Origin of the sequence: Streptomyces sp. G-G2 (genome assembly GCF_030063135.1) — a bacterium.
Classification (GTDB): domain Bacteria; phylum Actinomycetota; class Actinomycetes; order Streptomycetales; family Streptomycetaceae; genus Streptomyces.
In genome coordinates, this window is record NZ_JASISO010000001.1 from 82977 (window position 1) to 195509 (window position 112533).

A 112533-nucleotide genomic window follows, 5' to 3' on the forward strand; every position below is an offset into this window, starting at 1 on the left:
CCCCTGACCCGGCGTTCCGTGCCGTCCGGGGGCGCCTCGAACGCCGGCGGGGCCCGCGGCCCGGGCGGAGCCCCGGGTCAGGCCGACGGCCCGGCCACCGCCGCCGGCAACGTCAGCACCCCCACCCCCCCCCCCCCCCCCCCCGCCCCCCCCCGCCCCCCGGCCGGAGCCCGCCGCGGCGGCGCCCGCCCACGCGCAGGCACCCGACGCCCACGGCGACTGGGTGCCCCGCCAGGGCAGCCACCCCGACGAGGCCGTCACCGACAAGGGCCTGCCCAAGCGGACCCCGCGCACCGTCGCGGCCCCCGCCCGGGGGGAGGCCGCCGACTCCGCGCGCCCCGAGCCCAAGCCGGTGGACGCGGAGGAACTCCGGCGCCGGCTCGGCGGTTTCTACCAGGGGGCCCGGGACGGGCGGCGCGTCGTAGAGGCCGAGCTCGCCGAGGGGCAGACCGATCCGGGGGACACCGCACAGGAGGCACGCACATGACCGCGCCCAGTACGTACGGACCGAGCACCCAGGCCCGCAACCTGCAGTGGCTGCTGACCGACCTGGTCGAGGAGGTACCCGGCATCGTGTCCGTCGCCGTCGTCTCCTCCGACGGCCTGCTCCTGCTCTCCTCCGAGACGGAGCCGGGGGCCGCACCGGCCGGGGAGGACGCGCAGGACCCGGCGCCCGCACCCCTGGCCCGGCTCAAGGGCCCCCGCGGCGCCTCGGCCGACCTGGCCACCATCGTGTCCGGGCTCGGCAGCCTGACCACCGGAGCCGCCCAGCTGATGGACGGCGGCTCCGTCAAGCAGACGATGGTGGCGATGGAGCACGGCTCCGTCTTCGTCACCGCCATCAGCGACGGCTCCCTGCTCGGCGTGCACGCCACGCCCGACTGCGACATGAGCGTCGTCGCCTACCACATGGCGCTCTTCGTCGGCCGCGCCGGCCACGTCCTGACCCCCGAAGTCCGCAGTGAGCTGCGCCAGTCGATGGAGAACACCCCGTGAGGAGTCCGGCCTCCGACCGGCTGCCGATACGCGGCGCCGACCGGCGCCCCGCGCGCGTCCGCCCGTACTCGCTGACGGGCGGGCGCACCCGCTTCGCGCACGTCCTGCTCGTCGAGTCATTCGTCGCCACCCTCGACCCGAGCGCCAAGGTCCCGGCGGCCCGGCCCGACCGGGTGCCCGAGATGCGGGCCATCGTCGAGCTGTGCCGCCGCATGCGCACGGTCGCCGAGATCGCCGCGCTGCTGAGGCTGCCGCTCGGGGTGGTCCGCGTACTCGTCAGCGACCTCGCCGACCAGGGAAGGATCCGCGTCTACGGGACGGGGCACGGCATCGGCCGCCCCGACCGCGCGCTGCTCGAAAGGGTGCTCAGTGGGCTCCGCCGTCTTTGACCCGTCCCCTCCCTCGGACCTTCCGAGTGCCGCGGACGAACCCGTCCAGCCCTGGCAGTACGACCGGTCCCGTGCCCCCGTCGCCGTCAAGGTGCTGGTCGCGGGCGGCTTCGGCGTGGGCAAGACCACCTTCGTATCGTCGGTTTCGGAGATCACTCCGCTGCGTACCGAGGCGCTGATGACCCAGGCGAGCGCGCCGACCGACGACCTGACCGGGACCCCGGACAAGAACACCACCACGGTGGCGATGGACTTCGGCCGGGTCACGCTCGACGACGACCTCGTGCTGTACGTGTACGGCACCCCCGGCCAGAAGCGCTTCTGGTTCATGTGGGACGACCTCGTCCGCGGGGCCATCGGCGGCATCGTGCTCGCCGACACCCGCCGCCTGCGCGACTGCTTCCCCGCCCTCGACTACTTCGAGAGCTGCGGACTGCCGTACGTCGTGGCCGTCAACCACTTCGAGGGCTCCGCCTCCTACGAGCCCGAGGACGTACGGGAGGCGCTGACCATCGCCGACCACGTACCGGTCGTGATCATGGACGCGCGCAGCCGGGCCACGGTCGTGGAATCCCTGCTGGCACTGGTCGGCCACGCCCTGGACGCCACCCCCGCATAGCGGCCCGCGGCGCACCGCCCGTACCGCCCCCGTACCGCCCCGCCCCGCCCGGAAAGAGACCGCCATGCGCAAGATACTGATCGTCGGAGCCGGGCAGTCCGGTCTCCAGCTCGCCCTCGGCCTCCTGTCGAAGGGGTACGAGGTCACCCTCATGTCCAACCGCACGCCGGACGAGATCCGGGGCGGCCGGGTCATGTCCACGCAGTGCATGTTCGACACGGCACTCCAGCACGAGCGCGATCTCCAGCTGGACTTCTGGGCGGACCGGGCCCCGAAGATCCAGGGCGTCGGCGTCTCGGTCGCCGCCCCCGACGGCGCCCGGGCGATCGACTGGCTGGGCCGCCTCAAGGGCTACGCGCAGTCCGTGGACCAGCGCGTGAAGATGGCGGGCTGGCTCGACACCTTCACCCAGCGCGGCGGGCAGCTGGTCATCCACGGCGCCTCGGTCGCCGACCTCGACTTCTTCTCCCGTACGTACGACCTCGTCCTCGTCGCGGCGGGCAAGGGCGAGCTGGTCTCGATGTTCGAGCGGGACGCGGCGCGTTCGCCGTACGACGCCCCGCAGCGGGCCCTCGCCGTCTCCTACGTGCACGGTCTGGGCCCCCGCCCCGAGCACCCGGACACCGAGGCCGTCCGCTGCAACCTGGTCCCGGGCGTCGGCGAGCTGTTCGTCATGCCCACCCTGACCACCTCGGGGCGCGCCGACATCCTGTTCTGGGAGGGCGTACCGGGCGGCCCGCTCGACGCCTTCGCCGGGATCAAGGACCCGGCGGAGCACCTCGCGCTCACGCGGGAACTGATGGAGAAGTTCACCCCCTGGGAGTACGCGCGGACGACCGAGGTGGAGCTGACGGACGCGGGCGCCACCCTGGCCGGGCGGTACGCGCCCGTGGTCCGCAAGCCCGTCGGGCGGCTGCCCGGCGGCGGCCTGGTGCTGGGCGTCGCGGACGTGGTCGTGGCGAACGACCCGATCACGGGCCAGGGTTCCAACTCGGCCGCCAAGTGCGCCGCGTCCTACCTGTCCTCGATCCTGATGCACGGGGACAACCCGTTCGACGAGGCGTGGATGAAGGCGACCTTCGACACGTACTGGTTCACCAGCGGCAAGCCGGTGACGCAGTGGACGAACGCGATGCTGGGCGTCCCGCCGGAGCACGTGCTGAACCTGATCGGCGCGGCCGGTCAGCTCCAGCCCGTGGCGGATCGTTTCGCCAATGGTTTCGACAACCCGGCCGACTTCGACGCGTACTTCTACGACCCCGAGGACGCGGCGGACTACCTCGCGGAGGTGGCGTCGGCCGCCGCCCCGGCCGCCCCCGTCGACGCTTCCGCGGGCGCCTCCTCGGCGGAGTAGCCGCTGTCGTCACCCGCCGTTCCCGTCGCGCTCTGCGGCAGGGGCGGCGGGCTGTACGACGCGAGCGCGACCCCGTCGGGATCCGGACGTACGGCCCCCAGCAGCGGGTTCGCGGCGATCGGTGAGACCTTCACCTCGGCCCCTGGGCGGGGCGCCTGGATCACCTTGCCGTTCCCGGCGTAGATGGCCACGTGGGTGGCCTTGGGGAAATAGACCACCAGGTCACCGGGCCGCAACTGGTCCAGCGGCACCTTCGGGAGCGACGCCCACTGCTCCTGGCTGGTGCGCGGGATCGCGCGCCCGGCGTGCGCCCAGGCCTGCGAGGTGAGCCCGGAGCAGTCGAAGGACGCGGGCCCCTCAGCGCCCCACACATAAGGTTTGCCGAGCTGCGCGCTCGCGTAGGTCAGCGCGGCGCCGCCCTCGGCGCTCGGCGTACGGGCCGCGGCGGCTCCCGGGCTGCCCATCCGCCCCGAACCCACCAGCGCCCGCTGCGCGTCCGCGGTCTGCGTCCGCTCCCGGTCGCCGAGCTGGGTCAGCTGCGTCGCGGTCAGCGAGGCCAGCAGCTTCTCGACCTCCTTGAGCCGCGCCGCGGCCTCGTCCTTGTGCCGCTTGCGCTCCGCGGTCAGGGCCTGCTGGGCGTCCAGGGCCTTGCGGGCCGCGGTCGCCAGGGCGCCCGCCCGCTGCTCGCCCCGCGCGAGCCCGGCCAGCGTCCGCGCCCGCCGGGCGCCCTCGCGGGCCGCCAGCATCCGCTCGTCCAGGGCGGCCTGCGGGTCCCCGGACATCAGCATCCGGGCGTACGGGGAGAACCCGCGCGCCCCCTGGTACTGCTCCCGGGCCAGCCGCCCGGCCAGCGCCTGCTGCGCGCCGACCTCCGTACGGGCCTTGCCGAGGTCACCGCTGAGCCGCCGCTCCTCCGCGCGCCGGGCCGTGAGGGCGGCCTCGGTGGCCTTGTACGCCTCGGTGGCCTCCTCGGCCTGCTGGTAGAGCCCCTGGAGCCGGGCGAGCAACGGCCCGACGGTCAACGCCCCTGGCGCCTGCGGAGCCTCGGGAGCCTCGGGCATCTCCGGAGTCTCGGGAGTCTCGGGTGCTTCGGGCGTCTCCGGAGCCCCGGGTGTCGCAGGGGCCTCCGCCGCCGCCGGGGCCCCGACGGCGCTCACGGGTCCGACCGGCGGCCCGACAAGCGGCGCGGCGACGGCGGTGGACAGCGGAACGGCCGCGACCAGGGTCGAGGCGATACAGGCGGCACGCAGGAGCCGACGTGACATGGGACCACTCCGGGGGAGCGAGGGCGTGGGGTGTGAGGCCGCGATCGTGCCACGCCCGGTATGACAAATCGCCCACCCGAGTCGGCCGCGTCCCACCTCTCACCCGTCCGGCGGGTACCCGGCGGACGGGCGCGCGCAGACGCCCTACCCCTCCAGCAACCGGGCCTTCGCCGCCGTGAACTCCTCCGGGGTCAGCAGCCCCTCCCGGGCCAGGGACGCCAGCCGGTCCAGGCGTCCCGCCAGGGCGGCGGCCGCGGGGGACAGGGGAGGGGCGGGCAGCCCGCGCGCGGGCTCGCCGCCCTCCCAGACGTACGCGCCGCGCGCCAGCAGCCCCCGCAGCAGCGGGCGGCCCGGGGGGCGTTCGGCGGGACGGGCCACCGCGTGCACCGGCCGGATGAACATCAGGCCACCCCCAGCCGGTCCGCGGGGATCCGGACCGACCCGGCGATCCGGCCGCCCGCGGCCCGTACGGCGATCGCCGCGTCCTCGGCCCACACGTGCTCGACCAGCACCAGCAGCGCGCAACTGCCCCGGTCCAGCAGGTCGGCGGCCTCCCGTACGTCCTCCGGGCCGATCAGCCGGGCCGCCTCGCGTCCGTTCAGCAGGCCGCTCAGTTCCTTGAACTCGTCGAACTCCGCGGCCAGTACCTCGCCCGCCGCCGTCTTCGTGGCCACGAGACCGTCGATCAGCCGGACGTTGCCGCTCTTGCGCAGCCCCATGACGGCCGCGACCGCGGGCACCCGCAGCTGCTCCTCCGGGAAGGCGAGGACGATGAACTCCACAGGCCCCATGACCCGACTCCTCGGCTCCCGGCCGTTCCTGACGACCACTGGCGACGATCGCTTCTGGCGACCACTTCTGACGACTCTTCGGCACACTATGACATAAAGGGACATAAGCTACCGACGCTTGCTACGTTGCCCCCATGACCGCTCTGACGGCACAGGTGACGGAACCCGCCCCGCCCCCCGGCGCGCCCCACGCCCGCCGTCGCGGAGTCGAGCTGACCCTCCTCCTGGGCGCCGTCCTGATCTCCGTCCTCGGCTACCTCTACGTAGGCCTCGCGACCGTCGGCCACCTCCCGCCGCAGGCCTCCCGGCACGCCGCCGGACTCGCCGTCGCCGCGCTGCTCGCGCACCTGGCCGTCCGCTTCCGCGCCCCCTACGCCGACCCGCTGCTCCTGCCCGTCGCCGTCCTGCTCAACGGCCTCGGCCTGGTCCTCATCCAGCGCCTCGACCTCACCACCCCCGCCCACCTCACGGCGGGCGACCAGCTGCTGTGGTCCGGGCTCGGCGTGGCGCTCTTCGTGGTCGTGGTGGGCGCCCTGCGGGACCACCGGGCACTCCAGCGGTACGCCTACCTCGCCGTCACCACCGCCCTCGTGCTGATGCTGGTCCCGGTCTTCTTCCCGGCCGTCAACGGCGCCCACATCTGGGTCCGGTTCGCCGGGCTGTCCTTCCAGCCGGGGGAGTTCGCCAAGATCCTGCTCGCCGTCTTCTTCGCTTCCTACCTGGCCGCGAACCGCACCGCCCTCGCGCTCACCGGCCGCCGGATCTGGAAGCTGCGGATGCTGCCCGGGCGGGTGCTGGGGCCGATCCTGGCGATCTGGCTGCTGAGCGTCGGCGTCCTGGTCCTGGAACGCGACCTCGGCACCTCACTGCTCTTCTTCGGGCTGTTCGTGATCATGCTGTTCACGGCCACCGGCCGGATCGGCTGGATCGCGATGGGACTGCTGCTGGCGGGTCTGGGGGCGTACGCCGTCGGGACGTTCGAACCGCACGTCCACGGCCGCGTGGAGGACTGGCTGAATCCTTTCGCCTCCATCGAGCAGGGCCGTGGACCCGGCCAGCTCGCCCAGTCCCTCTTCGCCTTCGGCGCGGGCGGGCTGCTGGGCGCCGGACTCGGCCACGGCCAGTCCTTCCTCATCGGCTTCGCCGCCAAGTCGGACTTCATCCTCGCCACCGCGGGCGAGGAACTGGGCCTCGCCGGGCTGCTGGCGATCCTCGTCCTCTACGCGCTGCTGGTCGCCCGCGGTTTCCACGCCGGGCTCGCCCTGCGCGACCCCTTCGGGCGGCTGCTCGCCACCGGGCTCGCCTCCATCGTGGCCCTCCAGGTCTTCGTCATCGCGGGCGGGGTCACCGGGCTGATCCCGCTCACCGGCATGGCCATGCCGTTCCTCGCCCAGGGCGGCTCCTCGGTGGTCACCAACTGGGTGATCGTGGCCCTGCTGGTCCGGCTCAGCGACAGCGCCCGAAAACCACGCCCCGAGGACGGGAACGGCGACGGGGGCGGGCCGGGGCGCGGCCGAGCCGGGTCCGGGAACGGCCGGGACGGGGGCGGGGCCGCGTGATCCGCTACATCCGCTGGTGCGGCTACTTCTGCGCGGCCCTCTTCCTCGCCCTCCTCGCGGGCGTGGCCCGGGTCCAGCTCTGGGACGCCCGCTCCCTCGCCGAGAACCCCGCGAACAAACGCCAGGTCATCGAGCGGTACGCGCAGCCGCGCGGGAACATCCTGGTCGACGGGCGGCCCGTCACCGGGTCCCGGGACAGCCGCCAGCTCCTGCGCTACGAACGGACGTACGCCAACGGCCCGCTGTACGCGCCCGTCACCGGCTACTCCTCGCAGACGTACGGCACCAGCCTCGTCGAGCACGCCGAGGACGCGGTCCTCGCCGGGACCGACCCCGGGCTGACCGCCTTCCCGCTCTGGCACGACCTGGCCCGGGGCCGTCCCGACGGCGGCAACGCGGTGCTCACCCTGCGGGCGGGCCCCCAGCTCGCCGCCTACGCCGGTCTCGGCGGCAAGCGCGGTGCGGTGGCCGCCGTCGAGCCCGCCACCGGGAAGATCCTGGCGCTGGTCAGCAGCCCCTCGTACGATCCGGGCGTACTCTCCGGCACGGGCGCGGCGGTCAAGAGCGCCTGGGCGAAGCTGAACGCCGATCCGGCCAAGCCGATGCTCAACCGGGCGCTGCGCGAGACCTATCCGCCCGGCTCCACCTTCAAGATCGTGACGGCGGCGGCAGCGCTGGACGCGGGGGTTGTCAAGGACGTGGACGCCCCGACGGAGACCCCCGACCCCTATCCGCTGCCCGGCACCTCCACCCTGCTGCCGAACGCGTCCGGCGGCTGCCTGGACGCCAGCATGGCGGAGGCCGTGCAGTTCTCCTGCAACACGGTCATGGCGAAGATCGGGGTCCAGGTCGGGCTGCGCGGGATGGTGGACGCCGCGCGCCGGTTCGGGTTCAACGACGCGGGACTGCGCGTACCGGCCTGGGTGTCGCCCTCGACCTTCGACACCGACATGAGCCAGGACCAGCTGGCCCTGTCGGCGATCGGCCAGTTCAACACCAAGGCGACGCCGTTGCAGATGGCGATGGTCGCGGCGGCCGTCGCCAACGGCGGGGAGATGCGCACCCCCTACCTGATCGACCGCACCACCCAGAGCGACGGCGACCAGATCCGGCGCGGCGAACCCGCCGGGAGCGGTGACCGGCGCGGCCCGGGCCGCGCCATGAGCCCGGCCACCGCGCAGCGGCTCCAGCAGCTGATGGTCAAGGTCGTCGAGGACGGCACCGGCAAGAACGCGGCGATCCCGGGCGCCCGGGTCGGCGGCAAGACGGGCACGGCGCAGCACGGGGTGGGCAACGCGGGCACTCCGTACGCCTGGTTCATCGCCTGGGCCCAGGACGAGAAGGCGGGCCGCCCGGCGGTGGCGGTGGCGGTGGTCGTGGAGGACGCGGCGGCGGACCGGGGCGACATCAGCGGCAACAGCGCCGCCGCGCCGATCGCCCGCGCGGTGATGCGGGCGGCGCTGGCGCCGTGAATCCCTGACGGGCGGGGCGCTGTCCCGCCGCCCGGAACCCGCGGCGGGCACGCGCCGGCGTCGGGGCGGGGCGGCCGCGCTCAGGCGCCGTCGGCGATCGCCGCCTCCACCTCCGCGACCCGCTGCCGCTCCTCCTGCGCGAACCGCTCGCGGTCCAGGGCCTCCGCGATCTCCTCGTCCTGGGCCATCAGCAGGTCCAGGTTGGAGTCGCCCATGTCGAAGACGCCCATGTCGAGGTAGGCCTTCTGGAGCCGTTCCCCCCACAGCCCGATGTCCTTCACGCACGGCACGATCCGGCTGAACAGCAGCTTGCGGAACAGGTGCAGGAACTCCGACTGCTCGCTCAGTTCGGCCGCCTCCGCCTTGGGGATGCCGAAGTTCTCCAGCACCTCCACCCCGCGCAGCCGGTCCCGCATCAGGTAGCAGCCCTCGATCACGAACTCCTCGCGCTCGCGCAGTTCGGCGTCCGTCAGCTGCTTGTAGTAGTCGCGCAGCGCCATCCGTCCGAAGGCCACGTGCCGTGCCTCGTCCTGCATGACGTAGGCGAGGATCTGCTTGGGCAGCGGCTTGTCCGTCGTGTCGCGGATCATGCCGAAGGCGGCGAGCGCGAGCCCTTCGATGAGTACCTGCATGCCCAGGTAGGGCATGTCCCAGCGGGAGTCGCGCAGGGTGTCGCCGAGCAGTCCCCGCAAGTTGTCGTTGACCGGGTAGAGCATGCCGATCTTCTCATGCAGGAAGCGGCTGTAGATCTCGGCGTGCCGGGCCTCGTCCATGGTCTGGGTGGCGGAGTAGAACTTCGCGTCCAGGTCCGGGACCGCCTCCACGATCCGCGCCGCGCAGACCATCGCGCCCTGCTCGCCGTGCAGGAACTGGCTGAACTGCCACGCGGTGTAGTGCCTGCGCAGGTCACCCTTGTCGCGCTCGCTCATCTTGGCCCAGTGCCGGGTGCCGTAGAGGGTCAGTACGTCGTCGGGCGTGCCCAGCGGGTCGTACGGTTCGACCTCCAGGTCCCAGGCGATCCGGGTGGCCCCGTCCCACTGCTTGTCCTTGCCCTTCTGGTAGAGCGCGAGGAGGCGGGCGCGCCCCTCGTCGTACTCCCAGCTGAAGCGGGCCGAGCCGGTGGCGGGAACCTGCCATACGGAGTCGCCCGGGTCCGTGGTGTAGAGCTGGTGTGTCGACATGGACGCCCCCTGGGTGCGCGTGGTGTGGACTGCCGGACGGGACTGGACAGTTGGCAGCGTCACACGTTGGTAGACAGCGGGTCAACAAGTCGCGCGCAGGGGATTGACGACCTTGCTGACAAGCAGTCTCATAAGAGGTGACCGCTGGTAACCCACCCGCGTGCTCCCTCTGAGAGGTGTCCGAGCCATGACGACCGTGACCGACCGGGCGGAGCTGCGCGACGCCCTCGGCCTGCTCAAGGACCGGGAACAAGTCGCCGAACGACTGCTCGAATCCTCGGCCAAGCACTCCTTCGACCCGGACGGGGAACTCGACTGGGACGCCCCGATGATCGAGGGCAAGTACTACTGGCCGCCCGAACTGCTCTCCCTCTACGACACCCCGCTGTGGAAGAAGATGGGCGAGGAGCAGCGCATCGAGCTCTCCCGGCACGAGGCCGCGTCCCTGGCCTCGCTGGGCATCTGGTTCGAGATCATCCTCATGCAGCTGCTCACCCGGCACATCTACGACAAGCCGCTGACCAGCAGTCATGTCCGCTACGCCCTCACCGAGATCGCGGACGAGTGCCGCCACTCGATGATGTTCGCCCGGATGATCAAGACGGGCGGCGCCCCCGAGTACCCCGTCTCCCGCTTCAACCACAACCTCGCGCGCGTCCTCAAGACCGTCTCCACCACCCCCGGATCCTTCGCCTGCACCCTCCTCGGCGAGGAGATCCTCGACTGGATGCAGCGCCTCACCTTCCCGGACGAGCGCGTCCAGCCGCTGGTGCGCGGGGTCACCCGGATCCACGTGATCGAGGAGGCCCGGCACGTCCGGTACGCCCGCGAGGAACTCCGCCGCCAGATGATGACCGCCCCCCGCTGGGAGCGCGAACTCACCCGGATCAGCTGCGGCGAGGCCGCCCGCGTCTTCTCCCTCGCCTTCGTCAACGGCCAGGTGTACGAGAACATGGGCCTCGACCGCCACGAGGCGACGGCCCAGGTGAAGGCGAGCGGCCACCGCCGCGAGGTCATGCAGGCCGGGGCCAAGCGGCTCACCGACTTCCTCGACGACATCGGCGTACTGCGCGGAGTCGGCCGGAAGCTGTGGCAGAGCTCGGGGCTGCTGGCCTGACGCCGTTCCCCGCCGCCGGTCCGGCCGGGTTCCCCGGCCGGGGCCGGGGCCGCCTGCCGTGGGGTTACCCTGCGGACATGACCCGGACCCCGCAGGCAGCACCGGCCCAGGCCCCGGCCCCGCGTGCCTACCGCCGCCTGAGCGTCGAGGAACGCCGGGCCCAGATCATCGAGGCGGCCCTGTCGCTGTTCGCGCACCGGGCCCCCGAGGAGATCTCCCTCGACGACGTCGCGGAGGCCGCCGGGGTCTCCCGCCCCCTGGTCTACCGGTACTTCCCCGGCGGCAAGCAGCAGCTCTACGAGGCCGCGCTGCGCTCGGCGGCCGACGTCCTCGGCCTGTGCTTCGCCGAAGCGCAGGCGGGACCGCTGACCCGGCGGCTGTCCCGGGCCCTGGACCGCTACCTCGCCTTCGTCGACGAGCACGACGCGGGCTTCAGCGCGCTGCTCCAGGGCGGCAGCGTGGTGGAGACCTCCCGTACGACGGCCACCGTGGACGGCATCCGCCGCACCGCGGCGGGCCAGATCCTCTACCACCTGAACGTATCCGAACCCGGGCCGCGGCTGCGGATGATGGTCCGCACCTGGATCACGGCGGTCGAGGCCGCGTCCCTGATCTGGCTGGACGAGGGCAAACAGCCGCCGGTGGGGGAGCTGCGGGACTGGCTGGTGGACCAGTTCATCGCCCTGCTGACCGCCACGGCCGCCACCGACCCGGAGACGGCGGCCGCGGCGCGGGCCGCGCTGGCCCTGGAGTCCGCGGACGGTCCGGTGGGCGTACTGGCCCGCCGGGTGGCGCCCGTGGTCTCCGAGGCGGCCCACCTGCTGTGACACTGGAAGGGTGAGAAGCGAACCGACCCCCTTCGAGGGCGGCCCGATGGACGGCCGAGTCCTGCCGATCCTGCTCGGCCCGACCGGCCACCCGCCGAAGTGGTACGAGATCCCCGTCCCCGACGCGGCGGGCGGCCCCCCGGTGGTCCTGCTGTACGAGCGCGTCCCGGCGGGCCACACCAAGCGGCTCCACCTCCAGAAGGGCTGGAAGTACGCCTACGAGCCCACGGGCACGAAGCCGAAACTCCGCTGGCCCTGGACCAAGCCCCCCCGCCCCACCCCCTGACCCGGCGTTCCGTGCCGTCCGGGGGCGCCTCGAACGCCGGCGGGGCCCGCGGCCCGGGCGGAGCCCCGGGTCAGGCCGACGGCCCGGCCACCGCCGCCGGCAACGTCAGCACCGCCACCGCCCCGCCGCCCCCTTCCGCCCCCGCGTTGCGGAACACCAGCGCCGCCCCCAGCACCTCCGCCTGCCCGACGGCGATCGTCAGCCCCAGCCCGTGCCCCTTGGCCCCGCCTGCGCCACCGCCACCGGCCGCCCCCGAACGGAACCGCTGCGGCCCGTGCGCCACCAGGTACTCCGGATACCCGTCCCCGTGGTCCCGTACCGTCACCACCGGCCCGTCCACCGTCAGCACCACCGGCTGCCGCCCGTGCTTGTGCGCGTTCGCGATCAGGTTCCCCAGCACCCGTTCCATCCGCCGCCGGTCCGTCTCGACGTACAGGTCACGTACGACCACCACCTCCGTCGCCGTCCCGGACGCCCGTACCGCCCGCCGCGCCACCGCCCCCAGCTGGTGCAGGTCCGTCTCCACCCGCTCGCTGCCCGAGTCCAGCCGGGAGATCTCCAGCAGGTCCTCCGTCAGCTGCCGCATCGTCCGTACCCGTTCCCGCACGAGCTCCGTCGGCCGCCCCTCCGGCAGCAGTTCGGAGGCGGCCTGCAGACCGGTCAGCGGAGTACGCAGCTCGTGCGCGACGTCCGCCGTGAACCGCTGCTCGCTCAGCAGCTTCGACTGAAGGCTCCCCGCCATCGTGTCGAGCGCCGCCGCCACCGTCGCCACCTCGTCCTGCCGCCGTGACGGATCCTTCGTCCGCGCGTCCCCGACCCGGGCGTCCAGGTCCCCCTGGGTGATCCGCCGGGCGACGGTCGCGGTCTGGTGCAGCCGACGGGTGATCCGGGTGACGGCGAAGGCGCCGACCAGCAGGGTCCCGCCGATGGCCAGCACCGAGGACCCGATGATCGCGTTGTCCAGGCCGCTGATCGTGCGCGCGCTCTGGCTGTAGTCGATGGCGGTGGCCAGCGCCCGCCCGTCGGCGGGCGCCGCCGCCCACATGATCGGGCGGCCGTCGTACTCGCTGACGATGGTGCCGCGGTGCCCGGAGACCGCCAGCTCGCGCAGCGAGTGCGGCAGGCCCGCCGGGTCGATGCCGGAGTCGGGCGGCAGGTTCTCGCCCGCCTCGTAGGACCGGGACGCGTCGTGCAGCTTGCCGAGCGCCTTCTCGCGGGCGGTGGACACCGTCTGCCGGGTCACCTCGACGTGCACGAGCGCGCCGACCATCGCGGCCAGCGAGCAGCACATCACCACGATGAAGCACGCCGACTTCCAGGTCAGGGTGGCGGTCCAGGCGGGCAGCCGCAGCCGCAGCCACGCGGGCAACCGGAGTCTCGGGGGGCGCCTCTTGACCGGGCCCGTCACGACAGGCCGCCGCCGTCGAGCCCGTCACTGACCCCGGCGCCCACGCCACCGCCCGCCCCGGCGCCCACGCCACCGCCCGCCCCGGCGCCCACGCCACCGCCCGCCCCGGCGCCCACACCACCGTTCACACCGCCGCCGCGCCGCGGCCGCAGCGGCTGGGGGCTCTGCCCGTCCCCGCGCGGCCGCTGCGGCACCCGGATGATCTGCTCCCGCGTCGGCAGCATGGTCCGCTGCTTCTCGTCCCAGGACCAGGCGGTGTTCAGCTCGTAGCCGGGATTGGCGCTCGGCACGTGCAGGACGACGTCCCGCCCGGCCAGCTCCACGCTGATCACGGATTCGGTGGTGGCCATGATCCGGTTGAGTCGGCCGTCCGCGTCGGCGGTGTAGACCCGTACGGACATCTGGTGTGCGGGCAGCTCGAAGCCGACGATCAGCTCGTCGACGTTGTTGCCGGTCAGATCGCGGTAGTACGGAGTGAGCACCGGGCACTTCGCGGGCTTCGAGGCCCCCGGCTCGGCGGCCTGCGCCCCGGTCGGGCACGCGAGGATCGCCGCGGCGGTCTCCGACGGCATGCCGTCGGGTCCGACGTCGGCGCCCTTGTGGTTCCCGACCTCGGCCTGGATGAGCGCGACGGGATCCACCTCGTGCACGTTCTGGTCCCGCACCGGGGGGATGCCCTTGACGTACTCGGGCGGCGCTCCGCCCGGGTCCGCGGGCGGGACGGTCGCGCCCTTGCGGTCGGGCCACAGGTGCACCGGACCGTTCGCGGTCGGCGTGGCGCCCGCGTTGGCCAGCCCGCCGGTGTCGTCGCAGCCGGTGGCCAGCGGGGTGGCCGCGAGGAGGGCGGCCGCACCGAGCAGCGAGGAGATCCGCACGGCGCGACGCGTACGGGAGCGGGCACCGGAACGGCTGGGGACGGCGGTACGGAACGTCTTCACGGACCCCTGCGTCCTCCTGTCCCCTGCGCGGACCGGTGCGGTGTGCGGTACGACGGGTGATCCTGTCCCGTCAACCTTATGCAGAGGTACGCCCTTTTTGCGCGGCCGTCCGGCCTGCGGACCCCACCGAAACCCCGGCGGGACCCGGTCAGACCGTGGTACGGCCCCTGCGCAGCATCGCGAAACCGAGCCCGGCGGCGCCGACCGCCGCCATGCCGCCGCCCGCGGCGATCAGCAGGACGCCGTCGTCGGGCCCGTCGGTGAGCGTACCGAGCCGCATCGCGACGGTGTTGTCCGAGGTCGCTTTCGCGGGGGAGGTGGCCGCCTCGGCGAAACCGGTCCGCCGGGCGGTCTTGTGCCCGTCGGCGGCGGAGGAGAGCGCGGCCGGCACGACGCCGTCCCCGGCGGCGGACCAGGAGGAGATCCGCCCGTCGGGCTGGAGCGCCAGGTGCATCCCGTCCGTGCGGCCGAGGCCCTGGACGCCGTCGTGACTGCTCAGGGAGGAGACCTTGGCCCCGCCGCGCATGATGTCGGCCTGGTACGCGCCCCCGGCGACCCGGTAGACCTGCGCGGTGGACACGCCGTCCGCGAGGGTCACGCTCTTGACCAGGATCCGCTGCGGCGCGACGGCCCGCGCGGACGCCCGCGCGGACGCCGCGGCGGGCAGCCCGTCGGCGAGGGCGGCGGCAGCGGGCAGCGCCAGGAGGCTTCCGGCGCAGGCGGTCACGGCGGTGGCGCGAACGATGGTGCGGCGGACGCTGCTCACGGGAATCCCTCTTGGTGGTGGCTGGTCAGGTGCTGGGGTGTCCAGGTGACATAAACGTAGGCGGCCGCCGTTGCGGTTCGACGGTGGCTTTGTAACAGCGAGGCGGCAGGGTTCCGGCGGAGTCGTTACACCACCAGGGGATTGCCGCGCGCGGCAACGCCTGCTCCCATGGACGGCGGGGGTGAGGGCGATGCGTGATCGTGAACGGGAACACGGCCTCGGACGGGGACTCAAGGTGCTGCCCGACCGCGGCAGGCTGTGGGTGAACCTGCCCGACGGGCGCAGCGTGGCCTGGTACGACCGGGAAGCGGGCCGGGTGAGCGTGCTCTCGGCGGTGCACCGGGACGCCGCGCTGGCGGTGTTACGTCCCTACCTGAGCGGCGCCTGGACCGTCGGGCCGCCCGCCGTGCCCAGCGCCGCGGACCTGGTCCGGCTGTCCCTCCACCCGGACGACGACCTGGCCCCGAACCGCCCCGGCGAGGCGCTGCTGGGCGAACTGGAACACGGCGCCGCCGGAGCCCGCACCCGGCACCGGCTGCGCCCCGACCTGCTGGCCCAGGAACGGGTGGGCGCCGAACTGGACGCCCTGGAAGGCGCGGGCTGGCGGGTGCTGCACGCCGTACCGCTGCCCGGCGCGGGGCGCGTCGACCACCTGCTGATCGGGCCGGGCGGGGTGTGGTGCGTGCGGACGGTCGCGGGGCGCCGCCAGCGGGTCCAGGTGGGCGACCTGCTCGTCACCGTCGGCCGGGCCGCACCCCGCCCGGACGTCCGCTGGGCCCGGCGGGCCGCCGAACGGGCCACCCACGCCCTGGTCACGGCGGTGACCCCGGCCCTGGCGGTGTCCGACGCGACCCGCCTGGACGTGGCCCCGAGCCTGCGCGACGTCGAGATCCTCGAACCGGGCACGGCCGCCGCCCGCCTCACCCGCGCCCCGGCCACCCTGAAGCCGTCGGACGTGGACACCCTCTACACCACCGCCCGCAACCTCCGCACGTGGACGGCGGTCTAGCGCCGGGCGCCGCGACCGCGCCGGTACGTCCCGTACGCGCCGTTTCCGGATCGTGCCGACTGGGCCCGCGCCCCGTCCCGAACCCGTCCCGAACCCGTCCCGAACCCGACCCGGGCCCGGCGGGGCGCCGCCGGGTCACCACGGCGGGCGCAGGCGCAGGACCTCCGGGGGTGGGTGGCGGCCCGAGGAGTGGCGGACCTCCGCCGTCAGCGGGGGGTCCAGCACCCGGTAGGGGACCTCGCCGAGCCCGATCGCGGTGACCGTGCCGCCGCCCGTCCCGGCCGGGGAGGGGCCGGCGGCCAGAGCAGCCGCCACCTCCGCCCGTACCGCGCTGCCCAGCGGGCTCGACACCATCGGTTCGTCCACCTCGGCCACCTCCGCCACGGCGTCCTCGACGCCCCCGGCACCGGGCCGCGGCTCCCCGCCTCCGCCTCCGTCCCCGTCCCCCGACAGGATCAGTACCAGCGCCACCGGCCGCCCCGCCGTCCCCGTGTACCCGATCACCGCCGCGTCCCGGGTCTCGGTGTGCCGCAGCTTGCGCCAGCCCCGCCGCCCCGTCGGGTAGGCCTGTTCCAGCCGCTTGATCACCAGGCCCTCGATCCCACTGGCGGGCAGCGTCTCGTACCAGGTCACCGCCAGCCCCGGGTCCGTGGTCATCGGCACCGGCTGCAGCGGCGGCCCCAGCGGGAGCAGCAGGTCGACCAGCAGCGCCCGCCGCCGCTCGTACGACCGCCCGCGCAGGTCCAGCCCGGCCAGTTCCAGGACGTCGAAGGCCGCGTACGACGCGGGCAGGGTCCGGGCCAGGGCCGCCGCCCGGGTGGCGGTCGCGGCGGCCCGGCGCTGGACGAGCGCGAAGTCCGTGCGGCCCTCGTGCCACACCACCACCTCCCCGTCGAGCGTGGTCCCGGTGGGCAACTCCCCTGCCGCGGCGACCAGATCGGGGAACGCCGCGGTCACCACGCGGCCCGACCGGGCCTGGAGCACCACGCCCTCGCCGGTCCGCCGGACCACCAGCCGGTGCCCGTCGAACTTCGGCTCGTAGGCCAGCCCCGCGCCCCGCGGCAGCTCCCGCACGGACGCGGCCAGCGCGACCCGGATCACGACGCACCCTCGGTACGGGCCCCGCCCCCCGGCAGTGAACCCGCCCGCCCGGGGTCGGTCAGCGGCGCGAACAGGTCCCCGTCCCGGGCCAGCCGCGCCACCACCTCGTCGGCGAGGAACACCATCGCGGCGGGGTCCCCCTCCTCCCGGCAGCCCGCCACCTCGGCCCACGACACCGGCGCCGACACCGTCGGCAACCGGCGCGCCCGCAAGGTGTAGGGCGCGGCCGTGGTCTTGGCGGCGGCGTTCTGGCTGTGGTCCACGAACACCTTCCCCGGCCGCAGCGCCTTCGCCATCCGGTGCACCACCAGCCCCGGAAGCTCGTTCTCCGCCTCCTGCGCGAGCGCCTTCGCGTACGCCGACACCTGCTCCGACGCCGTCGGCTCCAGCGCCACCGCCAGGTGCATCCCCTTGGAGCCGGAGGTCTTCGCGTACGCCTCCAGCCCGTCCGCCGCCAGCCGCTCCCGCAGCCACAGCGCGACGGCGCAGCACTCCACCGCGGTGGCCGTCGGCCCGGGGTCGAGGTCGAGGACCAGCCGGTCCGCCACCGCGGGCCGGTCGGTGGTCCACTGCGGAGTGTGGAACTCGACGACCAGGTTCGCGGCCCACATCAAGGTCGCCAGGTCGGCCACCACCACCTGCTCGGCACTCTGGTCCTCGGAGCGGGGCACCCGTACGGTCTTCACCCACCCGGGCGTGCCCGGCGGCGGATTCTTGGTGAAGAACAGCTGCCCGTCCGGCCCGTCCGGATAGCGCAGGAACGAGACCGGCCGGTCGTGGACGTGCGGCAGCAGGGCCTGCGCGACGGTGGCGTAGTAGTGCAGTACCTCGCCCTTGGTGAAGCCGCTCTCCGGATAGAGGACCTTCTCCAGATTGCTCAGCGCGAGGCGCCGCCCCTCCACCGATGTGATCGGCGTCATACCATGAGACTGCCACGAATCAGGAGGAACAGTGCGATCCATATGGAACGGGGCAATCTCCTTCGGCCTGGTCAGCATCCCGATCAAGCTGGTGAACGCCACCGAGAACCACTCGATCTCCTTCCGCCAGATCCACACCGCCGACGGCGGTCGCATCCGCTACCGCAAGGTGTGCGAGCTGGACGGTGAGGAGGTGTCCTCGGCCGAGATCGGCAAGGGGTACGAGGAGGCGGACGGATCGGTCATCCCGATCACGGACGAGGACCTGTCGACGCTGCCGCTGCCCACCGCCAAGACGATCGAGATCGTGACGTTCGTACCCGCCGCGCAGATCGATCCGCTCCAGATGGACGCCGCGTACTACCTCGCGGCGAACGGTGTCCCGGCCGCCAAGCCCTACACCCTCCTGCGCGAGGCGCTCAAGCGGAGCGACCGCGTGGCCATCGCCAAGTTCGCCCTGCGGGGGCGCGAGCGGCTCGGGATGCTGCGCGTGGTGGACGACGTCATCGCCATGCACGGACTGCTGTGGCCGGACGAGATCCGGGCCCCGGAGGGCGTCGCACCGGAGACCCGGGTGACGATCCGCGAAGCGGAACTCGACCTGGCGGACGCCCTGATGGCCACCCTGGGCGAGGTGGAGGAGGTGGCCTCGCTGCACGACGACTACCGCTCGGCCGTCGAGACCATGATCGCGGCGAAGTCGGAGTCGGGGGAAGGGGCGGCGCCGACGGAGGCCCCGGCTCCGAGCGGGGGTGCGCAGGTGATCGATCTGATGGCGGCCCTCGAAAAGAGCGTACGGGCGGCCAAGGCTTCCCGCGGCGAGAGCGGGAGCGGGAACGCGGGCGAGACGGCGGAGGTCACCCCGATCCGCCGCCCGGCGGCCCGCACGTCGGCCCCGAAGTCGGCGGCGGCCCCCAAGCCCGCCACGGGCAAGAAGTCGGTGGCGTCGACCACGAAGAAGACGGCGGCCAGGGCGACGAAGACGGCGAAGTCGACGGCGCGGACCGCCCAGCCCGCGAAGAGCGCGAAGAAGACACCCGCGAAGTCGACGTCGAAGACGGCTACGAAGGCGGCTGCGACGGCGGCGGCCAAGACGACGAAGTCGACGTCGAAGGCCTCCTCGAAGTCCGCGTCCTCGCCCACCCCGCGCAAGCGCACCTCGGCCTGATGGGCACGGCAACGGGGTGGAGGCCCGGCCGGGCCTCCACCCCGTCGTCGTGCGGCCGTCAGGTCGGCCGCACCGCGCCCCCCATCGGCGGACCCGCGGGCGGCTTGGCCGCCGGGCGGTGCCACGTCGTGTACTCGGCGTCCCGGGCCGCCTGTACGTCGTCGGGATGGCTGGCCGTGGTAGAGCCGAAGTTTCCGTACCCCTGCATGTCGTGCGGCCGGAGGCCACCGTCGGGAATTTCTACCGGTTCCCGCTCTTCGAGCAGCTCGTACACCGCTCCGCCTTCGGGCAGGTGCGGCTGGCTTTCGCGGGTGGGGGGCGCGGGCTCACGTGCCCGGACCCGCTTGCCCAGCCAGAACGAGCCGAGCAGGAATCCGACCACAGCGATTCCGACGACCAGGAACCACGCGATGTCGCTCAGGGTCGTGTCCATGCCTCATCTTTACCCCTGGCTCGATCACGGTATGCCCAGAACACTGCCAAATCTCCCTATTGTCACATTGAGGTAAGGAAAGAGACCGGGCGACAGGTCAGGAATTGATGGGGCCGTCGGTGTCCCGCAGCGCCCCCGCGGCCCGCACCGCGCTGCCGTGCGAGCCCAGTACGCCGAGGATCTCGGCGCAGATCGCCAGCGCCGTCTCGGCAGGCGTACGCGCCCCCAGGTCCAGCCCGATCGGCCCGTGCACCCGCGCCAGCTGCGCCTCGCCCACCCCGTCCGCGAGCAGCCCCTCGCGCCGCCGGGCCTGGGTCTTGCGGGAGCCGAGCGCGCCGACGTACGGGATCCCGTCCGCGAGCGCGGCCCGCAGCGTCGGGACGTCGAAGTCGGGCTCGTGGCTCAGCATCACCAGGCACGCGCCGTCGCGGCGGGCGGCCAGCGCCTCGCCCGCCTCGGCGGCGTTCGCGACCACCACGGCGTCCCAGTCCAGCAGCCGGGCCTGCCGCTCGATGATCCGGGCCAGCTCCCCGCCGCCACCGATCACCAGACAGGGAGCGGAGGGGCAGGCCTCGACCAGGACCAGCCCGGACTCCCCGTAGAGCGCGTCCCGCCCGGCCCGGTGCGTCCCCAGCAGCTCCGCCGCCCGCCGCTCGGCGTCGGTGCCGGGCGCGTCGAGCGCCCGTACGACCTCACTCACCGCCTGGTCGGCGCCCTCGCTGAGCCGCGTCACCAACGCCACCCCGGCCCCCCGCGCCAGCAGCTCCCACCACTCGCCCGGCACCGCCGACAGCGGTTGGAGCAGGATCTCCGCCTGCCCGCCGCAGGTCAGCCGGGCCTCGATGACCTCGGGCCCGTGCACGGAGACCTCGCACACCCGCGCACTCACCCCGGCCGGGACCGCTCCCGCCTCCGCGATCAGCTCGGCGTCGAACACCCCCCGGTACAGGGCCCCGACGCACTCCCCCCGGGGATCGACGAGCACCGCCCCACCGGCGTCCCGAGGTCCGAACCCCTGCTCGGTGATGGGCCGTGCGAGAAACCCGGCCCGCCCCTCCGAGATCCACTGCTGTGCGGTCTCCGCCAGCTCACGCATCTGTGCCACCCCGATCGCCGTCACCCTCACGATCCACAAAGCGCCAGGTCAGCGGCACAATGCGGCCTCCTCAAAGCGTAGCCACCCCACCGCGCCGCCCCCAACCCGCAAATCCGCCGATCCGAGCCCCACCCCACTCGTACGTCCCGCTAGTACGCGCTCGTCCCTCGTGCATCCCGCTCCTACGGCGCCTCCGGGACTTCGGCGTCCTGCGGTCCGGATCCCTGCGGTCCGGAGTCGTGGTGGACGTGCATGTCGCCGTTCGTGACGGCGTAGACGGTCCCGTGGTCCTTCGCCGTGTTGGTCTGGGACGGACCGGCCGGGCCGGGCGCCGGGTTGCCGAGCCCGACGTGGTTGCCGTTGCCGACGATGACGGGGCCGGACACGTCACCGCCGATCCGGATCTCGACCGGGTTGTCCGATGCGGCTGTCACCGTGGACGCTCCTTCGGGTGCGGGTGCGGGTGCGGGTGCGGGCGGGTGCGGTCGGGGGCGGGCGTACGGGCCGGCCCCCGCCCACGTCATGACGTGCGGACCAGCGTGGCCGTTTCACAGCTGTAGGCGCAGGCCGGCCCACCGGGTGTGGATCCCTTGACGACCGTCGCGGTGGACCCGTCGGAGGAGAGGGTGATCTTCATGGAGAGGCGCCCGATCACCCCCTGCCCGTCGCAGCTGCCGTCCGGGAGGTACCCGTAGGCGGTCTGCGTCCCGCTGTAACTGTCGCCGCTGCCCGTGAGTTCCACGTCGATGGGACCGCACTGCGTCGACACCCGCCCCGAGTACGAACCGGTCCCCGCGTCGGCGAAGTGGATGCTGGTGCCCTCGCCGTCCCGCCAGGTTCCGGCGAGCCCGGTGGCCGACGGCGGATCGTCCTGGAGCTGGTTGAGGGCGACCCCGCCGACGGCGATCGCCACGATGACGGCGATCAGGGTGGCGACGAGGCTCGCCATGGAGGTGCCGGCGGCCGCCGCGCCACCGGCGGCGGCAGCCGCCCCCGCGCCGCCCGCGCCCGCGGTCCCCATGGTCCCGACCGTCCCCGCGGTCCCCAGGTGCGCCCCTCCGGCGGCGCCCAGGTGCGCGGTGCCCGCCGTGCCCACGTGAGCGGTTCCGGCGGTTCCCACATGTGCCGTGCCCGCATGTGCCGCGCCCACATGTGCCGTGCCCGCGTGCGCGGTGCCGACATGGGCGGTTCCCACGTGGGCGGTTCCCGCATGGGCCCCACCCGTGGTGCCCAGGTGCGCGGTGCCCGCGTGAGCCCCGCCGGCCGTGCCGAGGTGTGCGCCGCCCGCCGTACCCGCGTGCGCCGTGCCGCCGTTCCCCGCCAGGTTCCCCATGTGGGCGGCCACGCTCTGGGCAGGTGTGGCGGCGGCCCCGCTGTGCGCGGCCGCGACGTGGGCCGAGGCCGTCGCCCCACTGGGCAGCAGCGGAGCCGTCGGCGCCACCGGGATCGCCGCGAACTGGTGGAGCTGCAGCGCGGCGGCCGCGCCGTGACTGTTGCTCAGCGCCTGCCACAGCATCAGCGCCTCGGCCGCGAGGGCCACGAACAGGACGCGCTGGCCGGTCAGCAGCGCCCGGATGGCTTCCTCATGGGTGAAGTACGCCTCGGCCTGCCGGTCACCCGTCGCCCGGGCCGAAACCCAGCCACGGCCCAGCAGTCGCCCCCACACACCGAACCGCAAGGAACGGGCCAGCGCCGGTGAGGCCGCCCGCGCCACCCGTACGGCGAGCTCCGGCCGCCCGTCCCGCTCGGCCAGCTCGGCCGCCAGCTCCAGGGCCCTGCCCAGCCCGGCGACCTGCGCGGGCGTCGTGTCCGCACGCTCCGCCCACTGGACGAAGTACTCGCACAGCCGCTCGGCCGGGAAGGGGCTCGGGCACTTCTGCCGTACCGCCGGACCGACATCCGTGGTGAACAGGTACCCGTGCTCCACGGCCACGACCAGCCCGAGACCGGCCAGGCGGTCGCAGACCCCCGCCGCGTCCGGTACGTCGGTCAGCGCGCCGATGTGCACCGGATCCAGCACCGCGCCGTACAGGGTCGCCATCAGGTGCAGCACGTTCAGCTCCGCCGTACCGAGCTGCTCCAGCAACTCCGGGAGGAGCGAGGCCACTTCACCCGGCAGGGGCAGCCGGGCCTCGCCCGCCGGACCGAGCCGGGCCAGCCCGGCCGCGCGCAGCAGCGGAAGGGGGAGGCCCGCCGCCGCCTGCCACAGGTCGGTCGCGCCACCGAGTTCGCCCTCCCGCAGCGGGCGCCGCAGCTCCCGGGCGAGCAGTTCCAGCCCCGCGGCCCGGTCCAGGCCCTTGATCTCCAGCGCGGTGCCGTCGTTCCACAGCGACCGGTCGGAGGCGGCGAAGACGAAGGTCGCGTCCGGGGCCGCGTCCGCGAGGTCCAGCAGCTGCCCGTAGGTCAGGTCGGCGTCGTCGAGGTAGACGGTCACCGGTATCCCCGCCATCAGCCGCCGCAGCTCGGCGCGCGACGGGGCGTAGCCCGGGGCCTCGTAACAGGCCTCGAACAGCTCTTGGGCCAGGTCCGCGACCTCGCGGTACGCCGCCGTCAGGAACACCACACCGGCCGGACCCGGCTCCAACTGGCGTGCCGCATGCCGGAGCAGCGTGCTCTTGCCGACGCCGGGCGGACCCCACAACTGGACCAGGCCGCCCGCCCGGACGGCGTCGGCGAGCGCGGCGCTCTCGCTGCTCCGGCCCACCGGCTCCGGCACCCGCCGCGGCAGCAGTTCGACCCGCTCACGGCGAACCGGCCGCGGCCGCTCCCGTTCCATGACCACCGTCACGGTCGACCCGTGCTGGGCGTCGACGACCATGTTGTGGTCGCCCACGATCACGGCTCCCGCGTTCCCCTCGACGCTGATCCGGTGACCGGCCCGTGGTCCGGCCGGCTGCCCCTCGTCCGTCTCTTCCATCGCCCCCGCCTTCCCGGCCGCGGAAACACGGCCGCGCTCTGGTTGGCCCGCTTACCGCCACGCTAGCGACGAGTCGGCGCGGCAATACCGTCATACGACTGTTTCCCGCACCGCTGCCCACCCGCGTCCGGCCGTCAGGTGAACGCGATGCTGTTCAGGAGGGCGAGGTTCTCGATCCGGATGCTGCGGTAGCCCGTGGAGACCACCCCCGTCTCGCGCAGTCCGCGCAGTGCCTTGTGCACGGTGGGTTCCGACGCGCCCGACAGCGTGGCGAGTTCGGGCTGGGTGATGGGCCAGCGGATCACGGCTCCGGCGCCGTCGCGTTCCCCGTAGGACAGGGCGATCTGATGCAGTACCCGGGCCAGCCGCGTGGCGGCTCCGCAACCGGTGAAGTCGACCCGGTGGTTGTTGGCCACGCGCAGTTTGGCCACGATCGACTCGTTCACCGCGTGCGCGATGCGGGCGTCCCGTCGCATGCAGTCGAGGAAGTCCTCCCGGGTCACCATCCGGGCGACGGCGGCTCCGCAGGTGGTGACCGTCGCCGACCTGGGCTGCCCGTCCACCGCGGCGAGTTCGCCGACCAGGTCCCCACCCATCCGGACGGCCAGCAGGGCGTCCCGGTGGTCCTGGGTGCGCGCGGTCGCCTTGACCACCCCGTCCAGCAGGACCAGTACGAAAGTGGTCCGCTCCGACTCGCGCATGAGCACCCGGTCGGCCGGGTAGCGGGCGCGCGCGCCGAGCGCCAGCAGGCGCTCCCGCGAGGCCCGGCCGAGGCCGCCGAGCAGGCTCGCCGACGGCCAGGCCCACTCCTCGCGCGGCCACCGCCCGCTCCGGCCCGGAACTCTGTCATCCATGCCGCCCCGCTCCCTTCGCGTCCCGGCGCCCGCGCGCGCCACTCAGTGTGCGTCCCGGGCGTACGGCGAGCACCGACCGTACGCCCGGCTGTCTTGAAACGTTCGGTGGATCCCGTATCACGACGGGATCTCCGCCGCGGGTCCGTGTCACCGTGGGGTACGCGCACGAGGGCGAGCGTAGGAACGAGAACGAGAACGAGAACGAGGCGCGCGAACGAGGCGCGAGAACGAGAACGAGCCACGAGAACGGGGGCGGACACTCGAACCACGTCATGCCACTACTCCCCAAGAGAGCCGTATGGACCACGAGTTGGAATACCGGGCCGTGCTGGCCGTCGACATCGAACGCTCTTCCGGCCGCGGCAACGTGGCGCTCCTGCGAATCCGCGAGGTGCTCGCGACGGCGCTGCGCGCCTCGTTCGAGGAGAGCGGGATCGACTGGAACGCCTGCCTGCGGGACGACCTCGGCGACGGCATGCGGGTGACCGCGCCGAGCGGCGTACGGAAGACCAGACTGCTGCACCCGTTGATCCACGAACTCTCGGTCCGCCTGCGCGCCCACAACCGCACGGCGGGCCCCGCGACGCAGGTCCGCGTCAGGGCCGCCCTGCACGCGGGCGACGTCTTCGTCGGCCGGGGCGGGGAGGTCACGGGACGGCCGCTCGAAGTCCTCGCCCGCCTACTGGACGCGCCCCCGGCCCGCGCGGCCCTGGCCGCGGCGCCGGAGACCGTGACGGCCTCGGTCCTCGTCTCCCAGCACTTCCACGAGGAGACGGTGCGGCACGGCTACCCGGGAATCGACCCGGACACCTTCCGCGAGGTCACCTTCACGGTGAAGGAACACACCGCGCGCGCCTGGCTCCATCTGCCGGGCCTCACCGCGGCAGTGACCCCGCTCCCGCTCCCGCAGGATCCCGCTGCGGCCTCGGAGCCCTCACACATGACCAACCGGGCGTCCGGCCACGGCGTCGTCTACGCGACCCAGAACGGCAGCCAGCACATCCACATCAACGGACAGAAGTGAAGGGGGACAGGTGGACGACATGACCGCACTGGCGGAAGCGGGAGCCGCCGCCCTGGTCACGGCGATGGCCACGGACCTGTGGCAGGACACGCGCACCGCCGCCATCGCCCTCTTCCGCCGCTCCGACCGCACCCGCGGGGCCGCGATCGAAGCCCAACTCGACGGCAACGAAGCCCTCGTCCGCGAGGCCGACACCCCGGACACGGCCCGCCGGGCCCTGCTGGACTACTGGACCCTGGAACTGGCGGCCCTCCTGCGCCGCCACCCCGCCGCCCACGCCCCCCTCACCCACCTGACCGCCACCGTCACCGCCTCCCTCCCCGAAGCCCAACGCCCCCTCACCCTCCACCAGACGAACACGGCCCACGACTCCGCCACGATCTACGCGGTCCAACACGGCACCCTCCCCATCCACCACCACCCGGAGGCCGGCGACATGTGACCCCGCCCCACGACGCACCCAGCGCCCACCACGGCCCTCCGGGCACACGCGGAACCCGTACACGGCGAATGTGCGTCCAGGGTTGCGGCTCGGCGCTCCCCGATCAGCTTGTCGACGTCCTGCCATGCCTGACCGGTGTCCTGGGCGAGCTGGTCCAGGCGTGTCTCCCACGCCTGACGGACCTCCAGGACCCGCGCCCGCGCGACCGTGGCCTTCCCCTCCGCCAGCCGCCACCCCCGCAACCCCCGCGTGGGCGCGATGACCTGGGTGCGGCCTACCGGCGGCGCCCACGCCCCGGCTTTCCTCCGCGCGCGGGCCGGCCCGTCGTGCCCGGTCGCCGTCCGGCGCGTGCCATAGGCGTGCGCGGCAGCCGGGCTGCGGCATCGCGCAGATCCTGGAGCGCGGCGTGGTCGGGGTGCGAGGCGGTCAGAGCGACGTCGAGGGCCTCGCGGAAGTCGGCTCCCTGCGCGCGGACGGCATCGGTGAAGCCGTCCGCGCCGGCGACCTCCAGGAACTGGAGCATGCCTTCCGCGACCATGACCAGGCTCTCCGCCTCGGTCAGGTCCTCGGGGGCGAGGAGGCCCCGGCTGACGAGAACACCGATGGCGAGCGGTGCCACCTGTGGGTCGCGGCGCAGGCGCAGGGCGAACCGGTCGCCTTCATCCTGTGGCAGCGCGGCGCATAGCGTTTCGAGCATGGCCTGTCCACGGGTGCGGTAGGGCGTGGTGCGGATGGCGTCCAGGAGGAGGGGGAGAGCGCGGTCGGGGCCGTCGTGGGACTGGACCCACCGGTCCAGTTCGAGGCGCGCCGAGTCAGTGTCGTAGTGCTCGGCGAGGATGCCCAGGAGGCCGGCGGCGGGCGCGTGGGCGAGTTCCCCGACGAGGGGGGCGTCGCGGCCCGCGTCGAGCAGGCGGCCGCGTACCGCCCAGGTGCCCAGGGCGGTCAGGCGGATCAGCTCCACGGGACCGTCGGACGGTTCGCCGGTGTCCGATGCGGCGTCAGGGCTCCGGCCGTCCGGGAGCGCGGCGCTTCCGGCGGCCCTGCCGGGAACCGGGGGCACGGCGCCCGCGGGGAGCGGGAACGACCGGTAGACGGGGTCCGCGAGGCCCACCGGCCTTTCGACGGCGCCGAGTTCCTCCAGCAGGTCCAGCACCACGCGCAGGTCGCGGTGCGCGTCGTCGAACCACATCCGGTCAGCGGCCCCGCCGAGCTGGAACCGGACCCGGTAGGCGTGGTCGACGGAGTCGCGCAGCCGGGGCCAGGGCATGGGGTGGGGCAGGCTGTAGAGGGTGTTGAGGACGTCGGGGAGGATGTCCTCGTAGGCGTCGAAGAGCATCGACTCGGCATGCCAGCCGCTCTTCGCACCGAGCAGCGGCCGCCGCATACCGAACACGGCGTCGAACGCGCGCCGCCACAGAGCGAGCGGGTCCTTCAGGTCACCAACGGCCTTCCCGACCGCGTACAGGCGGCCCTTGACGACCCGTACCAGGAGGGCCGCCCTGGCCAGTTCGAAGACCAGGCTCAGGCGCGGCAGGTCGTCGACGGAGCGCACGGCGGCGGGCGGGGTGTCCCCGGTGCCGAGCCGCTCGGCGAGCTCGCGTGCGTCAGCGGTCTTCAGCCGCCCGGTGGCCGTGAGGGGCCGGCCTTCCCTGCCCGCCCATTCTGTGAGCCCCTGAAGCATGCCGAGCAGCGTCACCCGCCCCGCCTCGGCCCTCAACGTCTCCGGTGGCGGGAGGGTGACGGGCAACTGCGGCTCGGCGCGCAGGGACCCCGGCGGTCCCTCGGTCATGTGCCGTGCGGCGATCGCCTGCAGTACGTCCTCGTCGTACGGGATGTCTCCGCGTCGGGCGCGTTCGGTGAAGCGGGCCAGCGCCGCGGGACTGCCCAGGTCGACGCCTTGTTCGGCCGCGAGAGTGGTCCAGAACTTCGCGAGCCCCCAGCGGGTCCGGTCGGCCATCGCCTGTGGATAGCCGGCCGCCGTGTCGTCGACGGCGCCGAGCAGGGTGTCCAGGTCCGTCCCGCGCGGGTCCGCCAGCCCGGTGGCCTCCAGGTAGCGCAGCAGCAGCCGCAGTGCCTCCGGCGCCTCGGGCAGTTCTTCGCCTGGCAGGACCGTGAGCGTTCGGGGCGCCCAGTCGAGCAGGAACGCCTGGACGTGCCGCGGCTCCCACAGCCCCAGCCGTCCGTCGACGGTGGCACCGTGCCGGTAGTCGAGCGCGACGGCCACGGCGAAGGCGTCCACCGCGTCCGAGCCCTGGACCTGTACGGCCCACCGCTCCAGCCGCCCGACGAACACGTCACGGGCTGTCTCGAATCCGTCGTCATCGGGCTCGTAGTGCATGCGCATGGGGACTGTCTGCTCCGTTCCGGGGGACCTGTCGGCTCCCGGACTACGCTACCGACCCCGCTCCTCACCCGTGGGCGGTTGGTGGTGACCGGCGGAGGCCCGCGCCCGTGGGCGGGCGCACCGTCACGCGGGTTCCTGCGCGGGGTGGGGGCGGGCGTCACGGACACGGCTCAGGCGCTGGTGTCCGGGGACGGAATGGCGGCCACCGCCACGTCGACGCCCTGCGCGCGCAGCGCGCGGGCCGCCTGCAGCAGGGACACCTGGGAGAAGGTGAACAGGTTCTTGGTCGTCAGGGCTTTGCCGCTCTTGAGCGAGATGGCGTAGACGACCTTCCGCGGGGTGAAGTCCTCGCCGAGCAGGTCCGCGGCCTCGTGGAGACACACATGAATCGTCTGAAGGACGTCAAGGCATCCCATCCCACCCTCACCCAAGAAGAGTTGGATCAAGAGTGCCAAGCCGCCGTCGATCGGGCTGAGGGCATCTGGAAGAGGATCTGTGGCGACGCCTCATGGGACGGCGAGGACGAGCGGAACCGACACCTCGCGGACCACCTTCACGAGGCGAGGCAGGAGGCCATCTCCGACCGCGCGGTGGGCTATGGGCGAACAGTTGATGGCGTTCGAATCATGGCTTGGCCATCAGAACAAGGGATGACCGTCGGCGACATTCCGACGCCGTCCGGTCTGGTCACATCTTGATGACGGTGACGCGTCCGCCGCATAGCGTAGTGAGGTCTTCGGGATCCGAAGTGAGGATCGTGGTCGGCCCCGCGGCGGCCAGGGCCGTGGCGGCGGGCATGGCGTCGATGGCGTACGTGTGGCCGTGCAGGCCGGCGTCGGCGAGGAGAGTGGCGGCGTGCCGGGCGATCGGCTCCGTGACCGGTTCGACGACGACCCGCGAGAGCGTCCACTCCAAGGCCGGGCGGTTGATGCGTGGGTGGACGGCCTCGACCAGGGTGGCAGCCGAAGTGATCACGCGTAGATCGTCGGCACGAGCCAAGGCGAGCCAGGCGGTGACCGTGCGGTCGTGAAGGACGGCTTTGGCGAGCCCCTCGCTGTCGGCGGGGCTTCAACACGGCCATGGAGTACGCGATCGAGTCGGGCTACCTGGACATGAACCCACTCGCGAACGACAAAGGCCCGGACTCGGTTGGACTGAGTTCGGGCATGTCCCATGACTTGGAAATGGTCCCGGATGCCCTGCAGTGCGAAGTGCCGGATCTTGATGACGGTGACCCGACCGCCGCGCAGCGCGGTAAGGGTGGCCGCGGATGTGATGGCCCGTAGGCATCGGCCCGGGCGAATGTATGAGTCACTCCTCGGATACTCTGTGTCACTGACCTTCGGGGCGGGCTGTCCGAGCTCCCAGGGGTGGATCCGCGGCGGCGCTCGTTGGTGAGTGTGGGGCTGAGGCGCAGGCGCGCGACGCCTTCCCCGCCGTCCCGGCGTCGCCGACGTAAACGTCAAAAGCGAGCTAGCATCTAAGTAAGATTCAATCTACGTAATATCGAATCTACGTTTAATGGATGCTGGGGATGTGGCGCTGATGGAGTTCAAGGGCAGGTCTGCTGACCTGGATCAGCTGGCGCGGCAGCTGGGCCTGGTAGCCGATGGTACGGGCGCCACCCGTGGTCAGGCTGTGATCGTGACGGGGCGGCGCCGGGTGGGCAAGTCTCGTCTGGTCCAGGAGTTCTGCGACCGTTCCGGGCTTCCGTACGTGGTCTTCCAGGCGACCCGGGGACGCAACGCCGTGGCCGAGCGGGCGGACTTCGCCGCGACGCTGGCGCATTCCGCTCTGCCCGGGGCCGAGCTGGTGGCCGGGCTGCAGGCCGCCGACTGGAACCAGGCACTGCGTTCCCTGGCGGTCGCGGTTCCGGACGATGCCCCGAGCATTGCGGTGGTCGACGAGGTGCCGTGGCTGGTGGAACAGGACGGGGAGTTCGAGGGGGCGCTGCAGACGGTCTGGGACCGGCACCTGTCCGCCAAGCCGGTCCTGTTGATCCTGGTCGGCAGTGACATGTCGGTGATGGAGGCGCTGCAGTCCTATGGCCGCCCGTTCTTCGGCCGGGCGGCCAAGATGACCGTACAGCCGCTGCATCTGGCCGATGTGCAGGCGATGACCGGTCTTGACGCGGCGGAAGCGGTGGACGCGCTGCTGATCACCGGAGGGTTCCCGGAGATCGTTCAGTCCTGGCGGCCGGGGATGGGCCGCAGAGACTTCCTGCGCGAGGCTGTGTCCAACCCGCTTGCGCCGCTGTTGGTGGCGGGCGAACTGTCGCTGCTGGGGGAGTTTCCCGAGGCGTCCCACTCGCGCGCGATCCTGGAAGCGGTCGGCAGTGGCGAGCGGACCTTCTCCACCATTGCCGCACAAGCCGGCGGTGCGGGCGTGCTGCCCTCGGGCACGCTGTCTCCGCTGTTGAGCACGCTGCTGGCCAAGCGGGTCCTGGCCGCTGACCTGCCCCTCTCGATCAAGGCGGACAGCAAGAACAAGCGCTATCGCATCGCCGATCCGTACCTCCGGTTCTGGCTGGCTTTCCTCCAGCGCGGGATCCCGCTCATCGAGCGCGGTCGCGGTGATCTGGCGCTGGAGCGCATCGAGCGGTCGTGGACGACCTGGCGGGGCCGGGCCGTCGAGCCGGTCGTCCGGGAATCGCTGCTGCGCCTGCTGCCCGATGAGAGGTGGCCGCAGGCGGAGGCGGTCGGGGGTTGGTGGAACCGGCAGAACAACCCGGAGATCGACCTGATCGGCGCCGACCGTGAACCCGTCGCGGGGCGGGTTCACTTCATCGGCTCGGTGAAGTGGCTGGAGGCGCAGCCGTTCGGCCGCCGTGAGTACGACGCCCTGGTGCGGGACATGCTCGCCGTGCCCGGCGCCGAGCCGGGCACGGCGCTGGTGGCGGTGTCCCGTTGCGGTGTTGAGGACGATCTGCCTCTTGCGGCGCACTGGGGTCCGGAAGACCTTGTTCGTGCCTGGCGGTAGTCAGGGAAACCGCCAGGGTGGTCATGGTGGTGTACCTACCTCGGGCGCCCGGTGGCAGTAGGCATCGACCGTCCGCTGAGAACCGTCTGGGCATCGAAGCCCCTACGAGCGGCGGCAAGGTGGTGGGCCCGGAGGCGGGAGCCCGTGCCGGTGCTGAGCACGGCGGTCCGAGTGGACGCGTCCGGTTCACCTCCGCGGGGTGACCGGACGGCGCTAGCCTGGCCAGGTGAACGCGCGTACCGCCCTCGCGAAATGGCTGGGCACCTTGGATCCCGAGCGGCTGACCGCTTTGCTGGAGGAGCGGGATCTGCCGCTCGCCGCCGAGTACCGACGGATCACCACCCTGCTCGACCTCGCCGAACACCTGCTCACCGACGAGTCGGTGGGCCAGGGCCTGCTGGCGGGCACCGCCGGAGAACTGGAGTTGCTCGCCTCCATCGCCGCCCTCGCCCTGGAGCGGCACGGCCCCGTGGCTGGTGGCGAGGCCGAGGACGGGCCCCGGTATCCCTGGCAACAGCGCAAGCCCGTTGCCGCGGTGGAGCCGGCGGACCGACTGGTGCCCGAGCGGGACGTACTGGCCTGGTTCGAGCCGGGGGAGAAGCGGCGGCGGGCGGAGCACACGCTCGCCCGACTGCGGGAGCGCGCGCTGTTGCTCCCCGCGCCCAAGGGGAAACTGGCGCTGCCGCCGCTGCTGCATGTCCGGGCCACGGGGTTCGACGGCTACGGGCGCACCGCCACCCGGCTGCTGACCTACGCCTACAACGCCCCCGAGGTCAAACGGATCGCCGTGAACCTCTTCGGCGAGGGCGCGGCCCGTACCCGCGACCAGGCCCAGGAGCTGATCATCGCTCTGCTCGCCGATCCCGCCCGGGTGCGGGCACTGGTGGCGGACGCCCCGGTCCGGGCGCTGGAGCTGCTGGACCACCTGGTACCCGGCCCGCCGCTGCTGCGCACCCACTGCTTCGTCGGCCGCTATGGGGCGCAGTACGCGGGCCCGGACGCCAAGTACGTCTTCCGGGAGGGCGGCAGCGGCGACGAGGGCACCGACTGGCTGGCGGAGCGCGGACTGCTGGTCCCCATCGGTCTCGACCTGGTGGAGCTTCCGTACGAGGTCGCCCGTGCGCTCCGTGACGGGGGCGCGGCACCCAGCCCCCGGCTGGAACCGGAACCGTTCACCGCCACCGCGCCGCTGCCGTCCGGCTGGGAGGGTGAGGGCGGCACGGCCGCCGCGGCGGCCGCCTGGCGGGCCGAACTGGTCCTGCGGGCGCTGGCCGCCCAGCCGGTCGCGATCCGCAAGGCGGGCGGGATCGCCGTACGGGACACCCGGCGGCTGGCCAAGGCGGCCGGGGCCGATGAGGCCGACACCCGGCTGTGGCTGGACCTCGCGGTCAACGCCGGCCTGGCCGCGCCTCAGGACGACGAACCGGCCCCCGCTCCCCGCGGCCGCCGGAACTCCAAGGGCCCCAAGCCCCCCGCCCGGCTGCTGCCGAGCGACCGCTATGACGCGTGGGCGGCCGCCCCCGCAGCGGGCAAGCTGCTGCCGCTGCTGGCCGCCTGGGCTGTGGTCCCCGCAGTGCTCAGCCACTGGCCGGACCCCGACGAGACCCCGGTCGCGCTCGTCAGCCCGCAGGACGAGGACGCCGTGACCCTGCGCACCGGGGTCCTACGAGCGCTCGCCGTCCTCCCCGACGGACACGGGTTGACCGGGGACGCGCGGGGATACACCGAACTGCTGTCCCTGGCCGCGTGGTTCCAGCCCGCCCTGCGAGGCCACCTGGCCGCAGACGGCGCCGGGGAGCTGACCGGACTGGACGGAGTGCTCGACCGCCTGGCGGCCACGCTGACAGAGGCGGCCCTGCTCGGCGTGGTCGCTCACGGCGCGCTCACCCCCGCCGGGCGGGCCCTGTGCCGACTGCTGGAGGCGGGAGCCGCCCACCACTACCCGGCAGTGCCCGGCGCGGGCACGGACCCGTCCGCCCGCGGCTCCGAGGGCCTGGGCGAGGACCTGTCCCTGCGCCCTGCCCTGGCGCGGGCGGTGACCGCGCTGCGCGAGGACCTGTACGCGGCGCTGCCCGAGCCCAGCGAGAGGGCCCGGTTCCAGAGCGACCTGACCGCCACCGTCACCGGTGCGCCCGCGCCCGCCCTCGCAGACCTGCTCTCCGCTGTCGGCGACATCGAGTCCGAAGGGCACGCCGTGGTCTGGCGGATCACCGCGGCCTCCGTACGCCGGGCCCTGGACGCCGGCTGGAGCGCGGACGAACTGCTCGACCGCCTCACCACCGCGAGCGAGCGCGGCACCCCGCTGCCACAACCGCTCGCCTACACGATCAAGGACACCGCCCGCACCCACGGACAACTCAAAGTCGTCCGCTCCGCCTGCTGCATCCGCTCGGACGACACCGCACTGATCGCCGAGGTGGCCCAGGCCCGCGGCCTGGCCAAACTCCGCTTGCGCCGGATCGCCCCCACGGTCCTGATCTCCACAGCACCCCCCGAGGAGACCCTCACCGCCCTGCGCGCCGCCGGCTACGCCCCCACTCAGGAAGCCGAGACCGGCACCACGCTCCTCGACCGCGCCCCCACCGACCGCGCACCGAACTTCTTGCCCACCCTGGACCAGGCTCACGCCCTGTACGGCGAACCGGTCCACGGTGTCCCGGCGAGCGCCCGTGCGCTGGCGGCCCGGCTCCTCAGCACACCTGGGTGACGAACACCTGCCAAGCGCCGGGCCCGAACCCGATCACGGGCCCGGCGGGCCGCTTGCTGTCGCGGACGGGCACAATGCCGGGGACGCCGTCGGCGACCTCGACGCACTCGCCCTGGCCGCCGCTGTAACTGCTGCTGCGCCACGCCGCTTCGGTGAGGTCGGGTACGGGAGAGTGGGCCTGGTTCATGGTCTGTGCTCCTTGGCGATGTGGCGAATCAGCCCGAGCGATTCCGTGGGTGGCAACGCGGACGTACGGGCATCGTCGAAGAGCTCCCGGTACCGGGCGACCTCGGACTCCTGTTCCATCCAAATGTTGCCCGTCGGAGTCTCCGTCAGTACGAGGCTCTGCGCCGCGATCCGCGGAAAGCTCATCAGCAGGTATGGCCCGAACATACCGGAGTGCGCCCCACGCGAGAACGGCAGCACCTGGACAGTGATGTTGGGCTGTTCCGCCATGTCTGCCAAGTGTTCCAGCTGGTCACGCATCACGGTCGGGCCGCCCACCTGCTGGCGGAGCACGCCTTCGGCGAGGATGGCCCAGAGTTCGACTTTCCTCTCACCGGCGAGTCGTTCCTGCCGAGCCAGTCGCACCTGTACGAACTGGTCGACCTCCTCCGCGCTGTGCCACGCGCGTGAGGCGACGGTGACGGCCCGACCGTACTCGGCGGTCTGGAGCAGCCCCGGTACCAACTGGGCCTGGAAGGTCCTGATGCTGTCGCAGATGTCTTCCATCTCGATGTAGTCGCGGTAGGCGTCGGCGAGAACCGATCCGTACTGATGCCACCAGCCCTCTCGCCGACGGCGGTTGGCCCTTCGGGCCAGGGCGCCCAGGCGCTCGCGAGTTTCTGGGGCGCTCACGCCGTACGCGTCCATGAGTGCGACGAGATCAGGTGTCCGAACCGGCACATGGCCGTTCTCGATCCGGCTGATCTTGCCGCCAGTGCAGTCGAGGGCCTTCGCCGCTGCGGCGGTGGTGAGACCCGCCGCCTCGCGCAGGCGGCGGAGTTCGTCGCCGAGTTGACGACCGAGGACAGTGGATGGCTTCACGTTCGGCATGGACAACTCCCTATCAGAGCAGCGCCCTTCGCGTCGGCGCTTTGCTCGTAGGAGTGAATGAGGCGATTCTGCTGCATTCAATATTGCACGAATCCCATGGAGTGCGGCACGCTCGTCGGGCCGGGGCCAACCCGGCCCCTGTCGACGTGACTTGATCGCCAGCCATCAACCTCAAGGGGCTGCTGTGACCGCACTGAACGAAGCCGCGTTCCGTCTCTCCCGCCACGCGCGCAGCGCGCCAAGGGCCCGCGCGGCACTGCACGCCGTACTCGTGGACTGGGGCGCGGGGGACGACATCCTCCACACCGCCGAACTCGTCCTCTCCGAGCTTGTGTCCAACGCGCTCCGCGCACCGGCGCCCAGTGACCGCCAGGTCCGCGTCCGCATCGCACACTCCTCGGCGGAAGGGCTGCTGCGCCTGGAGGTCAGCGACGCCGGCTCCGGCCGACCCGAGGTCAGGCGTCCAGAAACGGACGACGAGCACGGCCGTGGGCTGGCGGTAGTGGACGCGCTCAGCCACCGCTGGGGCGTCAGCGACCGCGCGGGCGGCATCGGCAAGACGGTCTGGTCCGAGCTGAAGGCCGCAGACCTCGTCCCCACCCCCTCAACGAGGGAGATCGCGGCGATCGCGGTCCGCCCCGGCCAGCACATCCGCATCTGGGGCACTTGGCGCGCGGTCCGCAGCGTGCGAACCGCCCACCACGCCACCGGCGGCCTGTCGGTCGTCCTCGTCCTGACCGAGGGCCCACCCCTGCACCTCCCCCCGGCGGAGCCAGTGGCGGTACGGGGGCTGCCGTAAGGTGAAACGCGCCGTGCGCGTGCCGAGGCCCCCGTACACCTGGGCCTCGCACTCACTTTCCGCAGGCAAGGAGGCGACACCGTGGCGGACCCCGCCCACCACCCCATCCCCGTGCGCCGTGGCCACCTGCGGGACGCCGCTGAGCGGATCGAACAGGCCACCGGACTGCGTGTGGAGATCATCGGGGGCACTCTCATGATGTCCCCGAGCCCGAGCGGCAAGCACGCCGGGACGGTCATCGACCTCCGCGACGCGATCCGACCCAGCCTCGCCGCCGCATATGAGGCGTACGAGAACGTGTCCGTTCCGATGCCCGACGATCCGGACGACTACGCGACTCCGGATCTGACCATCGGACCGCGCGCCTTCAAGGAGGACGACGCCTGGCTGCTGGACGCGGACGCGATCGCCCTCGCGGTGGAGGTCATCTCGCCGAACGAGCGGCTGAGGGGGATCAACGAGAAGACCGCGTGGTACGCGGCGGCACGCGTCCCCCGCCTCCTCCAGATCGATCCCCGCACCGGTACGTGGTCCCTGTTCACCCGCCCGTCAGAAGCCGAGTACAAGGGCGTCGTCCACGGAAAGTACGGCGAGCCCATCCCTCTCCCCGCCGACCTCGGCGGAGACCTGCCCACCTCCGGCCTCCCCATGTATGGCGATGGCAGGTCGCCGGGCTCTTGAGAAGCTCAGGGCACTACGGACACCAGTCCGCAGCGCCCGGAGGTTCAGCCCAGCACCTTGGCGATCGCGAGAGCGATCCGCTCGATCCAGTCGATCGCGTCGGTGACGTCCGCGTCAGAGATCGGCCGTCGCCGCTTCAGGTCGCCGTCCAGCAAGTCGGCGTCATGGGCGATCTTGTTGCGACGGTCGGTGATCGAGATGTACTGCTTCTTGAGGGTCTGGTCGGTCATCCCCGTGCGGCCGTGGTTCCACTCGTTGATTTGAACTGCGGCCTTGCCCCAGATGTTCTCCTCCGTGACCAGCTTCAGCGCCTCGCTGATCTTGCGCGGGTTCTGGAGGGAGGCATTCGCCCACTTCGTCTTGACGTGCTCTGATACGGCGTCGGCGAGCGTGGTCGTACCCCGTCGGACCTCCTCGACCTTCTCCAGCGGCAGCTCGAACTTGGTCAGCTGGTAGGGCATGCCGGGACTGTCTTCGGCGGCGAGGTCGGCCACCCGCCGGTACAGCTCCTCGTGGAACCAGTGGTCGATGGCACTGACCGCCTGCACCCAGGCGGCGCGGTAGAAGTCGCCGATGTCGAAGACGGGGGACTGGAAGGCCGCCAGGCTCTGGCCGGCGAGGACCATCTTCCGGGCGTACTCGATATTGGTCTTGAACGCCTGGAACTCGCGCGTCTGCGGCTGCGGAACGGCCATGGAATGCCCCCGTCTCGCTGATTGAACGAGATCAAGACTTCCGGCGGGACGGGGGCGGGTCAACTCACTTGCGGATTAAGCACCTTCCCCTGGCTGGATCTCGTCAGTGTCGGCCGAGATCTCGCCACCGAGCGCCTCCGCGATCGCGGCGAACTCGCTGAGCGCGGCCTGCAAGTCCTCCACGATCTCCTGCGCGATCACCTCGGGAGGCAGCAGGCTGTCGGCGTCGTCGAGCGCCGGGTCCTTCATCCAGGTGATGTCGAGGTTCACTTTGTCGCGGGCGATGAGTTCGTCGTACTCGAAGCACTTGAAGCGCTCGGTTTCGCGGTGTCGAAGAGGTGGCTGTGCGCGGCCTTGTTCCGGTCACGGCGCACCCGGTCGAAGTCGTCACGGATCTCGGGGACGAGGACCCCGGCACGCGTCAACGCCGTCAGCCGGTCGATCTGGCGGTCGCCCTCGACCCGCATGCCGATGCGGGTGATCAGCTCCTCCGCGAGGACCTCGCCGAACTGTCCTGCCTGCACCAGGGATGAGTTGGGGTGGGTGAACACCGTGGCCTCAGCTGAGGCGCCGTACAGAGAGAGCAGAGGCTGATGTTGGTAGAGGACCCCGAAGTTCGGTGATCCCTTCGCGAAATCGCGAAGCCTGTCGTCCACGGTGTTGTCCCCCCGAAAATCTGGTCTGCGGGTATCCACGGTGCGAAATACAAGAAGACCCTCCGAACAGCACTGACACTGTTTGGAGGGTCTCTCTGGCACTTCCTGCGAAGTGCCCCCGGCAGGATTCGAACCTGCGCACACGGCTCCGGAGGCCGTTGCTCTATCCCCTGAGCTACGGGGGCGTGTCATCCGCTGTGCGGCGACGGGTTGAACACTACCAGCATCCGCGGGGTGATCAGGAACCCGTTTGCGGGTCGTGGAGGGGCGGGTCGCCCGGAGGGGGTGGAAGTGGCAAAAACCCGGACGCGGGGGCTTAGGGCGACCTACTCTCGAGTTGTGTCAGGCACCTCGGGCCGGGTGCTTGTTGTCGACGACAACAAGGTCATCCGGCAGCTGATCAAGGTCAATCTCGAGCTGGAGGGCTTCGAGGTCGTGACCGCGAACGATGGTGCCGAGTGCCTGGACGTCGTCCACCGGGTGTGCCCCGATGTGATCACCCTCGATGTCGTCATGCCGCGCCTCGACGGGTTCGGGACCGTCGCCCGGCTGCGGGCCGATCCGCGGACGCGGACGCTGCCCGTCGCGATCGTCAGCGCCTGCACGCAGTACGAGGTGGAGTCCGGCACCGTCGCCGAGGTGGACGCGTTTCTCGCCAAGCCCTTCGAACCCGCCGAGCTGGTGCGCGTCGTGCGGCGGCTCGTCGAGCGCAAGCGCGGCGATGGTGGCGGGCGGGGCGTTCACATGGCGAAACCGGTTCGCGTCCGGGGGGACCTTCTCCCCTAGGGTGGGTCCCGTGACCCCCGCTGACCTCTCCCGTACCGTCGTGCGCGCCGTGCGCTGCGCCGTCGAGGACGGGGAGCTGGGCGCCGGGGCCGCCGTGCCCGAGCGGGTCGTCGTCGAGCGGACCCGGCCCGGGGGAGCGGGGGAGTACGCCAGCCCCGTCGCCCTCCAGCTGGCCAAGGCGAGCGGACGGCCTCCCGCCGAGGTCGCCGCCCTGCTGGCCCTGCGGCTGCGCGCGGTCGAAGGGATCGAGCGCGTGGAGATCACCGGTCCCGGGTTCCTGAACTTCACTCTGCGCCGCGGCGCCGACGACCTGGCCGAGCTGGTGCGGCGCCTGCGGATCCGCCAGCGGTACGGAGCCGACGCCCCCGACCCTGCCGACGCCCCCGGCCTAGACCTCCGCGCCCGCGCCGTGCGCGAAGCCGTCGTACGGATCCTGCGCGCCCATGACGGGAGCGGCGAGGGCGTGAGCGCCGCCGCCGAGCCGTCCCGCGTCGCGCCCGTGGCCCCCGCCGACGGGGATGTCGTACGCCGCTTCGGGCGCGACGCCGCCCGCTGGGCCATGCTCGCCACCGACCCCGAGCAGCCCCCCTTCTTCGACGGCGTCCTGCTCGTCCAGGGCGAGGCCAGCGAGTTCTTCCGCGTCCGGTACGCCGTCAGCCGCGCCCGGGCCCTGGCGCGCGGCGGGGCCCTGCTCGGGGTGCTGCCCGGCCCCCTGACGGACGTGACCGGCCTGAGCGACGGCCGCGCACCCGCGCTGCTGGCCGCGCTCGCCGACTATCCCCTCGCCCTCGAAGCCGCCGCGCACCACCGGGCGCCCGAGCGGCTCGCCCGCCACCTGGTCACGCTCGCCGACGCCCTCCTGGACTTCCAGTACGAGGTCCTGCCCATGGGGGACGAGAAACCCTCGGCCGCCCACCGTTCCCGGCTCGCAGTCGCCGAAGCCGCCGGGACGGTGCTGGCCGGTGGCCTGACCCTGCTCGGTGTCGATATTCCTGAAGTGGTTTAGAGGAGAAAGAGAAGCGTCATGAGCCGCTCCGCACATCCCGCCGGTCCCCGTCACGCCGACGTCATGCCCGAGGGGCACTACGCCCCTCCGGCCGCCGACCTCAACCTGCTCCCCGAGAAGGTGTGGTCCCGGACCGTCACCCGCGGCGGCGACGGTGTGGTCAGCGTCGGCGGGGTCGAAGTGACCCGGCTCGCCGAGGAGTTCGGCACTCCTGCCTACTTCCTCGACGAGGAGGACTTCCGGGCCCGCTGCCGCGCCTGGGCGACCGCCTTCGGGCCCGGCGCCGACGTCTTCTACGCCGGCAAGGCCTTCCTCTCCAAGGCCGTCGTGCGCTGGCTCAAGGAGGAGGGGCTCAACCTCGACGTGTGCTCCAGCGGTGAGCTGGCCACCGCGCTCGCCGCCGAGATGCCCGCCGCGCGGATCGCCTACCACGGCAACAACAAGTCCCTCCCCGAGATCCGCCGCGCCGTCGAGGCGGGGGTCGGGCGGATCGTCCTCGACTCCTTCCAGGAGATCGTCCGCGTCGCGCACGTCGCCGCCGAGCTGGGGGTCCGTCAGCGCGTGCAGATCCGCGTCACGGTCGGCGTCGAGGCACACACCCACGAGTTCATCGCGACCGCGCACGAGGACCAGAAGTTCGGCATCGCCGTCGCCGACGGACAGGCCGCGGAGGCCGTACGCCGCGCCCTCGGGCACGACAGCCTGGAGCTGATCGGGATCCACTCCCACATCGGCTCGCAGATCTTCGACATGGCCGGTTTCGAGGTGTCCGCCAAGCGCGTGGTGCAGCTGCTGGCCGCCGTACGCGACGAGCACGGCGTCGAGCTGCCCGAGATCGACCTCGGCGGCGGCCTCGGCATCGCCTACACGGACAGCGACGACCCGCGCGAGCCGCACGAGATCGCCAAGGCGCTGACCGAGATCGTCGGGCGCGAGTGCGAGAGCGCCGGACTGGCCGCGCCGCGGATCTCCGTCGAGCCGGGCCGCGCCATCGTCGGGCCCACCGCCTTCACGCTCTACGAGGTCGGCACGATCAAGCCGCTGGCCGGGCTGCGGACGTACGTCAGCGTCGACGGCGGGATGTCGGACAACATCCGCACCTCCCTCTACGACGCCGAATACAGCGTGGCACTGGTCTCGCGCAGCTCCGACGCCGAGCCCATGCTCTGCCGCGTCGTCGGCAAGCACTGCGAGAGCGGTGACATCGTGGTGCGGGACGCCTTCCTGCCCGCCGACCTGGCGCCCGGCGACCTCATCGCGGTGCCCGCCACCGGCGCGTACTGCCGTTCCATGGCGAGCAACTACAACCACGCGCTGCGTCCGCCGGTCGTCGCCGTGCGTGACGGAGCGGGCCGGGTGATCGTCCGACGTGACACAGAGGAAGATCTCCTGCGTCTCGACGTCGGATAATGAAATTGCCGTCTCACTCAATGGACCAAGGATGGAAACTCCTGTCCATTGAGTGAGACTGGTTCAAACCCCGCGCGCACGTCCGCGCGCCGGGGCTGGTCGAAGATCGATTCGTGGATCGAAAGGCTTGGGTCGAATGATGCGTACGCGTCCGCTGAAGGTGGCGCTGCTGGGCTGTGGAGTCGTCGGCTCAGAGGTGGCGCGCATCATGACGACGCACGCCGACGATCTGGCGGCGAGGATCGGCGCGCCGGTCGAGCTGGCCGGCGTCGCCGTGCGACGGCCCTCCAAGGTGCGCGAGGGCATTGATCCCGCGCTCATCACCACCGACGCGACCGCCCTGCTCAAACGGGGCGACATCGACGTCGCGATCGAGGTCATCGGCGGCATCGAGCCCGCCCGCACCCTGATCACCACCGCCTTCGAGCACGGCATCTCCGTGGTGTCGGCAAACAAGGCGCTCCTCGCCCAGGACGGCGCCGCCCTGCACGCCGCGGCCGACCAGCACGGGCGGGACCTCTACTACGAGGCCGCCGTGGCCGGCGCCATCCCGCTGGTCCGCCCGATGCGCGAGTCCCTCGCCGGCGACAAGATCAACCGCGTGATGGGCATCGTCAACGGCACGACGAACTTCATCCTCGACAAGATGGACTCCACCGGCGCCGGGTACCAGGAGGCGCTCGACGAGGCCACCGCCCTCGGGTACGCCGAGGCCGACCCGACCGCCGACGTCGAGGGCTACGACGCCGCCGCGAAGGCCGCGATCCTCGCGGGCATCGCCTTCCACACCCGGGTCCGCCTCGACGACGTCTACCGCGAGGGCATGACCGAGGTCAGCGCCGCGGACTTCGCCTCGGCCAAGCGGATGGGCTGCACCATCAAGCTGCTCGCCATCCTGGAGCGCGCCGCGGACGGCCAGTCCGTCACCGCCCGCGTCCACCCGGCGATGATCCCGCTCAGCCACCCCCTCGCCTCGGTCCGGGAGGCGTACAACGCCGTCTTCGTCGAGGCCGAGGCCGCCGGGCGTTTGATGTTCTACGGTCCCGGCGCGGGCGGCGCGCCGACCGCGTCCGCGGTCCTCGGCGACCTGGTGGCCGTCTGCCGCAACAAGCTCGCCGAGGTGACGGGGCCCGGCGAGTCGGCGTACACCCAGCTGCCGGTCAGCCCCATGGGCGACGTCGTCACGCGGTACCACATCAGCCTCGACGTGGCCGACAAGCCGGGCGTGCTCGCCCAGGTGGCGACCACGTTCGCAGAACACGGTGTCTCCATCGATACCGTTAGGCAGCAAGGACGTCCGGACGGGGTCGGCAACGAAGCCTCCCTCGTGGTCGTCACCCACCGCGCTCCCGACGCCGCCCTCTCCGGGACCGTCGAGGCGCTGCGGAAGCTGGACACCGTTCGCGGTGTCGCCAGCATCATGCGTGTTGAAGGGGAGTAAGGGACCCATGACCGACAACGGCACCCACCAGTGGCGCGGCATCATCGAGGAGTACCGGCACCGGCTTCCGGTGACGGCCGCCACCCCGGTGGTCACGCTCCGCGAGGGCGGTACGCCCCTCGTCCCCGCCCAGGTGCTCTCCGAGCGCACCGGCTGTGAAGTCCACCTCAAGGTCGAGGGTGCGAACCCGACCGGGTCCTTCAAGGACCGCGGTATGACCATGGCGATCTCCAAGGCCAAGGAGGAAGGCGCGAAGGCGGTCATCTGCGCCTCCACAGGCAACACCTCCGCCTCCGCCGCCGCCTACGCGGTGCGCGCGGGCATGGTCTGCGCCGTCCTCGTGCCGCAGGGCAAGATCGCCCTCGGCAAGATGGGTCAGGCGCTCATCCACGGCGCCAAGATCCTGCAGGTCGACGGCAACTTCGACGACTGCCTCTCGCTGGCCCGCGCGCTGGCCGACAACTACCCGGTCGCGCTGGTCAATTCCGTCAACCCGGTCCGCATCGAGGGCCAGAAGACGGCGGCGTTCGAGATCGTCGACGCGCTCGGCGACGCGCCCGACATCCACGTCCTCCCGGTGGGCAACGCGGGCAACATCACCGCGTACTGGAAGGGGTTCAAGGAGTACAAGGCCGACGGCCTCGCCTCCCGCACCCCCCGCGTCTGGGGCTTCCAGGCCTCCGGCTCCGCGCCCATCGTGCGCGGCGAGGTCGTCAAGGAGCCGCACACCATCGCCACCGCGATCCGGATCGGCAACCCGGCCTCCTGGGAGTACGCCCTCCAGGCCCGGGAGGAGTCCGGCGGCCTCATCGACGAGGTGACGGACCGCCAGATCCTGGCCGCCTACCGCCTGTTGGCCGCACAGGAGGGCGTCTTCGTCGAGCCCGCCTCGGCCGCGTCCGTCGCCGGTCTGCTCAAGGCCGCCGAGCTGGGCCTGGTCGACCCGGGGCAGAAGATCGTCTGCACCGTCACCGGCAACGGCCTCAAGGACCCCGACTGGGCGGTCGCCGGCGCTCCGCAGCCGGTCACCGTCCCGGTGGACGCCGAGGCCGCCGCCGTACGCCTCGGTCTGGTCTGACCCTCCGGGGGCCGGTCCCGCCACGCCGTCGCCGGATTCCTGGAATGCTCCCCGGAGCACTCCAGGAATCCGGCAACTCGGCCCGTACGACCACAAAAGCGTGACGGAACACCGCGACACGCATCGTGCGCCTCCTGTGCGCCCTATGTCGGAGGAGAACCTTCCTTCGATACGCTGTACTTACATCCGCCACCGCGCATATGACGCGGTGCTGCCCCAAGGGCCTTCGGGTGTCGTACGTTCTCCAGTACATTCACAGCGAAGATTCCCAGCTCGCAGATTCACGGCAAAGATCTCGCACAGTCACAAGGAGTGTCATCGAGCGTGGCCGGTCCAGCATTCCGCGCCGCCGCCGTACGGGTGCGCGTTCCCGCCAGCAGTGCCAACCTCGGCCCGGGCTTCGACGCCTTCGGACTGGCCCTGGGTCTGTACGACGACGTGGTCGTCCGCGTCGCCGACTCCGGCCTGAACGTCGACATCGCGGGTGAGGGCGCCGACAACCTGCCGCGCGACGAGAGCCACCTGCTCGTACGCTCCATGCGCACCGCCTTCGACCTGCTGGGCGGCCAGCCGCGCGGCCTCGAGGTGGTCTGCGCCAACCGCATCCCGCACGGCCGCGGCCTCGGCTCCTCCTCCGCCGCCATCTGCGCCGGCATCGTCGCCGCCCGCGCCGTGACCATAGGCGGAGAGGCACGCCTCGACGACACCGCGCTGCTGGAACTGGCCACCGAGATCGAGGGCCACCCCGACAACGTCGCCGCCTGCCTGCTCGGCGGCTTCACCCTGGCCTGGATGGACGGCGGCAGCGCCAAGGCCATCCGGATGGAGCCCTCGGATTCCATCGTTCCGGTGGTCTTCGTCCCCTCCAGGCCGGTACTGACCGAAACCGCGCGCGGCCTCCTGCCGCGCCACGTCCCGCACGTGGACGCCGCCGCCAACGCGGGCCGCGCGGCCCTGCTCGTCGAAGCCCTGACCAGGCGTCCCGAGTTGCTGCTCCCCGCCACCGAGGACCGGCTCCACCAGGAGTACCGCTCCCCGGCGATGCCCGAGAGCGTGGCACTGGTCAACAGGCTGCGGGCGGACGGCATCCCCGCGGTCATCTCCGGCGCCGGACCCACGGTCCTCGCGCTGGTCGACAACGACGCGGCCGACAAGGTCGCGCAGCTCGCGGGCGAAGGGTGGGCGGCCAACCGGCTCGCCCTCGACGCGGCGGGCGCGAGCGTACTTCCGCTGGGCAGCCAGGGCGGCTAGACGAAAGCCGCCAGGGGCGGGGCGGCCGGGCAGGCCGCCCCCGCGGACGGGCGCGATTGCCGGTGACTGAGAGGGGGAATGTCTGTTGGATCCGGTAGTGTTAGTCTCAAGTGCGCATCCGAAGCCGCCATGGCTCGGTGCTCAGTGTCCCCATTCGGGACCACCTTTCCTCCGGGAGCCTCCCCAACTGCTTTGATCACTGCCAAGCAGTTTCGAGCACGCTCCGGAATCGGCGTGACATTCCCACGCTTCCAGCTCTGGGGCTTCTCGCCGGAACCCATGCACGTTTCCCTCCGCCGCGGTATCTCTGCCGGCGGACCACCGCCCGGGCTGCGGTCCACGACCCATCAAGTCAAGGACCGCGATCGGACAGCACAACCGGTCGCCGAGCCAGACAGGCCGACGTCCGCTCCAGGGAAGGACCCTTCGTGAGCGACACCACCGATCTGATGGGCGCTGCCGACACCAGTGTCGACACCAGTGCCTCCGCCGCGGGCGCCGCACCCAAGCGTCGCCGCTCCGGCACCGGCCTCGAGGGCATGGTCCTGGCCGAGCTGCAGCAGGTCGCGTCGGGCCTCGGTATCAGGGGCACCGCGCGGATGCGCAAGAGCCAGCTGATCGAGGTCATCAAGGAGACGCAGGCCGGTGGCTCCGCCGCCAAGGCCAAGGCCTCCGCCCCCGCCGACGACGCCGAGGCCAAGCCGAAGCGTCGCGCCACCAGCAAGGCCCGCACGGGCGAGGCCGCCGCCGAGGCGCCCGCCGAGAAGCCCGCCGCGCAGGCCCAGATCGACATCCCCGGCCAGCCGGCCAGCGAGGACCAGCCCGTCGGCGAGCGTCGCCGCCGCCGCGCCACGGCCCCCTCCGGCAGCCCGGAGTCCGCGGCGCCCGCCGCGGCCGTGCAGGTCGAGCAGAAGCCCGACACCGCGACCGCGACCGCCACCGCGCAGCCCGACGTCAAGGCCGAGGCCGCGACCGCCGTTTCCGGTCAGGAGGCCACCGAGGGCCGCACCCGCCGGGACCGCCGTGACCGCGGCGAGCGCGGCGAGCGCGGCGAGCGGGGCGACCGTACGGAGCGCCAGCGCGACCGCCGTGACCGCGGCAAGGGCGACGACCAGGGCCAGAACCAGGGCCAGGGTCAGGGCGGCCAGGGTCAGGCCCAGAGCCAGGGCCAGGGTCAGCAGCAGGGCGGCCAGGGCCAGCAGCAGGGCGGCGCCGAGCGCGCCGACCGCGGCGACCGCGGCGACCGCCAGGACCGTCAGGGCCGCCAGGGCAACCGGGGTCAGGGCCAGGGCGGCCAGCAGCAGGGCGGCCAGGGTCAGGGCCAGAGCCAGGGCCGTCAGGACCGTCAGGACAACGGCCCGCAGGACGACTTCGACGAGGACGGCCGCCGCGGCCGCCGCGGCCGCTACCGCGACCGCCGGGGCCGTCGTGGGCGCGACGAGTTCACCCCGAACGAGCCGCAGGTCGCCGACGACGACGTACTGATTCCCGTCGCGGGCATCCTCGACATCCTCGACAACTACGCGTTCATCCGGACCTCGGGCTACCTGCCCGGCCCGAACGACGTGTACGTCTCCCTCGCCCAGGTCCGCAAGGCCGGTCTGCGCAAGGGTGACCACGTCACCGGCGCCGTGCGCCAGCCCAAGGACGGCGAGCGCCGCGAGAAGTTCAACGCGCTCGTGCGCCTGGACTCGTCCAACGGCATGGGGCCCGAATCGGGCCGCGGCCGCCCCGAGTTCCAGAAGCTGACCCCGCTGTACCCCCAGGACCGGCTCCGTCTGGAGACCGACCCGGGTGTGCTGACGACCCGCATCATCGACCTCGTCGCGCCGATCGGCAAGGGCCAGCGCGGTCTGATCGTGGCCCCGCCGAAGACCGGCAAGACCATGATCATGCAGGCCATCGCCAACGCGATCACGGTCAACAACCCCGAGTGCCACCTGATGGTCGTCCTGGTCGACGAGCGTCCGGAAGAGGTCACCGACATGCAGCGGTCGGTGAAGGGCGAGGTCATCTCCTCGACCTTCGACCGTCCGGCCGAGGACCACACCACCGTCGCCGAGCTGGCCATCGAGCGCGCCAAGCGTCTCGTCGAGCTGGGTCACGACGTGGTCGTCCTGCTGGACTCGATCACCCGTCTGGGACGCGCGTACAACCTCGCGGCCCCGGCCTCCGGCCGCATCCTGTCCGGTGGTGTCGACTCGACCGCGCTCTACCCGCCGAAGCGCTTCTTCGGTGCCGCGCGCAACATCGAGGACGGCGGCTCGCTGACCATCCTGGCCACCGCGCTGGTCGACACCGGCTCGCGCATGGACGAGGTGATCTTCGAGGAGTTCAAGGGCACCGGCAACATGGAGCTGAAGCTCGACCGCAAGCTCGCGGACAAGCGGATCTTCCCCGCCGTCGACGTCGACCCCTCGGGCACCCGCAAGGAGGAGATCCTCCTCAACAGCGAGGAACTCGCGATCGTCTGGAAGCTGCGCCGAGTGCTGCACGCGCTCGACTCGCAGCAGGCGATCGAGCTGCTGCTCGACAAGATGAAGCAGACCAAGTCGAACGCCGAGTTCCTGATGCAGATCGCGAAGACTACCCCGTCGGGCAAGAACGACGACTGATCTCCGCGCCGCGCACCAGCGACGACGCCCCGCCCCCGCCGGTCCTCCGGCGGGGGCGGCGGCGTTCCGCGGGTGCGACGTTCGCCACAGCCGGAGCGGTGCGCACCCGCACGGGCCTGGGCGGGGAACGCCGGGTAGCCCTTCCGTCACCCGCTGTCCATTGACGTACGTCCTCCGTACGTTCATCACTGAATGGTCACGTTGGCATGGAACCCTGGGATCCGCCCCGCCGTCTGACACTGAAGACAACGGGGATCAGGGGAGGCGTCCGGACCGGGCCGCCGGTACACCGGGACTGAGGAGAGCATGAGTCAGGACAGCAGGGCCAGCCGCAGGCGTGCCGCGAGGCCCAGCCGCCGCAAACCGCCGAGCGGCGGCCGTAAAGCCCTGCGCGTCACCGCGTGGACCGCGGCCGGCGTGCTGGTGCTGGGCGGAGCCGGACTGGGCTACTTCTACGTCAAGTACAACAGCAACCTGAAGAGCGTGGACATCGACGCCGCGCTCGGCAAGGACCGCCCGCAGAACGTGGACAACGGCTCGATGGACATCCTCGTCCTCGGCTCCGACTCGCGCCGCGGCGGCGACAACGCCCAGTACGGCGCCGACGACGGCGGCTCGGCACGCTCCGACACCGCGATGGTCGTCCACCTGTACGACGGCCACAAGCAGGCCAGTATCGTCTCGATCCCGCGCGACACCATGATCAACCGGCCGGCCTGCACGACGAGCGGCGGGAAGACCTCGAAGGCCACCTTCGAGCAGTTCAACGAGGCCTACACCGTCGGTGGGGCCGCCTGCGCGGTCACGACCGTCGAGAAGATGTCGGGGATCCGGATGGACCACTACATCGAGGTCGACTTCACCGGCTTCAAGAAGATCGTCGACAGTCTGGGCGGCGTCCCGCTGACCACCACCAAGCCGATCAAGGACGACAAAGGCAGCCACCTCGACCTCCCGGCCGGCTCCCACAAGCTCAACGGCGAACAGGCCCTCGGCCTCGTCCGTACCCGCAAGAGCGTCGGCGTCGGCAGCGACCTCGGCCGAATACAGCTCCAGCAGGCCTTCATCAAGGCGCTGATCAAGCAGGTCAAGAGCATCGGGGTGTTCGACAACCCCAAGCGGCTCCTGTCCGTCGCGGACACCGCCACCAAGGCGATCACCACCGACAAGGGCCTCGGCGACGTGAAGTCCCTCATGGGTTTCGCCTCGGGCCTCCAGGGCCTCGGGGCCGAGAACATGCACATGATCACCCTGCCGGTGATGGACTACCCCAAGGACAAGGACCGCGTCGTACCGCTGGAGCAGGAGTCCAAGCTCGTCTGGGACGCCCTGCGCGGAGACCAGCCGATACCCGCCGAGGCCCTGCAGAACTCCGCCAATGACCGGAGCGGCGCGGGTTCGATCGTCCAGTAGGAATACCCGGAGCCCCCTCCCCGTTATGTGAGGCGTCCTGAATTTTGACAGGCGGTCCGGTCCTGGCAGACTGGTCCGTCGGCCCCGGTTCACGCAGCGCGCAATTCGGCCCCTGCGACCCGGTGCCCTCCCGATCTAGGAGACACCTTGAAGAGCGACATCCACCCCCAGTACGTCGAGACCCAGGTCAGCTGCACCTGTGGCGCGTCGTTCACCACCCGTAGCACCCTGACCGAGGGCGCCATCCGCGCCGAGGTCTGCTCCGAGTGCCACCCGTTCTACACGGGCAAGCAGAAGATCCTCGACACCGGTGGCCGCGTGGCCCGCTTCGAGGCCCGCTTCGGCAAGGCTGCCGGCTCGAAGTAGCGAGCCCACGGCGCCGGTCAGCGGCCGCCCCCCAGTCCACTCGGGGGCGGCCGGACCGGCGCCTTTGTCGTCCTGGCCCCCTCGTGGGCGCCGTACAGCCCTCCCGCAGCCCGTTCGTACTTTTCACCCCAGGAGCCCCCGATGTTCGAGGCGGTCGAGGACCTGATCGGCGAGCACGCCGATCTTGAGAAGAAGCTCGCCGACCCGTCGGTCCACTCCGATCAGGCCAACGCGCGCAAGCTCAACAAGCGCTACGCGGAGCTGACGCCGATCGTGGCCACGTTCCGGGCGTGGAAGCAGACGGGCGAGGACATCGAGACGGCCAAGGAGTACGCCGCCATCGACCCCGACTTCGCCGCGGAGGCCAAGGAACTGAGCGCCCAGCGCGTCGAGCTGACCGAAAAGCTCCGCCTGCTGCTCGTTCCGCGCGACCCCAGCGACGACAAGGACGTGCTCCTGGAGGTCAAGGCGGGCGCGGGCGGCGACGAGTCCGCCCTGTTCGCCGGTGACCTGCTGCGCATGTACCTGCGCTACGCCGAGCGCGTCGGCTGGAAGACCGAGATCATCGACGCCACCGAGTCCGAGCTGGGCGGCTACAAGGACGTCCAGGTCTCCGTGCGCACCAAGGGCGGCAACGGCGCCACGGAGCCCGGCCAGGGCGTCTGGGCGCGGCTGAAGTACGAGGGCGGAGTGCACCGCGTACAGCGCGTGCCCGCCACCGAGTCGCAGGGCCGCATCCACACCTCCGCCGCCGGCGTGCTCGTCACCCCGGAGGCCGAGGAGGTCGAGGTCGAGGTCAACATGAACGACCTCCGCATCGACGTGTACCGCTCCTCGGGCCCCGGCGGCCAGTCCGTCAACACCACCGACTCCGCCGTGCGCATCACGCACGTGCCGACCGGTGTGGTCGCCTCCTGCCAGAACGAGAAGAGCCAGCTCCAGAACAAGGAGCAGGCCATGCGCATCCTGCGCTCGCGGCTCCTCGCCGCCGCCCAGGAGGCCGCCGAGCAGGAGGCCTCCGACGTGCGCCGCAGCCAGGTGCGCACCGTCGACCGGTCCGAGAAGATCCGTACGTACAACTTCCCGGAAAACCGGATCTCCGACCACCGGACCGGGTTCAAGGCGTACAACTTGGACCAGGTGCTCGACGGCGACCTCGATTCGGTCATCCAGGCCTGCGTCGACACCGACTCCGCCGCCAAGCTCGCGGCCGCGCAGTAAACCTGCCGCGCAGCAACCCTTCCGTCCGTCCCGCCCGTACGACAGCAGCCCGGAGGACCAGCGTGCAGCCACAATCTGGGGGGCGACCCCCAGGCCCTCGCAGTTTGCTGCTTGCCGAGGTGGCCCAGGCCACTCAGCGGCTGGCCGCCGCAGGCGTACCCTCTCCGCGCTTCGACGCGGAGGAACTCGCGGCCTTCGTGCACGGCGTCAAGCGCGGGGAGCTGCACCTGGTCAAGGACGTCGACTTCGACGCCCGCTACTGGGAGACCATCGCCCGCCGCGAGGCCCGCGAACCCCTCCAGCACATCACCGGACGCGCCTTCTTCCGCTACCTGGAGCTCCAGGTGGGACCGGGCGTCTTCGTACCGCGCCCGGAGACCGAGTCCGTCGTGGACTGGGCCATACAGGCCGTTCGGGCGATGGACGTGGTCGAGCCGCTGATCGTGGACCTCTGCACCGGCTCGGGCGCCATCGCGCTCGCCATGGCGCAGGAGGTGCCGCGCTCGCGCGTGCACGCGGTGGAGCTGTCCGAGGACGCCCTGCGGTGGACCCGCAAGAACGCCGACGGGTCCCGGGTCTCCGTCCACCAGGGCGACGCGCTCAGCGCGCTGCCGGAGCTGGACGGCCAGGTCGACCTGGTGATCTCCAATCCGCCGTACATCCCGCTCACCGAGTGGGAGTACGTCGCCCCCGAGGCCCGCGACCACGATCCGGAGATGGCGCTCTTCTCCGGCGAGGACGGCCTCGACACCATCCGCGGCATCGAACGCACCGCCCACCGGCTGCTGCGGCCCGGCGGGATCGTCGTCATCGAGCACGCCGACACCCAGGGCGGCCAGGTCCCGTGGATCTTCGCCGAGGAGCGGGGCTGGGCCGACGCCGCCGACCACCCCGACCTGAACAACCGCCCGCGCTTCGCGACCGCCCGCAAGGCCATGCCGTGATGAGCGCGACGCGCCCTGTGCACACCCCTGCCACGATCACCCCGCACGAGGAGGCCCCCTGATGGCCCGGCGATACGACTGCAACGACGCGACGGACCGTAAGACGGGCCTGCGTGAAGCCGCATCCGCCGTGCGCCGCGGAGAGCTCGTCGTGCTGCCCACGGACACGCTGTACGGCATCGGCGCGGACGCCTTCAGCGCGGAGGCCGTCGGCGACCTGCTGGCCGCCAAGGGCCGGGGCCGCAACATGCCCACCCCCGTGCTCATCGGCTCCCCGAACACCCTGCACGGCCTGGTCACGGACTTCACCGAGCAGGCCTGGGAGCTGGTCGACGCCTTCTGGCCCGGCGCCCTGACCCTGGTCGCCAAGCACCAGCCGTCGCTGGCCTGGGACCTCGGTGAGACCCGCGGCACGGTGGCCGTCCGCATGCCCCTGCACCCCGTCGCGATCGAGCTGCTGACCGAGGTCGGCCCGATGGCCGTCTCCTCGGCGAACCTGACCGGGCACCCGGCGCCGGAGGACTGCGACGCCGCCCGCGAGATGCTCGGCGACTCCGTGTCCGTGTACCTGGACGGCGGCCCCACCCCGGGCATCCAGCCGTCCTCGATCGTCGACGTCACCGGGAAGGTTCCCGTCCTGCTGCGCGAGGGGGCACTGACCGCGGACCAGCTGCGCGAGGTCGTACCCGACCTCGAGGTGGCTCCGTGAGCCCTCAGGGGCGTGGCATAGCAACGGCCGGGGGGGACGCCTTCCGCATACTCCACGTCAGCACCGGCAACGTCTGCCGCTCGCCCATCACCGAGCGGCTGACCCGCCACGCCCTGACCCACCGCCTCGGCGGGACGCCCGCGGGCGGCCTGATCGTCGAGAGCGCGGGCACCTGGGGGCACGAGGGCGCGCCCATGGAGGCCAACGCGGCGGCCGTCCTCGCGGACTTCGGCGCGGACGCGAGCGGGTTCATCGGGCGCGAGCTGCTGGACGAGCACGTGATACGCGCCGACCTGGTGCTCACCGCGACCCGCGACCACCGGGCGCAGGTCATCTCCATGGGGCACTCGGCCGGGCTGCGGACCTTCACCCTGAAGGAGTTCACCCGGCTGGTGCGGGCCATAGACCCCGCGACGCTGCCGCCGCTCGACGACGGCATGGCGGAGCGGGCGCGCGCGCTGGTGCGGGCCGCCGCGGCCCTGCGCGGCTGGCTGCTGGCCCCGTCGCCCGACGCGGACGAGGTGTACGACCCGTACGGCGCCCCGATCACCTTCTTCCGCTCCATCGGCGACGAGATCCAGCAGGCGCTGGACCCGGTCGTCGCGGCCCTGACGGGCGTCGACGGCCGACGCTGAGCGGCGCCCGAGCGGCCCGCGGGGCGGGATCCGCGGCGCGGGCCTACAGTGGCGGTATCCGGTCCATCCACCGCGTCGGAGCCGCGCCATGAGCGTCATCACCCAGCCGACGAACACCCTGCGCCGCCAGGATCCGCAGATGGCCGACGTGCTGGCCGGCGAGACGCGGCGGCAGGCCGAGACCCTCCAGCTGATCGCCGCCGAGAACTTCACCTCCGCCGCCGTCCTGGCGGCCCTCGGCTCCGCCCTCGCCAACAAGTACGCCGAGGGCTACCCCGGCGCCCGCCACCACGGTGGCTGCGAGTACGCCGACCAGGCCGAACGGGTCGCCGTCGAACGGGCCCGCGCACTGTTCGGCGCGGAGCACGCCAACGTCCAGCCGCATTCCGGCTCCGCCGCCGTGCTCGCCGCGTACGCCGCCCTGCTGCGGCCCGGCGACACCGTGCTGGCCATGGGGCTCGCGTACGGCGGACACCTGACCCACGGCTCCCCGGCGAACTTCTCCGGCCGCTGGTTCGACTTCGTCCCCTACGGCGTCGACGCCGTGACCGGCCTCATCGACTACCTCCAGGTGCAGGAGCTGGCCAGGACCCACCGGCCCAGGGCCATCGTCTGCGGCTCGATCTCCTACCCCCGCCACCCCGAGTACTCCGCCTTCCGCGAGATCGCCGACGAGGTCGGGGCCCACCTGATCGTGGACGCCGCCCACCCCATCGGGCTGGTCGCGGGCGGGGCCGCCCCGAGCCCCGTCCCGTACGCGGACGTCGTCTGCGCCACCACGCACAAGGTGCTGCGCGGCCCGCGCGGCGGGATGATCCTGTGCGGCGCGGAGTTCGCGGAGCGGATCGACCGGGCCGTCTTCCCCTTCACCCAGGGCGGCGCCCAGATGCACACCATCGCCGCCAAGGCCGTCGCCTTCGGCGAGGCCGCGACCCCCGCCTTCACCACCTACGCGCACCGGGTCGTCGCCAACGCCCGCGCCCTCGCCGAGGCCCTCGGCAGCAGGGGCTTCGCGGTCACCACCGGCGGCACCGACACCCACCTGATCACCGCGGATCCCGCCCCCCTCGGCGTGGACGGCCCGGCCGCCCGCGGCCGCCTGGCGGCGGCGGGAATGGTGCTGGACACCTGCGCCCTGCCGTACGGGGACCAGCGCGGCCTGCGCCTCGGTACCGCGGCGGTGACCACCCAGGGCATGGGGGAGCCCGAGATGGCCCGGATCGCGGCGCTGTTCACGGCGGCTCTGACGGGCGGGGACGCGGGCCGGATCAGGGCGGAAGCCGCCGAGCTGGCCCTCGGATTTCCCCCGTACGGGGAGTGACGAAGGCAAGTGGCGGCCCCCGCAACCGCTTCGGGGCGACCTCGCGTCCTCTTCCATGGGGACATCGCGGCTAATGTGTGGGGCTGAGATGGCCGGCGATACATCTGGGGCAGCCCGTGCGTGAATATCTGCTGACGCTCTGCGTCACGGCGGCGGTGACGTACCTGCTGACCGGGCCGGTACGGAAGTTCGCGATCGCGGTCGGCGCGATGCCGGCGATCCGCGCCCGCGACGTGCACCGCGAGCCCACACCGCGGCTCGGCGGCATCGCGATGTTCGGCGGACTGTGCGCGGGCCTGCTGGTCGCCGACCACCTGCCGAACCTCAACGGCGTCTTCGAGCTGTCGAACGAACCGCGGGCGCTGCTCTCCGGAGCGGCGCTGATCTGGCTGGTCGGCGTCCTCGACGACAAGTTCGAGATCGACGCCCTGATCAAGCTCGGCGCGCAGATGATCTCCGCCGGCGTGATGGTCATGCAGGGGCTGACGATCCTGTTCATCCCGGTCCCCGGAGTCGGCACGGTCTCGCTCACCCAGTGGCAGGGCAACCTGCTCACGGTCGCGCTCGTCGTGATCACCATCAACGCCGTGAACTTCGTGGACGGCCTCGACGGTCTCGCCGCCGGTCTGGTCTGCATCGCCGCCGCCGCGTTCTTCCTGTACTCCTACCGGATCTGGTACGGCTACGCGATCGAGGCGGCCGCGCCCGCGACCCTGTTCGCCGCGATCCTGATGGGCATGTGCATCGGCTTCCTGCCGCACAACATGCACCCGGCGCGCATCTTCATGGGCGACTCCGGGTCGATGCTGATCGGTCTCGTGCTGGCCGCCTCCGCCATCTCCATCACCGGCCAGGTGGACCCGGACGCGCTGGCGCTGTTCGCGGGTGGTGAGCGCAACGCGACGCACGCGATGCTGCCCGTCTTCATCCCGCTGCTGCTGCCGCTGACGATCATCGCGGTCCCGGTGGCGGACCTGGTGCTGGCGATCGTGCGGCGCACCTGGAACGGGCAGTCGCCGTTCGCCGCCGACCGCGGGCACCTGCACCACCGGCTGCTGGAGATCGGACATTCCCACAGCCGGGCCGTCCTGATCATGTACTTCTGGTCGGCGCTGATCGCCTTCGGCGCCGTGGCGTACTCGGTGAGCTCCGCCTCCATGTGGATCGTGCTGGCCATCGTCGCGCTGAGCGCGGTGGGGCTCGTACTGCTCCTGCTGCCGCGGTTCACCCCGCGGGCCCCGCGGTGGGCCGAGGGACTGGTGCCGCCGCGCTACCGGCATTCCGAGCGCGCGGCCGAGGCCGCGGCGGAGGCCGCGGTCCAGGACACCTCGGGCGAGGAGCCCGAGCCCGCACCGGACGGAGCGCCCAAGGTGGTCGCCGGGGTCTCCGGCGTCAACGGGGCGACCGCCGTAGGCCCTCGTTCGCGGCTCCGGTAATAGGACTGAACGCCCTATATCAGACAGAACAGTTGGCTGTCCTGCACACACGGGCGGGTTAGCTCTCATGTGTGACAGTGAGCACACCACCCAGGTAAAGCTCTCATCAAATAGTTTGTGATACCGTTCACTAAACCCGGCGACAGAGCCGAAGGACCGTAGTGCGACGGTCCATTGGCCCGAGGCTCTCTCTCGGACCGGGCTTACGCTCGTCTCGTACGAGTCCCGAAAACCCCCACCACCACGCGGAGCCATGCGCCATGCGGTCTGATGACGCCCGATCCCTTCTGCATACCGCGGTACCCACCGCTGCTGTCGGCGCGATTGCCGCCATCGTCAGCGGTGTTGTCGTGGGCGGCAAGGGAGCCGTCGGCGCCGTCGTCGCCACCCTGGTCGTTATTCTCTTCATGGGTATCGGCTCCGTCGTTCTGCAACGCACGGCGCGATCGATGCCCCACCTGTTCCAGATGATGGGTCTGGTCCTTTACACGACCCAGATTCTGTTGCTCTTCGTCTTCGTCGCCGTGTTCAGAGACACGACGCTGTTCCATCCCAAGGCATTCGCGATCACACTCGTCGCGGCGACCCTCGCTTGGATCGGCGCGCAGACCCGCGCGCACATGAAGGCCAAGATCCTTTACGTCGAGCCCGAAGCCTCCAAGGGCGGCAAGGGTGAGAAGCCCGAAAACACGGGGTCCTCGTCGTGAACGGTAGGGGCGGAATAAGTGCTCGTTCGAGATGCTGCTATCGTCCGGTGCCAACTGCGGCATCGCGGGCGCGGGCATCTGAGCTGACGCCTGCTCAATCGCGAGGCTCAATGCCTGCAAGCCGCCGCCCCCACATCCGTAAGACCAGTCCCGTGCCGAACCGCGGCTGTGCGCCGCGCCGACACAACGAGGTTGCCGTACCTATGCGCCACGCTGAAGGAGCCCGCGGTGAGTGCTGACCCGACGACGGTGCTCGCCTTCGAGACCGATTGCCACATCTTCGACGGCTGTGGCTTCCCGGCTCCTGGCCTGCACTCGTTCCTGTTCAAGCCGATTTTCGGCGACGCGGACAGCAGCGTCTATTTCAACAAGACGATGCTGCTCGCACTGCTCGGGACCGTCATCATCGTCGGTTTCTTCTGGGCCGCGTTCCGTAAGCCGAAGCTGGTTCCCGGAAAGCTCCAGATGATTGCCGAGGCTGGTTACGACTTCGTGCGCACCGGCATCGTCTACGAGACGATGGGCAAGAAGGAAGGCCAGAAGTACGTCCCCTTCATGGTCGCGACGTTCTTCTTCGTCTGGATGATGAACCTCTGGTCGATCATCCCGCTCGCCCAGTTCCCGGTGACCTCGGTCATCGCGTACCCGGCGGCCCTGGCTCTCCTCATCTACGTCATGTGGATGTCGGTCACCTTTAAGCGCCACGGTTTCATCGGTGGTCTGAAGAACCTCACGGGCTACGACAAGTCCCTCGGCGGGATCCTTCCGCTGGTGATGCTGATCGAGTTCTTCTCGAACGTGATCGTCCGCCCGTTCACCCACGCGGTCCGACTGTTCGCGAACATGTTCGCGGGTCACACCCTGCTGCTGCTCTTCACGATCGCCAGCTGGTACCTGCTGAACGGCATCGGCATCGCTTACGCGGGTGTCTCGTTCGTGATGGTCATCGTGATGACCGCCTTCGAGCTCTTCATCCAGGCAGTTCAGGCCTACGTCTTCGTGCTGCTGGCCTGCAGCTTCCTCCAGGGCGCCGTCGCCGAGCACCACTGACCGCCCACCCCCAAACCATCAGTCGTCCGGTGGCCAACCCCCACCGGTCCATGAAAGAGAAGGAAGAACCGGCATGTCCGCTCTCCAGACCCTCGCTGCTGGCGTCGAAATCAAGGGCAACCTCGGCTCCATCGGCTACGGCCTCGCGGCCATCGGCCCCGGCGTCGGCGTCGGCATCATCTTCGGCAACGGCACGCAGGCCCTGGCCCGCCAGCCCGAGGCCGCCGGCCTGATCCGCGCCAACCAGATCCTCGGCTTCGCCTTCTGTGAGGCGCTCGCCCTCATCGGTCTGGTCATGCCGTTCGTCTACCCGACGTCCTCCTGATCTCGGTAGCGAACAGACCCTTTAGACGGAAGGCACTGATGTGAACCCTCTGGTTCAGCTCGCGGCCGAAGAGGCGGAAAACCCCCTCATCCCGCCGATTCCCGAGCTTGTCATCGGCCTGATCGCCTTTGTCATCGTCTTCGGTTTCCTCGCGAAGAAGCTCCTCCCGAACATCAACAAGGTTCTGGAAGAGCGTCGCGAGGCCATCGAGGGTGGCATCGAGAAGGCCGACGCGGCCCAGACCGAGGCCCAGAGCGTGCTGGAGCAGTACAAGGCCCAGCTCGCCGAAGCCCGGCACGAGGCCGCGCGCCTGCGCCAGGAGGCACAGGAGCAGGGCGCCTCGCTCATCGCAGAAATGCGTGCCGAGGGCCAGCGGCAGCGTGAGGAGATCATCGCTGCCGGTCACGCCCAGATCGAGGCCGACCGCAAGGCCGCGTCTCACGCGCTGCGTCAGGACGTGGGCAAGCTCGCCACCGACCTGGCCGGCAAGCTCGTCGGCGAGTCCCTCGAGGACCACGCCCGGCAGAGCCGCACCATCGACCGTTTCCTCGGCGAGCTCGAGGAGAAGGCCGAGGCGGCCCGATGAACGGAGCGAGCCGCGAGGCACTGGCCGCCGCACGCGAGCGTCTCGACGCGCTGACGGACAACACGTCCGTCGACGCGGCGAAGCTCGGCGGCGAGCTGGCTGCCGTCACCGCGCTGCTCGACCGTGAGGTCTCGCTGCGTCGGGTCCTCACCGACCCGTCGAAGGCCGGCGAGGCCAAGGCCGAGCTGGCCGGTCGCCTGCTGGGCGGCCAGGTGGGCGGGGAGACCCTCGACCTGGTGTCCGGCATGGTCCGGTCCCGCTGGTCGCGGTCGCGTGCCCTGGTGGACGCACTGGAGGAGCTGGCGGACACGTCCGACCTCACCGGTGCCCAGCAGGCGGGCGCGCTCGACGAGGTCGAGGACGAGGTGTTCCGGTTCGGCCGGATCGTCTCCTCGAGCACCGAGCTGCGCTCCGCGCTGACCGACCGCGCGGCCTCGGCCGCCGCCAAGAGCGAGCTGCTCCGCAGCCTGCTCGGCGGCAAGGCCAACCCGGTCACCGAGCGTCTGGTCGTACGCCTCGTCACGCACCCGCGTGGCCGCGGCCTGGAGGCGGGACTCGAGTCCCTCTCCAAGCTCGCAGCCGAGCGCCGCAGCCGCATGGTCGCCACGGTGACCACGGCGGTTCCGCTCAGCGACGTGCAGAAGCAGCGCCTCGGCGGGGTGCTGGCGAAGATCTACGGCCGCCAGATGCACCTGAACCTCGACGTGGACCCCGCGGTCCTCGGCGGGATCGTGGTGCGGGTCGGCGACGAGGTCATCGACGGCACCATCGCGGACCGCCTCAGTGAGGCGTCCCGCCGCATGGCCGGCTGACCGGCCACCCACCACATACAGCATGTCCAGCGGCCCGGTTGGGCCGTGCAGAACTTGCAGAAGATTCCTGGGGGTCGCCCCCAGACCCCTAAGAAGCTTCAGGCCCAACAAGGAGAGCAGGGAACCCAGATGGCGGAGCTCACGATCCGGCCGGAGGAGATCCGGGACGCACTGGAGACTTTTGTCCAGTCGTACCAGCCGGACGCGGCCTCGCGCGAGGAGGTCGGAACGGTCAGCGTTGCCGGCGACGGCATCGCGAAGGTGGAGGGTCTGCCCTCCGCCATGGCGAACGAACTGCTGAAGTTCGAGGACGGAACCCTTGGTCTCGCCCTCAACCTCGACGAGCGCGAGATCGGTGCGGTCGTCCTCGGCGAGTTCAGCGGTATCGAGGAGGGCCAGCCGGTGCAGCGCACCGGTGAGGTGCTCTCCGTCGGCGTCGGCGAGGGTTACCTCGGCCGCGTTGTCGACCCGCTCGGCAACCCGATCGACGGTCTCGGCGAGATCGCGACCGAGGGCCGCCGCGCCCTCGAACTGCAGGCCCCCGGCGTCATGGTCCGCAAGTCGGTCCACGAGCCGATGCAGACCGGCTACAAGGCCATCGACGCGATGGTGCCGATCGGCCGCGGCCAGCGTCAGCTGGTCATCGGTGACCGTCAGACCGGCAAGACCGCTCTGGCCGTCGACACGATCATCAACCAGCGTGACAACTGGCGCTCCGGCGACGTGAACAAGCAGGTCCGCTGCATCTACGTCGCCATCGGCCAGAAGGGCTCGACCATCGCGTCCGTTCGCGGCGCCCTGGAAGAGGCCGGCGCGCTCGAGTACACGACGATCGTCGCCGCCCCGGCGTCCGACCCGGCCGGCTTCAAGTACCTGGCGCCGTACACCGGCTCGGCCATCGGCCAGCACTGGATGTACGCCGGCAAGCACGTCCTGATCATCTTCGACGACCTGTCGAAGCAGGCCGACGCCTACCGCGCCGTGTCGCTGCTGCTGCGCCGCCCGCCGGGCCGTGAGGCCTACCCGGGCGACGTCTTCTACTTGCACTCGCGTCTGCTCGAGCGCTGCGCGAAGCTCTCCGACGAGATGGGCGCCGGTTCGATGACCGGTCTGCCGATCGTCGAGACCAAGGCGAACGACGTGTCGGCGTTCATCCCGACCAACGTCATCTCCATCACCGACGGTCAGTGCTTCCTTGAGTCCGACCTGTTCAACGCGGGCCAGCGCCCGGCGCTGAACGTCGGTATCTCGGTCTCCCGCGTCGGTGGTTCGGCCCAGCACAAGGCCATGCGCCAGGTGTCCGGCCGTCTGCGTCTGGACCTGGCCCAGTACCGCGAGCTGGAGGCGTTCGCCGCCTTCGGTTCCGACCTGGACGCCGCGTCGAAGGCTTCGCTGGAGCGCGGCAAGCGTCTGGTCGAGCTGCTGAAGCAGGGCCAGTACCAGCCGATGCCCGTCGAGGAGCAGGTCGTCTCCGTCTGGGCCGGTACCACCGGCAAGATGGACGACGTCCCGGTCAACGACATCCGTCGCTTCGAGACGGAGCTGCTGGAGCACCTGCGCCGCGAGCGCAAGGACCTCCTCACCTCCATCGCCGAGGGCGCGAAGATGTCGAACGACACCCTCACCTCGATCGGTGACGCCATCGCCAACTTCAAGCGGCAGTTCGAGACCTCGGACGGCAAGCTGCTGGGCGAGGACGCACCGGCCGTCAACGTCTCCAAGTGACGACGGAAGGGACCTGACTCATGGGAGCGCAGCTCCGGGTCTACAAGCGTCGCATCCGTGCCGTCACGGCGACCAAGAAGATCACCAAGGCGATGGAGATGATCGCCGCCTCGCGCATCGTCAAGGCGCAGCGCAAGGTGGCGGCATCGATGCCGTACGCGACCGAGCTCACCCGTGCGGTGACCGCGGTGGCGACCGGCTCGAACACCAAGCACGCCCTGACCACCGAGGTCGAGGCGCCGGTGCGGGCCGCGATCGTGCTCATCACGAGCGACCGCGGTCTGGCCGGCGGCTACTCCTCGAACTCCCTCAAGCAGGCGGAGCGGCTCACCGAGCGGCTGCGCGGCGAGGGCAAGGAGGTCGACACGTACATCGTCGGCCGCAAGGGTGTCGCCTACTACGGGTTCCGTGAGCGCAAGGTCGCGGACTCGTGGACCGGCTTCACCGACAGCCCGGCCTACGCCGACGCCAAGCGCGTCGCGGCGCCGCTGATCGAGGCCATCCAGACGGACACGGCCGAGGGCGGCGTCGACGAGCTGCACATCGTCTACACGGAGTTCGTGTCGATGATGACGCAGAGCGCGGTGGACGGCCGGATGCTGCCGCTCAGCCTCGACCAGGCGTCGCAGGAGACCAGCGCGAAGGGCGAGATCCTTCCGCTGTTCGACTTCGAGCCGTCGGCGGAGGACGTCCTCGACGCCCTGCTGCCGCGCTACGTCGAGAGCCGTATCTACAACGCACTGCTGCAGTCGGCCGCTTCCGAGCACGCCGCCCGCCGCCGCGCGATGAAGTCGGCGACCGACAACGCCGGGGATCTCATCAAGAGCCTCTCCCGGCTTGCCAACGCGGCCCGCCAGGCCGAAATCACCCAGGAAATCAGCGAGATCGTCGGTGGCGCCAGCGCCATGGCAGACGCGACCGCGGGGAGTGACAAGTAATGACGACCACTGTTGAGACGGCCGCCGCCACGGGCCGCGTCGCCCGGGTCATCGGCCCGGTCGTCGACGTGGAGTTCCCCGTCGACGCGATGCCCGAGATCTACAACGCCCTCAAGGTCCAGGTCGCCGACCCGGCCGAGAACGGCAAGCTCAAGACGCTGACCCTGGAAGTCGCCCAGCACCTGGGTGACGGCGTGGTCCGCACCATCTCGATGCAGCCCACCGACGGTCTGGTCCGCCAGGCCCCGGTGACCAACACGGGCGAGGGCATCACCGTCCCCGTCGGTGACTTCACCAAGGGCAAGGTGTTCAACACCCTCGGTGAGGTGCTGAACTACCCGGAGACCAACTCCGAGGTCACCGAGCGCTGGCCGATCCACCGCAAGGCGCCCCGCTTCGACGAGCTCGAGTCGAAGACCGAGATGTTCGAGACCGGCGTCAAGGTCATCGACCTTCTCACCCCGTACGTCAAGGGTGGAAAGATCGGTCTGTTCGGTGGTGCCGGTGTCGGCAAGACCGTTCTGATCCAGGAAATGATCTACCGCGTGGCCAACAACCACGACGGTGTGTCGGTCTTCGCCGGCGTCGGTGAGCGTACCCGTGAGGGCAACGACCTCATCGAGGAAATGGCCGAGTCGGGCGTCATCGACAAGACGGCGCTTGTCTTCGGCCAGATGGACGAGCCCCCGGGCACCCGTCTGCGGGTGGCGCTGGCCGGTCTGACCATGGCGGAGTACTTCCGCGATGTGCAGAAGCAGGACGTGCTCTTCTTCATCGACAACATCTTCCGTTACACCCAGGCGGGTTCCGAGGTCTCCACGCTGCTCGGCCGTATGCCGTCCGCCGTGGGTTACCAGCCGAACCTGGCTGACGAGATGGGTCTGCTGCAGGAGCGCATCACCTCGACCCGCGGTCACTCGATCACCTCGATGCAGGCGATCTACGTCCCCGCGGACGACCTGACCGACCCGGCTCCGGCCACCACCTTCGCCCACCTCGACGCGACGACGGTTCTTTCCCGTCCGATCTCCGAGAAGGGCATCTACCCGGCCGTGGACCCGCTGGACTCGACGTCCCGCATCCTCGACCCGCGGTACATCGCGGCGGACCACTACGCCACCGCGATGCGCGTCAAGGGGATCCTGCAGAAGTACAAGGACCTCCAGGACATCATCGCGATCCTCGGTATCGACGAGCTGGGCGAGGAGGACAAGCTCGTTGTCCACCGTGCCCGTCGTGTCGAGCGCTTCCTGTCGCAGAACACCCACGTCGCCAAGCAGTTCACCGGCGTGGACGGTTCGGACGTTCCGCTGGAGGAGTCGATCACCGCGTTCAACGCGATCTGCGACGGCGACTACGACCACTTCCCCGAGCAGGCGTTCTTCCTGTGCGGTGGCATTGAGGACCTCAAGGCCAACGCCAAGGAGCTGGGCGTCTCCTGAAGCCGGGCTCCTCGTGAGCACAGCTGATTGACGGAGAGGGGCGGGTGCGTCCTGTCCCTCTCCCCACGCCCATTAGAATTTGACCCAACACCCGGCTTTCCCGCCGGGTGGTGACCCGAGGAGCCACCTTGGCTGCTGAGCTGCACGTCGAGCTGGTCGCGGCGGACCGTAGTGTCTGGTCCGGCGAGGCCACCCTGGTTGTTGCCCGCACCACGTCCGGCGACATCGGCGTCATGCCCGGTCACCAGCCGCTTCTCGGAGTGCTGGAATCGGGCCCGGTGACCATCCGCACCAGCGACGGCAACACCGTTGTCGCCGCGGTGCACGGCGGTTTCATCTCGTTCGCGGACAACAAGTTGTCCCTGCTGGCCGAGATCGCCGAGCTTGCCGACGAGATTGACGTCGAGCGGGCGGAGCGGGCACTGGAGCGCGCGAAGTCGGAGGCCGATGGCCTTTCCGAGCGTCGCGCCGATGTCCGGCTGCGCGCGGTGACGGGGCACTGACCCCAGTACCGCAAGAGTGTGATTCCTCAGCCGCGGCCCGTTCCGGAATTTTCCGGACCGGGTCGCGGCTGAGGCGATGCGGGTCCGTTTTTGGTTTTCCGAATTCGATGAGCGAGGAGGTCGGTGAAGATGCTCCTCGCTCTGCTTGTGAGCGGCGTGGTCGTAGCCCTGGTGGTGATCGGGCTGTTTGTGTTCGGGCTGCGCCGGAGGCTCATCCAGCGGTCCGGCGGCACCTTCGACTGCAGCGTGCGCTGGGGCGTGTCCGACGCCCCGGACGTCTCCGGCAAGGGCTGGGTGTACGGGGTCGCGCGCTACGGCGGTGACCGGATCGAGTGGTTCCGGGTGTTCTCGTACTCGCCCCGGCCGCGCCGGATCCTGGAGCGTTCCGCCATCGAGGTGCTGTCCCGCCGCGCCCCGGAGGGCGAGGAGGAGCTGGCCCTGCTCTCCGACGCCATCGTGCTCGGCGCCCGCCACCGCGAGGACCGCCTGGAGCTGGCGATGAGCGAGGACGCGCTGACCGGGTTCCTCGCGTGGCTGGAGGCGGCGCCTCCGGGCCAGCGGGTGAACGTGGCGTAGCGGCGGTACGCGGCATGCGCCGGGTACGCGGTGCACGCGAGGAAGCCGGGGAACGGGGGGCGGACCCCGGTCCCCGGCTTCTTCCGTGCGCTCTGCCCGGGCCATGTACGTCGGGCCCGGTATGTCGGGCCCGGTATGTCGGGCCCGTGACGTCAGGCCCGCGGCTTCGGGCCCGCTACTTCAGGCCGCTGTCGATCGCGGTGAGCAGTTCACCGTTGCTGGTGTCGCCGCTGAACTCCCAGAAGAACGCGCCGCGCAGGCCCTGGTTCTTCACGTAGCTCATCTTCCCGGCGATGGTGGCGGGGGTGTCGTAGCTCCACCAGTTGCTGCCGCACTTGGCGTAGGCGGTGCCGGCGATGGTGCCGGTGACCGGGCAGGTGTTCTTGAGGACCTTGTAGTCCTCGATGCCCTGCTCGTAGGCGCCGGGCGCCGGGCCGGTGGCGGCGCCGCCGGGGGCGTCCTGGGTGACGCCGGTCCAGCCGCGTCCGTAGAACCCGATGCCGAGGTTGAGCTTGTTGGCCGGGATGCCCTTGGACTTGTACTTCTGGATGGCGGCGTCGCTGTTGAACCCGGCGATCGGGATGCCGTTGTACGAGGTGAGCGGGGAGTGCGGGGCGGTCGGGCCCTTGGCGTCCCAGGCGCCGAAGAAGTCGTAGGTCATCACGTTGTACCAGTCGACGTACGGGGCGGCCGCGCCGTAGTCGGCGAGGTCCAGCTTGCCGCCGGCCGAGCCGTCGGCCGTGACGGCCGCGGTGACCAGGTTGTTCGCGCCGAACTTGGCGCGCAGAGCGGACAGCACGTTCTTCAGGGCCGCGGCGCCGCTGGTGTCGCAGGACAGGCCGCAGGCGTTCGGGTACTCCCAGTCGACGTCGATGCCGTCGAACACGTCGGCCCAGCGCGGGTCCTCGACCAGGCTGTAGCAGGAGTCGGCGAAGGCGGCGGGGTTGGCCGCGGCCTGGCCGAAGCCGCCGGACCAGGTCCAGCCGCCGAAGGACCACAGGATCTTGATGTTCGGGTACTTCTTCTTCAGCTCGCGCAGCTGGTTGAAGTTGCCCGCGACGGGCTGGTCCCAGGTGTCGGCGACGCCGGAGACGCTGCTGGCCGCGTCGTAGGTCTTCTGGTAGTCGGCGTAGGCGTCACCGATCTGGCACTTGCCGCCGGTGACGTTGCCGAAGGCGTAGTTGATGTGGGTCAGCTTGCTGGCGGACCCGGAGGTGACGATGTTCTTCACCTGGTAGTTGCGCTGGTAGATGCCCCAGTCGGTGAAGTACCCGAGCTGGACCTTGGAGCCGCCGGGGCCCGGGCCGGGGCCCGTGTCCCCGCCCGTGGTGGTGACCGTCACGGTGCCCGAGGAGGGGCCGGTCTGGTCGATGGTGTCGCGGGCGGTGACGCTGTAGCCGTACGTCGTCCCCTTGGTGAGGCCCGAGTCGGTGTAGCTGGTGCCCGTCACGGTCGCGATCTTGGCGGAGCCGCGGTAGACGTCGTAGTTCTTGACGCCCTTGTCATCGGTGGCCGGGGTCCAGCTCAGGCCGACCGAGGTGTCGCTCACCGGGCCGGCCGTGGGGGTGCCGGGGGCGGTGGGGGGAGCGTCGGCCGGGGGAGTGGTGCCGCCGTCGCAGGAGCCGCCGTTGATCTTGCAGCCGCCGGGAGCGCCCGCGCCCGCGCCGTTGAAGCCGAAGCTGACGCTGGCGCCGGGGGCGAGGGTGCCGTTCCAGCCGACGTTCTTGCCGGTCCAATGGGTGCCGGAGCTGGTGACGGTGGCGTCCCAGGCCGAGGTGACCGAGGTGCCGGAGGGGTAGTCCCACTCCACTGTCCAGCTGCTGAGGGAGGTGGTGCCGGTGTTCTTCACCGTCCACTTGCCCTCGAAGCCGGAGCCCCAGTCGGAGACCTTGGTGTAGGTCGCCGTGGCGGCGGTGGCCGCCTGGGCGGTGCTCGCGAGGCCGACCAGCCCGGCGAGGGGAAGGGCGAGGACGGCCACGATCGCGGCCACTCTCCGCAGCAGCCGGACGCGGGGTGGGGGTGCCGGTCGTGACGCGTGTGCTGTGCTCAAGGGTGCTCCTCCGAAGGTCCGCCGGAGTCGCTGGCGTCGACTCCCGGCATGGGGGTGGGACCTGCGCCGCCCGTGAGCACGCCTTGTCAGGGCACGCTCACCACAGTGTTGCGGCGACCATAGAAAGGTCTGGACCAACCGTCAAGAGGTCCAGACCTCCGCTCCAGCTCCGCACAAGAAGTCAGTGCGTGATGCCCAACTCCTGTGCCAGGACTGCCGCTTGGACCCGGCTGCGCAACTCCAGCTTCCCCAGGAGCCTGCTGACATGCGTCTTCACCGTGGCCTCCGCCATGGTCAGGCGCACCGCGATCTCCGCGTTCGACAGTCCCTCGCCCAGACACCCGAGCACCTCCCGTTCCCTGCGGGTCAGCGAAGCCAGCGCCGCGGCCGTCTCCGGTGGCGCGGGCGGGCGTACCACCGTCGGCGCCGCGAACTCCGCGATCAGCCGCCGGGTCACCGCGGGCGAGATCAGGCCCTCTCCGCGCGCGACCGTACGCACCGCCCCGATCAGGTCCCGCGCCTCCGCGCTCTTCAGCAAGAACCCCGCCGCGCCCGCCCGCAGCGCCCCGAAGACGTACTCGTCCAGGTCGAAGGTGGTCAGCACGAGGACGTCCGCCAGCGCCTCGGTGACCACCTGGCGCGTGGCCGAGACCCCGTCGAGGAGAGGCATCTGCACGTCCATCAGCACCACGTCCGGCCGCAGCTCCCGGGCGAGGCGGACCGCCTCCACCCCGTCCGCCGCCTCCCCGACCACCTCGACGTCCCGCGCGCTGCGCAGGATCAGCACCAGCCCCGCGCGCACCGCGCCCTGGTCCTCGGCCACCACGACCCGGATGGGGTCCGCACTCATCGCTCCGCCGCCTTCTCCTCGGCGGGCAGCTCGGCCCGCACCCGCCACACCGTGTCCCGGGCGCCCGCCGTGAAGGCGCCGCCCAGCAGTTCCGTCCGTTCCCGCATCCCCACCAGCCCTGCCCCGGAGCCGGGGGCCCGCGGACCCGCTCCGGGCCGCCCGGGCCCGTACGGCGAGTCCACGCCCACCACCAGCAGGGGGCCGGAGCGCTCGACGCGGACCGTGACCGTGCCGGCGGAGGCGTGCTTGACGGCGTTCGTCAGGGACTCCTGGACGATCCGGTACGCCGCCAGCTCCACCGGTGCGGGCAGCGGCCCGCCCGCGTCCCCGGGCGCCCGCCCGTCCAGCAGGACGAACTCCAGCCCGGTCGCCGACCCCGTCACCCCGGCCTGCTCGACCAGGGCCGTCAGCCCGTCCAGCGAAGGGGTCGCGGCCGCTTCCGTCCCGGCCCCCGCGTCCCGCAGCAGTCCGATCAGCCGACGCATTTCGGCCAGCCCCTGCACGCTGTTCTCGCGGATCACCCCGAGCGCCTCGCGGCTGGTCGCGGGGGAGTCGATGGACAGCGCCGCGGTGGAGTGGATGGCGATCGCCGACAGGTGGTTGGCGACCATGTCGTGCAGCTCGCGGGCCATCCGCGCGCGTTCGGCGGTCACGGCCTGGCTGCGGTCCATCTCGGCCAGCAGTGCGGTCTGCTCGGCCCGCAGCCGCGCCGCCACCGCCGCCTCGCGGTGATTGCGCAGGGTGGCCCCGGTGAGCGCGGGAGCGAAGCAGACGAGGCCGGTGAGCGCGCCGATGAGCAGGGCCTGCGGGGTGCGCAACCAGGCCACGGCGGTGATGGTCGCGGCCACCGTGATCAGGCCCGTGGTGACCGGGAGCCGCCGGGCCATGGCGGGCTTCCCGTAGACCACGGCGGCGTACATCAGGTCCGTGAAGATCAGCACGGTGGCCAGATTTCCCACCGTGAACTGGTCGGCGACGATCCCGGCCGTGCCGACGGCGAGGGCAGCGCGGGGCGCGGAGCGGCGCAGCAGTTCCATCGCGCCCAGGGACACCAACGGCACCAGCGCCGCCCACGCGGGCAGGAGGTGGCGGGTGGCGTTGCTGTGGACGCCGAGCGCCCACAGCAGCAGGCCCGCGAACACGCTGACGACGGCGAGGAGCACGTCGTCGCGGTGCGGGCGGGGCGGGCGCGGAGTCACGGTCCCATCCAACACGGCGGCGCGGGCCCCCACCTCGGCGCGGCGGCGGAGATCCACTACACCGAAGGATGCAGTCGGGGTTCGTCACCGCCGACGACGCAACGGACCCCGGCGGCCCGGACGCCTGGAGGGGTGCCGAGGAAGCGTAGGAGGAGGATCCCGTACTCGTCACCCCTGATCATCACCCGCGAGGCCGGTTTCTGGGTGCTGCCGGCCGGTGGCCTGGCCGCGCTGCTGGAGGCCGTGATCCGCTACGACGGCGATCCGGCCGCCACCGGCCCGCTGCGCGACTGGCAGGCCGTGGCCCTGCGGGTGCTCGCGATCCACGCGGTCATCGCCGCGACGTACTCGCTCTGGCCCCACAAGGCCCCCGTCCCGGCAGCCTCCGCGTCCAAGGCCGGCCGTTCGGCGTCCTAGCGCTCGCCGCCCGGCACCCACAGCACGTCCCCGGCTTCCTTGTTGGCCGTGCGCGCCAGGATGAACAGCAGGTCGGAGAGCCGGTTGAGGTAGGTCGCGGTCAGCGGGTTCATCGACTCGCCGTGCGCCTCCAGGGCCGCCCAGGTGGACCGCTCGGCGCGCCGGACCACCGTGCACGCCTGGTGCAGCAGGGCCGCGCCGGGGGTACCGCCGGGCAGGATGAAGCTGCGCAGCTTCTCCAGCTCCTCGTTGTAGGTGTCGCAGTCCGCCTCCAGCTTGTCGACGTAGAACTGCTCCACCCGGAGCGGCGGGTACTTCGGGTCCTCCACCACCGGGGTGCACAGGTCGGCGCCCACGTCGAACAGGTCGTTCTGCACCCGGACCAGCACCGCGACGAGGTCCTCGGCGAGCGCGCCGAGGGCGATCGCCGCCCCGATGGCCGCGTTGGCCTCGTTGGCATCGGCGTACGCGGAGATCCGCAGGTCGGTCTTGGCGGTCCGGCTCATGTCGCCCAGAGCGGTCGTGCCCTGGTCACCGGTACGGGTGTAGATGCGCGTGAGGTTCACCATGCCGTCAGCCTAGTGCCGCGTCAGGCAGTGTGTGCCCGTCGAGGAGCGGCGTCCGGCGCGTGCTCCGGGCGGGTCGGCCGGAAGCCCTTGTACTGGACGTACGTGGGCTTTCGGCCGGTGCGGCGAGAGTGCGTGCGGGGCGTCGTGACGGGGCGAACGTTGCCTGACGCGGCACTAGGCCGTGCCGTCGAAGTCCCGTCCGGCCGGTGGCTCCGCGGGCGGGGGACGCTCCTTCGACGACACTCCCGAGGCGGGCCAACTGCGCGCCCCCGGCGCCGTGCTGAGCCGTCCCGGTGTGATGTCCGTCATCTGAGACGTGACGCGTGTTACTTCCCGGTCATCGGACCCGCCGCGGGCGCTACTCTCCGCCGGAGAGGCTTATGAGACTGGGTCGTACGGAAGAACGTGGGGTGTGAAGTGGCTGGGAAGCTCGCCGTCATCGGTGCCGGACTCATGGGTTCGGGGATCGCACAGGTTTCCGCGCAAGCGGGCTGGGACGTCGTCCTGCGTGACGTCACGGACGCCGCGCTGACCCGCGGGACCGACGGGATCAAGGCTTCGTACGACCGGTTCGTCTCCAAGGGCAAGCTGACGGCCGAGGACGCCGAGGCCGCGTTCGGCCGGATCCGCACGACCACCGACCTCGACGCGGTCGCCGACGCCGACATCGTCGTCGAGGCCGTCTTCGAGAAGCTGGAGGTCAAGCACGAGATCTTCCGCGCCCTCGACAAGCTCGTGCGTGACGACGCGATCCTCGCTTCCAACACCTCCGCCATCCCGATCACCAAGATCGCGGCCGTGACGGAGCGTCCGGAGCGGGTCGTGGGAGCCCACTTCTTCTCGCCCGTCCCGATGATGCAGCTGTGCGAGCTGGTGCGCGGCTACAAGACGAGCGACGAGACCCTCGCCACCACGCGTGCCTTCGCCGAGTCCGTCGGCAAGACCTGCATCGTCGTCAACCGCGACGTCGCCGGGTTCGTGACGACCCGTCTGATCTCGGCGCTCGTCGTCGAGGCCGCCAAGCTGTACGAATCGGGCGTGGCCTCGGCCGAGGACATCGACATCGCCTGCAAGCTGGGCTTCGGGCACGCCATGGGCCCCCTGGCCACGGCCGACCTGACGGGCGTGGACATCCTGCTCCACGCCACCAGCAACATCTACACCGAGACCCAGGACGAGAAGTTCGCCCCGCCGGAGCTGATGCGCCGGATGGTGGACGCGGGTGACATCGGCCGCAAGAGCGGGCAGGGCTTCTACAAGCACTGAGCCCGAAGGCGACACCGTTCGAATGCCATCACCCGTCGGGGTGAATTAGGTATCGGTTCGCTCACAGTCGGCAACTTCCGCCCCTCCGGGGCAGTCAGTTGTAGTGAGAGTTGCCGACCACGGACCAGTCGGGCCATACGTACGCAGGACCGCCGGGAGTACACATGCACATCAGGGGCGACCACGCCGAACTCGCAGTCGGGGGCCGCCTCGACGTGCGCAGCGCGGCGGACGCCCGTACCGCCTTCCACACCGCCCTCGACGACGGCGTCGGAGACCTCGTGCTCGACCTGACCGGTCTCGACTCCTGGGACGCGACCGGGCTCGGCGTCATCATGGGCGCCCACCGCAGGGCGGGCCGGACCGGACGGCGTCTCGTGCTGCGCGGAGTACCGCCGCAGATGCAGCGGCTGCTCGTGGCCACCCGGCTGCACCGGATCCTCGCGATCGAGGGCGGCCTGGAAGCGGAATCGCTTCCTCGGGTCTGACGCCGGTTCTGAAGCGGGGTCCGGGACCGGTCGTGACGGTCCGGGCATGTGGTAACAGGACGGGACGAAACATAACGGTCCGGTCGTGATGCCACCCCTGTGGTTCCAGGACGGCCGGTCACGGTCTAGGGTTCGGGCGAAACCGGACCAGTAGCGGCAGCGGCGTGTGCGAAGGCCGGGCGGGACGACGGCGCACGACGCGATCGGGGGACTTGGTCATGGACCGCACTCAGGGGCAGCCCGCTTCGGCCGAAGGGACGGGCGCCCTCAGCGGCGCCACCAGCCCGGCTACGACCGGAACCGGAGCCTCCGGTGCCCCCACCGCGGGCGGCCTCCCGGCCGGACCCGCGCGGGTCGTCGGGCTCACGGTCGGCGGGTACCTCCTCACCGTCAACCCCGTCGACGGCAGCGAGATCGAGGCCCGCCGCCCCGTCCCGGAAGCGGAAGCCGACGGCCGTACGGAATCCGCGCGTCCGGGCCGCCGCGACGCGGCCTCCCGCGCCGCCAGGGACGCCGCCGCGCGCCCTCCCGTACCTCCCGGCCCCCCGCCGGTCGTCCTGCCCCTGCTGGAGCGCGAGGAAGAGCGTGAGCGCCTCGCCCGGCTGCTCGGACGCGGACGTTCCATACGGCTCGCCGGGCCCTCCGGATCCGGCCGCACCGCACTCCTCGACGCCCTCGCCGGGGACTGCGCGGACCTCGCGCCCGACGGGGTCGTCCGGCTCTGCGGACACCGGCAGACCCCCACCGAGCTGCTGTACGCGCTGTACTCGACCGTCTACGCCCCCTCCGAGAGCCACCCCGACCGGCCCGCCCGCGCCGAACTCCTGCGCTGGGTCGGTCAGATCGGGGCCGTCGTCCTCCTCGACGACCTCGACTTCGGCGGCGCCGCGCTGGAGGAACTGCTGCGCGCCACCCCCGAGTGCGCCTGGCTGCTGGCCGCGACCCCCGACACCCCCCCGCCCTCGGACCACTCCCACCTGGAGGAGGTCTTCCTCGGCGGGCTGGGCCGGGCCGCGTGCGCGGAACTCCTGGAACTCGCCGTCGGGCGGCCGTTGACCGAGCTGGAGACCGCCTGGGCGGGGGACCTGCGCTTCGCCTCCGAGGGGCTCGCGCTGCGCTTCGTCCAGGCGGGCGGCCTGCTGCGCCAGCGCGACGAGCTGAACCGGGCCGCAGAGGACGGCGACGAGGAGCCCGGGGTCTTCGAGGAGCGTCCCCGGGACACCGCGCTCGTCCCGCTGCCGACACTCGCCGAGGGCGCGGCCCCCGCCGAACTGCTGGCCTCACGGGTCAGCGAGTCGGCGCGCGCGGCCCTGCGCTTCGCCTGCGCCCTGGACGGGGAGGCGCCGCACCCCGCGCACCTGCCCGCGCTGGTGGGGGACACCCACGCGGACGCGGCAGTCGCGGAGCTGCTGACCTGCGGGCTGCTGACGGCGGCCGGGACCCGCTACCGGCTGGCCGCCGGGGTGGCCCGCCAGCTCGCCGAATCCGGCTTCGGGGCCTCCGGCGAGGCCCTGACCGCCGCGCGGCACTACGCCTGGTGGACCGGCCACGCCTCGGTGACCCCGGAGCGGGTGGCGGCGGAGGCCGACGCGGTACTCGCCGCCCTGGCGGGCGCCGATGTGGTGGCGGGCGTGCTCCTGGCCCGTACGGCGGCCCCCGCGTTCGCGGCCTCGCTGCACTGGGGGGCCTGGGAGCGGGTGCTGCGGGCCGGGGCGGAAGCGGCCCGGACGGCGGGAGAGGTCGCGGAACAGGCGTACTTCCACCACGAACTCGGTGTCCTCGCGCTCTGCGGCGACCGCCTGGGCCGGGCCCGCGCCGAACTGGAGACCTCCAACGGGCTGCGCGGCGCCCTCGCCGACAAGCGCGGCACGGTCGCGGGCCGCAGGGCCCTGGCCCTGGTGACCGACCGGGAGGCGGCGGACCTGCGGCCCTCGCCCCCGCTGAGGCTGGAGCCGCCCGCCCCGCCCGGGTCGGAGGCGCAGACCCAGGTGTTCCCCCTGGTGCGCGTCGCGCCGGTGCCCGTGGTGCCCCCGGCGGCCGTCTTCGAGGAGACCTTCCCGCTGAACCCGAAGCAGCCGACCGAGCCCATGACCGTACGCGTGCCCGTGACCTCGCCGGCGCCCGCGCCGGGCCCGCGGTGGCACCGGCGGCCCGCGGCCCTGGCGGCGGCGGGCGTCCTGGCGGTGCTGGCCATCGGTACGGCGGTGAGCTTCGCGATCACCGCGGGCGATGGCCCGGCCCCGGAGCGGGCCGGTACCCCCGCGACCCCGCACGCGTCCGCGCCGGACACCAGCGGGAACGATCCTGCACCGGCTCCCGCGGACCCCGGCCCGTCCTCCCCGGCGTCCGCGTCCGCGTCGGGATCCACCGGCCGGACCCCCTCGCCGGGCACCTCGGGGCCGGTGGCGTCCTCGTCGGCCCCGGTCCCGGGCGGTGGCGGCCCCTCCCGCAAGCCCGGCTCCAGGCCGCCGTCGCCCCCGGCCCCCTCGCCGGCGTCGTCGTCGCCGTCCACGTCGCCGTCGTCGCAGCCGACGCCGACGCCCAGTCCGTCGTCCAGCACCCCGCCCCCCGCCCCGGGCGGGGCCACCACCCAGCTCTCCCCGCCCGCCGCCACGCCCTGAGGCGCCCCCCGAGCGCGCGAACGCCCCCTGCCGCCAACGGCGGCAGGGGGCGTTCCGGAACGGCCCCGAGCGCGGCTCAGAAGAGCCGCAGTTTGTCGTCCTCGATGCCGCGCATCGCGTTGTAGTCGAGGATCACGCACTCCATGCCGCGGTCCGTCGCCAGGACGCGCGCCTGCGGCTTGATCTCCTGCGCCGCGTAGACGCCGCGGACCGGTGCGAGGTGCGGGTCGCGGTTGAGGAGTTCGAGGTAGCGGGTCAGCTGTTCCACGCCGTCGATCTCGCCGCGGCGCTTGATCTCCACGGCCACCGTGGCACCCGAGGAGTCCCGGCACAGGATGTCGACCGGCCCGATCGCCGTCATGTACTCGCGGCGGATCAGCGTGAACCCGTCACCGAGGGTCTCGATCCGGTCGGCCAGGAGCTCCTGGAGGTGCGCTTCCACGCCGTCCTTGATCAGGCCCGGGTCGACGCCCAGCTCGTGGGAGGAGTCGTGGAGGACTTCCTCCATCGTGATGATGAGCTTCTCGCCCGCCTTGTTGACGACGGTCCAGACACCCGCGTCGTCCCCGGTCCCCTCCTTGAGGGTGCAGGGCGGGGACATCCAGTTGAGCGGTTTGTACGCCCGGTCGTCCGCGTGGATCGAGACACTGCCGTCGGACTTCACGAGGATCAGACGGGGTGCCGAGGGCAGATGGGCGGTGAGCCGGCCCGCGTAGTCGACGGAGCAGCGGGCAATGACGAGACGCATGGTCGGCAACGCTACTCGACCGACCCGCCTCCACGCGATTCGCCCCCGAAAGCCCCGTTCGCGGATGGCGCGTTGTATGCGCATTCTCCTGGTGCGGTACCCACCGGGCGCCTACCGTGGTGAGCGGGAGGTCGCCGTGCGTGCACGCTGCGTCGCGGTCTCCCTTCCCTGCCCGTAAGACTCCGGTCACCAAACGGCCGGGGTCGCGAGAGGAGAACCCATGTCGCTCGACGTCTCACCGGCCCTACTTGAACAGGCCGAGCGAGGCGAGGTCGACGAAGCCGCTTTCGTCGACTGCGTCCGGACCTCCCTGCCTTTCGCCTGGGAGATGATCAGTTCGTTGGTGGCCCAGCTGAAGGTTGACGGCGGCGAGTTCGCCGACAACCAGACGCCGCCGCCGAACGAGCAGGCGCGCGGCCAGCTGCTGCGCGCACTCGCGAGTGATGCGATACGTGGTGCGCTGCAGCGGCACTTCGGGGTGCGCCTGGCATTCCAGAACTGTCACCGTGTAGCGGTGTTCCCCCTGGATTCCTCCGTGGATGACCGGCTGGCCAAGTTCACTTCGATCAGGGGCCAGCTGCTCAACCAGTCGCCGGAACTGCGGGACTGCTAGTGACTTAGTACTTCGCTGCCGCTCCGTATCGCGGGAGGTGCGACTGATACCGGAGCGGCAGCCGTAGTCAAGGCCGCGCCAGGCACGGCCCCCTGGCGGCGAGGCGCACCGCCCTGGCCTCGCACGGCTCAGCGGAGCAGCGGCAGTACCTCGGTGCCCAGGCGCTTCACGTTCTCCTCCGTGCCCGCGAGATCACCGGATCCCTCCGCCAGCAGGGCGAAGCGGTTGATGCCCGTCCGTCCGGACGTGGCCGCCAGCCGGTCCGCCGCCAGCTCCGGGGTCCCCACGGGGTGCAGCTCGCACAGCAGCTCCGTGTACGCCACGGGGTCCCGCATCGCGCGGACCCGGCCGTCCACCGTCACGTGCGCGTCCAGCCCCTGTTTGAGCCACCCCGGCATCGCCTTCAGCAGCGTCTCGCGCGCGTCCGCCGTCCGGTCGGCCAGCTGGCAGATCCCGGCCGACACGTGCCCCGCCGCCTCCACGGCCTCTCGGGCGTGCCCGGCGGCCAGCGCCTCCCGCCGCCACAGCGCGACCATCGCCGCCTTGTCCTCGTCCCCGCAGTGCATGCCGAGCAGCATCGGCAGCAGCCGCTCGGCGGCGAGCCGGACCGACGCGGGGGAGGTGCACGCGACGATCACTTCCGGTCCCGTTCCGTGCCCGTCCAGGGACTCCGCGGGACGCGGTACGACGGCCACCTCGCGGAACCCGTACCGCTGCCCGGGACCCCCGTCGGCGCCCACGCGCGGCTCGGTCAGCCACCGCCGCAGCAGGTCCAGGGCCTCCGGGAACCCCCGTTCGTACGCCTCCAGGCCGCCCCCGAACACCTCCAGGTCCACCCAGGGCCCGCCCCGGCCCACCCCGAGGGTGAACCTGCCGCCCGAGGTGAGGTGCAGCAGGGCCGCCTGCTCGCCGAGGGCCACCGGGTGGACGTTGGGCAGCACGCTCACCGCCGTCCCCACCCGCAGCCGCCGGGTCCGCCCGAGCAGCAGGGCCGCCAGGGTCACCGCCGACGGGCACACCCCGTAGGGGACGAAGTGGTGCTCGGCCAGCCAGACCGAGTCCAGCCCGGCCTCCTCGGCCACCTCGGCGGTCCGTACCGCCCGGTGCAGGGCCTCTCCCGGCCCCTGGCCGGGGAACTGGGCCCCCAGTACAAACGCTCCTACGCGCATCGCCTTCTCCTCCTCGCGGCTGACGCGGCCTCCCCAGGTGGACCGGCTTCGTTGAACACCGTCTGTCGGCAACAACGTCTGACACGTGCCAAAGGCACGGCCTGACAGGAAGGTTATTGGGATTGTCGGGGAATCGTCTTCAGTCACCCTGATGCCACCCTGCGGGTACCGGGGCTCGCTGCGCGTAGTCTGGGAGAAAGTCCTGCCCGTCCGCTGATCCGTGAGGTATACGTGTCACCGCGCCACAACCGCCCTCGCGGCGGCGAGAACCCAGTCGGCCGAACGGACTCGGACGCGGCCCGCGGCTCGGGGCTGGAGCGGTACGGCCTGGAGCGGACCGAGGAGTACCAGGGCGAGGTGTGGAACGTCCGGCACGTCGCGGGCGCGAGCGCCAGGGGCAAGCGCTACCGCTGCCCCGGCTGCGACCAGGAGATCCTCTCCGGCACCCCGCACCTGGTGGCCTGGCCCGAGTACGGCGGCGTGGACGACCGCAGGCACTGGCACAAGGCCTGCTGGAACGCGAAGGACCGCCGCACCTCGCGGGTGCAGCGGTCGCGTAACGCTCCCAAGTACTGACCGGGACCGGTGCGGACCGGGACCGGTACGGACCGGACCCGCCTCGGGCCCTCACACGTCGCGGCGGCCGACCACCACGTACGACCCGGCCACGGCGGCTCCCGTCAGCAGCACGAGCAGCCCCAACTGGGCCATCTTGCTGGGCAGGTCACCCATCCCGCTGTTGCTCGGCATGCCGAAGAGCTCCATCAGGGCCACCGGCGCGTTGTACTCCAGGACCGCCCGCCCCAGCGGCTGCGACGCCTCCCAGATGCTGAGCATGCCCCCTATCACCGGCGGCAGCGTGACGATTCCGAGCATGACCGCGATCGCTCCCGCCGAGTGCCGCACCAGCGCCCCGACGGCGAGTGAGAGCACCCCGAGCAGGGTCACGTAGGAGCTCGCCAGCAGCGCCGAGCCCCAGTCGGAATTGCTGTGCGCACCGGCCGCGGGGCCGCCGTGCACGATGGCCGTGGTGATCCCGACCAGGAAGATCGAGCCCGCGACCGTGAGGAAGGCGACCGCGCCGAAGACGAGGTACTTGGCGGTGAGCACCCGGTGCCGGTCGGGGGCGGCGCCGAAGGTGGTCCGGATCAGCCCGGTGCCGTACTCGGAGGTGATCGTCAGGACCCCGAGCACGATCACCGCGAGCTGGCCGGCCAGCAGACCGAACAGCGCGGGTCCGGTGAACGGCATGCGCTCGTAGTTCACGTCGGAGGTCTGGACGATGACGCCCAGCCCGATGCCGACGACGGTCACCACCAGCGAGCCGATGGTCCACAGGGTGGAGCGCACCGAGATCAGCTTGGTCCACTCCGAGGCCACCGCGTGACCCAGGTGCGGACGCGGGGTCGGCAGCGGGGCCGTGGTGCCCGTCGCGCCCGGCCGGGGCGTACGCGTCGGCGGGCCCGCGGGGGTGCTCGTCGGCGGGGTCATCGGGGATCCTCAGGAGTGGTCTCGGTCTTGGTCCGAGCAGCGCCGGCCAGGTCGCCGGGGCTGCTCGGCATCAGGAAGGACGGCGCGGGCGCGCCGCCCTCCGCCGGGGGCGGAGGCGCGTACCAGCCCTCCGTGGGGACGACGGGGACCTGCGCGGCCTCCTCCTCCCAGACCGGCACGCTCGGCGGCTCCGGCTCGAACAGCTCGGCCCGCGGGTCGTCGGTGGAGGTGTACTCGACCGAAGTGTGGGTCATCCGCATGTAGGCCTCTTCCAGCGAGGCCTTGTGCGGGGACAGCTCCCACAGCCGTACGCCGCTCCCGTGCGCGAGGTCGGAGATGCGCGGCAGCTCCAGCCCGGTCACCCGCAGGGCGCCGTCCGGTTCCTTGAGCACCCGGGCGCCCGCACGGGCCAGTGTCTGCGCGAACGCGTCCCGGGCGCGGGCGGTGCTCGCCGCGCCTGCCGGTGTGGCCGCGATGTCTGCTGTGTCTGCTGTGTCCGTAGTGTCCGCGGTGCGCACCCGAGCGAATCCGGCCGAGTTGTGCGCGATGAACTCCTGCACGCCCATGGCGGCCAGCAGCCGCCCGCGCCCGATCACGATCAGCTGGTCGGCGGTCACCGCCATCTCGCTCATCAGGTGCGAGGAGACGAGGACGGTCCGGCCCTCGGCGGCCAGCTGCTTCATCAGGTTGCGGACCCACAGGATGCCCTCGGGGTCCAGGCCGTTGACGGGCTCGTCGAAGAGCAGCACCTGCGGGTCGCCGAGCAGCGCCGCCGCGATGCCGAGCCGCTGGCCCATGCCGAGCGAGAAGCCCTTGGCCCGCTGGCGGGCCACGTCCTGGAGGCCGACCACGTTCAGCACCTCGTCCACGCGCTTCTCCGGGATCCCGGAGAGCTGGGCGAGGGCGAGCAGGTGGGTGCGGGCCCGGCGGCCGCCGTGGACGGCCTTGGCGTCCAGCAGGGCCCCGACGGTGCGCTGGGCGTTCGGCAGCTCGCGGAAGGGCCGGCCGTTGATCGTGACGCGGCCCGAGGTGGGCCGGTCCAGGCCGACGATCATGCGCATGGTGGTGGATTTCCCGGACCCGTTGGGTCCCAGGAATCCGGTCACGTGACCCGGCCTGACCTGGAAGGAGAGCTGGTCGACGGCGGTCTTGGCGCCGAAGCGCTTGGTCAGGCCGACTGCCTCGATCATTCCGTGTCCCTTGCCAGGCGGGGCGAGATTCGCCCGCGTAAGGCTTAAGAGGATATCGAGGCTCGTGCGGTTCCGTCGTGTCCCGATCCCTGAGATACCCCTGAGGCACCCCCGAGACGAGGTCCGGGGCCGTCCCCGAGAGGACGGCCCCGGCGGCCCGGATCCAGTGGATCAGGCGTCGCGGTTCTTGAGGATCACGCGTCGCGGTTCTTCAGGACGAGGTAACCGCCGAGTACGGCGGCCAGCACCCACAGCACCATGATGCCGAGGCCGCCCCAGGGACCGTAGGGCGGCGTCGCGCTGTCCATCGCGCCCGGCACCACCTGCATGATCTTGGAGCCGGCCTGGTCCGGGAAGTACTGCGCGATCTTGCGCGTCGCGCCGACTGCCCCGAGGATCGGCGAGACCAGGAAGAAGAACGGCATCAGGATGCCGAGCGAGAGCATCGAGCTGCGCAGCAGGGTGGCCACGCCCATCGAGAACAGGGCGGTCAGGGCCATGTAGAGCCCGGCGCCGACCACCGCGCGCAGGACGCCGGTCTCGCCGATGCCGATGCTGTGGCTGCCCAGGATGGCCTGGCCGAGGAAGAAGGACAGGAAGCTGGTCAGCAGGCCCACGATCAGCGCCAGCACGGTGGCGGCGGTGAGCTTGGCGAGCAGGAAGTTCGCCCGGCCCGGTACGGCGGCCAGCGAGGTGCGGATCATGCCCGTGCTGTATTCGCTGCCGACCACCAGCACACCGAAGACGATCATGGCGAGCTGGCCGAGGGTCATTCCGGCGAAGCTGGCCAGGGTCGGGTCGAAGGTGAGCTGTTCGCCCTGCTTCATGTCTTTGAAGGTCGCGTTGAAGACCGCGCACAGACCGGCGCTGACGCCGACCGTGACGACCAGGGCGGAGATCAGGGTCCAGATGGTGGAGGAGACCGTACGGATCTTGGTCCACTCGGACCTGAGGACGGCGGGGAAGGAAGCCATGGTCACTCGCCGCCCTTGTGCCGCGCGTCGAACCCGGCGCCCCAGGCGGGGACGTCGGCGGGCCGGGCCGGATTGCCGGCCGGGCCTCCGGGCCCGCCGGGCAGCCCGAGGGCTCCGGGCGCTCCGGGCGCTCCGGGCGCTCCGGGTGCTCCGGGTGCTCCGCCCGGCCCCGGCGGCCCGCCGGGACGACTGCCGGGCGCGTGGGCGTGGTACTCGACCGAGTCGGCCGTCATGCGCATGAACGCTTCTTCCAGTGAGGCCCGCTGCGGGCTCAGTTCGTGCAGCACGATCTGGTGCTGCGCGGCCAGCTCGCCCAGTTGCTCGGTGCTCATGCCGTCGATCTCCAGGCAGCCGGTGCCCGGGACGTCGATCGCCGCGATGCCCGCCTCGTGCAGGACGTCCTTGAGCCGCTCCTGCTGCGGGGAGCGCAGGCGGACGTAACTGCGCGAGTTCCGGTGGATGAAATCCGCCATCGAGGTGTCGGCGAGCAGCCTGCCCTGACCGATCACGATCAAATGCTCAGCGGTCACTGCCATTTCACTCATCAGATGGGAAGAAACGAAGATCGTCCTCCCCTCGGCGGCCAGACCCTTCATCAGATTGCGGATCCAGAGAATTCCCTCGGGGTCCAGACCATTGACGGGTTCGTCGAACATCAGGATCTCCGGATCACCGAGCAGTGCGGAGGCGATGCCGAGCCGCTGCCCCATGCCGAGTGAAAATCCTTTGGACTTCTTCTTCGCGACCGCCGACAGTCCGACCAGGTCGAGCACCTCGGAGACCCGGCGCTCCGGGATCCGGTTCGACTGGGCGAGGCACAGCAGGTTGTTGTAGGCGCTGCGGCCGCCGTTCATCGCTTTCGCGTCCAGCAGCGCACCGATGTATTTCAGCGGTTCCGGCAGATCCCGGTAGTGCTTGCCGTCGATCCGGACCGACCCGCTGGTCGGGTTGTCGAGGTCGAGCATCATGCGCATGGTCGTGGACTTCCCGGCCCCGTTGGGGCCGAGGAAGCCGGTCACCACCCCCGGTCTGACCTGGAAGCTGAGGTTGTCCACGGCGGTCTTCGCGCCGAATCGTTTGGTAAGGCCCTCAAGCTCGATCATGCGGCCACGCTAGAACGAGCCAGGGCCCTGCGCCACCTCAAAGAGGCGACACAGGGCCCTGGCCCACGGGGTTTCGCTACCGGCGAGTACCTTCTGTCAGGTTCAACCGGTTGGCGGTAGGGGTGCCGACGAGGTGTCAGCGGCTCTGCTGGGCCGGGACACCGCGGGTGACCGGCTCGTCGTCGATCGGGGAACTGGCCGCGGCCACCGCCGCGCCGGTCAGCGTCGCGAGCATCTCGCGGACGTTGGTCAGCTGCGCGTTGATGGAGTCGCGGCGGTTGGTGAGCGCCGCCAGCTCGCGCTCGGACTCGCTGCGGATGCGGTCGGCCTTGGCGTTGGCGTCGGCCACGATGTCCTCGGCCTGGCGCTGCGCGGTCTCCACGGTCTGGCGGGCGCGGCGCTCGGCGTCCGTACGGAGCTTCTCGGCCTCCAGGCGCAACTGCTCCGCGCGGTGCTCGATCTCCGCGAGGCGCTTCTCCGCCTTGGCCTGGCGGCCCGCCAGGTCGCGCTCGGACTGCTCGCGGCGCTTGGCCAGGTTGGTCTCGAAGTCCGCGGCGGCCTGGGCGGCCTTGGCGCGGGTCTCCTCGAAGAGCGCGTCGGCCTCCTCGCGCTTGGAGGCCGCGTCCTTCTGGGCCTCGGAGCGCAGGGTGGCGGAATCGCCCTTGGCCTTCTCGACGATGCGGACGCCCTCGTCCTCCGCCTTCGTCTTGCGGTCGACCGCGAACGACTCGGCGTCGTTGCGCACCTGCTGGGCGGCCGACTCGGCCAGCTCGCGGTGCTGCTCGGCCGCGCGGCGGGCCTCCTCGCGCAGGTCCTTCGCCTCCTCCTCGGCGAGCCGCAGGATCTTCTCGACCCGGGCGCCGAGACCGGCGTACGACGGCTCGGCGTCGTTGACCTGGGCTTGGGCGTTCTGCGTCTCGAGGTGGAGTTCCTCGATCCGCTTCTCCAAGGAGTTGATGCGGGACAGGGCGCTGTCACGGTCGGCGACGATCTTGGTAATGCGGTCGTCCACCTGACCGCGGTCGTAACCACGCCGCACGAGCTCGAAGCCGAAGGGTGAGGAAGTGTCGCTCATGGGGTTCCTGTCGAATGAGACCGATGAGGTGCTACGTGAGGTGTTAAGGGGAATCCTAGGCGCCGGAGCGGCGTGTCATCGAGTCAATCCACGTTTGATCTGCACAATGACACCCCTTTTGAGTGGCAAGGCGACAGAATGCTTGTCACCCGTTCGCTTGAACCTCCATGAGGAGCACACATCTTCAGCACCGGCTAGCCCTCTGACGTCTTACCACCCGAACGTGCGGAACCTGCCGACGCTCCCGCCTTCACTCCACCCGAGGCCGAACCGCCCCCGGGCTTTGCGCCACCCGAAGGTGCCTCGAATGATTCCAACGCCTCAAGTACGTCCTGGACACGGGAGATCTCCGCCTGAATGTCCTCGCGCCTGCGCACCAGGACCTCCAGCTCGCGGCGCCCCTCGTCCACCAGTTGAGCCGCCTCGGCCGTCGCCTCCGAGCGGATTCCCTCGGCCTCGCGGACCAGTTCGGCCTTCTTCTGCTCGGCCTCCTTGAGCAACTGCTCGGCCTTGCGGACCGCGGCGATCCGGACCTTGCCCGCCTCGCTGCTCGCGTCCGACACCAGCGCCTTGGCCTTCGCCTCGGCCTCCCGGCTCTGCTCGGTCGCCGCCTTCACCAGCTTGTCCACGCGCTCACCGGCCGACCGCATCTGCTCGGACGACTCCCGGCGGGCCCGCTCGTGCAGCTCCTCGACCTCGGCCTCGACCCGGCCGCGCAGCTCCTCCGCCCGCTCCCTTATGGCCGACGCGTCCGTGCGCGCGCCCACGAGCAGCTCGTCCGCGTCCGTACGGGCCTGCTCCACCACCGAGTTGCCCTCGACGGTCGCCTCCGAGGTGATCCGCGCGGCCTCCTTGCGGGCCGCGTCGACCATCGCGTCGGCCTGCTCCTCGGCCTGCGTGGTGGCGGCCAGCGCCGCCGCCTGCGCGTCCGACGCCAGCTTCTCCGCCTCCGAGGACGCCTCCGAGATGAGCCGGTCCACCTGCTCCGCGGCCTCGCTGCGGCGCTTGTTGGCCGCCTGCCGGGCCTCGTCCAGCAGACGCTCCGTCTCCGTACGGGCCTCCGTGCGCACCCGCTCCGCGTCGGTGGCCGCCTCCGCCTTGACCCGCTCCGCCTCGGCCCGGGTCCGGGTCGAGTGCTCCTGCGCCGACGCCAGGGCCTCGGACGCCTCGGTGCGCAGCCGTTCGGCCTCCACCGCTGCCTCGCCGACCGTGCGTTCGTTGTCCTTGCGGGTCAGCTCCGTGAGCTTCGCCGCCTCCGCCGAGGCCTCGCCGATGAGCCGGTCCGCCTGCTCGGCCGCCTCGGACCGCAGCCTGTTCGCCTCCGCGCGCGCATGGTCCAGGGTCTGCTCGGACTCCCGCTCGGCCGACGCCAGCGTCTCGGCCGCCGCCGCCGTGACCCGCTCCGCCTCCGCGGTGGCCTCGCCGATGATCCGGCCGCCGTCGGCGCGCGCCTCCTCCAGGGTCCGGGCCGCCTCGGCGGTGATCCGCTCCGCCTCCGCGGTGGCCTCGCCCACCAGGTGGTCCGCCTGCTCGGCCGCGGTGGTCCGCAGCTGCCCGGCCTCGGTGCGGGCCTCGTCCAGGAGGGCCGCCGCCTCGGCGCGCAGGGCGTCGGCCGCGACCGTCGCCTCGCCGACCGTGCGTTCGTTGGCCGCGTAGGTCTCCGCGGTGAGCCGCTCCGCCTCGGTGGCGGCTTCGCCGATCAGCCGGTCGGCCTGTGCGGCGGCCTCGGTGCGCAGCCGTCCTGCCTCGGTACGGGCCTCGTCCAGGGTGCCCGCCGCCTCGGCGCGGGTGGCGTCCGCCGCGGCCACGGCCTCGGCGGTGAGCCGGGCCGCCTCCGCGGTGGCCTCCTCGGCCGTCAGCGCGTTCGCCGCCAGGGTCCGCGCGGTGTGCGCCTCGGCCTGCTCGGTCGCCTCGGTGACGATCCGTACGCCCTCGGCGCGCGCGGACTCCAGGGACTCCGCCGCCTCGCCGCGGATCCGGTTCGCGTCGTCACGGGCGTCGGCGCGGGTCCGCGAGGCGTCCCGCTCGGACGCGGCCAGCGCGTCCGAGACCTCGGTGCGCACCCGCTGCGCGTATTCGGCGGTGTCCGCGCGCAGCTGCTCGGACTCGGCGATCGCGTCGCCCACGGTCCGCTCGGCCAGCGCCTTCGCCGCGTCCGTCTCGACCCGCGCCTCGCCGCGGATCCGGTTCGCGTCCTCGGTGGCCCGCTCCCGCTCCGCGTACGCGTCGGAGCGGACCCGGTCCGCCTCCTCCTGCGCCTCGGTCCTCGTGCGCTCCGCGGAGTGCTCCGCCGCGCTGCGCAGCCCGGCGACCTCTTCGTCGGCCTGCTCGTGCAGCCCGGCCACGGCGTCGCGCACCTGCCGCGCGGTGGCCTCGGCGGCCGAGACCACCTCGGACGCGCGCCGCTCGGCCTCCTCGGTCAGCCAGACCGCCTCGGCGGTGGCCTCCTCGGAGCGCTTGCGGGCCTGCGCGAGGAGTTCCTCGCTCTGCTCGCGGGCCTGCGCCCGCTCGCTCTCGGCCTCCGTACGGGCCGAGGTGAGGGTCTCCTCGGCCTCCCGGCGGCGCCGGGCGGCCTCCTCCTGCGCGGCGGCCAGCGCCTCGGCGGCCTCCGCGGCGACCCGCTCGGCCGCGGTCTTCGCCTCGGCGCGCAGCCGGTCCGCGGTCTCCTGGGCCTCGGTGCGCAGCCGCTCGGCCTCCGTCTCGGCCTCGGTGCGCAGCCGTACGCCGCTCTGCTCGGCCTCGGCGCGGGCGCGCCCGGCGTCCTGCGCGGCCTCGGTGCGCAGCCGCTCGGCCTCGGCCTCGGCCTGCGCCTGGAGGGTGCGGATCCGCTCCGCCGCCTCGGCGCGCAGCCGGTCGCTCTCCTCGGTGGTCTCGCGGCGGACGTTCTCCGCCGCCGCGCGGGCGTCGCGCAGCGTCTGCTCGGCGCCCGCGAGCCGCCCCTCGGCGTCCTCGTGCAGCCGGACCAGCTCGGTGTCCGCCTCGGCGCGCTTCGCGGACAGGGCCCGCTCGGTCTCCTCGCGGCGCGCGGCCACGGCCGCCTCCGCCTCGGCGTACAGGGCCTCGGCCCGCTCCTCGGCCTCGGCGCGCAGCCGCTCGGCCTCGGCGCGGGTGCGCTCCAGGGTCTCCTCGGCCTGCTTGCGCAGGGTGGTGGCGCGCTCGACGGCCTCGCCGCGCACCCGTTCGCTCTCGGCGGAGGCCCCGCCGCGCAGCTCGTCCGCGTCGGCCTTGGACTTGCCCAGCAGCTCCTCGGCGGTCCGGGCCGCCTCCTCGATCTGCTGGACGGCCTCGCGGCGGGCCTCGCCACGGATCCGCTCGCCCTCGGCGACGGCCTCGGCGCGCAGCTGCTCGGCCTCGCCGCGCAGCCGCCGGGCGTCCGCCTGCAGCTCGACCGTACGGGCGCGGTACTCCTCGGTGTCGTCCTTCGCCGCGCCCTTCAGCTCGTCGGCGGTGGCCGCGGCCATGGCGCGCAGCCGCTCGGCCTCGGCCTCCGCCTCGCCGCGGATCCGCTCGGCCTCCTCTGAGGCGGCCCGGGTGGTCGCGCGGGCGTCCTCGGACGCCTTGTCGAGTACGTCCTCGGCGGCGCGCGCCGCCTTCGCCAGCTGGGCGGCGGTGTCCTCGGCGGCGGCCGTACGGGCCTTGTCGCCGGCCTCGGTGGTCACCCGCTCGACCTCGCCGCGGGCGTCGGCCAGCAGCTGCTCGGCCTCGGCCTTGAGGACGTCGGCCTCCTTGGTGGCCTCGCCGACGAGCCGGGCGACCTGCTCCTTCGCGGTGCGGGTGCGCTGCTCGTTGACGGACTCCACCGACGCGAGCTGGCGGGAGGCGCTCTCCTTGGCCTCGCTCAGCAGCCGCTCGGCCTCGGCGCGGGCCTCGCGCAGCGCGCCGTCGGCGTCCTGCACCCGCTGCTCGGCCACCCGGCCGAGGTCCAGGGTCTGCTGCCGGGTCTGTTCCGCCTCGGCGGAGGTGGAGGTGCGCAGCCGCTCGGCGTGCTCGGTGGCCTCCTGGGCCTGCGCGGAGGCGGCGGTCAGCAGCCGCTCGGCCTCCTTGCGGGCACGCAGCAGGGTGGTCTCGGCCTCGGTGCGGGAGGCCTCGGCGTCGGCGGTGAGCCTGCGGCGGGCCTCCTCGGCGAGCCGGGCGGCCTCGGTGCGGGCCGCGTTCAGGGCCTGCTCGGCCTCGGCGCGGGACTCGTCCATGAGCCTGCGGGCCTGGGACTCCGTACGGGCGCGCAGCTGCTCGGCCCAGGCCACGTTCTCGTTGACGTGGGCCTCGACCGTCTGGCGACGCTCGTTCAGCTCCTGGTCCAGGCGCTGACGCCGGTTGACGGCCTCGCTGTGCAGCTCGGCCTGCAGGCGCGCCTGGTGCTCCGCGTGCTCCTGGAGGATGCGCTGGGTCTGCGCCCGGGCGTCGCGCAGTTCGCGCTCGGCGTCCGAACGCATCTGGTCGGCCTGGATCTGGGCATTGCGGAGCAGCTGCTCCGCCTGGTAACCCATGTCCGCGCCGTCGTAGGCGGGGCGGGACGCGAGACTGCGGCGCACCTCATGGAGCTTGGCGCGCAGCACCTCGACCTGGTACCCCAGGTCCTCGGCGTGCTGGACGGCCTTCCCGCGCTCCTTCTTCAGCCGCTCCATCTCGGCCTCGAAGCGCGAGAGATGGTCGACCTCGGCCTGATGGCTCTCCTGGCTTTCGTAGCCCCGCACAGCGCGGTCCCATCCGTCCCCTGGTCGCAAGCTCACTCCCAAATGAGCATCGTCCGCCCGCTGAACGACGCCCCCGGGGAATGGTGTCAGATGCCGGTACGAGACCCGCAGGCCCCGACCCCTCTGCGCCCCCAACCCCGGCCGAGCCACCCTCACTCTACCGGCCGGGGAATCGGGCGGTCAGTGCTCCGGGGTGGCGGTGACCAGTTCCGTCAGGACGCCGTGGCAGTCCTTGGGGTGCAGGAAGGTGATCCGGGAGTCCATGGACCCCCTGCGCGGCTCGTCGTAGAGGACGCGGACGCCCTTGCCGCGGATGGCCTCGGAGTCCGCGTCGACGTCGGCGGTGCCGAAGGCGATGTGGTGCACGCCCTCGCCGTTCTTGGCCAGCCACTTGCCGACCGCGGAGTCCTCGCGGGTGGGTTCCAGGAGCTGGATGTAGGAGGCGCCGCCGTCGGAGGTGCCGTTGATCTTCAGCATGGCCTCGCGGACACCCTGCTCCTCGTTGACCTCGGAGTGGAACACCTCGAATCCGTACGTGGCACGGTAGAACTCGACGGTCTTGTCCAGGTCGAAGCAGGCGATCCCGATGTGGTCGATTCTTGTCAGCATGGGACCAGTGCACTCCGGAGGAGGGCCGTCACGCAACGTGCCAGCGATCACACCCACTGCCCGGTGACGGGGCGGGTACCGCTCAGTACATTCGGGTAAACCCTCGTTCACTCCTCTCATCAAGGGGCTGTGCCTCATGTCCGGAACGAACAACACCACTTCAGTGATCGTCGCAGGGGCCCGCACGCCCATGGGGCGGCTGCTCGGCTCGCTGAAGTCCTTCTCGGGTGCCGACCTCGGTGGCTTCGCCATCAAGTCCGCGCTGGACCGGGCCGGAATCTCCGGTGACCAGGTGCAGTACGTGATCATGGGCCAGGTGCTCCAGGCGGGCGCGGGCCAGATCCCCGCGCGCCAGGCCGCGGTCAAGGCCGGCATCCCCATGAACGTGCCCGCGCTCACCATCAACAAGGTGTGCCTGTCGGGCCTGGACGCCATCGCGCTGGCCGACCAGCTGATCCGCGCCGGAGAGTTCGACATCGTGGTCGCGGGCGGCCAGGAGTCGATGACCAACGCCCCGCACCTGCTGCCGAAGTCCCGCGAGGGCTTCAAGTACGGCGCCATCGAAATGCTCGACGCGATGGCCTACGACGGTCTCACCGACGCCTTCGAGAACATCGCGATGGGCGAGTCCACGGAGAAGCACAACACCCGCCTCGGCATCGAGCGCGCCCCGCAGGACGCCTTCGCGGCCACCTCCCACCAGCGGGCCGCCGCCGCCCAGAAGAACGGGATCTTCGAGGCCGAGATCACCCCGGTCGAGATCCCGCAGCGCAAGGGCGACCCGGTCCTCTTCGCCCTGGACGAGGGCATCCGCGCGGAGACCACGGCGGAGTCCCTGGGCAAGCTGCGCCCCGCCTTCGCGAAGGACGGCACCATCACCGCCGGCACCTCCTCGCAGATCTCCGACGGCGCCGCCGCCGTGGTCGTGATGAGCAAGGCGAAGGCCGAGGAGCTCGGGCTGGAGTGGATCGCCGAGATCGGCGCCCACGGCAATGTGGCCGGACCCGACAACTCGCTCCAGTCGCAGCCCTCGAACGCGATCCAGCACGCCCTCAAGAAGGAGGGCCTGGAGGTCGCCGACCTCGACCTGATCGAGATCAACGAGGCGTTCGCGGCCGTCGCGGTGCAGTCAATGAAGGACCTCGGCGTGGACCCGGAACGGGTGAATGTCAACGGCGGCGCGATCGCCCTGGGCCACCCGATCGGCATGTCCGGCGCCCGTGTGGTGCTGCACCTGGCGCTGGAGCTCAAGCGGCGCGGCGGCGGGGTCGGCGCGGCCGCCCTCTGCGGCGGCGGCGGCCAGGGCGACGCGCTGATCGTGCGCGTGCCCGTTTCCGGTACCGGCTCGAAGGCGTAGGTGCTGATCGCATGACGACGGTGGACGTTCCCTCGCTGGTGGCCCAGGCCCGGGAGGGCAGGCCCCGGGCCGTGGCCCGGCTGATCTCCCTGGTCGAGGGGGCGTCCCCGCAGCTGCGCGAGGTGATGGCGGCCCTGGCCCCGCTCACGGGCGGCGCGTACGTGGTGGGTCTGACGGGCTCGCCCGGGGTGGGCAAGTCCACCTCGACCTCGGCGCTCGTATCGGCGTACCGGCGTGCGGGCAAGCGGGTCGGGGTGCTGGCCGTGGACCCCTCCTCGCCCTTCTCCGGCGGGGCGCTGCTCGGCGACCGGGTGCGGATGTCGGACCACGCCTCCGACCCGGGGGTCTACATCCGCTCGATGGCGACCCGGGGGCACCTGGGCGGCCTCGCGTGGTCCGCGCCGCAGGCGATCCGGGTGCTGGACGCGGCGGGCTGCGACGTGATCCTCGTGGAGACCGTCGGCGTGGGCCAGTCGGAGGTGGAGATCGCCTCCCAGGCGGACACCTCCGTGGTGCTGCTGGCCCCGGGCATGGGCGACGGGATCCAGGCCGCCAAGGCGGGCATCCTGGAGATCGGTGACGTGTACGTGGTCAACAAGGCCGACCGGGACGGCGCGGACGCCACGGCCCGTGAGCTGAACCACATGCTGGGCCTGGGGGAGTCCCGGGGCCCGGACAGCTGGCGGCCGCCGATCATCAAGACGGTGGCGGCCCGCGGCCAGGGCATCGACGAGGTCGTGGAGGCCCTGGAGAAGCACCGGGCGTGGATGGACGAGCACGGGGTGCTGGCGGAGCGGCGCACGGCGCGCGCCGCGCGCGAGATCGAGACGATCGCGATCACCGCGCTGCGGGCCCGGCTGGCCGACCTGCGCGGCGACGCCCGCCTCGACGCGCTGGCCGCGCGGGTGGCGGCGGGGGAGCTGGATCCGTACGCCGCCTCGGACACGCTGCTGGCGACGCTGACGGAGGCCTGATCCGGCGCTCTCCGGGCCGTTCCCCTGCGGGCCCCGCGGGTCGCACATAGACTGGCGAACGCCCGGAATGCCCCGACTCAGGGAGTGCGTCATGGCGAAGCGCGGCAACAAGAAGCGAGCCCGCAGGAAGAAGAAGGCGAATCACGGCAAGCGTCCCAACGCCTGACCGGACCGCCCGACCAGCGTGCGGAGAGCCGCGTCCCCGGAACACGGGGGGCGCGGCTCTCGCGTCGGGCGGCCGGGATGCGTCAGTTGTTGCCGCTGTCGTCGTTCTGGTTGTAGCCGTCGTTGGTCCCGCCGGAGTCCGAGTTCGACAGGGTGGCCTTGCCCGACGTGGGGTCGACGTGGACGTTCCGGGTGCCGCCGCCCGAGCCCTTGATCTCCACGTTCCAGTACGACGCCTGGCTGTTCCCGTTGTCGTTGTTGTCGTCGCTGTCCCAGCTCACCGACCAGACCTGGCCGGGATGGCCCGTGAGGGCGGCCTTCATCGCCTGGACGGCGGTGACCTTCGCGGCGATCAGGGGCTTGTACTCATTGCCGCTGTCGCTGTTGTCGTCCGTGTTCCGCTGGGTGACCTTGCCGCTGCCGGCGTCGATCTCCAGCTCCGCGTGGCGGCCGTTCTTGCCGATCACGCCGACGTGCCAGGTCGAGCCGTCCTTGTCGAGGGACTCGACGACGCCGGGGTAGTGCTTGAGCGCCGCGTCGGCCGCGGTCTGGGCCGATGTGTCGGCCGGTACCGCGGTGATCGCGGTACCGGATCTCGCCGCGTCGGCGGACGTCGAGGCGGCGGCGGCGACCGGACCGCCGGCCATCAGGACCACGGCCGCGGCGGACGAGACGAACAGATTGCGCTGCATGACTGACCTCCTTGCCGGAAAGACCCCCACACCATCCTGGGGGATACCGGCACGGACGGCGCGGCGGAGCCGCCCCCCGGCAGGGCCGCCGCGGTCCCGCTCAGGCCTTGCCGCGCTGGTCCCGCAGGTGGTCGGCGACGGGCCCCAGTGAGGCCCGCAGATCGGCCAGGCCCTGCGGGCTCAGCAGGTCGATGAAATGCTTGCGCACGGACGCGACGTGGTGCGGGGCGACCTTCCGCATCAGTTCCATGCCCGCCTCGGTCAGCACGGCGTACAGCCCGCGCCGGTCGGACTCGCAGTTGACGCGGATGACCAGCCCCGCGGCTTCCATGCGGGTGATCTGGTGCGAGAGCCTGCTCTTGGACTGGAGCGTCGAGGTGGCGAGGTCGCTCATCCGCATCCGCAGGTCCTCGGACTCCGAGAGGTTGACCAGGATCTCGTAGTCGTTGTTGGTGAGCCCGAAGGGCTGGAGATCCTTTTCCAGCTGGTGCATCAGCAGCCGGCTGACGTCCAGGTGGGTGCGCCAGGCGCACTGCTCGGCGTCGGTCAGCCAGGGGGTCCCCCCGGACGGACCCGGGGGGAGGGGCGCTGTCTCGGTCTCCATCGTCTCCATGAAAGAACTCTACCTAAGAAGTTGAATTGCGTATAAAAATGGGAGATACGCGGCCGGTCACAGGCCGAGGCGGCGCTGGAGATCACCCAGCTGCCCCGGCATCCGCGGCACACCCAGCTGTCCCAGCGGCCCCTGCGCCCCGTGCCCGGCGCCCGGGACGCCCGGCTCCGCGCCGACCACCCCCACCGCCTGCTCGGCCATCAGCAGCTCGGTGGACTGGAGCAGCACCGTGCCCGCCCCGACGAACTCGAACTGGTGCTCCTCGCCCGAGGTGCCGCCGATCCCGGTGAGCGAACGCAGCCCGCCCAGCACCCCGGTCATGTAACCGTGGTCGTAGTGGTGGCACGGCGAGGGGCAGTCCGCCCAGCCGACCAGCGCCTGCGGGTCCACCCGCAGCGGCGGCTCCATGAACACCACCGGCCCGTTGGACGCGGCCACGAACTTCCCGGTCCCGATCAGCGTCAGGAACCCCGGCACGATCGACTGCTTCAGGGCCAGCGTCGGCTGGTAGGCGAGCAGGTTGCCCGACCGGATCGTCAGGTTCCCGTTCTCCAGATCGAACGAGTTCACGTCGAAGGCCCGGTCGGCGAGCAGCATCTTGCCCTGCCCCTCGGCCACCACCCAGTCGCTCGCGTGCAGCGGCGAGTGGAAGCTCGTGCGCAGCAGCCGGTCGAAGCGGCCGTTGCCGATCCCGTTGAACTCGATCCGCCCGTAATAGGCGACCATCTTGCCCTTCTGCAGGAACCACTGGCTCCCCTTGAGCTCCACGCAGAAGGTGTAGGAGTTGACGTTGTCGTCGGACGGCAGGGTGTGCGGGTCGAAGACCGTCGGCCCGCCCGGGCCGCCCGGCACCGGTCCGTAGTTCACAGCTTGTCCTCCGAGGCCTGTACGTACACCGCGCCCTGCCCGGACAGCTCCAGCTGGAACGCCTCACCCGAACCGCGCCCCACCATGTCCCGCCAGCCGAGCGCGGTGGAGAGCTTGTTGCGCACGTCGCCGTGGTGGGCGACGTAGGCCTGCGGGTCCACGTGCACCGGGCGCTGCGGGCTGATCGGCAGCTCGATGACCCCGCCGTGCGCCATCACCGCGACCGCCCCGTGGCCCTTGAGGGTGGTGGTGAAGAGCCCCTGGCCGGTGACCTGGCCGCGCACCATTCCCATGACACCTCCCTGCGAGCCCATGAACATCGTGCCCTGCTGGAGGGTGCCGTCGAAGGCGAGCAGCCGGTCGGCCTCGACGTAGAGGGTCTCGCCGGTGAGATTGATGACCTGAATGTGATGGCCCCCGTGACCGAACATCACGGTCCCGCTGCCCTCGACCGTCATCAGCGGGGTCTGCTCGTTGGCGACCCGCCGGCCGATCATGCCCATGACGCCGCCCTGGCCGCCCGTGAGGTTCGGGGTGAAGGAGACCTCGCCGCGGTAGGCGAGCATCGCGCCGCGCTGGCTGTAGAGCTTCTGCCCGGGCGCGACCTGGGCTTCGATCATCTTCGAGTTGATCTCGCGGAACGGCATCAGAGGTCGCCCCCGATGGTGTTGCGCTCGCTGGGCTGCACGTAGACCAGGCCCTCGCCCTCGAAGCGGATCTGGAAGGACTCGCCCGAGCCCTCGCCGATCAGGGTGCGGAAGTTCACCCCGGACTGGAAGTGCTGCTGGAGGTCGCCGGTGTGCGCGATGTACGCGCCCGGGTCCACGGCGAGCGGGTACTGGCCGCTGACCCGCAGCACCACGGCCGGGCCGTCGGACATGATCGCCGCCTGCCCCGAGCCCTCGACGGTCGTGGTGAACAGGCCGTTGCCCGTCGCCCCGCCGCGCAGCCCGGTGAAGGTGGTGCCGGTGCGCAGACCGGCGTCGGCGCACAGGAGGTTGCTGGACTCGACGTAGAGCTTCTCGCCCCGGAGGTCGACCAGATTGATCTCACTCGCGCGGTCGGCGAAGAAGCAGGTGCCGTGTCCCTGCACCTCCATCACGGTCATCTGCTCACCGGTGAGCCGCCGCGTGACCATTCCGCGGAGGCCTTCGCCACCGCCGGTCATCTTCTTGAAGGCCATCTGGCCGTCGTACGCGACCATCGAGCCGTTCTTCGCTTTCACGGCGTCGCCGGTCAGGTCGACGGCGAGCACCTTGCTGCCTTGGAGTCGGAACTGAGCCACGGGAAGACGTTATCGGCAGCGGGCGGGTGCGAACAGAGCCCCATGGCCGATATCCGTCAAAGCCGGACCCGGAGAAAGATCACTCGGGGTGGCTGAGACACTGGAACGCACCCCCGGCCTCCATCCCGAAGGTTCCCTGTGGACATCAAGACCGCCTCCGCCCTGCACCGGCTGCGCCTCATCTCCGTACCCGAGGCGCTGTCGTTCCCGGCCCTGCTGATCTTCGGCTCGCTGCTGAGCCGGATCTCGGACATCGACTACCTGATGATGCCGCTGGGCATCCTGCACGGCATCCTCTTCGTGATCTACGCGGTCTTCCTGCTGGACGTGTGGAACAAGGCGAAGTGGCCGCTCAAGAAGGTCGCCCTGTTCTTCCTGTTCGCGCTGCTGCCCTTCGGCGGCCTCTTCGGCGACCGGATCCTCAAGCGGGACGAGGCCGACAGCGTGCTCGCCGCGCGGGCGCGCGAGGCGGCGCGCGCATGATCGTCGCGTTTTCCGTGACCCCGCTGGGAGTCGGTGAAGAGGTCGGCGAGTACGTCGCCGACGCGGTCCGCGTCGTGCGCGAATCCGGGCTGCCGAACCGCACCGACGCCATGTTCACCACCGTCGAGGGCGAGTGGGACCAGGTGATGGACGTCGTGAAGCGCGCGGTGGAGGCCGTCGAAGCGCGGGCGCCCCGGGTCTCCTTCATCCTCAAGGCCGATATCCGTCCCGGGGTCAGCGACGGCATGACCTCGAAGATCGAGACGGTGGAGCGGCACCTCGCCGAGGGCTGAGTCCCGCCGCGTGCCCGGGGCCGGTGGCCCCCCGGGGCGCGCGCTCGCCCGTACGGCCCTGCGGCCGGGAAGCGGGCAAGAACCGCTCGCTCGGCCGATTCCCGCTCGCCATGCCGGAGATTGTCCTTTTTCGTAGGGATATCAGTCTCAGGAACGAGCACAGGAGGGACCGTGCGGCCGGAAGGCTTCGACTACGAGACCCACAGCCGTCTCGCCGGTCCGTTCGCGGAGCCCGAACCCGGCCCGACCGGCGCCTACCGGGTGCGGTACCGCTCCCTGCTGGCGCGCGAGCCGCACCGAATACGGGCCGTCGCGCTCATGACGCTCGCGCCCGCGCTGTCCGCCGTGCTGCTCCTCTACCTCCTCTGGCCGACCCACCGGACCGTCCGCGAGGGCGGCGAGCGCTGGCTCGTCCGCCTCGACGCCGTGATGCTCGTGTCCATCGCGCTGATCATGTTCTTCATGCTGGTCAACGTGGTCGCCATCGCCCACGCCGCGATGGTCGCCCGCGACCCGGTCCCGGTGCCGGCCCGGCCCGGCACCCGGGTGGCGTTCCTGACCACCTACGTGCCCGGCAAGGAACCCCTGGCCATGGCCCGGGCCACCCTCCAGGGCGCGGTGCGCGTCCGGCACGACGGCCCGCTCGACATCTGGCTCCTCGACGAGGGTGACGACCCCGCCGCCAGGGAGCTGTGCGCGGAACTCGGCGTACGCCACTTCACCCGCAAGGGCATACCCGAGTGGAACACCCGCGAGGGCGCCCACCGGGCGAGGACCAAGCACGGCAACTACAACTCCTGGCTGGCCCGGCACGGCGGGGACTACGACTTCTTCGCCTCCGTCGATACTGACCACGTCCCGACGCCCAACTTCCTGGAGCGGATGCTCGGTTACTTCCGCGACCCGGACATCGCCTTCGTCGTCGGACCGCAGGTCTACGGGAACTACACCGGGTCCGTCACCAAGGCCGCCGAGTCCCAGCAGTACCTCTTCCACGCGCTGATCCAGCGCGCGGGCAACCGCTACGGCGCCCCCATGTTCGTCGGCACCAACAACGCCGTACGGATCACCGCCCTGCGCCAGGTCGGCGGGCTGTACGACTCCATCACCGAGGACATGGCCACCGGCTTCGAGCTGCACCGCCGCCGCAACCCCGCCACCGGGCGGTTCTGGCGTTCCGTCTACACCCCGGACGTCCTGGCCGTCGGCGAGGGCCCGGCCTCTTGGACCGACTTCTTCACCCAGCAGCTGCGCTGGTCGCGCGGGACCTACGAGACCCTCTTCCGGCAGTACTGGAAGAGCTTCTTCCGGATGCCCCCGGGGCGCTGGCTCAACTACACGCTGATGCTGCTCTACTACCCGATGACCGCCGTGAACTGGCTGCTCGGCGTCCTCAGCTGCGTCCTGTTCCTGTGGTTCGGCGCCTCCGGCACCCAGGTCTCCTCCGAGGTCTGGCTGATGCTCTACACCGACGCCGCCGCCCTCCAGGTCGGCCTCTACCTGTGGAACCGCCGCCACAACGTCTCGCCCCACGAACCCGAGGGCTCCGGCGGCCTGGCCGGGATGGCGATGTCCGCGATCTGCGCCCCCGTCTACCTGAAGTCCCTCTGCTCGGCGGTCCTGCGCACCCGGGGCCGCTTCGTCGTCACCCCCAAGGGTGGCGACGCCAGCCCGGACCGGCTGTCGACCTTCCGGATCCACCTCTTCTGGGCGCTCGTACTGATCGCCTCCCTCGCCGCCTCGGTCCGCTACGGCCACACCCACGCGGCGATGCGGACCTGGGCGGTGCTCGCCCTGTGCGTCACCTTCGCCCCGCTCGCCGTATGGAGCGCGGGCCTGCTGCGCGTGCGCCGCGAGCGGGCCCGCGCCGGGGCGGGGTCGCGCCGCCGGGCCGAGGACGCGGGCGCTGCGGCCGAGCCCGGGGAAGAACCGGAGCCCGCCTTCGCCACGACCACCGGAGGTAACTGACCCATGGCCTACCGCCCCTCGAAGAGGTTCAAGAAGACGGTCCTGGGCACGGGCGCGGCCTTCGTCCTGGTGGCGCTCAACGCCCCCGCCACCCTCTCCTTCGCCGGGGACACGTACCACGCGTACAAGATCTCCCAGTCCAGCTACAAGATCCAGTACGGCTCCTGGGACCTCATCGGCCTGCCCCGCCAGTACAGGATCAACGCGATGCACGCCGCGCTGCTGCGCACCGGCAAGGTGCTGCTGATCGCCGGATCCGGCAACAACCAGCGCAACTTCGACAAGGGCACCTTCGACACCGTCCTCTGGGACCCCTCGAACGACACCTTCAAGAAGATCCCCACCCCCGAGGACTTCTTCTGCTCCGGCCACGCCCAACTCCCCGACGGGCGGCTGCTGGTGGCGGGCGGAACCGCCCGCTACGAGGTGCTCGACGGCAAGGTCACCCGGGCGGGCGGCGGCATGCGGGTCAAGAACGAGAGCCCCGACCAGGCCGTCACCCTCAAGAAGGGCACCCGTTTCCGTTCCCCGTCCGGGGTCGAGTACGTCTCCCGCTTCGACGTCACCGTGCCGAAGGCGAAGCGCGAGTTCGAGGTCGGCTACGGGCAGGGCGGCCGGATGCGGCCCTGGCGCACCAAGATCACCGCCGCCGAGACGCGGGTCTTCGTGGAAGCCGTACGCGAGGGCCGCGAAGGACTCACCACCGAGGCCGCGCAGTACGAGGTCGTCGGCCTCAAGGGCAAGCGGGCCGACAACGTCTACGGACTCGCCGAGCGGCTCAGCACCGTCAAACAGGACTTCCAGGGGATCAAGTCGGCCTACGAGTTCGACCCCCGCGCCGAGAAGTACGTACCCGTCGACCCCATGAAGGACGCCCGCTGGTACCCGACTCTCGTCGGCCTCCAGGACGGCAGGGTGCTCGCCGTCTCCGGCCTCAACGACGTCGGCGACGTGGTCCCCGGAGACAACGAGGTCTACGACCCGCGGACGAAGAAGTGGGCCAAGGGTCCCTTCCACTACTTCCCCACCTACCCCGCCCTCTTCCTGACCCGGGGCGGCAAGCTCCTCTTCACCGGCTCCAACGCGGGCTACGGGCCCAAGGACAAGGGCCGCGCCCCCGGCCTGTGGGACCTGGCGAAGAACGAGTTCAAGAAGGTCGGCGGACTCACCGACCCCGACCAGCTGGAAACCTCCTCCTCCGTACTGCTGCCCCCCGCCCAGGACCAGAAGGTGATGGTGCTCGGCGGCGGCGGGGTGGGCGAGTCCAAGCTCTCCACCGGCCGCACCGCCGTGATCGACCTCAAGGAGGAGAACCCCGTCTTCCGCTCCACCGCCCGGCTGCCCCGGGGCACCCGCTACCTCAGCAGCGTCCTGCTCCCGGACGACTCGGTCTTCACCACCGGCGGCTCCACCGACTACCGGGGCCGGGGCGCCAGCGACATCCACAAGGCGCAGTTCTACTACCCGCGCACCGACACCTTCGTCGCCGCCGCCGACCCCGCCGTCGGCCGGAACTACCACTCCGAGGCGCTGCTGCTGCCCGACGGACGGGTGGCCACCTTCGGCTCCGACCCGCTCTTCGCGGACAAGGACAACACCAGGCTCGGCACGTTCGAACACCGGCTGGAGGTCTACAGCCCGCCCTACCTCCACCGGGACCCGGCGCTGCGGCCCGCCCTCGGCGCGGGGCCGGCGCAGGTCGCACCCGGAGGCCGGGCCACCTTCGGGGCGGCGGACCCGGGGCGGATCGTACGGGCCCGGCTGATGCGGCCCAGCGCGGTCACCCACTCCACCGACGTGGAGCAGCGCTCCGTCGAACTCGGCCTGAGCCGGACGAAGGACGCGGTCACCGTCGAGGTGCCGGGCGACCCCACGCTCGTACCGCCCGGCTGGTACATGCTGTTCGTGACCGACGCCGACGGGACCCCGTCGGTGGCCAAGTGGATCCAGGTCCAGGCGCCGAGTACGGCGACGCCCTCGACCGCGGAGTGAGCCCGGGCCCGGCCGCGGCTACTCCTTCGCGCGCCGGGCCAGCCCGAGGGCGTAGTCCGGCCACCAGCGGCCCGCCTCCGGGCCGCCCCGGCAGGGGCCGTCGGACTCCCCGGGCCGCTTGATCCACAGGTACGCGTCGATCAGCGGATCCCCGGTACGGTCGGTGGGCCGCGCGCCCAGCGCCCGGCCCGGGGGATTGCACCAGGCCTGCGGCCGGTTGCCGGGCAGCGGGCCGTCGCCGTTGCGGCTGGTGTCGTAGACGAAGTGCTTGCCCCTGGTGCCCTTGGACAGGGCGGCGCCGTACGACCGCCCCACCGCGTCCGGCTGGAAGTTGGACACATTGAGCGAGAAGCCGTCGGCGCGGTCGATGCCGGCCTTGTAGAGCGGCTCGACCAGTTTCATCGGATCCGGGATCCAGGCCGGATTGCCCGCGTCCAGATAGACCTTCGTGTTCTTGTTCCGCTTCAGCCGGTCGATGGCCTCCGACAGCAGCCGGTAGCGCTCGTCGTGGTGGTCGGCCTGGGTGCAGCCGTCCACGATGTGCGGGACGGCGTCCGGCTCCAGGATGACGATGGCCCTCGCGTCGCCGATGTTGTCGGCGAAGGCGCCGATCCAGCCGCGGTAGGCCGTCGCGTCCGGCGCCCCGCCCGCCGAGTGCTGGCCGCAGTCGCGGTACGGGATGTTGTAGGCCGTCAGGACCACCGTCCGCTTCGTCGCGCGGGCCCCGTCCACCGCCCGCCGGATCTCCGGACCCGGATCGTCCCCGGGCCCCCACAGCGCCATCGGCTGGTCCGAGATCCTGCGCAGCGCCTGGGCGTCGCTGTTGCGGCCCTGCGCCTCCCAGGCGGTGACCTGGCGGGCCGCGTCGCTGCGCGGATCCACCCAGAACGGCGAACCGGCGGCCTCCGCGTCGGCGGGGGCGGCCGCCTGGGTCCGGGCGGGCACGGTGTCCGACTCGGCCGAGGAGCAGGCGGCGGTGACCGCCAGCGGCAGCAGGGCGAGGGTGGTCAGGGTGGTGATGCGGCTGCGGCCTGGCATCCGGATTCCTCGGGACGGCGGGGCGGGCGGCGGACCGGGACATCGTGACATGACGGACAGTAGCCGGGGGTTCACGACACCGCCGGGGGCGCCCCCGTGGCCAGCGCGATCCCCAGCGGGGTGCGTTCGTAGAACACCTGGTGGCGGTGGCGGCGCGCTTCCAGCAGGCCCGCACCGCGCAAGGCCTTCAGGTGCGCCGACACGGAGGACGGCGCCAGGCCCAGCCGGTGGGCCAGCGCGGACGTCGTCGCCGGTTCGCGCAGCGCGCACAGTACGTCGGCCCGCGCCCGCCCCAGCAGCCGGGCCAGGGCCACCGGGGTCTCCTCCGCCGCCCGCGACCACAGCGCGCCGATCCCGCGCACCGGATAGATCACGGTCGGCTGCCAGGGGGCGTCGAAACCGCCGACCACCTCGGGCCAGACGAAGGCGCTCGGCATCAGCACCAGGCCCTGGCCGCCGAGGACGCGGTCGTGGTGGGAGCGGCGGGCGAGGGTGAGCGTGCCGTCGGACCAGCGGAGGTCCGGGTGCAGCCCGTCGAACAGCTCGGCCAGGCCGCCCGCGGCGAGGCGGCGCGAGTGGAAGAGGACGTCGGCCTCCAGGATGGCCCGCAGCCGGGGCCAGTGCGGGGCGACCAGAGCGTGCCAGGCCTGCTCGATGAGGTCGGCCAGCACCTGGACGGCGCGCTCGGGGTCGGCCAGCAGGGCCCGGCCGGTCTCGCTCTCCAGCGCGCCGGGGGTGCAGGCGAGGGAGGTGCGGATCTCCTCCCGGGCCGCGAGCGGATCCGCCGCGCGGACCCGGGCCAGCTCCTCCTCGAAGGTGACGGCGGGGCCGCGGGGGGCGGGGCTGAGGAAGTCCGGGTTGTGGCCGCGGCGGGGCATGAGCAGCCACAGGGGGCGCAGGTCGAGGTGGGCGGCGGCGTCGCGGATGCCGTGCAGCCAGGGCAGGTGGTAGCCCTGCCGGGCGGGCAGCTTGAGCGTACGGACGGCCTCGGCCGTCTCCCAGCGCGGCGAGATCGCGAACCGGCACCGCAACAGATCGGCGGGCCCGAACCGGTAGTGAAACGCCATGCGTCTCCCTGTCTCCTTCCGTACACCCCCTCCGGGGGCACCCCCTGCCCCGCCCGGGGGCGCGGTGCCGCGCGGCGGCAATCTCAGCCCCGCCGGCGTTTGAGGCGCCCCCGGAGGGCGGGGCGGCCTGCACCCGGCTACGGAGCCGGTGCCGCCGGGCGCCGCCCGGGCCCGCGCCTCAATCGCCGGCGGGGCTTGGGGTGGCCGCCCGGGTCCGCGCCCCAACGCCGGCGGGGCTGAAGACGGCCGCCCCCGGGGGGCGCCCCGGGAGATTCGGGTGGGGGCGAATCACTGGGGGGAACAGCGTAGCCCCGGCACGCTGCGACGCATGGCCTCCGCACTCCCCGCCCCCACCCCCGGCTACTCCGCCGCCTTCCGCGTCCGCGAGTTCCGGCCCGTCTTCGCCGCCCACCTCATGTCCGTCCTCGGCCTCGTCGTCGCCGAGATCTCGCTCACCGTCCTCGTCTTCCGCACCACCGGATCCCCCCTCCTCAGCGCGCTCACCTTCGCCCTCGGCTTCCTGCCCTACGTCCTCGGCGGCACCCTCCTCGCCGGGCTCGCCGACCGCAGGCCCGCCCGCCGGGTGCTCGTCGCGTGCGACCTCGTCTGCGCCGCCTGCGCCGCCGCGATGGTGCTGCCGGGGACCCCGCTCGCCGCGCTGTTCGTGCTGCGCTGCGCCATGGCCTTCGTCGCCCCCCTTTTCCAGGGCACCCGCAACGCCTCCCTCGCCGACATCCTCGGCGACGGCGACGCCTTCGTCCTCGGCCGTTCCCTGCTGCGGATGGTGGCCCAGAGCGCCCAGCTCATCGGCTTCGGCGTCGGCGGGATCCTGCTCACCGCCGTCTCCCCGCGCGGCGCGATAGCGATCACGGCCGTCACCTTCGTCGGCTCGGCCCTGCTGCTGCGCTTCGGCACCCGCGCCCGCCCGGCCCGGGCCGCGGGGGCCGCCCGTACCTCCCCGCCGGCCGCCGTACGCGCCGTCTTCGGCGAGCGCAGGCTCCGTGCGATCACCCTGATGTTCTGGCTGCCGCCGCTGTTCGTCGTCGTACCGGAGGCCCTGATGGCGCCGTACGCCGATCACATCGGGGCGAGCACCGCCGTGGTCGGCCTCCTCATGTGCGCCATGCCCGTCGGCACCATCGTCGGCGAACTGTGGGCGGGCTCCGCCCTCGGCCCCGCCACCCGCTCCCGCATCGTGGCCCCGCTGGCCGCCGTCGGTCTGCTCCCGCTGCTCGGGTACGCCGTCCAGCCCGGGGTGGCCCTCCTGCTGGGCCTGCTGGTGGCCGTCGGGCTGGCCAACGCCTACACCCTGGGCCTCGACCAGTGGTACGTGGACGCGGTCCCCGACGAGCTGCGCGGCCGGGCCATGACCCTGCTGAGCACCGGCCTGATGACCCTCCAGGGCGTCGGCATGGCCCTCGCCGGGCTCGCGGCCGAGTTCCTGCCGGTCCACGGGGTGGTCACCGCGTCGGGAGTGATCGGCACGGGCTGCGTGCTGTACCTCCTGACGGAGCTGCGCGCGACCGCCCCGCGGAGCGTCCGGGAGCCGGAGGAACCGAAGAGTGAGACGGCCCCCGCCGTCAAATGACCGGCGGGTAGGGTCTGGTCCGTGCCCAAGCCGCTCAGTCTCCCCTTCGACCCCATCGCGCGCGCCGACGAACTCTGGCAGCGGCGCTGGGGACCGGTGCCCTCGATGGCCGCGATCACCTCGATCATGCGGGCGCACCAGATCCTGCTCGGCGAGGTCGACGCGGTGGTGAAGCCGTACGGGCTGACCTTCGCGCGCTACGAGGCGCTGGTCCTGCTGACCTTCTCCAAGGCCGGTGAGCTGCCGATGTCGAAGATCGGCGAGCGGCTGATGGTGCACCCGACGTCGGTGACGAACACCGTGGACCGCCTGGTCCGCTCCGGTCTGGTCGACAAGCGCCCCAACCCGAACGACGGCCGCGGCACGCTCGCCTCGATCACCGAGAAGGGGCGCGAGGTCGTCGAGGCGGCGACCCGGGACCTGATGACGGCGGAGTTCGGCCTGGGCGCCTACGACGCGGAGGAGTGCGCGGAGATCTTCGCGATGCTCCGCCCCCTGCGTGTGGCCGCCGCCGACTTCGACGAGAAGTAGGCCGGGCGTCGGGTCGGCGCGCTGCTCCCCGCCGCTGCGGGGGCGACCCCAAGAGGCTGCTCACCCGGTGCCGGGCGCTGGGCCGCTCCCCGCGTCCGCGGGGATTATTCGGGCGGTTACGCTCGTATCCATGAAACGAAGCGTGCTGACCCGCTACCGGGTGATGGCCTTTGCCACCGCAGTGATGCTGCTGGTGCTGTGCACCTGCATGATTTTCAAGTACGGCTTCGACAAGGGCGCGGACCTGACCTTCGTGGTCTCCCAGGCCCACGGCGTGCTCTTCATGATCTACCTGGTCTTCGCCTTCGACCTCGGCTCCAAGGCCAAGTGGCCCTTCGGAAAGCTGCTGTGGGTCATGCTCTCCGGCACCATCCCGCTCGCCGCGTTCTTCGTCGAGCGCAAGGTCCGCGCCGAGATCGAGCCCCTGGTCACCGGCGCCCCCGTGGCCGCCACCGCCAAGGCCTGAGCACCGCGCTCCAGAACTGGAGCCGCGCTCGAAGAACCCCACCCCGGGACGACTTCCCGGGGTTGGCCATCGACATTTACTAGGACGTCCTAGTAAATTCGACGCATGGACGCCAACGCCATCGAGCAAGGCCGCCTTCGCTGGCAGGCCCGTTACGACAAGGCCCGCAAGCGCGAGGCCGACTTCACCACGCTCTCCGGCGACGATGTCGAACCGGTGTACGGGCCCCGCCCCGGCGACACCTACGAGGGATTCGAGCGCATCGGCTGGCCCGGGGAGTACCCCTACACCCGGGGCCTGCACGCCACCGGCTACCGAGGCCGGACCTGGACGATCCGGCAGTTCGCCGGGTTCGGCAACGCCGAGCAGACCAACGAGCGCTACAAGATGATCCTGGCCGCGGGCGGCGGCGGCCTCTCGGTCGCCTTCGACATGCCCACCCTGATGGGCCGCGACTCCGACGACGCGCGCGCCCTCGGCGAGGTCGGGCACTGCGGGGTCGCCATCGACTCCGCCGCCGACATGGAGGTCCTCTTCAAGGACATTCCGCTCGGCGACGTCACCACCTCGATGACCATCAGCGGGCCCGCCGTGCCCGCCTTCTGCATGTACCTGGTCGCCGCCGAGCGCCAGGGCGTCGATCCGGCCGTGCTCAACGGCACGCTGCAGACCGACATCTTCAAGGAGTACATCGCCCAGAAGGAGTGGCTCTTCGAGCCCGAGCCGCACCTGCGCCTCATCGGTGACCTCATGGAGTACTGCGCCGAGGGCATCCCCGCCTACAAGCCGCTCTCCGTCTCCGGCTACCACATCCGCGAGGCCGGGGCGACGGCCGCGCAGGAGCTGGCGTACACCCTCGCCGACGGCTTCGGCTACGTCGAGCTCGGCCTCTCGCGCGGCATGGACGTGGACGTCTTCGCGCCCGGCCTGTCCTTCTTCTTCGACGCGCACCTCGACTTCTTCGAGGAGATCGCCAAATTCCGCGCCGCCCGCCGGATCTGGGCGCGCTGGATGAAGGAGGTGTACGGCGCGAAGTCCGACAAGTCGATGTGGCTGCGCTTCCACACCCAGACGGCCGGGGTCTCCCTGACCGCCCAGCAGCCGTACAACAACGTGGTGCGCACCGCCGTGGAGGCCCTCGCGGCGGTCCTCGGGGGCACCAACTCCCTGCACACCAACGCCCTCGACGAGACCCTCGCGCTGCCGAGCGAGCAGGCCGCCGAGATCGCGCTGCGCACGCAGCAGGTGCTGATGGAGGAGACCGGGGTGGCCAATGTGGCCGACCCGCTCGGCGGTGCCTGGTACGTCGAGCAGCTCACCGACCGGATCGAGGCCGAGGCCGAGAAGATCTTCGACCAGATCAAGGAGCGCGGGCTGCGGGCCCACCCGAACGGGCAGCACCCGATCGGGCCGGTCACGTCCGGGATCCTGCGCGGCATCGAGGACGGCTGGTTCACCGGGGAGATCGCCGAGTCGGCCTTCCAGTACCAGCGCTCGCTGGAGAAGGGCGACAAGCGGGTCGTCGGCGTCAATGTGCACCACGGCTCCGTCACCGGCGATCTGGAGATCATGCGGGTCAGCCACGAGGTGGAGACGGTCCAGGTCCGCGAACTGGCGGAGCGCAAGGGCCGCCGCGACGACGCGAAGGTACGGGCCGGGCTCGACGCGATGCTCGCGGCGGCGCGGGACGGGTCGAACATGGTCCCGGCCATGCTGGACGCCGTACGGGCCGAGGCGACGCTCGGCGAGATCTGCAACGTCCTGCGGGACGAGTGGGGCACGTACACGGAGCCGCCCGGCTTCTGACCGCACCGCACCGCTCAGCACAGCACGGGAGGGCCGGTCGACGGCGTGGCTACGGGCCGCCGGCCGGCCCTTCGGCGTTCCCGGCCGCCCGCGCCGCCGACGGCGGGGTCAGGGCGTCGCGGTCCCGGCGGCGCCCAGCAGGCCGTGCATCAGCAGGGCGCTGAAGGAGGCCGCCCAGACCTCGTCCACCGGCTCCGCGCTGACCAGGGCGCGGTGCACGACGGTGCCCGCGATGACGTCGAAGATCAGGTCAGTGGTGTGCCCGGCGGCGTGCGGGTCCTCCTCGTACGGAAGTTCCCCGCGGGCCTGGGCGCGGGCCCGGCCCAGTACGACGAGACGTTTCTGCCGGTCCACGATGGCCGACCGGATCCGGTCACGCAGCGCCTCGTCCCGGGTGGACTCGGCGACCACCGCCATGAGGGCCGTACGGGCCTCCGGACGCCGCAGCAGCTCCGCGAAGCTGAGGACGACGTACTCGATGTCGGCCTGGAGCGAGCCGCGGTCGGGGAGTTCGAGGGCGTCGAAGAGTTCCGCGACCGCGTCCACGACCAGTTCGTTCTTGCCCGCCCAGCGGCGGTAGAGGGTGGTCTTGGCGACCCCCGCGCGGGCCGAGACGTCGCCCATCGTGAGCTTCGACCAGCCCAGTTCCACCAGCGCGTCCCGGGTGGCGGCGAGGATCGCGGCGTCCGCCGCGGCGCTGCGGGGGCGGCCGGTGCGGCCTGGGCCGGAGACGGGGTTGCGCATGGACGGTGACCATACCGGTCAGTAGGGGAACCGCGACGGCCCCTCGCGGTGTGGTTCAGATCACGGGGCGGGAGGGGGCGTGGGGAGTTACGCTACGGCTCGTAGCGTAAGAGCGACAACCACGCGAAGCTACGGCGCCAGGTGGGGACCCGGCGCCAGTTTTACGACGTATTTCACGAGGCCTTTTCGTCGGCGCGCGCACACGGGGGAGGATGTACGCATGCAGCCCAGAAACATGTCCATGAGCGGCGTCGTCGACCTCGCCGCGGTGAAGGCGGCCGGCGAGGCCAAGGCGAAGGCCGAACAGGCGCGCGCGGCAGCGGCCCGGCAGGACGGCGGCGGCGGGTCCGCGCCCGCCGGTGCCGCGCCGCCGTCCGCGCTCGTCATCGATGTCGACGAGGCCGGTTTCGAACTCGACGTGCTCGAACTGTCCCACCAGGTACCGGTCGTCATCGACTTCTGGGCCGAGTGGTGCGAACCGTGCAAGCAGCTCAGCCCCGTGCTGGAGCGCCTGGTCACCGGGGCCGACGGCCGCCTCGTCCTGGCCAAGATCGACGTCGACGCCAACCAGATGCTGATGCAGCAGTTCGGCGTCCAGGGTATTCCCGCCGTGTTCGCGGTGGTCGCCGGGCAGGCGCTGCCGCTGTTCCAGGGTGCGGTGCCCGAGCAGCAGATCCGCGAGACCCTCGGCCAGCTGATCCAGGTCGCCGAGGAGCGCTACGGCCTCACCGGCATCGTGGTGGACCCGTCCGCGGCGGGCGCCCCCGCGGGTGGCTCCGCCGAGGTGGGCGAGGAGCCCGCCGGTCCGTACGACGCGCTGCTCGAAGCGGCCGTCGTGGCACTGGACGCGGGTGACCTGGGCGGAGCCGTCCAGGCGTACAAGAACGTCCTGGCCGACGACCCGGCCAACAGCGAGGCCAAGCTCGGGCTCGCGCAGGCCGAACTCCTCGCGCGGGTGCAGCACATGAACCCGCAGCAGGTGCGCGAGACGGCGGCCGCGAACCCGGCCGATCCGGCGGCGCAGATCGCCGCGGCCGACCTGGACCTGGTCGGCGGTCACGTCGAGGACGCCTTCGGGCGGCTGGTGGACGCGGTCCGCGTCACGGCGGGCGACGACCGGGACGCGGTACGGGTGCGGCTGCTGGAGCTGTTCGAGGTCATCGGGGCGGACGACCCCCGGGTCTCGGCGGCGCGCACGGCGCTCGCGCGGGTGCTCTTCTAGGGCCGCGGCCCCCGCTCGCTCGCATGCCGGTGGACCACCGGCGATTTGTTGACACCGAGGCAAACAGCGGTCGCATTTTACCAAAACTTGGTAATCGCGGCCGCTGTTACTCGCAGTAAGCCGAACCCCGTGAACTGTCCGGTTGGTTCGCTCTTCCACCGTTCTGTCGTGGCCATGGGTGACACCCTGTGTTGCTGCCCGACGGCGCGGTGTCGCACGCAGGTTATCCAGCCGTTACCCGCCAGTAACGAACCCCCTTGTGCCCTGGCCTGGAATGGACAACGATCGGCCACGCTCGGTCCATCCCGCAGCGCCGGTCAGCCGGACAGCGCGGATGGGTCCCCACCGGGCCGGCCGGTGGCAGTGGCACCGGCCGTGGGACAGGGGGGTCGCCGCCGTACCCGGTGGTGCCTGTCCCCGTCAGGTTGCGCGAACGCGTGGCCCAGTGGTTGTCGCTCGGGGGTGATCGCCGGTGTTCCTCTCGCGGCACAGCCGTGGCACGGTCGCCTGCGCTCCTTCCCGAGGACGTAGCACTTCTCCCATCCCAGGACGGGCAGGGCCCGGACCGGAGATGTACGTCCGATGAGGAGGACCAACATGATTTCCCAGGTTCGTGGTGGTACCAGATGGAAGCGCTTCGCTCTCGTCATGGTCCCGAGCATCGCGGCCACCGCCGCGGTGGGTGTGGGTCTGGCGCAGGGTGCTCTCGCGGCGTCCTTCAGCGTCTCGGGCCAGGACTTCAAGGTGTCGGCCGACGAGCTCGTCGGTGACAACCTGATCCAGTACGGCAGCGTGGCCAAGGGCAAGACCCTCGGCGACGACAAGAAGGACGCGTACCACCCGGTCACCATCTCCGGGTTCAGTCACGCCGAGATCACCAACATGTGCCAGTCCCTGGTCACCCCGGTGCCCGGTCTCGGCAACATCACCCTGCAGCTGCGGACGGGCAACAAGGGCCGTCCCGCCGTCGCGGAGAACATCTACCTCGATGTCGCCGAGCTGGACGCGGACGCCAAGTTCGAGCAGCTCGACATCGGTGTCGCGGCCGGTGACGCGAGCCACACCACCAAGGCGCAGCCCGGCACGCTGGCGGACGGAGCCCTCTTCTCGCAGCGCGCGAAGAAGGCCACGCTGACCAACGTCCGGCAGAAGGCATGGGCGACGACGGCGGGCACCTTCACGCTGCCGGACCTCAAGCTGCGCCTGCTCAGCGGCGACCAGCCGTGCTACCAGGACGCCAAGTAGTCCGTCCGGCGGCTTGAACCGGACGGGCGGGCGCGGTGGCCCCACCGCCGCCCCGTCCGCCCGTCCGGGCGCTCCACGTAGTTCTCCGTACGACCGTTTTCAGGGAGCTGTTGTCCATGTACCCCGAGGCCCCCGTATCCCCGGCAGACGACCACCCGCTCACGGTGCTCTGGTACCAGTTCCGCGCCTGGCGCGGCGCCCGGCCCTTCTGGGCGGGGCTGTTCACGCTGCTGGGCGGGATCCCGATCGCGTACTTCCCGTATGCGGATGTCCGGTTGGGCAACATCACGATCGCCATGGCGACGACGGCCGGGGCGGGCTCACTGATCATCGGTGTCCTGCTGGTCACGCTCGGGTTCGCCCTCTGGTTCCAGCAGACCATCCGGATCTTCGCCGGTGTCGCCACGATCCTGCTGGGTCTGGTGTCCCTGCCGGTGTCGAACATCGGAGGCTTCCTGCTGGGCTTCCTGTTCGCTCTGATCGGCGGCGGCCTCGCGCTGGCCTGGGTACCCGGTGTGCCCGTGGACACCGAGGTCAAGCTGCCCGCTCCCCGCGAGACGGACACGGACCACGCTTCCGAGACGACTGCCCACGCCGATGGCGGGAGGAACAGTGCGGGGTGACGATACGCAACGGGCCCTGGCCCCTGGCGGAGAGGCCCGTGAGAGAAAGGGCCCGCGCCACGCGGCGCCCAGGAAGTCGCTGCTGACCAAGCTCCAGATACCCGTCGGCAAGACGATGGCGCTGGCGGCCATGCCGACCGCCGTGTTCGTCGGGATGGGCATGGCGCCGAAGATGGCCCTGGCGGACGACAAGGAGATTCCGTTCGCGCCCGGACCGTGCGTCACGCGGTCCGACGAGCCCACCGAATCCCCTTCCCCGTCGGCCTCGGCCTCGGCCTCCACGCGTCCGTCCCCGAGTGCGTCGCCCAGTGCGTCTCCCTCGGCGGGCGTACCGGTGCTGCCCAAGCCCTCGGCCTCCTCCTCGGCGTCCAAGCCCGCGCCCAAGCCGGACGCGGCGCAGTCGGCGAAGCAGGGGATCCCGGCCGCCCAGCCGTCCGCGAGCGCTTCCCCGTCGGCGTCCGCGCCCCCGAACCCGCTGGACCCGCTGGGGCTGGGCGACAAGGTCAAGGACTTCTTCGACGAGCTGGGCAAGCCCCTCAGGGACACCGAGGTCCCGGCCGCCCCGGTGCCCGCGCCCAGTGCCCCCGCGGGCGGGAAGCAGACCCCCGACCCGGCGGCGGACCCGATCCGCGAGGCGGCGAACAAGGCGGGCGTCTCCGTCTCGGAGCTGCCGCAGGACGTCAAGGACACCGCGAAGACCCCGAAGGACGAGACGGGCAGGACCGACCAGGAGAAGGCCGAGGACGCCAAGGCGGCCGCGGACAAGGAGAAGGCCGACAAGGGCACGGCGGCGGACGGCAAGACGCTGGACGGGAAGACCCCGTTCCCCTGCCCGACGCTCGACGCCAAGGCCCTGGCCAACGCTCGGCTGGAGCCGGGCATCCCGCTCCTGCCGGACGAGCCCTGGTACCTCGACAGCTCCCTGCTGACCCTCTACGGCCTGGACTACGCGGGGATCGTCGAGGTGAAGACGGCGGGCGGTCACACCAAGAAGGTCCTCAAGTTCACCGCGGACTCGCTCGACATCAAGGACCTCTACCAGACGGTCGGAACGAGCGGGAACGTCGCCCACCTCAAGTCCCGTCCGGGCTCCACGTCCACGATCCGCGGCGGCACGGTGACGATGTACACCGAGAGCCTCAAGGGCAACCTCTTCGGGCTGATCCCGATCGAGTTCACCCCGAACACGCCGCCGCCGCTGAACGTCCCCTTCGCGTTCTTCACGAACGTCAAGGTCGTCCAGGCGGGGCAGTTCGGCGGCGACCTCACCGTCCCGGGCCTGCACAACTACATCGGCCCGCCGGAGTAGGCACCCCCGCCGGAGCAGGCACTCGCCCGGCTCCCGCGCCGACGCACCCGTCGGCCGTCCGCCGGTCACACGCCGAGGGCGGCGCCCCGGTCCTCTCACGGACCCGGGGCGCCGCCCTCGGCGTTTCGCCGCGCGGTGGCGCGGAACGCGACGGGATCAGACGCGGGCGTCCCCACCGAGGTGGTGGACGCGGACCATGTTGGTCGTGCCCGGGACACCGGGGGGCGAACCGGCCGTGATGATCATGGTGTCGCCCTGGTTGTAGCGCCCGAGCTTGAGCAGCTCGTCGTCCACCAGGTCGACCATCGCGTCCGTGTTGTCCACGCGCGGAACGACGTACGACTCGACGCCCCAGCTCAGCGAGAGCTGGTTGCGGGTGCTCTCGTCGGTGGTGAAGGCCAGGATCGGCTGGGCCGCGCGGTAGCGCGACAGGCGGCGGGCCGTGTCACCGGAGTGGGTGAAGGCGACCAGGGCCTTGCCGTCGAGGAAGTCCGCGATCTCGCAGGCCGCGCGGGCGACGGAGCCGCCCTGGGTGCGCGGCTTCTTGCCCGGCACCAGCGGCTGGAGGCCCTTGGAGAGCAGCTCCTCCTCGGCCGCCACGACGATCTTCGACATCGTCTTGACGGTCTCGATCGGGTAGGCGCCGACCGAGGACTCGGCCGACAGCATGACCGCGTCGGCGCCGTCGAGGATGGCGTTCGCGACGTCGGAGGCCTCGGCGCGGGTCGGCCGCGAGTTGGTGATCATCGACTCCATCATCTGGGTCGCGACGATCACCGGCTTGGCGTTGCGGCGGCACATTTCGATGAGCCGCTTCTGGACCATCGGGACCTTTTCGAGCGGGTACTCGACGGCCAGGTCACCACGGGCCACCATGACCGCGTCGAAGGCGTCGACGACGGCCTCCATGTTCGCGACCGCCTGCGGCTTCTCGACCTTGGCGATGACGGGGACCCGGCGGCCCTCCTCGTCCATGACCTTGTGGACGTCCTTGACGTCGTTGGCGTCACGGACGAAGGACAGGGCGACCATGTCGCAGCCCATCCGCAGGGCGAAGCGGAGGTCGTCCACGTCCTTCTCGGACAGGGCGGGGACGTTGACGGCGGTACCCGGCAGGTTGATGCCCTTGTGGTCCGAGATGACACCGCCCTCGATGACGATGGTCTTGACCTGCGGGCCCTCGACCGAGGTCACCCGCAGCTCGACGTTGCCGTCGTTGATCAGGATCTGGTCGCCCTTGGAGACGTCACCCGGCAGACCCTTGTAGGTGGTGCCGCAGATGGACTTGTCACCCGGGACGTCCTCGGTGGTGATGGTGAACTCGTCACCGCGCACCAGCTCGACGGGGCCCTCGGCGAAGGTTTCCAGACGGATCTTGGGACCCTGGAGGTCGGCGAGGACGCCGACCGCACGCCCGGTGTCCTCGGAGACCTGCCGGACGCGGTCGTACCGCTCCTGGTGTTCTGCCTGGGATCCGTGGCTGAAGTTGAATCGGGCCACGTTCATACCTGCCTCGATGAGCGCTTTCAGCTGCTCATACGAGTCGACGGCGGGGCCCAGCGTGCAGACAATTTTGGAACGGCGCATGGAGCGGATCCTATCGGTTTGTTTCGTAGTGGAATATTCCGTCTGGTGGAAAGTCCAAGTGAACTACTGGGTAACCAGCTCGTAGGCCTGGGTGGCGATCTCCAGTTCCTCGTCCGTGGGGACCACCGCGACCGCCACCCGCGCGTACTCCGCGGAGATCAGCCGCGGCTCCGGCGAGCGCGTCGCGTTGGCCTCCAGGTCCAGCGCGAGCCCCAGCTCGGCCAGACCGTCCACGGCAGCTTCCCGCACCTGGTGGGCGTTCTCGCCGACCCCGGCCGTGAACACCACGGCGTCCACCCGGCCGAGCACGGCCGAGTAGGCGCCGATGTACTTCTTCAGGCGGTGGACGTACGCCGCGAAGGCGACCGCGGCCGGCTCCTCGCCCTCGCCCGCGCGCCGCAGCACCTCCCGCATGTCGTTGTCCCCGCACATGCCCAGCAGACCGCTCTTCTTGTTCAGGAGCGAATCGATCTCATCCACCGAGAGGCCGCCCACCCGCGCCAGGTGGAAGACCACCGCCGGATCGAGGTCCCCGGAGCGGGTACCCATGATCAGACCCTCCAGCGGGGTCAGGCCCATGGAGGTCTCCACGCACACCCCGCCGCGCACGGCCGAGGCCGAGGCGCCGTTGCCCAGGTGCAGCACGATGACGTTCACGTCCTCGACGGCCTTGCCCAGCAGGGCGGCGGTCGCCCGGGACACGTACGCGTGGGAGGTGCCGTGGAACCCGTACCGCCGGATGGAGTACTTCTCGGCGGTCGCGGCGTCGATCGCGTACCGCGCCACGTGCTCCGGCATGGTCGAGTGGAAGGCGGTGTCGAAGACCGCGATCTGGGGGAGGTCGCCGCGCAGCCCGCGGGCCACCTCGATGCCGGTCACGTTCGCCGGGTTGTGCAGCGGCGCGAGCGGGATCAGGGCGCGGATCTCCGCGAGCACCTCGTCGTCGATGACGGTCGGCTGGGTGAACTTCGTCCCGCCGTGCACCACCCGGTGTCCGACGGCGGCCAGTTCGGGGGAGTCCAGGCCCATGCCGTCGGCGGCCAGCTCGGCCGCGACGGCCTCCAGGGCGGCCCGGTGGTCCGCGATCGGGCCGACGGTCTCGCGCTTGCCGCCCTCCGCGCCCGGCCCGGTGAGCGGCTCGTGCACCAGCCGGGAGATCTGCTCGCCGATGCGCTCGACCAGGCCCACGGCCAGGCGGGACCGGTCCGCCATGTCGAGCAGCTGGTACTTGACCGACGAGGAGCCGGAGTTGAGGACGAGTACGCGCGATGCGGTCACGGGTGCGGAACCTTCTCGTGTGGGGGAGCCGGGGGAGCTGGGGTGGTCGTACGGGGGGTCAGCCGGCGG

The 112533-nt window shown here is 71.7% G+C and carries 111 protein-coding genes, 1 tRNA gene and 2 pseudogenes (1 of these 114 cut by a window edge); 67 read left to right on the forward strand and 47 right to left on the reverse strand.

The features are described from left to right. The first annotated feature begins 223 nt into the window (after window positions 1–223). The 5 genes from QMF80_RS00360 to QMF80_RS00380 all read left to right on the forward strand — a co-directional run bounded on the left by QMF80_RS00360 (window position 224) and on the right by QMF80_RS00380 (window position 3358). Complete coding sequence (locus QMF80_RS00360; RefSeq protein WP_283448468.1) at window positions 224–487, forward strand: hypothetical protein; 264 nt, start codon at window positions 224–226, stop codon at window positions 485–487. Continuing rightward, window positions 484–996, forward strand: a complete 513-nt coding sequence (locus QMF80_RS00365; RefSeq protein ID WP_283448470.1) for a roadblock/LC7 domain-containing protein — start codon at window positions 484–486, stop codon at window positions 994–996. Before QMF80_RS00360 ends, QMF80_RS00365 begins: the two co-directional genes overlap by 4 nt. Then, on the forward strand, window positions 993–1385 hold the full coding sequence (locus tag QMF80_RS00370) for a DUF742 domain-containing protein (protein WP_283448472.1): 393 nt from the start codon (window positions 993–995) through the stop codon (window positions 1383–1385). Before QMF80_RS00365 ends, QMF80_RS00370 begins: the two co-directional genes overlap by 4 nt. After that, window positions 1366–2004: a GTP-binding protein gene (locus tag QMF80_RS00375; protein WP_283448474.1), complete on the forward strand. Its 639-nt coding sequence runs from the start codon at window positions 1366–1368 to the stop codon at window positions 2002–2004. The genes QMF80_RS00370 and QMF80_RS00375 overlap by 20 nt, the downstream gene beginning before the upstream one ends. A gap of 64 nt (window positions 2005–2068) precedes the next feature. After that, window positions 2069–3358, forward strand: a complete 1290-nt coding sequence (locus QMF80_RS00380) for a styrene monooxygenase/indole monooxygenase family protein (RefSeq protein WP_283448476.1) — start codon at window positions 2069–2071, stop codon at window positions 3356–3358. Here the strand turns inward: QMF80_RS00380 and QMF80_RS00385 are convergent. The 3 genes from QMF80_RS00385 to QMF80_RS00395 all read right to left on the reverse strand — a co-directional run bounded on the left by QMF80_RS00385 (window position 3280) and on the right by QMF80_RS00395 (window position 5414). After that, on the reverse strand, window positions 3280–4623 hold the full coding sequence (locus QMF80_RS00385) for a C40 family peptidase (protein ID WP_283448477.1): 1344 nt from the start codon (window positions 4621–4623) through the stop codon (window positions 3280–3282). The two genes, QMF80_RS00380 and QMF80_RS00385, sit on opposite strands and share 79 nt — an antisense overlap. A 144-nt stretch (window positions 4624–4767) precedes the next feature. Continuing rightward, the gene (locus QMF80_RS00390) at window positions 4768–5025 is read right to left on the reverse strand and encodes an SHOCT domain-containing protein (protein WP_283448479.1); all 258 of its coding nucleotides are present in this window, start codon (window positions 5023–5025) and stop codon (window positions 4768–4770) included. After that, complete coding sequence (locus tag QMF80_RS00395) at window positions 5025–5414, reverse strand: DUF6325 family protein (protein ID WP_283448481.1); 390 nt, start codon at window positions 5412–5414, stop codon at window positions 5025–5027. Before QMF80_RS00395 ends, QMF80_RS00390 begins: the two co-directional genes overlap by 1 nt. Window positions 5415–5548: 134 nt before the next feature. On the opposite strand from QMF80_RS00395, the gene QMF80_RS00400 reads away from it, so the two are divergent. Beyond that, entirely contained in the window at window positions 5549–6973 is a 1425-nt protein-coding gene (locus QMF80_RS00400) for an FtsW/RodA/SpoVE family cell cycle protein (RefSeq protein ID WP_283448483.1), read from the forward strand. Then, on the forward strand, window positions 6970–8445 hold the full coding sequence (locus QMF80_RS00405; protein WP_283448485.1) for a penicillin-binding transpeptidase domain-containing protein: 1476 nt from the start codon (window positions 6970–6972) through the stop codon (window positions 8443–8445). The genes QMF80_RS00400 and QMF80_RS00405 overlap by 4 nt, the downstream gene beginning before the upstream one ends. A gap of 80 nt (window positions 8446–8525) precedes the next feature. On the opposite strand, the gene QMF80_RS00410 is transcribed toward QMF80_RS00405, so the two are convergent. Next, complete coding sequence (locus tag QMF80_RS00410) at window positions 8526–9626, reverse strand: ferritin-like domain-containing protein (protein ID WP_283448487.1); 1101 nt, start codon at window positions 9624–9626, stop codon at window positions 8526–8528. A gap of 187 nt (window positions 9627–9813) precedes the next feature. On the opposite strand from QMF80_RS00410, the gene QMF80_RS00415 reads away from it, so the two are divergent. The 3 genes from QMF80_RS00415 (at window position 9814) to QMF80_RS00425 (ending at window position 11856) form a co-directional block, all read left to right on the forward strand. After that, the gene (locus tag QMF80_RS00415) at window positions 9814–10743 is read left to right on the forward strand and encodes an AurF N-oxygenase family protein (protein ID WP_283448489.1); all 930 of its coding nucleotides are present in this window, start codon (window positions 9814–9816) and stop codon (window positions 10741–10743) included. Between the two features lie 77 nt (window positions 10744–10820). Continuing rightward, entirely contained in the window at window positions 10821–11570 is a 750-nt protein-coding gene (locus QMF80_RS00420; RefSeq protein WP_283448490.1) for a TetR/AcrR family transcriptional regulator, read from the forward strand. Window positions 11571–11580: 10 nt separating this feature from the next. Further along, window positions 11581–11856 (forward strand): DUF8847 domain-containing protein, encoded by a 276-nt coding sequence (locus QMF80_RS00425; RefSeq protein ID WP_283448492.1) that lies wholly within the window; start codon window positions 11581–11583, stop codon window positions 11854–11856. A 70-nt stretch (window positions 11857–11926) separates the two neighbouring features. Here the strand turns inward: QMF80_RS00425 and QMF80_RS00430 are convergent, their stop codons facing one another. The 3 genes from QMF80_RS00430 to QMF80_RS00440 form a co-directional block, all read right to left on the reverse strand. Beyond that, window positions 11927–13213 carry a histidine kinase dimerization/phospho-acceptor domain-containing protein gene (locus QMF80_RS00430; protein ID WP_283448816.1) on the reverse strand — a complete coding sequence of 429 codons (1287 nt, stop codon included), beginning with the start codon at window positions 13211–13213 and terminating at the stop codon, window positions 11927–11929. A 47-nt stretch (window positions 13214–13260) separates the two neighbouring features. Next, window positions 13261–14202, reverse strand: a complete 942-nt coding sequence (locus QMF80_RS00435) for a hypothetical protein (protein WP_283448494.1) — start codon at window positions 14200–14202, stop codon at window positions 13261–13263. 148 nt (window positions 14203–14350) lie between these two features. Continuing rightward, window positions 14351–14968 carry a hypothetical protein gene (locus QMF80_RS00440; protein ID WP_283448495.1) on the reverse strand — a complete coding sequence of 206 codons (618 nt, stop codon included), beginning with the start codon at window positions 14966–14968 and terminating at the stop codon, window positions 14351–14353. A 190-nt stretch (window positions 14969–15158) separates the two neighbouring features. Between QMF80_RS00440 and QMF80_RS00445 the strand changes: the two genes are divergently transcribed. Continuing rightward, the gene (locus QMF80_RS00445; RefSeq protein ID WP_283448497.1) at window positions 15159–15977 is read left to right on the forward strand and encodes a nuclease-related domain-containing protein; all 819 of its coding nucleotides are present in this window, start codon (window positions 15159–15161) and stop codon (window positions 15975–15977) included. A 135-nt stretch (window positions 15978–16112) separates the two neighbouring features. On the opposite strand, the gene QMF80_RS00450 is transcribed toward QMF80_RS00445, so the two are convergent. Beyond that, the gene (locus QMF80_RS00450; protein WP_283448817.1) at window positions 16113–17075 is read right to left on the reverse strand and encodes an ATP-dependent DNA ligase; all 963 of its coding nucleotides are present in this window, start codon (window positions 17073–17075) and stop codon (window positions 16113–16115) included. Then, a complete protein-coding gene (gene ligD / locus QMF80_RS00455) occupies window positions 17075–17998 on the reverse strand; it encodes a non-homologous end-joining DNA ligase (RefSeq protein ID WP_283448498.1) in 924 nt (307 codons plus the stop codon). Before ligD ends, QMF80_RS00450 begins: the two co-directional genes overlap by 1 nt. Before the next feature lie 31 nt (window positions 17999–18029). On the opposite strand from ligD, the gene ku reads away from it, so the two are divergent. Next, a complete protein-coding gene (ku, locus tag QMF80_RS00460; RefSeq protein ID WP_283448499.1) occupies window positions 18030–19166 on the forward strand; it encodes a non-homologous end joining protein Ku in 1137 nt (378 codons plus the stop codon). Window positions 19167–19224: 58 nt separating this feature from the next. On the opposite strand, the gene QMF80_RS00465 is transcribed toward ku, so the two are convergent. The 5 genes from QMF80_RS00465 to QMF80_RS00485 form a co-directional block, all read right to left on the reverse strand. After that, complete coding sequence (locus tag QMF80_RS00465; RefSeq protein WP_283448500.1) at window positions 19225–19599, reverse strand: DUF6479 family protein; 375 nt, start codon at window positions 19597–19599, stop codon at window positions 19225–19227. Between the two features lie 97 nt (window positions 19600–19696). Then, window positions 19697–20695, reverse strand: a complete 999-nt coding sequence (locus QMF80_RS00470; RefSeq protein ID WP_283448501.1) for an XdhC family protein — start codon at window positions 20693–20695, stop codon at window positions 19697–19699. Between the two features lie 182 nt (window positions 20696–20877). After that, window positions 20878–21129, reverse strand: a complete 252-nt coding sequence (locus QMF80_RS00475; protein ID WP_283448502.1) for a hypothetical protein — start codon at window positions 21127–21129, stop codon at window positions 20878–20880. Window positions 21130–21215: 86 nt separating this feature from the next. Next, window positions 21216–23612, reverse strand: coding sequence for an ATP-binding protein (locus QMF80_RS00480; RefSeq protein WP_283448503.1), 2397 nt, complete (start codon window positions 23610–23612; stop codon window positions 21216–21218). A 134-nt stretch (window positions 23613–23746) separates the two neighbouring features. Beyond that, the gene (locus tag QMF80_RS00485) at window positions 23747–24466 is read right to left on the reverse strand and encodes a Crp/Fnr family transcriptional regulator (RefSeq protein WP_283448504.1); all 720 of its coding nucleotides are present in this window, start codon (window positions 24464–24466) and stop codon (window positions 23747–23749) included. A gap of 298 nt (window positions 24467–24764) precedes the next feature. Here QMF80_RS00485 and QMF80_RS00490 point away from each other — a divergent pair, with 298 nt between their 5' ends. Beyond that, the gene (locus QMF80_RS00490; protein ID WP_283448505.1) at window positions 24765–25490 is read left to right on the forward strand and encodes a hypothetical protein; all 726 of its coding nucleotides are present in this window, start codon (window positions 24765–24767) and stop codon (window positions 25488–25490) included. Between the two features lie 19 nt (window positions 25491–25509). After that, entirely contained in the window at window positions 25510–25932 is a 423-nt protein-coding gene (locus QMF80_RS00495) for a hypothetical protein (RefSeq protein ID WP_283448507.1), read from the forward strand. Between the two features lie 274 nt (window positions 25933–26206). Here the strand turns inward: QMF80_RS00495 and QMF80_RS00500 are convergent, their stop codons facing one another. Both QMF80_RS00500 and QMF80_RS00505 read right to left on the reverse strand, forming a co-directional pair. Beyond that, window positions 26207–28276, reverse strand: coding sequence for a thioesterase domain-containing protein (locus QMF80_RS00500; protein WP_283448508.1), 2070 nt, complete (start codon window positions 28274–28276; stop codon window positions 26207–26209). Window positions 28277–28446: 170 nt separating this feature from the next. Further along, a complete protein-coding gene (locus QMF80_RS00505) occupies window positions 28447–28659 on the reverse strand; it encodes a DUF6119 family protein (protein WP_283448509.1) in 213 nt (70 codons plus the stop codon). Between QMF80_RS00505 and QMF80_RS00510 the strand changes: the two genes are divergently transcribed. After that, window positions 28660–28974 carry a hypothetical protein gene (locus QMF80_RS00510; RefSeq protein WP_283448511.1) on the forward strand — a complete coding sequence of 105 codons (315 nt, stop codon included), beginning with the start codon at window positions 28660–28662 and terminating at the stop codon, window positions 28972–28974. Here the strand turns inward: QMF80_RS00510 and QMF80_RS00515 are convergent. Then, window positions 28964–29335 (reverse strand): annotated as a pseudogene (locus QMF80_RS00515) (DNA-binding protein); the annotation flags it as partial. The gene QMF80_RS00510 and the pseudogene QMF80_RS00515 overlap by 11 nt on opposite strands. Before the next feature lie 20 nt (window positions 29336–29355). Here QMF80_RS00515 and QMF80_RS00520 point away from each other — a divergent pair. The 3 genes from QMF80_RS00520 to QMF80_RS00530 all read left to right on the forward strand — a co-directional run bounded on the left by QMF80_RS00520 (window position 29356) and on the right by QMF80_RS00530 (window position 33962). Beyond that, window positions 29356–29562 carry a hypothetical protein gene (locus QMF80_RS00520; protein ID WP_283448513.1) on the forward strand — a complete coding sequence of 69 codons (207 nt, stop codon included), beginning with the start codon at window positions 29356–29358 and terminating at the stop codon, window positions 29560–29562. A gap of 259 nt (window positions 29563–29821) precedes the next feature. Then, window positions 29822–31255, forward strand: a complete 1434-nt coding sequence (locus QMF80_RS00525) for an ATP-binding protein (RefSeq protein WP_283448818.1) — start codon at window positions 29822–29824, stop codon at window positions 31253–31255. A 226-nt stretch (window positions 31256–31481) separates the two neighbouring features. Continuing rightward, entirely contained in the window at window positions 31482–33962 is a 2481-nt protein-coding gene (locus QMF80_RS00530) for a helicase-associated domain-containing protein (RefSeq protein WP_283448514.1), read from the forward strand. Here QMF80_RS00530 and QMF80_RS00535 read toward each other — a convergent pair. Further along, entirely contained in the window at window positions 33946–34149 is a 204-nt protein-coding gene (locus QMF80_RS00535) for a DUF397 domain-containing protein (protein WP_283448515.1), read from the reverse strand. The genes QMF80_RS00530 and QMF80_RS00535 overlap by 17 nt on opposite strands. Next, window positions 34146–35018 carry a helix-turn-helix domain-containing protein gene (locus QMF80_RS00540; RefSeq protein WP_283448516.1) on the reverse strand — a complete coding sequence of 291 codons (873 nt, stop codon included), beginning with the start codon at window positions 35016–35018 and terminating at the stop codon, window positions 34146–34148. Before QMF80_RS00540 ends, QMF80_RS00535 begins: the two co-directional genes overlap by 4 nt. A 184-nt stretch (window positions 35019–35202) precedes the next feature. Here QMF80_RS00540 and QMF80_RS00545 point away from each other — a divergent pair, with 184 nt between their 5' ends. Beyond that, window positions 35203–35817: an ATP-binding protein gene (locus QMF80_RS00545; protein ID WP_283448517.1), complete on the forward strand. Its 615-nt coding sequence runs from the start codon at window positions 35203–35205 to the stop codon at window positions 35815–35817. A gap of 81 nt (window positions 35818–35898) precedes the next feature. After that, window positions 35899–36498, forward strand: a complete 600-nt coding sequence (locus tag QMF80_RS00550) for a Uma2 family endonuclease (RefSeq protein WP_283448518.1) — start codon at window positions 35899–35901, stop codon at window positions 36496–36498. Between the two features lie 44 nt (window positions 36499–36542). Here QMF80_RS00550 and QMF80_RS00555 read toward each other — a convergent pair whose 3' ends face one another. From QMF80_RS00555 to QMF80_RS00570, 4 genes are all read right to left on the reverse strand, one after another. Next, window positions 36543–37193, reverse strand: a complete 651-nt coding sequence (locus QMF80_RS00555) for a hypothetical protein (protein WP_283448519.1) — start codon at window positions 37191–37193, stop codon at window positions 36543–36545. 75 nt (window positions 37194–37268) lie between these two features. Continuing rightward, window positions 37269–37463 carry a hypothetical protein gene (locus QMF80_RS00560; protein WP_283448521.1) on the reverse strand — a complete coding sequence of 65 codons (195 nt, stop codon included), beginning with the start codon at window positions 37461–37463 and terminating at the stop codon, window positions 37269–37271. Next, the gene (locus QMF80_RS00565; RefSeq protein ID WP_283448523.1) at window positions 37460–37849 is read right to left on the reverse strand and encodes a hypothetical protein; all 390 of its coding nucleotides are present in this window, start codon (window positions 37847–37849) and stop codon (window positions 37460–37462) included. The genes QMF80_RS00560 and QMF80_RS00565 overlap by 4 nt, the downstream gene beginning before the upstream one ends. A 113-nt stretch (window positions 37850–37962) precedes the next feature. Continuing rightward, window positions 37963–38034, reverse strand: a tRNA-Arg gene (locus QMF80_RS00570). A gap of 106 nt (window positions 38035–38140) precedes the next feature. On the opposite strand from QMF80_RS00570, the gene QMF80_RS00575 reads away from it, so the two are divergent. The 25 genes from QMF80_RS00575 (at window position 38141) to QMF80_RS00695 (ending at window position 64145) form a co-directional block, all read left to right on the forward strand. Beyond that, window positions 38141–38635, forward strand: coding sequence for a response regulator (locus QMF80_RS00575; RefSeq protein WP_283448524.1), 495 nt, complete (start codon window positions 38141–38143; stop codon window positions 38633–38635). Window positions 38636–38645: 10 nt separating this feature from the next. Next, window positions 38646–39641: an ArgS-related anticodon-binding protein NrtL gene (gene nrtL / locus QMF80_RS00580; RefSeq protein WP_283448526.1), complete on the forward strand. Its 996-nt coding sequence runs from the start codon at window positions 38646–38648 to the stop codon at window positions 39639–39641. An 18-nt stretch (window positions 39642–39659) separates the two neighbouring features. Then, entirely contained in the window at window positions 39660–41051 is a 1392-nt protein-coding gene (gene lysA, locus QMF80_RS00585; protein ID WP_283448528.1) for a diaminopimelate decarboxylase, read from the forward strand. 136 nt (window positions 41052–41187) lie between these two features. Continuing rightward, window positions 41188–42492 carry a homoserine dehydrogenase gene (locus QMF80_RS00590; protein ID WP_283448530.1) on the forward strand — a complete coding sequence of 435 codons (1305 nt, stop codon included), beginning with the start codon at window positions 41188–41190 and terminating at the stop codon, window positions 42490–42492. Between the two features lie 7 nt (window positions 42493–42499). Next, the gene (gene thrC, locus QMF80_RS00595) at window positions 42500–43570 is read left to right on the forward strand and encodes a threonine synthase (protein ID WP_283448531.1); all 1071 of its coding nucleotides are present in this window, start codon (window positions 42500–42502) and stop codon (window positions 43568–43570) included. Window positions 43571–43894: 324 nt separating this feature from the next. Beyond that, window positions 43895–44821, forward strand: coding sequence for a homoserine kinase (thrB, locus tag QMF80_RS00600; RefSeq protein WP_283448532.1), 927 nt, complete (start codon window positions 43895–43897; stop codon window positions 44819–44821). A gap of 428 nt (window positions 44822–45249) precedes the next feature. Then, window positions 45250–47436 (forward strand): transcription termination factor Rho, encoded by a 2187-nt coding sequence (gene rho, locus QMF80_RS00605; protein ID WP_283448534.1) that lies wholly within the window; start codon window positions 45250–45252, stop codon window positions 47434–47436. A gap of 306 nt (window positions 47437–47742) precedes the next feature. Continuing rightward, window positions 47743–48849, forward strand: a complete 1107-nt coding sequence (locus QMF80_RS00610) for an LCP family protein (protein WP_283448536.1) — start codon at window positions 47743–47745, stop codon at window positions 48847–48849. 147 nt (window positions 48850–48996) lie between these two features. Beyond that, window positions 48997–49215, forward strand: a complete 219-nt coding sequence (gene rpmE / locus QMF80_RS00615; RefSeq protein WP_283448538.1) for a 50S ribosomal protein L31 — start codon at window positions 48997–48999, stop codon at window positions 49213–49215. A gap of 141 nt (window positions 49216–49356) precedes the next feature. After that, window positions 49357–50436, forward strand: coding sequence for a peptide chain release factor 1 (gene prfA / locus QMF80_RS00620; protein ID WP_283448539.1), 1080 nt, complete (start codon window positions 49357–49359; stop codon window positions 50434–50436). Window positions 50437–50498: 62 nt separating this feature from the next. Next, on the forward strand, window positions 50499–51380 hold the full coding sequence (gene prmC, locus QMF80_RS00625; protein ID WP_283448543.1) for a peptide chain release factor N(5)-glutamine methyltransferase: 882 nt from the start codon (window positions 50499–50501) through the stop codon (window positions 51378–51380). 61 nt (window positions 51381–51441) lie between these two features. Continuing rightward, on the forward strand, window positions 51442–52089 hold the full coding sequence (locus tag QMF80_RS00630) for an L-threonylcarbamoyladenylate synthase (RefSeq protein WP_283448545.1): 648 nt from the start codon (window positions 51442–51444) through the stop codon (window positions 52087–52089). Next, entirely contained in the window at window positions 52086–52724 is a 639-nt protein-coding gene (locus QMF80_RS00635; RefSeq protein ID WP_283448548.1) for an arsenate reductase/protein-tyrosine-phosphatase family protein, read from the forward strand. The genes QMF80_RS00630 and QMF80_RS00635 overlap by 4 nt, the downstream gene beginning before the upstream one ends. An 88-nt stretch (window positions 52725–52812) precedes the next feature. After that, window positions 52813–54045 carry a serine hydroxymethyltransferase gene (glyA, locus tag QMF80_RS00640; RefSeq protein WP_283448550.1) on the forward strand — a complete coding sequence of 411 codons (1233 nt, stop codon included), beginning with the start codon at window positions 52813–52815 and terminating at the stop codon, window positions 54043–54045. Window positions 54046–54149: 104 nt separating this feature from the next. Next, a complete protein-coding gene (locus QMF80_RS00645) occupies window positions 54150–55481 on the forward strand; it encodes an MraY family glycosyltransferase (protein ID WP_283448819.1) in 1332 nt (443 codons plus the stop codon). Between the two features lie 260 nt (window positions 55482–55741). Continuing rightward, window positions 55742–56188: a Cg1360 family ATP-synthase-associated protein gene (locus tag QMF80_RS00650; protein ID WP_283448552.1), complete on the forward strand. Its 447-nt coding sequence runs from the start codon at window positions 55742–55744 to the stop codon at window positions 56186–56188. A gap of 213 nt (window positions 56189–56401) precedes the next feature. After that, window positions 56402–57238, forward strand: a complete 837-nt coding sequence (gene atpB / locus QMF80_RS00655) for a F0F1 ATP synthase subunit A (protein WP_283448820.1) — start codon at window positions 56402–56404, stop codon at window positions 57236–57238. A gap of 73 nt (window positions 57239–57311) precedes the next feature. Beyond that, window positions 57312–57563 (forward strand): ATP synthase subunit C-like protein, encoded by a 252-nt coding sequence (locus tag QMF80_RS00660; protein ID WP_283448554.1) that lies wholly within the window; start codon window positions 57312–57314, stop codon window positions 57561–57563. 40 nt (window positions 57564–57603) lie between these two features. Next, entirely contained in the window at window positions 57604–58149 is a 546-nt protein-coding gene (locus QMF80_RS00665) for a F0F1 ATP synthase subunit B (RefSeq protein ID WP_283448556.1), read from the forward strand. Continuing rightward, a complete protein-coding gene (locus QMF80_RS00670) occupies window positions 58146–58961 on the forward strand; it encodes a F0F1 ATP synthase subunit delta (RefSeq protein ID WP_283448557.1) in 816 nt (271 codons plus the stop codon). The genes QMF80_RS00665 and QMF80_RS00670 overlap by 4 nt, the downstream gene beginning before the upstream one ends. A 129-nt stretch (window positions 58962–59090) precedes the next feature. Then, the gene (gene atpA, locus QMF80_RS00675) at window positions 59091–60686 is read left to right on the forward strand and encodes a F0F1 ATP synthase subunit alpha (RefSeq protein ID WP_283448558.1); all 1596 of its coding nucleotides are present in this window, start codon (window positions 59091–59093) and stop codon (window positions 60684–60686) included. A 20-nt stretch (window positions 60687–60706) separates the two neighbouring features. After that, window positions 60707–61624 carry a F0F1 ATP synthase subunit gamma gene (locus QMF80_RS00680; protein WP_283448559.1) on the forward strand — a complete coding sequence of 306 codons (918 nt, stop codon included), beginning with the start codon at window positions 60707–60709 and terminating at the stop codon, window positions 61622–61624. Next, a complete protein-coding gene (gene atpD, locus QMF80_RS00685) occupies window positions 61624–63066 on the forward strand; it encodes a F0F1 ATP synthase subunit beta (RefSeq protein ID WP_283448561.1) in 1443 nt (480 codons plus the stop codon). The genes QMF80_RS00680 and atpD overlap by 1 nt, the downstream gene beginning before the upstream one ends. A gap of 128 nt (window positions 63067–63194) precedes the next feature. Beyond that, complete coding sequence (locus QMF80_RS00690) at window positions 63195–63569, forward strand: F0F1 ATP synthase subunit epsilon (RefSeq protein ID WP_283448563.1); 375 nt, start codon at window positions 63195–63197, stop codon at window positions 63567–63569. 129 nt (window positions 63570–63698) lie between these two features. Beyond that, on the forward strand, window positions 63699–64145 hold the full coding sequence (locus QMF80_RS00695) for a DUF2550 domain-containing protein (protein WP_283448565.1): 447 nt from the start codon (window positions 63699–63701) through the stop codon (window positions 64143–64145). A gap of 175 nt (window positions 64146–64320) precedes the next feature. Here QMF80_RS00695 and QMF80_RS00700 read toward each other — a convergent pair whose 3' ends face one another. From QMF80_RS00700 to QMF80_RS00710, 3 genes are all read right to left on the reverse strand, one after another. Next, a complete protein-coding gene (locus QMF80_RS00700) occupies window positions 64321–66147 on the reverse strand; it encodes a glycosyl hydrolase family 18 protein (RefSeq protein WP_502962733.1) in 1827 nt (608 codons plus the stop codon). Between the two features lie 229 nt (window positions 66148–66376). Beyond that, window positions 66377–67045: a response regulator gene (locus QMF80_RS00705; protein ID WP_283448566.1), complete on the reverse strand. Its 669-nt coding sequence runs from the start codon at window positions 67043–67045 to the stop codon at window positions 66377–66379. Continuing rightward, window positions 67042–68244, reverse strand: coding sequence for a sensor histidine kinase (locus QMF80_RS00710; protein ID WP_283448568.1), 1203 nt, complete (start codon window positions 68242–68244; stop codon window positions 67042–67044). Before QMF80_RS00710 ends, QMF80_RS00705 begins: the two co-directional genes overlap by 4 nt. Before the next feature lie 132 nt (window positions 68245–68376). Here QMF80_RS00710 and QMF80_RS00715 point away from each other — a divergent pair, with 132 nt between their 5' ends. Next, entirely contained in the window at window positions 68377–68661 is a 285-nt protein-coding gene (locus QMF80_RS00715) for a hypothetical protein (protein WP_283448570.1), read from the forward strand. Here the strand turns inward: QMF80_RS00715 and QMF80_RS00720 are convergent. After that, window positions 68658–69230, reverse strand: a complete 573-nt coding sequence (locus QMF80_RS00720) for a cob(I)yrinic acid a,c-diamide adenosyltransferase (protein ID WP_283448573.1) — start codon at window positions 69228–69230, stop codon at window positions 68658–68660. The genes QMF80_RS00715 and QMF80_RS00720 overlap by 4 nt on opposite strands. A 181-nt stretch (window positions 69231–69411) precedes the next feature. Here QMF80_RS00720 and QMF80_RS00725 point away from each other — a divergent pair, with 181 nt between their 5' ends. The 4 genes from QMF80_RS00725 to QMF80_RS00740 all read left to right on the forward strand — a co-directional run bounded on the left by QMF80_RS00725 (window position 69412) and on the right by QMF80_RS00740 (window position 73605). Next, on the forward strand, window positions 69412–69543 hold the full coding sequence (locus tag QMF80_RS00725) for a hypothetical protein (RefSeq protein ID WP_283448575.1): 132 nt from the start codon (window positions 69412–69414) through the stop codon (window positions 69541–69543). 104 nt (window positions 69544–69647) lie between these two features. Continuing rightward, window positions 69648–70496 (forward strand): 3-hydroxyacyl-CoA dehydrogenase family protein, encoded by an 849-nt coding sequence (locus tag QMF80_RS00730; RefSeq protein ID WP_283448576.1) that lies wholly within the window; start codon window positions 69648–69650, stop codon window positions 70494–70496. A 164-nt stretch (window positions 70497–70660) separates the two neighbouring features. Further along, entirely contained in the window at window positions 70661–70984 is a 324-nt protein-coding gene (locus tag QMF80_RS00735) for an STAS domain-containing protein (protein ID WP_283448577.1), read from the forward strand. Between the two features lie 218 nt (window positions 70985–71202). Beyond that, a complete protein-coding gene (locus QMF80_RS00740) occupies window positions 71203–73605 on the forward strand; it encodes an ATP-binding protein (RefSeq protein ID WP_283448578.1) in 2403 nt (800 codons plus the stop codon). 76 nt (window positions 73606–73681) lie between these two features. On the opposite strand, the gene nucS is transcribed toward QMF80_RS00740, so the two are convergent. After that, complete coding sequence (gene nucS, locus QMF80_RS00745; RefSeq protein ID WP_283448580.1) at window positions 73682–74353, reverse strand: endonuclease NucS; 672 nt, start codon at window positions 74351–74353, stop codon at window positions 73682–73684. 220 nt (window positions 74354–74573) lie between these two features. On the opposite strand from nucS, the gene QMF80_RS00750 reads away from it, so the two are divergent. Further along, a complete protein-coding gene (locus tag QMF80_RS00750) occupies window positions 74574–74966 on the forward strand; it encodes an SCO5389 family protein (protein WP_283448582.1) in 393 nt (130 codons plus the stop codon). A gap of 128 nt (window positions 74967–75094) precedes the next feature. Here the strand turns inward: QMF80_RS00750 and QMF80_RS00755 are convergent, their stop codons facing one another. Next, window positions 75095–76135 carry an LLM class flavin-dependent oxidoreductase gene (locus QMF80_RS00755; protein WP_283448584.1) on the reverse strand — a complete coding sequence of 347 codons (1041 nt, stop codon included), beginning with the start codon at window positions 76133–76135 and terminating at the stop codon, window positions 75095–75097. Between the two features lie 231 nt (window positions 76136–76366). Between QMF80_RS00755 and QMF80_RS00760 the strand changes: the two genes are divergently transcribed. Next, window positions 76367–76711 (forward strand): Rv1322 family protein, encoded by a 345-nt coding sequence (locus QMF80_RS00760; RefSeq protein WP_283448585.1) that lies wholly within the window; start codon window positions 76367–76369, stop codon window positions 76709–76711. 51 nt (window positions 76712–76762) lie between these two features. On the opposite strand, the gene QMF80_RS00765 is transcribed toward QMF80_RS00760, so the two are convergent. The 7 genes from QMF80_RS00765 to mce all read right to left on the reverse strand — a co-directional run bounded on the left by QMF80_RS00765 (window position 76763) and on the right by mce (window position 87271). Further along, window positions 76763–77626, reverse strand: a complete 864-nt coding sequence (locus tag QMF80_RS00765) for an ABC-2 transporter permease (RefSeq protein WP_283448586.1) — start codon at window positions 77624–77626, stop codon at window positions 76763–76765. After that, window positions 77623–78816: an ABC transporter ATP-binding protein gene (locus QMF80_RS00770; protein ID WP_283448587.1), complete on the reverse strand. Its 1194-nt coding sequence runs from the start codon at window positions 78814–78816 to the stop codon at window positions 77623–77625. Before QMF80_RS00770 ends, QMF80_RS00765 begins: the two co-directional genes overlap by 4 nt. 194 nt (window positions 78817–79010) lie before the next feature. Beyond that, window positions 79011–79790, reverse strand: a complete 780-nt coding sequence (locus QMF80_RS00775; RefSeq protein ID WP_283448588.1) for an ABC transporter permease — start codon at window positions 79788–79790, stop codon at window positions 79011–79013. A gap of 2 nt (window positions 79791–79792) precedes the next feature. Beyond that, window positions 79793–80893 (reverse strand): ATP-binding cassette domain-containing protein, encoded by a 1101-nt coding sequence (locus tag QMF80_RS00780; protein WP_283448590.1) that lies wholly within the window; start codon window positions 80891–80893, stop codon window positions 79793–79795. A 136-nt stretch (window positions 80894–81029) separates the two neighbouring features. Then, window positions 81030–81968 (reverse strand): coiled-coil domain-containing protein, encoded by a 939-nt coding sequence (locus tag QMF80_RS00785; RefSeq protein ID WP_283448593.1) that lies wholly within the window; start codon window positions 81966–81968, stop codon window positions 81030–81032. 194 nt (window positions 81969–82162) lie between these two features. Beyond that, window positions 82163–86662, reverse strand: a complete 4500-nt coding sequence (gene scy, locus QMF80_RS00790; protein ID WP_283448595.1) for a polarized growth protein Scy — start codon at window positions 86660–86662, stop codon at window positions 82163–82165. A 180-nt stretch (window positions 86663–86842) separates the two neighbouring features. Further along, entirely contained in the window at window positions 86843–87271 is a 429-nt protein-coding gene (gene mce / locus QMF80_RS00795; RefSeq protein WP_283448596.1) for a methylmalonyl-CoA epimerase, read from the reverse strand. Window positions 87272–87407: 136 nt separating this feature from the next. Between mce and QMF80_RS00800 the strand changes: the two genes are divergently transcribed. The 3 genes from QMF80_RS00800 to QMF80_RS38205 all read left to right on the forward strand — a co-directional run bounded on the left by QMF80_RS00800 (window position 87408) and on the right by QMF80_RS38205 (window position 89768). Continuing rightward, window positions 87408–88628 carry an acetyl-CoA C-acetyltransferase gene (locus tag QMF80_RS00800; RefSeq protein WP_283448598.1) on the forward strand — a complete coding sequence of 407 codons (1221 nt, stop codon included), beginning with the start codon at window positions 87408–87410 and terminating at the stop codon, window positions 88626–88628. Between the two features lie 11 nt (window positions 88629–88639). Then, window positions 88640–89602, forward strand: a complete 963-nt coding sequence (meaB, locus tag QMF80_RS00805) for a methylmalonyl Co-A mutase-associated GTPase MeaB (RefSeq protein ID WP_283448600.1) — start codon at window positions 88640–88642, stop codon at window positions 89600–89602. A 91-nt stretch (window positions 89603–89693) separates the two neighbouring features. Further along, window positions 89694–89768, forward strand: coding sequence for a 50S ribosomal protein bL37 (locus QMF80_RS38205; protein ID WP_107089157.1), 75 nt, complete (start codon window positions 89694–89696; stop codon window positions 89766–89768). Between the two features lie 82 nt (window positions 89769–89850). On the opposite strand, the gene QMF80_RS00810 is transcribed toward QMF80_RS38205, so the two are convergent. From QMF80_RS00810 to QMF80_RS00830, 5 genes are all read right to left on the reverse strand, one after another. Then, window positions 89851–90459, reverse strand: coding sequence for a PepSY domain-containing protein (locus QMF80_RS00810; protein ID WP_283448601.1), 609 nt, complete (start codon window positions 90457–90459; stop codon window positions 89851–89853). Window positions 90460–90559: 100 nt separating this feature from the next. Next, entirely contained in the window at window positions 90560–91063 is a 504-nt protein-coding gene (locus tag QMF80_RS00815; RefSeq protein ID WP_283448822.1) for a MarR family winged helix-turn-helix transcriptional regulator, read from the reverse strand. A 66-nt stretch (window positions 91064–91129) separates the two neighbouring features. Then, window positions 91130–91924, reverse strand: coding sequence for an AIM24 family protein (locus QMF80_RS00820; RefSeq protein ID WP_283448823.1), 795 nt, complete (start codon window positions 91922–91924; stop codon window positions 91130–91132). Between the two features lie 11 nt (window positions 91925–91935). Then, window positions 91936–92586 (reverse strand): AIM24 family protein, encoded by a 651-nt coding sequence (locus tag QMF80_RS00825; RefSeq protein ID WP_283448602.1) that lies wholly within the window; start codon window positions 92584–92586, stop codon window positions 91936–91938. Beyond that, window positions 92586–93224, reverse strand: a complete 639-nt coding sequence (locus QMF80_RS00830) for an AIM24 family protein (RefSeq protein WP_283448603.1) — start codon at window positions 93222–93224, stop codon at window positions 92586–92588. The genes QMF80_RS00825 and QMF80_RS00830 overlap by 1 nt, the downstream gene beginning before the upstream one ends. 138 nt (window positions 93225–93362) lie before the next feature. Between QMF80_RS00830 and QMF80_RS00835 the strand changes: the two genes are divergently transcribed. The 4 genes from QMF80_RS00835 to glxA all read left to right on the forward strand — a co-directional run bounded on the left by QMF80_RS00835 (window position 93363) and on the right by glxA (window position 97960). Further along, the gene (locus QMF80_RS00835; protein ID WP_283448605.1) at window positions 93363–93707 is read left to right on the forward strand and encodes a DUF3817 domain-containing protein; all 345 of its coding nucleotides are present in this window, start codon (window positions 93363–93365) and stop codon (window positions 93705–93707) included. Further along, complete coding sequence (locus QMF80_RS00840) at window positions 93704–94000, forward strand: MTH1187 family thiamine-binding protein (protein ID WP_283448607.1); 297 nt, start codon at window positions 93704–93706, stop codon at window positions 93998–94000. The genes QMF80_RS00835 and QMF80_RS00840 overlap by 4 nt, the downstream gene beginning before the upstream one ends. A 171-nt stretch (window positions 94001–94171) precedes the next feature. Continuing rightward, window positions 94172–95968, forward strand: coding sequence for a glycosyltransferase family 2 protein (locus QMF80_RS00845; RefSeq protein WP_283448609.1), 1797 nt, complete (start codon window positions 94172–94174; stop codon window positions 95966–95968). A 3-nt stretch (window positions 95969–95971) separates the two neighbouring features. Next, the gene (glxA, locus tag QMF80_RS00850) at window positions 95972–97960 is read left to right on the forward strand and encodes a radical copper oxidase GlxA (protein WP_283448611.1); all 1989 of its coding nucleotides are present in this window, start codon (window positions 95972–95974) and stop codon (window positions 97958–97960) included. Between the two features lie 18 nt (window positions 97961–97978). Here glxA and QMF80_RS00855 read toward each other — a convergent pair whose 3' ends face one another. Both QMF80_RS00855 and QMF80_RS00860 read right to left on the reverse strand, forming a co-directional pair. Next, on the reverse strand, window positions 97979–98998 hold the full coding sequence (locus QMF80_RS00855; RefSeq protein ID WP_283448612.1) for a glycoside hydrolase family 6 protein: 1020 nt from the start codon (window positions 98996–98998) through the stop codon (window positions 97979–97981). Window positions 98999–99069: 71 nt separating this feature from the next. Further along, window positions 99070–100065, reverse strand: a complete 996-nt coding sequence (locus QMF80_RS00860; RefSeq protein ID WP_283448614.1) for an ArsR/SmtB family transcription factor — start codon at window positions 100063–100065, stop codon at window positions 99070–99072. Window positions 100066–100393: 328 nt separating this feature from the next. Here QMF80_RS00860 and QMF80_RS00865 point away from each other — a divergent pair, with 328 nt between their 5' ends. The 4 genes from QMF80_RS00865 (at window position 100394) to icmA (ending at window position 104456) form a co-directional block, all read left to right on the forward strand. Further along, a complete protein-coding gene (locus tag QMF80_RS00865; protein WP_283448616.1) occupies window positions 100394–101653 on the forward strand; it encodes an MFS transporter in 1260 nt (419 codons plus the stop codon). Between the two features lie 21 nt (window positions 101654–101674). Next, on the forward strand, window positions 101675–102184 hold the full coding sequence (locus QMF80_RS00870; RefSeq protein WP_283448618.1) for a MarR family winged helix-turn-helix transcriptional regulator: 510 nt from the start codon (window positions 101675–101677) through the stop codon (window positions 102182–102184). Between the two features lie 130 nt (window positions 102185–102314). After that, complete coding sequence (locus tag QMF80_RS00875; protein WP_283448620.1) at window positions 102315–102650, forward strand: DUF3817 domain-containing protein; 336 nt, start codon at window positions 102315–102317, stop codon at window positions 102648–102650. A gap of 105 nt (window positions 102651–102755) precedes the next feature. Then, window positions 102756–104456, forward strand: a complete 1701-nt coding sequence (gene icmA / locus QMF80_RS00880) for a coenzyme B12-dependent isobutyryl-CoA mutase large subunit (protein ID WP_283448622.1) — start codon at window positions 102756–102758, stop codon at window positions 104454–104456. A 108-nt stretch (window positions 104457–104564) separates the two neighbouring features. Here icmA and QMF80_RS00885 read toward each other — a convergent pair whose 3' ends face one another. Next, window positions 104565–105200, reverse strand: a complete 636-nt coding sequence (locus tag QMF80_RS00885) for a TetR/AcrR family transcriptional regulator (RefSeq protein WP_283448624.1) — start codon at window positions 105198–105200, stop codon at window positions 104565–104567. A 220-nt stretch (window positions 105201–105420) separates the two neighbouring features. Here QMF80_RS00885 and QMF80_RS00890 point away from each other — a divergent pair, with 220 nt between their 5' ends. From QMF80_RS00890 to QMF80_RS00905, 4 genes are all read left to right on the forward strand, one after another. Continuing rightward, window positions 105421–106422, forward strand: coding sequence for a tetratricopeptide repeat protein (locus QMF80_RS00890; RefSeq protein WP_283448626.1), 1002 nt, complete (start codon window positions 105421–105423; stop codon window positions 106420–106422). A gap of 597 nt (window positions 106423–107019) precedes the next feature. Continuing rightward, a complete protein-coding gene (locus QMF80_RS00895) occupies window positions 107020–107667 on the forward strand; it encodes a DUF6230 family protein (RefSeq protein ID WP_283448628.1) in 648 nt (215 codons plus the stop codon). Window positions 107668–107783: 116 nt separating this feature from the next. Next, window positions 107784–108290, forward strand: coding sequence for a DUF6114 domain-containing protein (locus tag QMF80_RS00900; protein ID WP_283448629.1), 507 nt, complete (start codon window positions 107784–107786; stop codon window positions 108288–108290). After that, window positions 108280–109599: a hypothetical protein gene (locus QMF80_RS00905; RefSeq protein WP_283448630.1), complete on the forward strand. Its 1320-nt coding sequence runs from the start codon at window positions 108280–108282 to the stop codon at window positions 109597–109599. The genes QMF80_RS00900 and QMF80_RS00905 overlap by 11 nt, the downstream gene beginning before the upstream one ends. A gap of 156 nt (window positions 109600–109755) precedes the next feature. Here the strand turns inward: QMF80_RS00905 and pyk are convergent, their stop codons facing one another. The 3 genes and pseudogenes from pyk to pta all read right to left on the reverse strand — a co-directional run. After that, window positions 109756–111186, reverse strand: a complete 1431-nt coding sequence (gene pyk, locus QMF80_RS00910) for a pyruvate kinase (protein ID WP_283448631.1) — start codon at window positions 111184–111186, stop codon at window positions 109756–109758. Window positions 111187–111249: 63 nt separating this feature from the next. Further along, on the reverse strand, window positions 111250–112464 hold the full coding sequence (locus tag QMF80_RS00915) for an acetate kinase (RefSeq protein ID WP_283448632.1): 1215 nt from the start codon (window positions 112462–112464) through the stop codon (window positions 111250–111252). Between the two features lie 58 nt (window positions 112465–112522). Continuing rightward, window positions 112523–112533 (reverse strand): annotated as a pseudogene (pta, locus tag QMF80_RS00920) (phosphate acetyltransferase) (it continues 2152 nt past the right edge of the window).

What these genes read in the sequence shown, in the direction of transcription:
- QMF80_RS00365 (WP_283448470.1), top strand. Translation starts at nt 484, where the DNA reads ATGACCGCGCCCAGTACGTACGGACCGAGCACCCAGGCCCGCAACCTG.
- QMF80_RS00380 (WP_283448476.1), top strand. Translation starts at nt 2,069, where the DNA reads ATGCGCAAGATACTGATCGTCGGAGCCGGGCAGTCCGGTCTCCAGCTC.
- QMF80_RS00385 (WP_283448477.1), bottom strand. Translation starts at nt 4,623, where the DNA reads ATGTCACGTCGGCTCCTGCGTGCCGCCTGTATCGCCTCGACCCTGGTC.
- QMF80_RS00390 (WP_283448479.1), bottom strand. Translation starts at nt 5,025, where the DNA reads ATGTTCATCCGGCCGGTGCACGCGGTGGCCCGTCCCGCCGAACGCCCC.
- QMF80_RS00395 (WP_283448481.1), bottom strand. Translation starts at nt 5,414, where the DNA reads ATGGGGCCTGTGGAGTTCATCGTCCTCGCCTTCCCGGAGGAGCAGCTG.
- QMF80_RS00400 (WP_283448483.1), top strand. Translation starts at nt 5,549, where the DNA reads ATGACCGCTCTGACGGCACAGGTGACGGAACCCGCCCCGCCCCCCGGC.
- QMF80_RS00410 (WP_283448487.1), bottom strand. Translation starts at nt 9,626, where the DNA reads ATGTCGACACACCAGCTCTACACCACGGACCCGGGCGACTCCGTATGG.
- QMF80_RS00415 (WP_283448489.1), top strand. Translation starts at nt 9,814, where the DNA reads ATGACGACCGTGACCGACCGGGCGGAGCTGCGCGACGCCCTCGGCCTG.
- QMF80_RS00420 (WP_283448490.1), top strand. Translation starts at nt 10,821, where the DNA reads ATGACCCGGACCCCGCAGGCAGCACCGGCCCAGGCCCCGGCCCCGCGT.
- QMF80_RS00445 (WP_283448497.1), top strand. Translation starts at nt 15,159, where the DNA reads ATGCGTGATCGTGAACGGGAACACGGCCTCGGACGGGGACTCAAGGTG.
- ligD (WP_283448498.1), bottom strand. Translation starts at nt 17,998, where the DNA reads ATGACGCCGATCACATCGGTGGAGGGGCGGCGCCTCGCGCTGAGCAAT.
- QMF80_RS00465 (WP_283448500.1), bottom strand. Translation starts at nt 19,599, where the DNA reads ATGGACACGACCCTGAGCGACATCGCGTGGTTCCTGGTCGTCGGAATC.
- QMF80_RS00470 (WP_283448501.1), bottom strand. Translation starts at nt 20,695, where the DNA reads ATGCGTGAGCTGGCGGAGACCGCACAGCAGTGGATCTCGGAGGGGCGG.
- QMF80_RS00480 (WP_283448503.1), bottom strand. Translation starts at nt 23,612, where the DNA reads ATGGAAGAGACGGACGAGGGGCAGCCGGCCGGACCACGGGCCGGTCAC.
- QMF80_RS00485 (WP_283448504.1), bottom strand. Translation starts at nt 24,466, where the DNA reads ATGGATGACAGAGTTCCGGGCCGGAGCGGGCGGTGGCCGCGCGAGGAG.
- QMF80_RS00490 (WP_283448505.1), top strand. Translation starts at nt 24,765, where the DNA reads ATGGACCACGAGTTGGAATACCGGGCCGTGCTGGCCGTCGACATCGAA.
- QMF80_RS00495 (WP_283448507.1), top strand. Translation starts at nt 25,510, where the DNA reads ATGACCGCACTGGCGGAAGCGGGAGCCGCCGCCCTGGTCACGGCGATG.
- QMF80_RS00500 (WP_283448508.1), bottom strand. Translation starts at nt 28,276, where the DNA reads ATGCGCATGCACTACGAGCCCGATGACGACGGATTCGAGACAGCCCGT.
- QMF80_RS00510 (WP_283448511.1), top strand. Translation starts at nt 28,660, where the DNA reads ATGAATCGTCTGAAGGACGTCAAGGCATCCCATCCCACCCTCACCCAA.
- QMF80_RS00520 (WP_283448513.1), top strand. Translation starts at nt 29,356, where the DNA reads ATGGAGTACGCGATCGAGTCGGGCTACCTGGACATGAACCCACTCGCG.
- QMF80_RS00525 (WP_283448818.1), top strand. Translation starts at nt 29,822, where the DNA reads ATGGAGTTCAAGGGCAGGTCTGCTGACCTGGATCAGCTGGCGCGGCAG.
- QMF80_RS00535 (WP_283448515.1), bottom strand. Translation starts at nt 34,149, where the DNA reads ATGAACCAGGCCCACTCTCCCGTACCCGACCTCACCGAAGCGGCGTGG.
- QMF80_RS00540 (WP_283448516.1), bottom strand. Translation starts at nt 35,018, where the DNA reads ATGCCGAACGTGAAGCCATCCACTGTCCTCGGTCGTCAACTCGGCGAC.
- QMF80_RS00555 (WP_283448519.1), bottom strand. Translation starts at nt 37,193, where the DNA reads ATGGCCGTTCCGCAGCCGCAGACGCGCGAGTTCCAGGCGTTCAAGACC.
- lysA (WP_283448528.1), top strand. Translation starts at nt 39,660, where the DNA reads ATGAGCCGCTCCGCACATCCCGCCGGTCCCCGTCACGCCGACGTCATG.
- QMF80_RS00590 (WP_283448530.1), top strand. Translation starts at nt 41,188, where the DNA reads ATGATGCGTACGCGTCCGCTGAAGGTGGCGCTGCTGGGCTGTGGAGTC.
- thrC (WP_283448531.1), top strand. Translation starts at nt 42,500, where the DNA reads ATGACCGACAACGGCACCCACCAGTGGCGCGGCATCATCGAGGAGTAC.
- QMF80_RS00610 (WP_283448536.1), top strand. Translation starts at nt 47,743, where the DNA reads ATGAGTCAGGACAGCAGGGCCAGCCGCAGGCGTGCCGCGAGGCCCAGC.
- prfA (WP_283448539.1), top strand. Translation starts at nt 49,357, where the DNA reads ATGTTCGAGGCGGTCGAGGACCTGATCGGCGAGCACGCCGATCTTGAG.
- QMF80_RS00630 (WP_283448545.1), top strand. Translation starts at nt 51,442, where the DNA reads ATGGCCCGGCGATACGACTGCAACGACGCGACGGACCGTAAGACGGGC.
- glyA (WP_283448550.1), top strand. Translation starts at nt 52,813, where the DNA reads ATGAGCGTCATCACCCAGCCGACGAACACCCTGCGCCGCCAGGATCCG.
- QMF80_RS00650 (WP_283448552.1), top strand. Translation starts at nt 55,742, where the DNA reads ATGCGGTCTGATGACGCCCGATCCCTTCTGCATACCGCGGTACCCACC.
- QMF80_RS00660 (WP_283448554.1), top strand. Translation starts at nt 57,312, where the DNA reads ATGTCCGCTCTCCAGACCCTCGCTGCTGGCGTCGAAATCAAGGGCAAC.
- QMF80_RS00670 (WP_283448557.1), top strand. Translation starts at nt 58,146, where the DNA reads ATGAACGGAGCGAGCCGCGAGGCACTGGCCGCCGCACGCGAGCGTCTC.
- atpA (WP_283448558.1), top strand. Translation starts at nt 59,091, where the DNA reads ATGGCGGAGCTCACGATCCGGCCGGAGGAGATCCGGGACGCACTGGAG.
- QMF80_RS00680 (WP_283448559.1), top strand. Translation starts at nt 60,707, where the DNA reads ATGGGAGCGCAGCTCCGGGTCTACAAGCGTCGCATCCGTGCCGTCACG.
- atpD (WP_283448561.1), top strand. Translation starts at nt 61,624, where the DNA reads ATGACGACCACTGTTGAGACGGCCGCCGCCACGGGCCGCGTCGCCCGG.
- QMF80_RS00695 (WP_283448565.1), top strand. Translation starts at nt 63,699, where the DNA reads ATGCTCCTCGCTCTGCTTGTGAGCGGCGTGGTCGTAGCCCTGGTGGTG.
- QMF80_RS00705 (WP_283448566.1), bottom strand. Translation starts at nt 67,045, where the DNA reads ATGAGTGCGGACCCCATCCGGGTCGTGGTGGCCGAGGACCAGGGCGCG.
- QMF80_RS00720 (WP_283448573.1), bottom strand. Translation starts at nt 69,230, where the DNA reads ATGGTGAACCTCACGCGCATCTACACCCGTACCGGTGACCAGGGCACG.
- QMF80_RS00735 (WP_283448577.1), top strand. Translation starts at nt 70,661, where the DNA reads ATGCACATCAGGGGCGACCACGCCGAACTCGCAGTCGGGGGCCGCCTC.
- QMF80_RS00740 (WP_283448578.1), top strand. Translation starts at nt 71,203, where the DNA reads ATGGACCGCACTCAGGGGCAGCCCGCTTCGGCCGAAGGGACGGGCGCC.
- nucS (WP_283448580.1), bottom strand. Translation starts at nt 74,353, where the DNA reads ATGCGTCTCGTCATTGCCCGCTGCTCCGTCGACTACGCGGGCCGGCTC.
- QMF80_RS00750 (WP_283448582.1), top strand. Translation starts at nt 74,574, where the DNA reads ATGTCGCTCGACGTCTCACCGGCCCTACTTGAACAGGCCGAGCGAGGC.
- QMF80_RS00755 (WP_283448584.1), bottom strand. Translation starts at nt 76,135, where the DNA reads ATGCGCGTAGGAGCGTTTGTACTGGGGGCCCAGTTCCCCGGCCAGGGG.
- QMF80_RS00765 (WP_283448586.1), bottom strand. Translation starts at nt 77,626, where the DNA reads ATGACCCCGCCGACGAGCACCCCCGCGGGCCCGCCGACGCGTACGCCC.
- QMF80_RS00770 (WP_283448587.1), bottom strand. Translation starts at nt 78,816, where the DNA reads ATGATCGAGGCAGTCGGCCTGACCAAGCGCTTCGGCGCCAAGACCGCC.
- QMF80_RS00775 (WP_283448588.1), bottom strand. Translation starts at nt 79,790, where the DNA reads ATGGCTTCCTTCCCCGCCGTCCTCAGGTCCGAGTGGACCAAGATCCGT.
- QMF80_RS00780 (WP_283448590.1), bottom strand. Translation starts at nt 80,893, where the DNA reads ATGATCGAGCTTGAGGGCCTTACCAAACGATTCGGCGCGAAGACCGCC.
- QMF80_RS00785 (WP_283448593.1), bottom strand. Translation starts at nt 81,968, where the DNA reads ATGAGCGACACTTCCTCACCCTTCGGCTTCGAGCTCGTGCGGCGTGGT.
- mce (WP_283448596.1), bottom strand. Translation starts at nt 87,271, where the DNA reads ATGCTGACAAGAATCGACCACATCGGGATCGCCTGCTTCGACCTGGAC.
- QMF80_RS00800 (WP_283448598.1), top strand. Translation starts at nt 87,408, where the DNA reads ATGTCCGGAACGAACAACACCACTTCAGTGATCGTCGCAGGGGCCCGC.
- meaB (WP_283448600.1), top strand. Translation starts at nt 88,640, where the DNA reads ATGACGACGGTGGACGTTCCCTCGCTGGTGGCCCAGGCCCGGGAGGGC.
- QMF80_RS00810 (WP_283448601.1), bottom strand. Translation starts at nt 90,459, where the DNA reads ATGCAGCGCAATCTGTTCGTCTCGTCCGCCGCGGCCGTGGTCCTGATG.
- QMF80_RS00815 (WP_283448822.1), bottom strand. Translation starts at nt 91,063, where the DNA reads ATGGAGACCGAGACAGCGCCCCTCCCCCCGGGTCCGTCCGGGGGGACC.
- QMF80_RS00825 (WP_283448602.1), bottom strand. Translation starts at nt 92,586, where the DNA reads ATGCCGTTCCGCGAGATCAACTCGAAGATGATCGAAGCCCAGGTCGCG.
- QMF80_RS00840 (WP_283448607.1), top strand. Translation starts at nt 93,704, where the DNA reads ATGATCGTCGCGTTTTCCGTGACCCCGCTGGGAGTCGGTGAAGAGGTC.
- glxA (WP_283448611.1), top strand. Translation starts at nt 95,972, where the DNA reads ATGGCCTACCGCCCCTCGAAGAGGTTCAAGAAGACGGTCCTGGGCACG.
- QMF80_RS00855 (WP_283448612.1), bottom strand. Translation starts at nt 98,998, where the DNA reads ATGCCAGGCCGCAGCCGCATCACCACCCTGACCACCCTCGCCCTGCTG.
- QMF80_RS00860 (WP_283448614.1), bottom strand. Translation starts at nt 100,065, where the DNA reads ATGGCGTTTCACTACCGGTTCGGGCCCGCCGATCTGTTGCGGTGCCGG.
- QMF80_RS00865 (WP_283448616.1), top strand. Translation starts at nt 100,394, where the DNA reads ATGGCCTCCGCACTCCCCGCCCCCACCCCCGGCTACTCCGCCGCCTTC.
- QMF80_RS00875 (WP_283448620.1), top strand. Translation starts at nt 102,315, where the DNA reads ATGAAACGAAGCGTGCTGACCCGCTACCGGGTGATGGCCTTTGCCACC.
- icmA (WP_283448622.1), top strand. Translation starts at nt 102,756, where the DNA reads ATGGACGCCAACGCCATCGAGCAAGGCCGCCTTCGCTGGCAGGCCCGT.
- QMF80_RS00885 (WP_283448624.1), bottom strand. Translation starts at nt 105,200, where the DNA reads ATGCGCAACCCCGTCTCCGGCCCAGGCCGCACCGGCCGCCCCCGCAGC.
- QMF80_RS00890 (WP_283448626.1), top strand. Translation starts at nt 105,421, where the DNA reads ATGCAGCCCAGAAACATGTCCATGAGCGGCGTCGTCGACCTCGCCGCG.
- QMF80_RS00895 (WP_283448628.1), top strand. Translation starts at nt 107,020, where the DNA reads ATGATTTCCCAGGTTCGTGGTGGTACCAGATGGAAGCGCTTCGCTCTC.
- QMF80_RS00900 (WP_283448629.1), top strand. Translation starts at nt 107,784, where the DNA reads ATGTACCCCGAGGCCCCCGTATCCCCGGCAGACGACCACCCGCTCACG.
- pyk (WP_283448631.1), bottom strand. Translation starts at nt 111,186, where the DNA reads ATGCGCCGTTCCAAAATTGTCTGCACGCTGGGCCCCGCCGTCGACTCG.